Below are 112,266 nucleotides of genomic sequence, written 5' to 3' on the forward strand. Positions count from 1 at the left end.
GCACGCCCAACGGGACTCGAACCCGTGTTTCCGCCGTGAAAGGGCGGCGTCCTAGACCGCTAGACGATGGGCGCCCAAGACGAGGTGGCTTATAGAGAGGCCTTTGGATTCCCGCAAGCGGCTAAATTCATTTTTCTCAAAAAAATGACAGCGCGATCGAACGGGCTTTCTTCACGATTTGTGAGAGCTTTTTGGTACCTCGATCGCGACCCGTCAGCTCTTGCGCCGACGGCAGCGCCAGTTCCAGTCGCGCTCGGGACCGATGTCGATGTGGACCGATTCCGTGTGACAATAGGTGCCGACGCCGCCGCGGCCCGGAATGCTGCGCAGGAAGCTCGCGAGTTCCCACTTGTTGACACCCTTGACCTGGATGTCGGCGGCTGCGCATCGCGTGTGGAGAGACTGGCGTTTCCGGTTGACCTTGATCGCCCGCAGTCCGGAGGTCACCATAACCTTCTGGCCGTAGTGCCTCTCGACCGTCTTCAGCATCTCGAGAAGCTCTGGCCTGAAGCAGCCGGTTTCCACCCTCTCTGTCTGCAACACGAGGCCGTTCGGCGCGAGACGGGCGAGGCCGGACAGTGCCGCCGTCTGGACTGGTGCGTCCTCCTCGTCGGCGACGTGATCTTCATGCTCCATGCTGAAAAGCGGATTCATGTTGACCCCAGGCAACGAACTGTAGGCGAGCGAGGCGACTTGCGGCTGGCTCGCATCGCTCGCGGTGATGGTCTTCTTCTGCGTCTGCTGGACGGTGGGTTCGCCGTCTGACCGCGGCTTCTCCTTTCGCTTCGGTGCAAAGAGGCTTGCAAGCGTCCAGGTCTTGGTCCTTTGCTGCGTCTCACCCTCTTTTTTCGCCGGATCGACCGGTTGACCGGGATTCGCTTGCGGAAGCGTCGCCGGATCCACCGAGGCAACTTCTACCGGCTGCAACTCGACCGGCACTTTTCCGGACAGTGCAGCTTGCGCGCTGAGCGGGAGCGGAACGACGAGCGGAAGGTCGGCGTCTGTCGCCGGCTCGCTCGCGGCCGCCCCTGCAACGGTCGGCTCTTCAGCCTGCGTCTCGTTGTTGGCGCCCTCTTGCGGTGGGGCGGCGGGCTCGGCCATGGTTTGCCCGTTGCTGAAGAGGCTATTGTTTGTCGCATTGACTGCTGTTGGTTGCGTCAGGACAGCGTTGCCGCGGGCTGCACCTGCCGCCTGGTTGGCATCCGTTTGGCCATCAGCCGTGGCGGTGGGGGTTTGTCCGTAAATGCTGGACGAGGCGGCGCGAAGGCCCGTGCTCTGCATCGTCAACGATTGCTGTGTCGCCGCCGGATCGGTCTGGGCGGCAACGCCCGTGGCCTGCGGCACGGCCGTTCCGGAGTCGGCCGCGGTTTGCGCCTCGCCGCTTTCGGTCGCCGCCTGCGTCGGTGTCGCCGATTGCTGCGGCTTAAGGGAAGCCACCTCGTCGCCGGCCGACGACATGCAACCTGCCAATGCGAATAATGATACGGATAACGCGGCCGCGCGTCCGAACGTCACGAACGCGCATTTCCCCTCCAGATGTTGCAACGTCTTATCCCCGCTCTCCGTGCACGTCTGAGGCTTTCGTCCTCGCACATGCATTAAGTCTCAGTTCCGAAACATCGCCCCAGAACAAACAACTCATTTTCCTCGCGGTGAGCAAAAGCCACACCACGGGAAAGGTCAGGCCAAGTAAAGGGCTTTGGCGCCGCAATTGATTGCGAAGCAGAACCCCGTTTCAACGTCTGGTGCGCAAAGTTAATGAACATCGCGCAATTTGTAAACCTGCACTAACCTTTTCGTGCCTTCACGATAGATACGCAAAAAAGGCCCGGCATCCTGGCCGGGCCGAAGATCATTCGTCGATGTGTCCGATCTTTCGGGCTTCGCCTTGGGTGCCGTGCCAAGCGGACCACGCCGATGACACGGTTGGAAGCTACTCAGCCGAAATTGCGCGGAGCTTACCAGCTGCCGGTATTGGCCATCGAAGCCCAGGGCTCCTGCGCGGGTAGATGCTCGCCTTTCTGAAGGATCTCGAACGAAATTCCGTCCGGTGAGCGGACAAACGCCATGTGCCCGTCGCGCGGAGGACGGTTGATGGTCACGCCGTTGTCCATCAGATGTTTGCAGAAGCCGTAGATGTCGTCCACTTCGTAGGCGAGATGGCCGAAGTTGCGGCCGCCCGTATAGTCCTCGGTGTCCCAGTTATAGGTGAGTTCGAGGCAGGGGGAGCCTCCGTCCTTGGCCTGGTCGACGTCGCCGGGCGCGGTAAGAAAGACCAACGTGAATCGGCCTTTTTCGTTTTCGTACCGGCGGATTTCCTGGAGGCCGAAGAGCGTGCAGTAGAAGTGAAGAGCCTGGTCCAGGTCCTTTACACGAACCATCGTGTGCAGATAGCGCATTGGGTTGTCCCTGTTTCTGAGAATATGTCGTATACTTAGCCTGCAGCAAGCCAGAGGCAAGGCTGCGTCCCCATAAATGACCCCGGCCAAAATATGTCGAGGGACTTGCGCATGCGCGGCGGGACGATGTTATTCTGGTCACTAAGAATCAGTTAACCGTATCAAGAGTTGCGCGTAAACGAGGGGCTGGGAGAATGGCGGATAGAACATCTTCGAAAGACGTCATCCACAATGACGACTTTGGCAATGACGCCCTTGACCTCATCGAAATTACAGGCGTTATCAAGTGGTTCGACGTGGCCAAGGGCTTCGGCTTTATTGTGCCCGACAACGGCATGCAGGATGTATTGCTGCATGTTACCTGCCTGCGGCGCGACGGCTATCAGACGGTTCTTGAGGGTGCGCGCGTCGTCGCGCTTGTTCAGAAACGGGACCGCGGATACCAGGCTTTCCGCATTCTCTCGATGGATCAATCGACTGCCGTCCATCCTTCTCAGCTTCCCCCGGTCAGAACACATGTTCAGGTTACGCCGACCAGTGGCCTCGAACGCGTGCTCGTAAAGTGGTTCAACCGCACCAAAGGTTTTGGCTTCCTGACACGGGGTGAGGGGACCGAAGACATCTTCGTGCACATGGAGACGCTGCGCCGTTTCGGGCTCACGGAACTGCGGCCCGGCCAGGTGGTGTTGGTGCGCTTCGGCGACGGCGAAAAGGGTCTGATGGCTGCGGAAATTCATCCCGACGGTCCGACGCCAACCAACCGGTCACACTGATGGCTTCGTCTCTCCGCATATCTGCAAGAAGCGCCGTCGCGGCGCTTTTTTTGTTTTCGTTGTTCGTTTCTGCGGTTTTCGCCGACGTTTCCTTTGGGCGCGACAAGTTGCGTCTTTTGACCGGGACTGGCGCCCATGACCTGACGGTCGAACTCGCGGTCGACCCGGGCCAGCGCGAGCAGGGGCTGATGTATCGCCGCCAGATGGCCCCGGATCACGGCATGCTGTTCGATTTTGGCGAGACGCGTCGGGTGATGATGTGGATGAAAAACACTTACCTGCCGCTGGATATGCTCTTTGTCGCGCGCGATGGAACGGTTCGCACGATTCATGAAAACGCCGTGCCCTTGTCCGAGACAATCATCGATTCCGGTGAGCCGGTGGCGTTTGTACTCGAGCTCAACGCCGGTACGGTGAAACGACTCGGCATAGAGCCCGGCGACCGCCTCGAAGGTTCCCGGATCCCGGCCGCAAATTGAGTGCGCCGCGACCTACTGCTGGGCACAAAATTCATGTTGCAGGCACGAGGCGAAGCGTGTATCTCCGCCCTCGTTGGTACGGAGTGTAGCGCAGTCTGGTAGCGCATCTGGTTTGGGACCAGAGGGTCGGGAGTTCGAATCTCTCCACTCCGACCACTTAATTCCCCTGAAATCATTGATATTTCGCGTTTCGTTTGATGATTTTCAGACGCCAGTGTGCGAGCACGGGATGAACCAGTGACGTAGAAGAGAAGTTCGCCTCTGATCCGCTTCTGCTGGTTCGCATCCAACCGCGTAGCCGCGCCGGTGGCGCATTGCCAGTGCGGCATCGCAAGCTGTCGGAAAAGCGTCATTTTCCCGTCATCGGTCATTCCGTTTTGGATCAATCTGCGCTAAGGGAAGACGCACGGCGGGACTAGAGCCATGCCGTGCTGCTGCACAATTCCTTAATTGGAGTCGATTTAAGCTCGGGAATTATGCAGCAAATAGACGTGTTGCAGCGATGGTTGGCGTGTCAAAGCCACGGCGCTGCGATGGATAAACGGGAGCCGTTCAAGACAATGTCCGCGAAGATCTATCGTCCCGCAAAGACAGCCATGCAGTCCGGCAAGGCCAAGACGCATCTGTGGGTGTTGGAGTTCGATCAGGAAAAGCCGCGTACCATTGACCCGATCATGGGATATACAAGCTCTGGCGACATGCGCCAGCAACTGCGGCTCACCTTCGAAAGCGCGGAACAGGCAATCGCCTACGCTGAGCGCAACGGCATAGACTACCGCGTGATCGCGCCGAAGGATTCGACGCGCAAGAATGTGTCCTATTCGGACAATTTCCGTTTCAACCGGATGCAGCCCTGGACCCACTGAGGTTCTGGCAAGTCCGCAAGAGGGCAACGCCCTACGGCCCCTTAGCTCAGCTGGATAGAGCACCTGCCTTCTAAGCAGGTTGTCGCAGGTTCGAGTCCTGCAGGGGTCGCCAAACCACCATGTAACTATTTGATTTTATTTAAGGTGAGACAGAACAGGGTCATCGGTGCGACTGTTCGCAAGGCGTTCTGAAGCGGCCTTCGGCGGAGCGCTCCTTACCGGCTTCCTTCGCGAAGACCTCGGCCATCGGGAGCAGGCTCCAGCCGTACAGTGCCATCGCCGGGCCCGTGTTCCTCCGTGGCTGGTGGCTCATCGGAGGCGCATCCTTTTTTCTCTGGGCTGCGCTCGGCCGCCTGAAGTAGATTGCCGCCACCGGCCTCACTGAATTTGAGCGGCGGTCCCTCATGCTCGAACTTCCTCACGCGCTGGTCGTAGCTCGGCGAAATCGTGCCCAGCACCCGGTCCCAGAACGAGAAATAGTTGCCGTAGTTGTACCGAAATCCCGAATGGTGCTGATCATGGAAACTCGTGCACAGCAAAGGGGACGGATAACGCGTTGTCGATGAGGCGAAATACTCGAACCCACAATGTCCGAACATGCCGTTGAAATGTTCGAACAGCCTTTGTCCGATGAGAATCGCTGGCGGAAACGGGACGACAAAGACGATTACGGCTGAGAACCCCTGCAGTAGAAAATTGTCGAAGACATCCTCCGAATAGGTGCTCCAGATCGTTGGTGCGACACTCTTGTGATGAAGCGCGTGCAGGGGGTAGAGCCACTTCGTATGGAGCAGCCGGTGCATGAAATAGAACCAGGTGTCATAGAGAAACATGCACAGGACAAAGAGCGGCACCGCCGCCCACCAAGTGAGGGCCCAGGGCGCCGGCGTCCAACCCTTTTGCTGGGCGTAGAGGCCGATGGTCAGCGGCAGGCAAGCGCTGAACATCGAAGCGAGGCTCTGGCGGATTTCCGCATTGCGGCGTTTGTCGGACCCGCGCCCCTTCTGAATCTTCCGCTCAGGATTGCGGTTGTTGACCCAGGTGAGACCATAACCAAGGGCGAAATAGGTAACGACTGTCGTGGCGTAGAATCCGAACAGAAACAGAAGATAGAACAGTTCGTCCGACATCGGCACCCCACAGCCCGAGCCAAATCGTGCCGCTGGAAGATGCCATGCTGTTTCGGCAATTCAAAGTGGAAATGCGCGTCGGCAAGACGGAGGGAGGTTGCCGCAGCCGAGGCCCCCATGTGGAGGGCCTCCATTTGGAGATATTTCTCGATCCCGCCCGCGGACCCCTCCCGCCCGAGATCGCTGTTCCAGACGAGATCCGGCCGCGTGTTGACGGCGGTTGAATTGCGCTCCCCGTGCCAGCCTACAAAACCCGCTCTCTGGAGGCGGATTGTACGTGGCTAAGAGAACTGCAACGCGGGCTGCTCGCTCAGGCTGACGAAGGGGAAGGTCTGATCCCGGGATTCCGGTATGCAGCAACGGCAGACGAGGATCGGCCCGGTCATCGTAGCGCGGGAGGCTTCAACCTGCGCAGTAGCTTTCGGGTGTTCACGTTGACAAATCTAGATTTAGCGATCTCTAAACGTTGAATGAACGCAACGCGAACAATCGCCAAACGGTTGTGGAACGCTACATATTCGTCACATTGGTGTAGGCTGTCACGGGATTCATCACCGCCTCTCTCGTCAGCCGTCGATTTCGAATCACCCTCTTCGATATGGCCTTTCGGCAATCCTATCGGCCGCTGGCGAGACTCTCAAAACACTGGCCCTCGTGCAGGCGAAACCGCGTATACACGGACCCCTTGTGCGGCCCTCAACCACTAAAATCTGAGAGTTGAGCCGAGATGATGGAACCGCCACTATTCCTTCTGCCTAAATTCGGGGAGATGACTATGGACGCTGATCTGACCGAGTTGTTCATGGGGATAGGTGCGGCATTGCTCGTGCTTGTGACATTGGTCGCGATTGCGCCCGAGGTCGGGGGGCCGACGGATACCGTTGCAGTCTCTATTGCTTCTGCATGGTAGGAAGTCTTTCCTGCGGCGTTTCGACGTGTGGTCGGCGTCAAACCGCCCCGCCTGCAACGGGATTGACCTCCGATTTCTCGCTTGTGTCCTTGCGCCCGGTGGCTGAACGGTGGTCGGCGCGATCGACGATGGGTTCCTCATCGGCGACCCGTGCAGCGGCACCAATCAACAAAAAAGGCCGGGCTGAACCCGACCTTCCTGTAGCCATTGCCAGTACATCCGTGGTCAATGACGATGTTGCTGTTTTCTTAGTTGCTGAACGTGACGAGAGCGTGACAAAGGCGTGATGCGATCAGTCGTCCCGGTATCGCAGATCATGGTGGATGAAGCCGACGAGAGCGTCTTGATGCCGAGCCGTTGACCGGCCATCACAGTTGAGATGCGTCCGCAGGCATTTAAACGTTGCGCATGCGGCCGCTGCCAGCGGTCAAAGCGACATCGCGCCCGAGTTCGGCTTCCCGACGCAACGCGCTGAACCATCGCCTCAACGCGAGGAGAAATGAAGGTCCCAGAACGGGGCAGAAGGGACTATTGGGGCGTCGCTCTGGGACCTCACGCGCTCACGCCGGCATTGGGGATAATCCGCCGTTGGCGCTCAACGGCTGCAATATGTGTCAGGAGGAACATTCCGCAACGACCCTAGGACTTATGGCTGTGCGCTTTGGGACGAAGGTCGGACACATGTCCTTTTTCGGCTACCTCCGGCGGGTTCGCCGGAACACTCTTGAACTCAACGGGTTCGGCTTCGGAAGGGATTTTATTTGGAGTACTTCCGATGATGAAAGGTATCCTCATAAAGAGCGCAATTGCTTTGAGTGTGGGCGTCGCCTACACGCCTGCTCTCGCGCAGACCGAGCAGCCGGCACAAGGTCAATCCACCGAATGCCCGCCAGGCACCGAATGTCCGCAGGGCGGTGCACAGGGGCAGCAGCCCGATGCACAGGGCGGCGCGGTGCAACCGAACGGTGAAGGTACAGGTCAGGGCCAGCCAGATCAACCCACGGACGAGCAACAGCCTGGCGCTGAGCAGGGTGGACAGCAGTTGCAGCAGGACCAGCAGCAGCAACCCGATACCGGGACGCCAGAGCAGCAACAGCAGCAAGATCAGGGGGCTCCCGAATCAGAGCAGCCGAACCAACCCGATGGCGAACAGCAGGCTCCGGAAGGCCAAACGGACCAGCAGCAGCCCGATCAAGGGCAGACCGACCAGCAGCAACCTGATCAGGGGCAGACCGAGCAGCAGCAGGGCGGAACCGATCAGCCCGCTGAGAGTGAACCGCAGCAGACCCAGAAGGGCGAGGCTACTGGCGGCGGCGATGTCAACGTGACGGTGGAGCAGAAGACGGAAATAACGCAGATCGTCAAGGAAGAGAAGGTCGAGCCTGTCGACGTTGATTTCAACGTGACGGTCGGTGCAGCCGTCCCCCAAACCGTCGAACTGAGGCCTCTCCCGCCGCGTATCGTCAGGATCGTGCCAAAATATGAGGGCTATCGCTTCTTCGTCTTGGCCGATGGCCGGATCGTAATCGTCGAGCCTTCGTCGCTTAAGGTCGTCGTGATCCTGGCATAGCGTCGCCAAACCAATAAGTCCGTTACGCCTTGCAGTGTGCCTCGACTTCGCATCCGCCCAAGTGGTCTTTCTGCCTTGGCGCGTGGCAGCCGCGAGTCTGACGGAGCAAGGCGGGCGGAACTTCTGGGCTTTAGCCTTGTTAGTCTGGTCGGGAGAAGCGCATGCCACCGCCAAAAGAGATGGATTTCGTGTTGGCCAGTCTTCCCTTGAGGATAGGGACCTATGTTCCCGATGATCTCATTGAAGACTGGTTCGCTCCAGGCAGAGGAATGAATCCGCCAGCTCCGGCAGCACTGGCGGAAGCTGCATCTTACGGCCGGCGATTCGAGTGTGAATTCAAGCATTATCCCGAGCGCAAGGAGGGCGTTTTCTGGAAATGGGTACCAGCGATTTAAATCAGGGCACATTGGAGGCGAAAGCGATCGCTGCGGTCGCCGAAGAGCTTGAACGGCAGGCAGCCGAAAATCCCTCGAAACTCAGTGTCCGCCGAACCAGGGGCAAACTCACCGTCAATGGTGAAATCGATGTCGACGCGGTGGTGATGGTGGTCGTCGGATCGATGGCAGGTGGTCCGTGATACAGAATTGACGGGCAGCCGGAGAGGCTGACGCGCCAACGGACTTGGAGAGCGGCTGCATCGGGAACTTTATCCGTTCCAGCACCGTTCAGCTTTAGAGACAACTTAAATGAGGACATGGAGGAGAAGCCATGAACATCGGCAAGGTTCTCGCGACCGGATTGACGATGGCTGGCGCCCTTATGGCCCTGCCATCCGCTTCGCCGGCCCAGTCTCTGGACTTGTACCTTGGCCCGGGTGGGCCTGATGTGCAGATGCGCGATCGAGACTATGACCGCGACAACTATCGATCTTATCGCGGTTGCAGCGAACGCCAGGCCATCCGTCGCGCCTATAGCCTGGGGTTGGATGATCCTGAGATTGAATCCGTTACCCGCAGGCAGGTCGTCGTTGACGGCGTCGGTCGCCGCGGTCGATACACGACCGTGTACTTCGCAAATCGACCAGGTTGCCCTCGTATAGGCTGAGGCCTGTTGGTCAGGCGGAAAGGTCGATGAGCGATCGTCTCCCGATCTCCCACTGACGTGGGTCGGGCTGAGACGGTTATGTTTACCGACAAGGCGCTGGCCGGTCGAATGGGGCAATAGACCGGCGGCGGTGCTTGCCGCAAGATCACTCGCCGCCAGGATATCGCGGACTGCGACGAATCACTGTTCGTCAGAATCTGGCACGGTCCGCCTACGGCACGTTGCGTCTATCAGGCGCGACAGGATGCTGTAGCACTTTGAATCGCTGCATGTCCTATCCCCAAACCGGCTAGGATTTAAGATAAACATGCAGTGGCCCTTCCAGGCCTTGACCACTAAGACGCGACCGGCAGCGCCATTGTGGCCAATTTCCTCACGATGCGCGTTTTAATCGACTTCCGTGGACGTTCATGCCCGGTTCAGTCTCGGCAGGGAAAGATCGCCCGATCGGAAACCAGATTCGGTGATATGAATGAAGAAGATCGGTGTATTCGTCCTTGCGGCGGTTACGGCATTCACCAGCTACACATCGGCTCAGGCCATGCCCCTTGCGCCAGTGTCGCAGTCGAACTCGAGCGGGATAGAATTGGTCCACCATAGGCCATGGCACCATGGCGGACCGCGTCACGGTTGGCGCGGCAACGACGGCCCTCGTTATAGCCATTACAACGGTTACCGCGGTTATCGCTACCGGCGGGACGGGTATCGTCGGCACAGTGACGGATGGTGGTATCCGTTGGCGGCGTTTGGAGCGGGCATGGTCATTGGCGGTGCGATCGCAGCGCCGCCACCGCCGCGACGCGTCTATACGGATGCGAGCCGTGCTCATGTCGATTGGTGCTATGCGCAGTACCGCTCTTACCGGGCGTACGACAACAGCTTCCAGCCTTACTACGGGCCCCGCCAGCAGTGCGTTTCGCCCTACTACTAAGCACGCCCGAACTGATTGTTACGTGATGTGCTGAATCAATCAGCAGTTCAGTGTGTCACCGCGCCGTGCGTCTTAAGTGACGTGCGGCGCGGTTCATCCAACAGACGGTCGCGGCGAGTAGGAAAGCCTACTGTGGCGTCGCGGGTTGCTGTGGCGTTGCTGGTTGGGCTGGCGTTTCCGGTTGCGCTGGCGTTGCCGGTTGCTGTGGCGTTGCCGGTTGCTCTGGCGCTGCCGGAGGCGTTGCTGGTTCCGTCGTCGTTGGAGCAGGAGTCGTTTCGGTTGTCTGTGGACCGGTTCCTGGCATCAGATATATTACGGCAAGGATGATGAGTGCGACAACGATGATGCCGATGACCACATTTCTGTTCATGGCGACTCCTCCTCAGGTTGGTCGTCTCAACGTGAATATTGGGCCAGAAGTCAGATTTTTCAACCAGTAAGAATTAAAGGCGCCCTCAATCTACCGAAGACTGCAGCGGCGTTCTTAGATCATGCTAGCAGTAGAGGGCCTTGATTTTACAATGATTCGCGCGGAACTTGTACTGCGTTTGCTGCTCCGCGGGCAGGATTCTTATTCGGTCTTTGGCGGAACTCGTCGATCCAAGAGCTTCTGGAAGATTTCCGCCTGCTTTTCCGCAGCTGAACGAATCGCGGCGAGATGATCGAGCATCGAGCCGAAGGCAACAAGAACGAGTCCGCCGGCTATTGCTGGGAACGCCCAAGGGAGCACGGTAAGCAGGGTCCTGATGTCGAGAGAGGGTACCAGCGTCATTGCAAGCAAAGCGAGCGTGCCGATCGCGATGACGCCGCCCAGAAATTCGAGAAACTTTCCCATTGTTCCTCCCGGTTTTTTGTTTGCCTTCGCACTTTGGTTCCCCCGGCACATTGCCTGATACCTGGCGCCCGGCTGGTGGTCCCGTCCTCAGAAAAAACCCCCGGTAATTGGGGCCGGGGGCGTCGATCGAAATGATCTTACTGCATATTCCCGTAAATCGTAGCCGATTTAAAGAAACAGGCAGCCCACGCAAAGTGCTACAGCGTCCTTTGCGGGTCTGATAAGACGTGTTGCGCTGTAGCCGTCAGAATTTCACGCCGACACCCACTGTGAACTGATGTTGGTCGAGATCGACATTGACACCGTCGATGTCCTCGTCGCCGAAATCATTGTAGCGATACTCGGCGCGACCGAAGACGTTGCTGGTGAAGCCATAATCGACGCCGGCTCCGATAGTCCAGCCGTTGAAGGTCTCCTTCTCCTTCGGCGCGCCGGGAACGTCGACGAAGCCGCGGGTCACCGCCCAGCCGCCGGTCGCGTACAGCAAGGCCTTTTCGTTCAAGGTGTAGCCAACGCGTCCGCGCACTGATCCGGAGACGTCGGTTCCGACCTTGGTGTTCGCGCCAAAGGCGTTGATGGTCTTGTCGTTCCAGTTGTAGGTGACATCTCCTTCGATACCGAGGACCCAGTCACCGTGCTGGTAGTTGTAACCGGCGAATGCGCCCAAGAGGCCGCCATTGAAGTCTTCCGACGCGCTTGCCCCGGGGACACTTAAATCGCTGTTGAGCCATCCGCCGCCGCCTTGAAGGCCGACATAGCCGCCGGTCCAGACGAATGTGGGGGCAGCTTCGACAACCGGCGCTGGCGCTGGAGCCTCCGTCAGGTCTGCTGCGTTAGACGTTCCTGCCAGCAGCGACGCGCCGAAGATCGCAACAAGCATGGTTCTGCTCATCCAGATGCCTCCGTTGTCTAATTGCGAAGAGTATCAACTAATGGGGAACGAGTCTGCCAAAAATCAGTTCGGTCGCATCCCACGCATAGCGCAAAGAAAACGGACCGGCGGGGTTGGATTCCGACCGGCCCGTCCCGGAAAAATCGCGGAAAGGGGAACGTCTCTGCGCGGGGCTGCAAAATGCCGCGCGAAGGGAGATCGATTGCCTGTCGATAATGCCTGAATCGCGATTTCGTAATTGACATATCACGCATAAAATTTGACGTTATCCGCATGTCAAAGCGCGTCGAAAAACAATCTCCGATTGAGGTTGTGGTTGTCGTCCTGCCCGAGTCGTCCATCATGTCGCTGGCCTCGGTGCTGGATCCGATGCGCGCGGCAAATCGCGTGGCCGGCAGACAGGTCTTTCGCTGGCGGCTCCTGTCCGGCGATGGAGAGGCGACGATGCTGACCTGCGGCGTTCCGATCAACGTCGAAGGTCGATTCGCGCCGCCGCTCGGCGGTGATCTTCTGCTGGTAATCGGAGGCTTCAATCTCAACAAGCATGCCGGCAAGCGGTTTCTCGCGACGCTGCAGGAGTGCGCCCGTCATTTCGATATCGTCGCGGGGATCGAATCCGGCTGCTGGTTGCTCGGGCGGTCGGGCCTTCTCAATGGCCGCAAGGCAACGGCGCACTGGGAAGAACTCGAGGATTTCAGCCAAACCTTTCCGGCGCTTACCGTTATCGGTGACCGCTTCGTAACCGACGGCAGATATTGGACCTCCGGCGGCGCTTCACCGACATTCGACATGATGCTGCATCTGATCACCGAGCGGTTGGGGCCGGCCCTGGCCCTCGATGTGGCAAGCATCTTCGTTTACGACCAGATGCACAGCGCTACCGATGTGCAGCCTTTCGTGTCGCTTGGCCGCATCGAGGCACGCGATCCGGAGCTTGCCGGCGCGATAAGGCTGATGGAACGCACGCTGGAGCGGCCATTGACCGTCGCGGCGTTGGCGCGGCGGCTATCCATCTCACGGCGCAAGCTCGAACTCCTCTTCGCAAGGGGGCTCTCGATCAGTCCCGCGGCCTATTATCTCCGCCTTCGGCTTCAGGTGGCGCATCGGCTTGTCCGCGATTCGGCTATTCCGATACGCGACATCGCCTTGCGTTGCGGCTTCGATAGCCTCTCCGCCTTCTCGCGCGCTTACAGCCGCGAATATCAATCGAGCCCGTTGAAGATGCGAAGTATCACCCGCGGAGAAATTTCTCGAGGCAGAGAAGTGGCACGATCATAGAAGGAATTCGCTCCCGGTTTCAGACGCGATAAGCGTCAGCGGGACGACCGGGCCGACGCGCTCGCGGCGCAGGCCCGTTCGAACTCCTTGACCGTTTCAGGCGTGTTGTCCCCGGGCAATACCGCGTCGGCGGCGTCGGTCTGGGCTGTGGCATCGCCCTCGTAGACATAGGACTGAATGTAGTAGGCGATTTCACCCTTCCAGACCTTGCGGCCGTCGATCTGCTCACAGGCAACAGCGTGTTCGAAGTCCGCTTGCAAGTCGTCCACCGAGGCGACGTTCGAAAGTACGTTCGTTGGCGCCAGGAGCGAAGCGACGAACAGGGCGGTAAACATTAGGGCTGTCCTTTTGACGCAAGCTGCAGAGGGAAACAGTTGGAGGGCTCATTAGTTCCATCTGATAGAGACCGGATTGCGCGCTTACGGAAGAGCGATTTTCGCGAGTCCGAGCGTTATCCGTCCTGCGATGTGTATGAGCCACAGTTCGAGATTCGTCGAATGTTAAGTATCGCCGAGTGGGGCGTGTGCCGCCTGAATGCCAAAATTATCGCAGTTGCCTTCGGTGGCGAGGCGAGGCACGCGGTGGCTGTGAAGGTCCATGGTCACCCAAATGTCGCCCTGGTGCGGAACATGACGCTTTACGTGAACTATCTTCGGTAAATTTTTGACTTTGCTTGGTGAGCGCGCAGGGATTCGAACCCTGGACCTACTGATTAAAAGTCAGTTGCTCTACCGACTGAGCTACGCGCTCCCGCGCCGCGGCCGCGAAGCCCGGCGGAAGTGGGCGGACATATGCACGCGAGCTTGGCTGCGGTCAACCTAAAAAATGCAATTACACCCCGCTTATGGATGCGGAGGGGAACGACCGGAAAGCGAGAATGCCGCCGATTCGCGTAAATGGCGTGGCGACATTCCGCGGAGCCGGATTCCATTGATTAGGTTTCGGTCAAAGGGGCGGGCGCGTGCGGCAAAATGATCGCCAAAAGGTGATTGGTTTCACTGTATAGGTATACGTATAGAAAGGGCGATATGCCGAGTGCCGGAGTTCTACCCTTTGTCCATTGCCGATATTTCCATCTGGACCGCCATTCTCGCAGGCGCGCTGTCCTTTCTTTCACCCTGCGTCCTGCCACTGGTTCCACCGTACCTCTGCTATATGGCCGGCGTCTCCGTGGACCAGTTTCGCGGTGGTGACACCGTCGCGATCGCCAGCACCCGACGCGCGGTGCTGCCGGCGGCGCTGTTCTTCACGCTCGGCTTCGCGACCGTCTTTGTGGCGCTCGGCGCGGGGGCGTCGTCGATCGGACTCTTGCTGCGGCAATACATAGACCTGCTGTCGCGCATCGGCGGCATCATCATCATCGTCATGGGATTGCACTTCCTCGGCGTCTTCCGCATTGGCCTGCTTGCCCGCGAGGCGCGCTTTCAGGGCGGCGGCAAGCCCGCGACACTGTCCGGCGCCTATATCATGGGTCTTGCCTTCGCCTTTGGCTGGACACCCTGCATCGGCCCTGTTCTCGGTACCATTCTCGGCGTCGCTGCCGCACGCGACACCGTAAGCGACGGCGCACTGCTATTGGCGGTCTATTCGCTTGGCCTTGCCGTCCCGTTCTGGATCGCCGCCGGGTTTTCCGGGGCGTTCATGCATTTTCTCTCGCGCTTCCGGCGCCATCTCGGTCTCGTCGAGAAGCTGATGGGCGGACTGCTCGTTCTGGCGGGCCTCGCCTTCCTCTTCGGCTTCATCAGTTCGGTTGCGATCTGGTTCCAGCAGACCTTTCCCATCCTGATGCAAATCGGTTAGAGCGTTCACCGTTTCATTGAAACGGTGAACGCTCTAACTCTTTGAAACAACGCAATTCCGGCGGGAAAACCGGAATTGTTTTAGGCACGGTAGCGGGTGGGGACGGGGACATGACCGAAATTGCAGGCCTGGTGCTGCCGTTCTTCGGGCTGATCTTTCTCGGCTATCTTACTGCTCGCCTTGTCGATCATCCCGGCGAGGCGATGGGCTGGCTGAATACGTTCATCGTCTACCTGGCGTTGCCCGCGCTCTTCTTCAAGCTGGTCTCGCGCACACCTGTCGAAGAGCTGACGCGCGCAGACTTTATCCTGACCAGTGTCGGGACGACCTATGTGGTCTTTGCCCTGATCTTCTCAGTCGGACTGTTTCTACGCCGGAACACGATTGCGGAGGCGACGATCCAGGGATTTGCCGCCGCCTATGGCAACATCGGCTACATGGGGCCGGGGTTGGCGCTGCTTGCGCTCGGTGAGGCTGCGGCTGTTCCGGTCGCGCTGATCTTCTGCTTCGAGAATGCGGCGCACTTTACCGTTGCGCCGGCAATGATGGCGGCTACGGGTGGTCGTAAGGAGCCACCCGTCATCCTCGCGCTCGGTATTATGCGGAGGATCGTGCTGCATCCCTTCATTCTGTCGACCTTCGCCGGTGTCGCGGCGGCGTTCCTCGCAGTACAGCCGCCAGTGCCGGTTCAGCGGCTGATCGATTATCTGGCGCAGGCGGCCGCTCCTTGCGCGCTATTTGCCATGGGCGTTACCCTGGCGCTGCGGCCGATCAAGCGGATCCCTGTCGAAATCGGCTACATCGTTCCGGTGAAGCTCGTTCTTCACCCCCTGTTGATGTATGTCGCGCTCAGCCTCGGCGGTGGCTACGATCCTGTCTGGGTGCAGACGGCCGTGCTGCTTGCATCACTGCCGACGGCGACGAACGTCTTCGTGATCGCCCACCAGTATCACGTCTGGCAGGAGCGCGCCTCGGCGACAATCCTCATTACGACGCTGCTTTCGGTCGCGACCGTAACCGGCTTGCTTTTTCTGATCCGGTCAGGCGCTCTTCCCGCTGATCTTTTCCCGTAGACCCTCCTTGAGCGCGTGAATCGCGCTGCCCGGATGAATGCCTTCGCGCATCAGCAGCCCGCGAAGCGGACCGGCCGACGAGAGCAGGTGCAAGCCGACAGCGCGCAGCGCCTGAACCGGAAGGAATCCGGAAAGCAGCGAGCGATTGAGAAGGTCGACGCTCGCGGTTCTGCTGACGATATCGATCCGCCTGCGGCTGTCGAACCGGTCGCCGGTGTCGGCCGGCAGCCTGCCGCCGGTCGACGATCCGACGAGTTCGACGAGCGTCATGACATCGCGCAGACTTAAGTTGAGGCCCTGGGCGCCGATCGGCGGAAAGGCATGGGCAGCTTCGCCAACCAGCATCGTGCGCCCCTTGCCGAAGCGGCGGGCCGTCATGCCCGAGAGCGGGAAGGACTGCGGGATGCCTTCTGCTGTAACCTTGCCGAGTATCGATTGTAGCCGACCCTCGATCGTCCGCGAAAGCACGTCCGGTGCAAGCTTCAGCCTCTCTTCCGCATCGCGCGGCTTCTGCACCCAGACGAGGCTCGAGCGGTTGCCGGGAAGCGGAACCTGGGTGAAGGGGCCAGCTTCGGTGTGGAACTCGGTCGACACATCATGGTGTGGAAGCTCATGGCCGAAATTCAGCACGACAGCCGTCTGCGGATAGGACCATGTGTGCACGGAAATGCCCGCCGCCTCGCGCACTGCCGAACGCCGCCCATCGGCGCCGATGATCAGGTCGGCAGTGATGGTTCTCCCGTCGTCGAGTCCGATCCGGACTTCCTCCTCCTCGAAGTCGAAGGTCGTTGCCGCCACCGTCATTCGGTCGAGCGTCGGCAATCCGGCTTCGTGCTTTTCCAGAATTTCAAGGAAGGGCGCATTCGGAATATTGTAGCCGAAGGCGTCCAATCCCACTTCCGACGCCCTGAAATTGACCGGCGGCGCGCGTAGCAGACGCTTTGTGTCGTCGATGATATGAATGGCGACGAGCGGCGCCGTTAGCGGCACGGTCTCATCCCAGAGCTGCAGCTTCTTGAGGTATTCGATCGACTGGTCCATGAGGGCGGTGGTGCGTCCGTCGGCGATCGCGGGCTTCGGCCCGACCAGCGCGACCCTGTGGCCGTTTCGCGCCAGCGCAATCGCGGCGAGCGAGCCGGCAAGGCCCGCTCCGATGATGACGATGTCATAGTGATCCATAGCCGACGGGCGCCTCTTCCCGTGCGCATCCCTGCGCATTCTCTTAAAGTCTCGGTAGTCGTTCTACTCGCATAGCTCATTGAAATAAATGGGCTGAATCAACGCGGAAGCAAGCGCCGCGTGTCCACAAGACAATTCCATCGCGATGCTTTTGCAGTTGAATTTTGCTGGCGATGCATTGCAAACGGTGCATATTACGGCCAAAGCGCCAGCGACGCGGTTAAAGTGTGGCCTTGGTCGCGAAAAGGCGGGGATGTAGGGGATAGGCGGCGTCGCCCATGAAGTTCTTTAATTACAGAAGAGTGCCCTATGCCGAGATAAGGGCATTCTCCGTCCACATCCTTACGGCCTCCGGTTCCTTCCTGGCTTTCCTTGGGGTCGTGGCGGCGGCTGAACATCGCTTCGTCGACATGTTCTGGTGGCTCGGGCTGGCGCTGCTCGTCGACGGCATCGACGGGCCGATCGCGCGCAAGGTGCAGGTCAAGGAAGTGCTGCCAAATTGGTCGGGCGACACGCTCGACAACGTCATCGACTACGTGACCTATGTCTTGCTGCCCGCATTCGCGCTCTATCAAAGCGGCATGATCGGCGAACCGTGGTCATTCGTGGCCGCCGGCGCCATTGTCGTGTCGAGCGCGATCTATTATGCCGACATGGGAATGAAGACGGACGAGTATTTCTTTTCCGGTTTTCCGGTCGTCTGGAACATGATCGTCTTCACGCTCTTCGTCATCCAGGCGGGCGAAGTGACGGCGTCGATCGTCGTTTTCCTTTCCGTCGTGCTGACGTTCCTGCCGATCAATTTTCTCCATCCCGTGCGTGTCGAAAGGCTAAGGCCGCTCAATCTCGGCGTTTTCCTGGCCTGGTCCGTGCTCGGCATGTATGCTCTGCTTCTGCATTTCGAGACACCCGACTGGGTGGCTATTGGCGTCGTGGCAACCGGGCTCTATCTCTACGTCATCGGCTTTGTTCTGCAGATATTTCCCAATCTCGGCCGCGCGTAGGAGTTGACCATGGCACAGGCGATCGTTGTTCGCGAACTCGGTGGACCCGAAGTTCTGAAGATGGAAGGCGTTACGCTTTCGCCGCCCGGGCCCGGCGAGGTCCAGATCCGGCAAGTGGCAATCGGCCTCAACTTCATCGACGTCTATTTCCGCACCGGTCTCTACAAGTCGGCGACAGGCTTGCCCTTCATTCCGGGCAAGGAGGGAGCGGGCATAGTCACCGCCGTGGGCGACGGGGTAAGCCTGTTCTCGATCGGCGATCGGGTTGCCTACGCCTCGGCCGATGGCGCCTATTCAAGCGAACGCAACGTCGAGGCCTCGCAACTGGTGAAGGTCCCCGACGGGATCAGCCTGGAAACGGCGGCCGCGATGATGCTGAAGGGCATGACGGCCCAATATCTGCTCAATCAGACCTTCAAGGTTGGCCCGGAGACGACTTTGCTCTTCCACGCGGCAGCCGGCGGCGTGGGGCTGATTGCCGGGCAGTGGGCGAAGGCGCTTGGCGCGACCGTGATCGGAACGGCCGGCTCGCAGGAGAAAATCGAGCTGGCGCTCGCGCACGGTTACGACCATGTCATCAACTACCGGACGGACAATTTCGTCTCTCGCGTCAAAGAGCTGACTGGCGGCCGTGGCGTCGATGTCGTTTACGATTCGGTCGGCCGCGATACCTACCCGGCATCGCTCGACTGCCTGAAACCACGTGGGCTCTGGGTCAGCTTCGGCAATTCTTCCGGGCCGGTAGAGGCGTTCAACATCGGTATCCTGGCGCAGAAGGGCTCGCTCTTTGCAACACGCCCGACGCTCTTCGCCTATGTCGCAACGCGACCGGCGTTGGAGGCATGCGCAAATTCCCTGTTTGATGTTGTGCAAAGCAACAAAGTGCGTATCAATATCAATCAGACCTATCCGCTTGCCGAGGCCGGCCGGGCGCATACGGATCTGGAAACAAGAAAAACGAGTGGAACGACGTTGTTGATTCCGTGACCGAAACCTGAAGGTGGGCGGGGATCAATAGAGGGGAAAAGAGGGCAGCGTGCCTGGTAAGGGACAAATTGCGAGCGGTCCGTTGTTGACCGTGAGCAACCTGACGAAATTGTTTGGCTCGTTCGCAGCCTGCAACGCGATCAATCTGCAGATAGAGCCGGGAGAAATCCACGCCCTGCTTGGCGAGAACGGGGCGGGCAAGTCCACCCTGGTGAAAATGCTGTTCGGCGTGCTCGCGCCCACGGCCGGTGAGATCGCGTGGCAGGGTGAACCGGTCCGTATCGGCAGCCCCGGGGACGCGCGCAAGCTCGGCATCGGCATGGTTTTCCAGCATTTTTCCTTGTTCGAGGCGCTGACCGTCGCCGAGAATATCGCGCTTTCGATGGATCGGAACGTCTCGCTTGCCCGCGTCGCTGACGAGGCGTCGCGGCTCTCGCGTGCCTATGGCTTGCCTCTCGACCCCAAGGCCCACGTCGCGGATCTTTCTGTCGGCGAGCGCCAGCGGATCGAGATCGTGCGTGCGCTGTTGCAGAATCCGCGCTTGATCATTCTCGACGAGCCAACCTCGGTGCTGACGCCGCAGGAAGCCGACCGCCTGTTCGAGACGCTGCAAAAGCTCAAGGCGGAAGGCCGCTCGGTCCTTTATATCAGCCACCGCCTCGAGGAGGTTCAGCGCATCTGCGACCGGGCGACGGTCTTGAGACACGGCAGGGTGACGGGCGCTTGCGACCCGCGCGCGGAAACGCCGGCCTCGCTGGCGCGCATGATGGTCGGAAGCGATGTCGCGCCGGTGACCCCCGAAGGCACCAATACCAAGGGCGACGTGCAACTGGAGGTGCGTGATCTTTCGGTCGCAGCCCGCACGCCTTTCGCGGTTTCATTGAAGAACGTCTGTCTCAAGGTTCGGGCGGGTGAAGTGCTGGCGATCGCTGGCGTAGCCGGCAATGGCCAGAGTGAGCTTTTCGACGCCTTGTCGGGCGAGTATCCGGCCGCGGACGACAACGCAGTGCTGATTAGGCAGAGGCCCGTTGGAACAAGGAATATCAACGCGCGGCGTCTGATGGGGGCTGGCTTCGTTCCCGAGGAACGGCATGGGCATGCGGCGGTCGCAGCGCTTTCGCTCTCGGACAATCTGGTCCTTGCACGCAATCAATCCGACAAGCGGGCGTTTCTCGGCGGCGGATTCCTCAGGATCATTCGCCAGAGCGCGGTGAGGGCTGCGACACGGCGGATTTCCGAGGCGATGGATGTTCGCAAGAGCGGCGAGGACCCGCCGGCGGGTTCGCTCTCGGGCGGCAACCTGCAGAAGTTCATAGTCGGCCGCGAACTCGACCGCCAGCCATCCGTGCTCGTGGTGAACCAACCGACCTGGGGCGTCGACGCCGGTGCAGCAAGCCGCATTCGCCAGGCTCTGGTCGACCTCGCCAAAGCAGGTTCCGCCGTGCTCGTCATCAGCCAGGATCTGGACGAAATATTCGAGGTGGCCACCGAGATCGCCGTCATCAGCGAGGGACGTCTTTCCGATCCCTATCCGGCACGCGAACTGTCACGTGAGAAAATCGGTCTGTTGATGGGGGGCATGCACGCCAGGACTGAAGGCGCGGAGGCGGCGGCACATGCGCATTGAACTCGAAAAGCGCGCCAAGGTCTCGGCGCTGTTTTCAATTCTGTCGCCGTTCATCGCTTTCGCGCTGACCATCCTCTTCGGCGGCATCATGTTCGCGCTGCTCGGCAAAAATCCGGTGACCGCGCTCTACAGCTTCTTTGTGGAGCCTTTGAGTGAGGTCTGGTCGCTGCACGAGCTGGCGATCAAAGCCGCGCCGCTGATCCTGATCGGTGTCGGCCTCTCCGTCTGCTTCCGATCCAACAACTGGAACATCGGTGCCGAAGGCCAGTTCATCATGGGGGCGATCGCCGGCTCGATCCTGCCCGTCGTCTTCTACGACTGGCAATCGCCGCTGGTGCTGCCGATGATGATGCTGCTCGGCATGCTTGGCGGCGCTCTTTTTGCGGCCATACCGGCCTTCCTCAAGGCGCATATGAACACCAACGAGATCCTGACGAGCCTGATGCTGGTCTATGTCGCCCAGCTCTTCCTCGACTGGCTCGTCCGCGGTCCCTGGCGTAATCCGCAGGGCATGAACTTTCCGGAAACCCGCACCTTTGCCGCCGATGCGATCCTTCCTGAAATGCTCGCTTCGGGGCGCACGCATTGGGGCTTCGCCTTCGCGATCATCGCCGCGGTCCTCGTCTGGTTCATGATGCGTTACACGCTCAGGGGGTTCGAGATTACCGTACTCGGCCAGTCCGAGCGGGCAGGGCGTTTTGCCGGCTTCTCGTCGCGCAAGATGATCTGGTTTTCGATGCTGTTCTCGGGAGCACTGGCAGGGCTTGCCGGCATTGCGGAAGTCAGCGGCGCCATCCAGCAATTGCGGCCGGTGATCTCGCCGGGCTACGGCTTCACGGCAATCATCGTCGCCTTCCTCGGCCGCCTCAACCCGCTCGGCATCATCGCCGCCGGGCTGGTCCTGGCGTTGACTTACCTCGGCGGCGAGGCAGCACAGCTTTCGATCGGCGTGTCGGAAAAGGTCACGCGTGTGTTCCAGGGGTTGTTGCTGTTCTTCGTGCTGTCCTGCGATACGCTCATTCACTATCGCATAAGGCTCGTGTGGGAGAGGCTCGCCGCGATAAAGACGGATGGTAGCCACTGATGGGCATCGTTGAAGCAATCCTGTTGAGCGTCATCACAGCGGCGACGCCGCTCGTCCTCGCCGCCGTGGGTGAACTTGTCGCCGAGCGATCGGGCGTCCTCAATCTCGGCGTCGAGGGCATGATGATCATGGGTGCCGTCAGCGCCTTTGCCGCAACGCAGCTCAGCGGCTCGCCCTATGTCGGCCTGCTTGCCGGCATCGCCTGCGGGGCGCTGTTTTCGCTGCTCTTCGCCTTCCTTACGTTGACGCTTGTTGCCAATCAGGTGGCGACCGGCCTGGCATTGACGCTTCTGGGGCTTGGCGTGTCCGGCATGGTCGGGGAGAGTTTTCTTGGGATGCAGGGGATCAAGCTGCAACCGATCGTGATCCCCCTTCTGTCGCAGGTTCCGTTTCTCGGGCCGCTCTTGTTCCGCCAGGACACGATCTTCTATCTTTCGATCGCAGTGGTTGCCGGTGTCCACTGGTTCCTGTTCAGGAGCCGCGCGGGCCTGAAGTTGCGCGCCGTCGGCGATAGCCACGCCTCCGCACATGCTCTCGGCGTCGATGTCATTAAAACGCGCTATCTGGCGGTCTTGTTTGGCGGTGCCTGTGCCGGTCTCGCCGGAGCGCAGTTGTCACTCGTCTATACACCGCAATGGGTGGAGAACATGTCTGCTGGGCGCGGCTGGATCGCGCTTGCGCTGGTGGTCTTCGCGTCCTGGCGCCCCTGGCGTGTCGTCGCCGGCGGATATCTGTTCGGGGCGGTTTCGATCAGCCAGCTTCATGCGCAGGCTTTCGGCATCGGAATTCCCTCGCAATTCCTTTCTTCGCTTCCCTATGTTGCGACAATTGTCGTACTCATCCTGATCTCACACAACCGGCGCATGACCCTGATCAACACGCCGGCATCGCTCGGTAAGCCGTTTGTGCCGGACCGGTGAACAACAACAACCCAGACGGACGTACTCAACCGACAGAGGTAAAAATGAAAAAACTACTGCTCGCCCTCGCAACAACAACTGCCGTGCTCGGCTTTACGTCCGCGGCAAGTGCCCAGGAAAAGCCGAAGATCTGCTTCGTCTATGTCGGCTCCAAGACCGATGGCGGCTGGACGCAGGCGCATGACCTTGGCCGCCAGCATCTCGAAAAGGAACTGGGCGACAAGATCGAGACGCAGTTTCTCGAAAACGTGCCGGAAGGTCCTGACGCTGAGCGTGCGATCGAGCGCCTGGCGCGGTCGGGCTGCGGGTTGATCTTCACGACGTCGTTCGGCTTCATGGACGCGACGGTCAAGATTGCGCAAAAGTTCCCTGACGTGAAATTCGAACACGCAACCGGCTACAAGACCGCTCCGAACGTCGCGACATACAACAGCCGTTTCTACGAAGGCCGTTACATCCAGGGCCAGATCGCAGCGAAGCTTTCGCAGAAGGGCGTCGCCGGTTACATCGCTTCGTTCCCGATCCCGGAAGTCGTGATGGGCATCAACTCCTTCGTCATCGGCGCTCGCTCGATCAATCCGGATTTCAAGATCAAGGTCGTATGGGCGAACACCTGGTTCGACCCGGGCAAAGAGGCAGACGCCGCCAAGGCGCTGGTCGACCAGGGCGTCGATATTTTGACGCAGCACACCGACACGACCGCACCGATGCAGGTCGCCGCCGAGCGCGGCATCAAGGCGTTCGGCCAGGCATCCGACATGATCGCTGCTGGCCCGCAAACGCAGTTGACCGCTATCGTGGACACCTGGGGCGCCTACTATGTGAAGCGTACGCAGGCCTTCCTCGATGGAAAGTGGGAAACGAAGTCGAGCTGGGACGGCTTGAAAGACGGCATCCTGACCATGGCGCCCTATACCAATATGCCGGACGACGTGAAGGCGATGGCTGAGGCAACCGAGGCCAAGATCAAGTCGGGTGAACTGAAGCCGTTCACCGGCCCGCTCAACAAGCAGGACGGCAGCGCCTGGCTGAAGGCCGGCGAAAGCTCAGATGACGCGACACTGCTCGGCATGAACTTCTATGTCGAAGGCGTCGACGACAAGCTGCCGCAATAAGCTGACCGGACCCTGGTCCAGGCAGTAACGTAGTGCGTTTCCAGAGTCGGCAAACCCCGCGTCGCAAACGCGGGGTTTTTCCAATTTAGGAGGGCGATATCAGGTGCGACAAACCGACCTTCGCCGTGGTGTCGGATCGGCTTTGAGGAATCGCTTATTCGAACTAGAGTTGAATTACTTTCGCGCCGGGGATGAAGATGGCGGCAAACGCCACCCACCGATTGACGAGTGCGCGGCCTCCGCGGAGGTATTCTTGGGAGGGGGAACGGGTTGAGCAAGAGCCTGTTTGAGACAGTGATATCCGGCGCACCGAAGCGCACGAGCCATGCGCAAGTGGTGGACCAGCTCGGAAAGGCAATCGTGTCGGGGGAATTCCCGGTCGGCAGCATTCTGCCCGGCGATCCGGAACTGGCGGCTCGCTTCAGGGTTTCAAGGACCGTCCTGCGCGAAGCGATGAAAACCTTGGCGGCCAAGGGGCTTGTGGTGCCCCGCGCGCGCATCGGCACGCGCGTGAGACCCAAGAATGACTGGAACCTCTTCGACAGCGACATTCTCACTTGGCATTTTGCATCCGGCGTCGATGACGAGTTCCTCTACCACCTCAGCGAAGTGCGGCTTGCGTTCGAACCTCATGCCGCGGTGCTGGCGGCGCGAAATGCGACCGATGCGGAGATCGCCGGCATGATGCGTCTGGCCGTTGCCATGGGTGACGCGAAGCATACCGCGGAGAGCCTCGCCGTTGCCGACCTCAAGTTCCATCTTTCCGTTCTGGACGCTTCCGGGAACCCGTTCCTGCGAACGGTGGGCAGCTTGATCGAGGCGGCGCTTGTTGGCGTATTCAAGTTGAGCTCGCCCACCGCGGAAAAAAGCGGCATCGACGAGGTGGCCCGCAATCACATTCGAATCGTCGAAGAAATCGGGAGACGCGACGAGGCGGGCGCGCGTTCGGCGATGGAACATGTCATTAAGGTCGGGCGCGATCGCATTCGACAGGCGCTGCATGCGGACACCGCATGAGAGGCCGACTGGCCGTCGCTCGCCACGAAATTGTAGCGTGACCTTGCCCGATCTCCGCGCGTAGCCTATCTGGGAGACGGTTGTTCCGTGCGGGGCGGCCCTGTATCAACGGCGACCTGGAGACCATGTCCGAGATTTTTGTAATTTTCGTTTTGCTCTTGATCAACGCCTTCTTTGCGCTCTCGGAAATGGCAATCGTCTCGGCAAGCAAACCGCTGCTTCGCCAAATGGTCAAACAGGGAAATCGACAGGCGGAGGCCGCACTGAAGCTGGCCGAGGATCCCGGGAAATTCCTCTCGACGGTGCAGGTCGGCATCACTCTTGTCGGCATCCTGGCCGGCGCCTACGGCGGCGCAACGATCGCCGCCAAGATTGCGCCGTTCTTCGATGAAGTGGCGTGGATCAAGCCCTATGGCCACACGGTCGCCGTCGGTCTCGTGGTGACGCTCATCACCTTTCTCTCGGTCGTCATCGGCGAACTCATCCCGAAACAGCTTGCGCTCAGGAATTCCGAGGCACTGGCGATGTTCGTCGCAAGACCGATGACCTTGCTCTCCCGCATAGCAGCGCCCGTCGTCTATCTTTTCGAGACCGCGGCTGCGGTGGCCATGCGTCTATTCGGCATGCGTCCGGACGATCCGGATCACGTTACGGAAGAGGAAGTTCAGGCGATCATGGCGGAGGGTGTCGAAAGCGGCGCCATCGAAAAGACGGAACATGAAATGCTCCGCCGGATCATTCGGCTTGGTGATCGCAATGTAAAGTCGATCATGACCCACCGTACCGAGATGCGCTTCATCGACGTCAACGACGACCTCGCAGTGATCCGGCGCAAGGTCCGCGAGTTCGGCCACTCCCGCTATCCCGTTATGGATGGTCACACAGGCGATGTTCTGGGCGCGATTCTCGCCAAGGAGGTTCTGAACATTCCCGCAAACGCGTCGTTCAATCTGCGTGGCCACGTCCGCGAAATCCTGACGCTACCGGAAACGGCCTCATGCCTGAAGGCGCTCGATGCCTTCAAGACAACGAGCATCGACATGGCGATGATCGTTGACGAGTATGGCAGCACCGAAGGCATCATCACGACGGCTGACATCCTGGAAGCGATCGTCGGCGTGCTGCCATCGAACTACGATGATATCGAGCATGCGCTCATCCGGATCCGCGAAGACGGCAGCTATATCGTCGACGGGCGCACGCCGATCGACGAGATTCATCTGGAAATCGGCATCGAAGGCATCGACGCGGACGGCAATTTCGAAACGATCGCGGGTTTTCTCGTTCAGCAACTGCGCAAGACGCCGGAGGAAGGCGACATCGCCGAGGCCCACGGCTACCGTTTCGAGGTCATCGACATGGACGGTCGCCGGATCGACAAGATTCTCGTCTCCCGCTGCGTCGACGACGCAGCCTGACGCGCAGCGCAAGGCCAAAAAAGCAAAAGGCCGGGCGATACCCGACCTTTCCTCAAACTGTCTTGGCGCCTGCTAGTTCATCCGTAGTCAGCCGCCGGGACAGATGATTGAGTGATTTCTTTCCTATACGCATTCCATGTCTGCCGTATGACAAGGCACCGGAAATGGCTGCGGGTTGGGCGCGTTCAGCGCAGCCGCAGGACGTTGCATGGATCGCCGCTCGAAGCCGCGGCGGCATGCGGTACGCGAACGATGAGCCCGTCGGATTGCGCGAAGACATTCATCATCGAGGAATCCTGGCGCGCGAACGGATGGGCGACGAGCGAGCCGTCAGGCTCGACAGTCAGTCGCGCCCGGACATAGTCCTGACGACGGTCGTTGGCGGGCAGGGGGGTCGCAAGTCGCGCCGTCGTCATCCGCGAACGTGGCGGCAGATGCGCCAGATGCCGCGTGAGCGGCTCGAGAAAGAGCAACGCACATACAAGGCTCGACACAGGATTGCCCGGTAACCCGAGGACGGTCATGCCGGAGAGCTCGCCAACCATCAGCGGCTTGCCCGGGCGCATGGCGATGCGCCAGAAATCCAGCACCATTCCGCGCGACAGAAGGGTCGATTGAACAAGATCATGGTCGCCGACAGAGGCTCCGCCGAGCGTCACCAGCACCTCCGCTCCGGCGTCTTGCGCCTTGGCGACAGCGGCCGAAATTGCCGCTTCGTCGTCGGGCACGATGCCAAGATCAAGGACTTCGCCGCCGTTCTCACGCACGATGGCGGCAACGCCATAAGTATTCGATGCGATGATCTGGTCCGCGCCAGGGGCGCTTCCCGGTGGCAATAGCTCGTCCCCGGTGGCGACGATGGCAATCCTCGGTTTCTCGAACACCGGCAGGCGTTCATGGCTCGTGCCCGCGGCGAGCGTCAGTCGCCCGGCGTCGAGCACGCTGCCGGCAACCAGCGCAATGTCGCCCTCTACAAAATCCTGTCCGGCAAGGCGGATATGACGACCCTTTGCCGGGGCGAACAGCGTGCGGATTTTCCCGCCCGAAAGCTTTTCGGTATCCTCCTGGATGATCACAGTGTCCGCACCGGCGGGCAGGGGGGCCCCGGTAAAGATGCGAACGGTTTCACCGGCACGAACCTCTCCCTGAAATCCATGGCCCGCGGCCGACTGGCCGATCACCACAAGCTGTGCGCCTATGTTGACGATATCCTCGTGGCGAACCGCATAGCCGTCCATGGCAGAATTGTCGAAGGCGGGATGCGTGACCCGCGCGGTGACATCCTCGGCCAGCACGCGACCGACACAATCGTGCAGGGGGAGCCTTTCTGTCCGCCGGCGCGGGCGAGCTTTGTCAATCACCCTGGCGAGCGCATCCTCAACCGAAAGCAGCGACATCAGCGGTTGTCTCCTTGGCGCCGGTAATCGCCGGAACGCCCACCCGATTTGCTGACCAGCCGAACGCCGCCGATCTCCATTTCGCGATCCGCAGCCTTCGCCATGTCGTATATCGTCAGACAAGCGATGCTGACAGCGGTCAGGGCCTCCATCTCGACGCCCGTCCGCCCCGTCAGCCTTGCCATCGCCTCGACGCGAAGCCCCGGCAGGGCGTCATCCGGCGCGATATCCACGGAGACCTTCGTCAACATAAGCGGATGGCAGAGCGGAATGAGATTGGACGTCTGTTTCGCGGCCATGATCCCGGCAAGCCGTGCCGTGCCGATCACGTCGCCCTTCTTGGCATTGCCCTCAAGGATCAGTGCCAGCGTTTCGGCGCGCATTCGTACATAGCCTTCGGCGACGGCGACGCGTACGGTCTCGCTCTTGTCGCCGACATCGACCATGTTCGCTTCGCCGGCGCTGTCGATGTGGGTGAGGGACGGACCGCTCATTATTCTGCCGCCAATACGCTTCCGGAGCCTGTCAGCAGTGCCCGCGTTGCCGCCTCGACATCATCCTTTCTCATCAGGCTCTCGCCCACAAGGAAGGTGGTGATACCGCTCCGTTCCAATCGCCGGCAATCCTCATGGGTAAAGATGCCGCTTTCACCGACGAGCAGCCGGTCGGACGGAACCATTGCCGCCAGTTGTTCGGACACGGCGAGGTCGACTTCGAACGTCCTGAGATTGCGATTGTTGATGCCGACGAGCGGGGAGGTCGACGCCAGCGCGCGTTCCATTTCCCGGGCGTCATGCACTTCGATGAGGACGTCCATGCCGAGTGCAAACGCCGAGTCCTCGAGGCGACGCGCATCGTCATCGCTCAAGGACGCCATGATCAGCAGGATGCAGTCAGCCCCCCAGGCTCGCGCTTCGAACACCTGATAGGGATCGAACATGAAGTCCTTGCGCAACGCCGGAAGCTCACAGGCAGCCCGTGCCGTCGTCAGGAACTCCGGCGCGCCCTGGAAGCTCGGCTTGTCCGTCAAGACGGATAGGCAAGCTGCGCCGCCAGCGGCATAGTCTTTAGCAAGCGCCGGAGGATCGAAGTCGGGACGGATCAGTCCTTTTGAAGGGCTCGCCTTCTTGATCTCGGCGATCAGCCCGAATTCGCCTTTCGTGCGGCGCGAAGCGAGCGCGGTGTGGAAGCCCCGCGGCGGCGATTGGTCCGCGATCTGCGCCCTCAACTCCTCAAGGCGAACGCGCGATTTCGCTGAGGCGATCTCGTCGCGCTTGTAGGCTTCGATTTTCCGCAGGATGTCCGTCATGAAGCCATCTCTCCTCAAGCGGCGTTGGAGGCGCTGATCAGCCGCTGCAGGGCAGTCTTCGCCGCGCCGCTCGAGAGCGACTGCCGGGCGAGCGCCATGCCTTCGGCGAGATCCTTGGCGCGCCCCGCTATCATCAATGAAGCGGCGGCGTTCGCAAGCGAAATGTCCCGATAGGCATTCTCCGCGCCGTCGAGAACGGCCTGCAGCGCCACGGCATTGTGGGCTCCGTCGCCGCCTTTCAGTGCCTCGAGCGTGGCCGTCTGAAGGCCGAAATCGGCCGGCGTCAACTCGAAGCTCGTGATCTTGCCGTCTTGGAGCGCGGCGACCTTGGTGACGCCGGTGGTCGTGATTTCGTCGAGCCCTTCGCCGTGGACCACCCAGACGTTCTCCGAGCCGAGGTCGCGCAGCACTTCGGCAAGCGGGTCTACCCATTGCGGCGCATAAACGCCGACGAGCTGCCGCTTGACGCCGGCTGGATTCGACAGCGGGCCAAGCAGATTGAAGATCGTTCGCGTACCGAGTTCGACCCGCGTCGGGCCGACGTGCCGCATCGCGGAATGGTGCTGCTGGGCGAACATGAAACCGACACCAGCCGCACTGATGCAGCGGGCAATCGCTTCAGGCCCGATGTCGAGTTTGACGCCCAGGCAAGACAGCGCATCGGCCGTACCGGATTTCGAGCTCAGCGCCCGGTTGCCGTGCTTGGCGACCGGGACGCCGGCTCCGGCGACAATCAGGGAAGCGAGCGTCGAGATGTTGTAGGTGCCGGCCCCGTCACCACCCGTGCCGACGATGTCGATCGCGCCTTCCGGCGCCTCGACAGTCAGCATCCGTGCGCGCATTGCGCCAACCGCTCCGACGATTTCGTCGACGGTTTCGCCACGCACGCGAAGCGCCATCAGGAAACCGCCGATCTGCGAAGGCGTCGCCGCTCCGGACATGATGATCTCAAAGGCCGCCCGCGCGTCTTCACGATTGAGCGCCTCGCGATTTGCCACTTTCGCGACGAACGGCTTCAAATCACTCATGAGTTCGTTCCCCTGTCCGCAGCTTTTTACCTGTCAGCGCTGCGCCAATGCGGTTTCGGCGAGTGTCTGGTTGATCGCTACACCGTAAGCCGTCTGCAGGGTGGAGACCATCTGATCAAGGATGTCGTCCCCGCTTGCGCGCGCGATGGCTTCGATTTGACGGCTGTCGTTGTCGAGGACGTTCGCCGGGTCGCTGTCGTCGACGGCCGTTACCTGAACGAGGATTTGCCCTTCTCCGCCAATGCCCGGCGCGTTGGCAACATGCCCGCTGGCGCCGCCAAAGGCCGCTGCGACTGCGGCTGGGCTTAAGGCAGCATCTTCGGTCGAGCGGGTCAGGCCAGCTTTCGTTTCGACGACCAGGCCAAGTTCGCTCGCTATGTCGGCAAGCTTTGCACCCTTCTCGATGCGCTGCTTGAGTTCGGCTGCCTTGGTGGCAAGGGCTGCCCGCTGTTGTTCGGCAGTCCAGTCTGCCGCCACCTCATCGCGAACCTCATCCAGCGTGCGGTCACGGGCGGGGATGATCTCTTCGAGATCGAACCAGGCAGAGCCGTCACGACCGATGTTGACGGAAAGCGTGTCGAGCCCGACCTCCGCCTTAAAGACCTCCTGAAGAAGCGCGCGCGGTTCCGGAATTCCCTGGACCTCGTCGCCGTTTTGATCCTTGCCCGTGGCGTCGATCGCATCGATCGTGACGAGCTTCAGTTTCATCTGATCGGCCACTTGCTTGACCGTCGCGCCGGCGGCGCGCTCGTCCTCGATCCGATCGTGAAGGCTGACGACCTCTTCGCGCGCGGACGAAAGGGCGAGTTCCTTCCGCAGTTCATCTTTCACCTCGTCGAAGCTGCGTGTGGCTTCCGGCTTGATGTTGGTCACGCGCAGGATAACCGGCCCGAACGCACCTTCCACGACCGGCGTCACGCCACCCTCTGCCGGAACGGCGAAGGCTGCTTCGGCGATCTTCGCGTCGGGCATGCGCTCCTTCGTGAACTCGCCAAGGAGAACGTCCGCCGCGGTCTTGCCTTCGGCGTTGACCAGATCGTCGAAGGAGGTGCCGGCGGAGAGCTTGGCTGCCGCAGCGTCTGCCGCCTCGCGTGAAGGGAAAGCAAGCTGCTCGACTGTTCTCATTGCCGCTGAGCGGAAAGTCTCCTTGCGCTTCTCGTAGTCGGCGCGCAACTCCTCGTCCGACACGGTCTCGGTCGCGATCAGATCTTCCGGCTCGATCTTGATATAGCTGAACTTGCGATATTCGGGAGCGCGATAGTTCGCCTTGTGGCTCTCGAACCAGGGCGCGAGCACGTCGTCGGCCGGCGTCTTGACCGCATCGATATTCGCATTCGAGAGCAGCAGGTAGTCGATCGAGCGCTTTTCGTGGCGATACTTGCCAACGGCGTCGGTAAGTACTTTAGGAGGCGTGTATCCGTCGGACAACGCATCGACGATCTGCGACCGGACCGCAACCTGGCTGCGGTTGTTGATGTAGTCTTGCTCACTCAGACCCGCGTTTCGCAATACACTCGAGAAAGTCAGCCGGTCGAACTGGCCGTTGACACTGTGGAACGCCGGATCCTCGCCGATGAGCTTCGCGAGCCGATCCTCGGAAAGCCCGAGGTTCATGTCCAGGGCGAGTTGATCGAGGGCGGCACCGGCGACCAACTGAGAATAAACCTGCGACTCGATGCCAAAGGCACGGGCTTGCTGGCGTGTCAGCGGCGTCCCGAGCTGCCTTGAAAGCAGGCTCAGTTGGCGCTCGTATGCCAGACGAAAGTCGCTCGGAGAGACCTTGATGTCACCGACCGTCACGACCGCGTTGGGAGTGCTCGCCACCATCAGCGTCTGACCGCCCCATACCATGAACGACAGGACGAGAATGGCCATCAGGCCTTTGACGATCCATGTCTGGGAAGCTTTTCTGAGCGATTCGAGCATAGGGGCAGAAACCTTGTTGCAGTACGGTGGCGTTACGCCAAGAACGAATTCGTTCCTTAGAACAAACCAAACAGGAATTGAAGGGCGCTTTGCGGGCAAATTGCGACACCGTCGCTCGGGCCGCCGGCATTCATCCCTTCACGTCGATTTTGCGGCGCACAGCGTGCGGCGATGTGCTCGCCCGTCCGGAAAATCACGGAGCCCCAGCAAGATCGGTCGCGAACGAGAAAGTTGATGTCGGATTCGTTAGCCGGCAATAGAAATCGTTCTGCGAAATTGTCAGTTGCGAGCGCATATCGCGTAGCGACGAAACGGGAATCCTGTGCTCGATAATAGGGTAAACTACCCTGATTCCAGTGGCCGTTACGGGAAATCATGCCATGCAGTCAACGATCGTGATGGTCAATCTGTTCGGAGCGGTGGCGCTGCTTTTGTTCGGCCTGTCGCTCGTCAAGGATGGCGTCACACGTGCATTCGGATCGAGGCTGCGCACCGGTCTCGCGCAGGGAACGAGCGGCGCGGTTCGTTCGTTTGCGACCGGCCTTATCGCGACCCTTGCGTTGCAGAGTTCGACGGCCACGGCGTTGATGACGGCGTCCTTCGTGGAGAAGGGGCTGGTACGCGCGCGAATGGCGCAGATCGTGCTTCTCGGTGCCAACGTCGGCACGGCGATGACTGCTTGGATCGTTGCTATCGGGATCGGTTGGCTGTCGCCGGCAATTATTCTCGCGGGCGTCGTTGTGCACCGGATGAGCCGGTCGAGTGCACGTCAGGGTGCAGGCTTCGCCCTTGTCGGCATCGGCTTGATGCTGCTATCGCTCGACCTGCTTTCCGCCGCAACGGAACCGATGCGCGAATCCCGCGCGCTCGCGGCGTTTCTGGGCATGCTCGACAGCGCCTGGCCGGTTGCCCTGATTATCTCGGCGGGCCTCGCCTTCGCGTCCTCGTCCAGTCTGGCGATCGTGATGCTTGTGCTTTCCCTCTCGTCTGCCGGGGTGCTTTCCGCCGGACTGACCGTCGCATTGGTGCTTGGCGCCAATCTGGGGGGCGCAATTCCGCCGGTCATCGCCACCCTCGGTTCGGCACCCCCTGCGCGCCGCGTCACGCTCGGCAATCTCGTCGTGCGCGGAATGGGTTGCCTCATTGCGCTTCCGATCGCAGGGATCGGCGCAGAATGGCTGCAGCACCTGCCGTTGCCGAGACAGAACCTGCCAGTCGACATCCATCTGGTCTTCAATCTCGTCGTCGCGATTGTCTCCTGGCCGTTCGCAGGGTTGCTGGCGCGGCTGATGAGCCGGTTCGTTCCCGACGAGGAAGCTGGTGAGACGGGGCCGCGCTATCTTGATGAGGCGACGCTCGACACGCCTGTGATGGCACTCTCCGGTGCAACGCGCGAAGTCTTGCGTGTCGGAGACCTGGTCGAAGCGATGCTGACGCGCGCATCGAACGCCTTCAACAACAACGATCTCGGCGAGCTACATGACATCGAAAGAATGGAAAGGCAGGTCGATCTCCTCCAGCAGGAGGTGAAGATATTCCTGTCCCGGCTCGGGCGCGACGGACTTGGTGCCGAGGACGGTCGCCGTTCGATCGTCATCATCGACTATGCGATCAATCTCGAGCATATGGGCGACATCATCGAAAAAGGCCTCTGCGAGCAGATCGGCAAGAAAGTCACCAACGGATTGAAGTTTTCCGAAGACGGCTACCAAGAGCTGAAAAGCCTGTTCAACCTGACGATCGACAACCTGCGCATCGCTCAGACGATCTTTGTCAGCCGTAACGCGGACCTCGCTCGCCATCTGGTCGAGGTTAAGGTCGATGTCCGCCACATGGAAAAACGCTCGGCAGAGCGGCATCTCGAACGCCTTCGCGACGGCCTGCTTCAGAGCCTGCAGACGAGTTCGCTGCATCTCGACATGTTGAGGGACCTGAAGCGTATCAACGCTCACATAGCGTCCGTGGCCTACCCCATTCTCGAAGAAACCGGTCTCTTGACGGAAAGCAGGCTGCGTCCGGAGGCTTGAATGGGCGCCCGGCGGCCTCGTCAGGTTTTAACCGGGGTTATGCGATGTGATTGTGAGAATTGTGTTTCTCGCAATATCTTGCCTATAAGAACACGGTCGAGTCAGGCGATAGGGCATTCCGCCTGCAGCTAATACCAAGGAGAAATGCGAATGGAACGGACGTGCCTGGCGATCATCCTGGCGGCTGGCGAGAGCACGCGGATGAAATCGTCCGTATCGAAGGTGCTGCACCCTGTGGCGGGAAGGCCCATGATTGCCCATGTCGTCGACGCGCTCGCCAGCGCCTCGATCTCGGATGTCGCGCTCGTCGTCGGCCGCGATGCCGAGGCCGTTGCTGCCGCAGCGCAGAAAGCCGGCGTTACCGTGGCCTCGTTTCTTCAAAAGGAGCGGCTAGGTACCGGGCATGCCGTGCTTGCGGCTCGCGAGGCCATCGCCAGAGGTTATGACGACATTCTGGTTGTCTTCGGTGACACACCGCTCATCACGGCAGAGCCGCTCAGGGCAGCCCGCCAGGGCCTCGCCGAAGGCAACGACGTGGTTGTCATCGGGTTCGAGGCTGCCGACCCGACCGGTTACGGGCGCCTGATCGTCGAGAACGGCGTGCTGGTCGCGATCCGGGAGCACAAGGATGCTTCCGAGGCCGAGCGTCGCATCACCTATTGCAATGGCGGGTTGATGGCAATCAACGGCCGCAAGGCCCTCGATCTTCTCGGTCGCATCGGCAATGCCAACGTCAAGGGCGAATACTATCTGACCGATCTCGTTGAGATCGCTCGCACCGTCGGGGGTAGGGCGGTCGCCGTCGAAGCGCCCGAGGAGGAATTGACGGGCTGCAACACGCGAGCGGAACTCGCCTATATCGAGCGTCTCTGGCAGCAGCGCCGGCGGCACGAACTGATGCTTTCAGGCGTGTCGATGATCGCGCCGGAAACGGTTTTCCTTTCCTGGGATACCGAGCTTGCCCAGGATGTTCTGGTGGAGCCGAACGTCGTCTTCGGCCCCGCTGTGAGCGTTGAGAGCGGAGCCATTATCCACGCCTTCTCGCATATCGAGGGCGCACATGTCCGCGCTGGCGCGACCGTCGGCCCGTTTGCACGGCTCCGTCCCGGCGCCGAACTCGGCCCGAACTCGAAGGTCGGCAATTTCTGCGAGGTGAAGAAAGCTGAAATCGGTGCCGGCGCCAAGGTCAATCATCTGACCTATATCGGCGATGCGTTCGTCGGTGCCGGATCGAACATCGGAGCGGGAACCATCACCTGCAACTACGACGGGGTCAACAAACACGTGACCCGCATTGGCGAGAATGCCTTCGTCGGCTCGAACTCGTCGCTTGTGGCTCCGGTCACGATCGGCGATGGCGCACTTGTCGCCTCCGGCAGCGTCATTACCGAGGACGTTCCTGCGGACGCAGTCGCCTTCGGGCGTGCGCGTCAGGATGTCAAGCCGGGCCGGGCGCGGATCCTGCGTGAGCGCTACGAAGCTGAGAAGGCCGCCAAGAAGAAGGCGAAGGCTGCCGAATAGACCTCGTTAAATACTGAAATTGAAAGTGAAAACGAACCGGATTGCCTCGCGCGGCAATTTCGCTACCAAGGCTCAAAGGCGGTAAGGGTCGCCTCGGGTGACGACTGCGCTGTGACAGGCGCGAAGAGAACGCGGAGAGGGATATGTGCGGGATTGTTGGCATCGTGGGTAGTCAGCCGGTATCGGAGCGGTTGGTCGATGCGCTGAAGCGGTTGGAATATCGCGGTTATGATTCGGCCGGCGTCGCAACCATCGACGGAGGCCGGTTGAAGCGCCGCCGTGCCGAGGGGAAGCTGTTTAATCTCGAAGCGAAGCTGAAAGAGGAGCCGTTGGCGGGCAGCATCGGCATTGCCCACACGCGCTGGGCGACGCATGGTGCACCGACGGAACGCAATGCGCACCCCCATTTCACCGACGGCGTTGCCGTGGTCCACAACGGCATCATCGAGAACTTCGCGGAATTGAAGGATGAACTTGCTGCGTCAGGCGCCGAGTTCCGCAGCGATACCGATACGGAAGTCGTGGCGCATCTCCTGGCGAAATACCATCGGGACGGGATGGGGCGACGGGAAGCGATGCATGCGATGCTGAGGCGCGTCACCGGGGCCTATGCGCTTGCCGTGCTCTTCGAAGACGATCCGTCGACGATCATGGCGGCACGAAACGGCCCGCCGCTCGCGATCGGCCACGGCGACGGCGAAATGTTCCTTGGATCGGATGCGATCGCCCTGGCGCCCTTTACCAATGAAATCACCTATCTGATCGATGGCGACTGGGCTGTTATCGGGAAGAGCGGTGCGCACATCTTCGACATTGACGGCAACGCCGTCTCGCGCCCACGGCAGATTTCGATGGCTGCGGCCTACATGGTCGACAAGGGCAATCACCGCCATTTCATGGAGAAGGAAATCTACGAGCAGCCTGAGGTCATTTCCCACGCGCTCGGCCACTACATCAACTTCATCGAAAATCGTGTGACGGCTGTTTCGGACGGCATCGATTTCGCCAAAGTGCCGAATCTTGCGCTCTCCGCCTGCGGCACCGCCTACCTCGCCGGGTTGATCGGCAAGTACTGGTTCGAGCGTTATGCACGCCTGCCGGTCGAAATCGATGTCGCGTCCGAGTTCCGCTATCGTGAGATCCCGCTCTCGCCTCAATCGGCCGCTCTCTTCATTTCGCAGTCGGGCGAAACGGCCGATACGCTGGCATCGCTCCGGTACTGCAAGGAACACGGCCTGAAGATCGGTGCCGTCGTCAATACCCGCGAATCGACGATCGCGCGCGAGTCCGACGCCGTCTTCCCGATCCTCGCCGGTCCCGAAATCGGCGTCGCATCGACCAAAGCTTTCACCTGCCAGCTTGCCGTGCTCGCCACGCTTGCTATCGGGGCCGGCAGAGCCAGAGGCACGGTCAGCGAGCAGGAAGAACAGGCGCTGGTGAGAAGCCTTGCCGAGATGCCCCGCATCATGGGCCAGGTGTTGAACAGCATCCAGCCGAAGATCGAATTCCTGTCGCGCGAATTGTCGAAATGCCGCGACGTGCTCTACCTCGGCCGCGGCACCAGCTTTCCGCTGGCGATGGAAGGCGCGCTGAAGCTCAAGGAGATTTCCTACATCCACGCGGAAGGCTATGCCGCCGGCGAACTGAAGCATGGCCCGATCGCGCTGATCGACGAGAACATGCCTGTTATCGTCATAGCGCCGCACGACCGTTTCTTCGACAAGACGGTCTCGAACATGCAGGAAGTCGCCGCTCGTGGCGGGCGCATCATTCTTATCACGGACGAGGCGGGAGCTGCGGCGTCGAAGCTCGACACGATGCATACCATCGTGTTGCCGAACGTCGACGAGATCATCGCGCCGATGATCTTCGCGTTGCCGATCCAGCTTCTTGCCTATCACACCGCTGTGTTCATGGGCACCGATGTCGATCAGCCGCGTAACCTGGCCAAGTCGGTAACGGTCGAATGATCATCCGGCCGGAGCGGAGCGACGATCACGAGGCTATTCACGATGTGACCGCGGCCGCCTTTGCCGGTCATCCACACAGTGACCAGACGGAACCGTTCATCATCGAGCGCCTGCGCGCCGCCGGCGCGCTTGCCCTGTCGCTTGTTGCGGAAGACGCGGGTGAAGTGATCGCGCACGTCGCCTTCTCGCCGGTGACGATTACCCCCTCCGCCGCCGGGTGGTATGGCCTTGGTCCCGTGTCGGTGCGGCCAGACAGGCAGGGACGCGGTGTGGGCAGCGCGCTCATCCGCCATGGCCTTGATATGTTAAGGAAATCCGGTGCTTCGGGCTGCGTCGTCGTTGGCGAGCCAGCGTTTTACCAGAAGTTCGGCTTTCGGCATGAAGCCGCCCTTGTTTTTCCGGGTTGTGCGCCGCAATATTTTCTAGTTCTGGCCTTGTCGGAGACGATGGTTTCCGGCAATGTCGCCTATCATCCGGCCTTTGGGGCCGATGTGACGAATTGATGGCAACGGCATGACGGAAGGCTCCAAAAGCGGCACCATAGCGACCCGGCTGCGCAATTATTTCCTGACCGGGCTTATTATCTGCGCACCCGTGGCGATCACGGTCTGGCTGGTACGCTCCTTTATCGAATGGGCGGACAGCTGGGTCAAACCTTACCTACCGAACTTTTACAACCCGGACACGTATTCGCCGGTCGCCATACCCGGTTTCGGCCTCCTCGTTGCTGTGATCGTCATAACACTCGTCGGATTTATGACGGCCAATCTCGTCGGACGGTCGATCGTCGCTTTCGGCGAGTCGCTCCTCAACAGGACGCCACTTGTCCGCACGATATACAAATCGCTGAAGCAGATTTTCCAGACTGTTCTCCAGGAACAGTCTTCGTCCTTCAAGAAGGCAGGGCTGATCGAGTATCCGAGTCCGGGCCTCTGGTCGCTGGTTTTCATCGCGACCGACGTCAAGGGCGAAATCGCAGCGAAGTTCGATGAGCGGGGCATGGACATGGTCACGGTCTTTCTTCCGCCCACGCCGATTCCGACCGCTGGCTTCCTGCTGTTCGTGCCGCGCGAGAAAATCATACCGCTTCAGATGAGTGCCGAGGACGCAGCCAAACTCCTCATTTCGGGCGGCCTTGTCGCCCCCGACTATAAGCCGCTCGCCAACGCGCCTCCGCGGTCGATACCCCATCAGAAGACCGCCTAGCACTCGAGGCGAATCGTACCGCGATGAGTCGCATCGTCGGCACGCTCTAGAGCAATTCCAGGAAAAGTGTGTAACGGTTTTCCGTCCGGAATTGCGTAGTTTCAAAGAGTTAGATCATTTCGCCGTTTCAATGAAACAATGAAATGATCTAACCGGCGCGCAGAAAACGGATCGCCTCGTCGCGTCGGTGAAGATAGAGGAGCGTTCGCAGCGCTTCACCACGCTCGGACGTGAGCTCAGGATCGCGCTCTATGAAATAGGCGGCATCCCTACGGGCGATCTCTAGAAGGTCCCCATGCGCCTCGAGGCTTGCAACACGGAAACCGGGTGTGCCGGATTGGCGCGTGCCAAGAAGCTCGCCTTCGCCGCGGAGCTTCAGATCTTCCTCGGCAATCAGAAAGCCGTCCTCAGTCTCGCGCAGAATGGAAAGACGCGCGCGTCCTGCTTCGCTGAGCGGGCTCTTGTAGAGGAGAATGCAGGTCGATGCCTCATCACCTCGGCCAACGCGGCCTCTCAACTGATGCAGTTGCGCCAGACCAAAGCGCTCCGCGTGCTCGATCACCATGATCGTCGCGTCGGGAACGTCCACGCCGACCTCCACGACCGTCGTCGCCACGAGCAGGCGAATCTCGCCGTTCTTGAAGGCAAGCATCACGGCATCCTTGTCCGGACCGGACATACGACCGTGAACGAGGCCGACGTCACTGCCGAAGCGCTGGACAAGACTTTGATAGCGCTCATCCGCGGACATTACGTCGCTTTCTTCGGATTCCTCTACCAGCGGGCAGATCCAGTAGGCTTTCTTGCCTTGAGCGAGCGCCACATCGAGCCTGTCGACGATTTCATCCGTGCGCTCGGTGGGAATGGTCACCGTCTGTATCGGCTTTCGCCCGGCCGGCTTCTCGGTAAGCTTGGAGACATCCATGTCGCCGAAGGCGGCGAGCACGAGCGTGCGCGGAATAGGTGTCGCCGTCATGACGAGCATGTGTGGGGAAATGCCCTTGGCGGTGAGCCGCAGCCGTTGGTGAACGCCGAAACGATGCTGTTCGTCGACGATGGCGAGCGCGAGTTGATGATAGTTCACGGCCTCCTGGAACAGAGCGTGCGTGCCGATCACCATCTGCGTTTCGCCGGACGCAATCCGTTCCAGGATCGCATCGCGCTCCTTGCCTTTCGTGCGCCCGGTCAGGACGTCGATCCCGATACCGGCCGGCGCAGCCATTTTCGAAAGCGTGGCATGATGCTGCCGCGCAAGGATCTCGGTCGGTGCCATCAGCACCGCCTGGCCGCCGGATTCGATCGCCGCAAGCATGGACATCAGCGCCACCGCCGTCTTGCCGGAACCGACATCGCCCTGCAGCAGGCGCAGCATGCGATCGCTTCCGGACATGTCGGCAAGTATGTCGCCGATCGCGACCGACTGGCTCGCGGTGAGCGAGAAAGGCAGCGCACGGATAACCGGCTGGCTCAATTTCCCGGTCGGATGAACGGGGGTTCCGGCGACCTTGCGCAGCCGTTGACGCACAAGCGAAAGCGAGAGCTGCCCGGCAAGAAATTCGTCATAGGCGAGCCGTCGCCGGGCGGGAGCCTGCGCATCGACATCGGTTTCATCGCGGGGTTCGTGCAGGCGGTGGAAGCTTTCCCTTGCGCTTTGAAATCCCTGCTGACGGAGCAGCGCCTCGTCGAGCCACTCGGGCAGATCCGGCACCCGGGCCACCGCCGCCTCGATGGAGCGTCGCAACGCTCGCGGGGAGAGGCCGGCAGTCAGCCCATAGACGGGCTCGACGAGCGGCAGATTTTCCGCCTCGGCGACCCTCACCATATAGTCGGGATGCACCATCGACGCGCGGCCATTGAACCAATCGACCTTGCCGCTGACGATAACCGTTTCATCGACGGGCAGCGCCTTTTCCAGCCAGTTGCCTTTGACGCGGAAGAAAGTGAGCGCCAGTTCGCCGGTGTCATCGTGCAGGAACACGCGATAGGGTACGTTCGGTCTGCCGCGCGGAGAAGGCTGGTGTCGGTCGACGCGGCCGGTGATGGTGACGACCGACCCTTGCGGCGCATAGGCGATGCCCGGTTGCTGGCGCCGATCGATCAGCGAGTGAGGCGCATGAAAGACAAGATCGATCACCCGGCAATCGTCGATCGTTTCGCGGCCAAGCAGACGTGCATAGAGCTCGCCGGTTTTCGGGCCAACGCCGGGCAGCGTGTCGAGAGGAGAAAACAGCGGGTCGAGGAGGGCTGGGCGCATGACGATGAAATTGCGACGATAATTCCGGCTTTGGCAAGGCTGACAACCCGCCTTCCAGCGTTTATAGAGCCCAATGACTAAAAACCCGCCGCCATGGCTGCGGGCGGCAGGAAGGATTTCCATGACCGGCATCACACGTACAAGCGCCGATCTCGACCCGCGTCGGCGCAGGATCCTCTTTCGCTCCTGGCATCGCGGCATTCGCGAGATGGATTTGATTCTCGGGCAATTCGCCGAAACGGAGTTGGCGAGCCTCTCGGATGCGGAACTCGATGAACTGGAAACGATCATGCGCGAGGAAGACAACGATCTCGTACGATGGATCACCGGCGAGCAGCCCCTGCCGGCGCGTCACGCGACGCCTTTGTTCAGTCGGATCGCGGCTTATCGCCCCGACTTCGACAAGCTTCGTCAGGAAACGAAATAGATTTAAGCAATGATATCTGGTCTTGACCCGAAGAAGATCCTTGCCGCGACACGGGAGGTGACGATCGGCCCGGTGCCGTCCGGCGCCGAGGCCCTGATCCTTGCAGAGTTGGCACGAGCGGGGAGCCCCGTCGCTTATATCCTTTCCGATGGTCAGCGGATTGCCGACCTTGAGCAGGTTCTCGGGTTCGTGGCCCCGGACATTCCGGTTCTCACCCTGCCGGGCTGGGATTGCCTCCCCTATGACCGTGTCTCCCCGAGTGCTGACACATCCGCGCGGAGGCTGGCCGCCTTGAGCGCGTTGATCGCGCACCGGGCGAAACCGCATGCGGCGATCGTGCTCGTCACCGTCAACGCGGCCCTCCAGAAGATCTCGCCGCAGGACGTGATCGAAAGCCTCGCCTTTTCGGCAAGGCCGGGCAACCAGGTCCGCATGGACGATATTGCCGCGCGACTGGAGCGAAACGGTTTCGAGCGCGTGCCGACTGTGCGCGAGGTTGGCGAGTTCGCCGTCCGAGGCGGCATTCTCGACGTTTATGTGCCCGGCAGCGGCGAACCGTTGCGCCTGGATTTTTTCGGCGACACGCTTGAGACGATCCGCTCCTTCGATCCGGCGAGCCAGCGCACGACCGGCCAGGTGCGCTCGCTCGATCTCAACCCGATGAGCGAAGTGTCGCTGACGCCCGAGACCATCAGCCATTTCCGCAAGCAATATTTATCACTCTTCGGGGCTGCGACGCGGGACGACGCACTCTACCAGGCGGTATCGGAGGGGCGCCGCTACGCCGGCATGGAGCATTGGCTGCCGCTTTTCTATGACGGCTTGGAGACAGTCTTCGATTATCTCGACGGTTTCCGCATCGTCACGGATCATCTGGTGCGCGAAGCGGCGGCGGAGCGGTCGAAGCTCATCCTCGATTACTATGATGCCCGCCTTGCCTCCGCATCACCGGGCAAAAGCCAGATCTCCCAAGGCACACCATACAAGCCGGTGCCGCCGGAACTGCTTTACCTCAGCGCCAAGGGTTTTGGCGCGATGCTCTCTGAACGCAGCGCCGTCCGCCTGTCGCCATTTAGCGAGCATGAAGGTGAAGCGCGACAGGTCGTCGCCATCGAGGCGCGTCAGGGACTGCGTTGGGCAAAGGCGGCGGGTGAGGTCGAAAGCGACGGCGAACGCGCCAATGTCTTCGATCAAGCCGTGAAGCACATCGCCGAAAGACGGGCGAGGGGCGCGAAGGTCGTGATCTCGGGGTGGACGGAAGGATCGCTCGATCGACTCCTGCAGGTTCTCAGCGAGCACGGGCTTGCAAACATTCGTCCGATCAAGGCTTTGTCCGATACTCTCTCGCTGAAGCCGGGCGAGGCGGCTTCCGCCGTCCTCAGTCTCGAAGCCGGATTCGAGACGGGCGATCTCGTGGTCATCGGCGAGCAGGACATCCTTGGCGACAGAATGGTGCGCCGATCGAAGCGTCGCAAACGCGGCGCTGACTTTATCGCCGAGGTGACAGGTCTCGACGAGGGCAGCTATGTCGTCCACGCCGAGCACGGTATCGGCCGTTTCGTTGGCTTGCGCACGATCGAGGCGGCCGGCGCGCCGCACGACTGTCTCGAACTCGTCTATGCGGAGGGTGCCAAGCTCTTTCTGCCGGTCGAGAACATCGAGCTTCTGTCGCGTTATGGCTCCGAAGGCACGGACGCAATCCTTGACAAGCTCGGCGGCGTCGCGTGGCAGACGCGCAAGGCGAAGCTCAAGAAGCGGCTGCTCGATATGGCCGGAGGCCTGATCCGCATCGCTGCCGAACGGCATACCCGCCATGCGCCTGTTCTGGCCGCTCAGGACGGAGTCTATGACGAGTTCGCCGCGCGCTTCCCCTACGATGAAACCGAGGACCAGATGAACTCGATCGACGCCGTGCGCGACGATCTTGGAAGCGGTCGTCCGATGGACCGCCTGGTCTGCGGAGATGTCGGCTTCGGCAAGACCGAAGTGGCGCTGCGTGCCGCCTTCATCGCGGCAATGAACGGCGTGCAAGTCGCAGTCGTGGTTCCGACGACATTGCTTGCCCGGCAGCATTTCAGGACGTTCAGCGAGCGATTCCGCGGTCTGCCGGTCCGTATCCAGCAGGCCTCGCGGCTCGTCGGCTCGAAAGACCTCGCGTTGACGAAGAAGGAAGTGGCCGACGGCAAGACTGACATCGTCGTCGGCACGCACGCGCTGCTCGGCTCGTCGGTCAAGTTTGCCAATCTTGGGCTTTTGATCGTCGATGAGGAGCAGCACTTCGGCGTCAAGCACAAGGAACGGCTCAAGGAGCTGAAATCCGACGTCCATGTGTTGACCCTGTCGGCAACGCCAATTCCGCGCACGCTGCAGCTTGCCTTGACCGGCGTTCGCGAATTGTCGCTGATCACGACGCCGCCGGTCGACCGCATGGCCGTGCGCACTTTCATCTCGCCCTTCGACGCGCTGGTGATCCGCGAGACACTGATGCGCGAGCATTATCGCGGCGGCCAGAGTTTTTATGTCTGCCCGCGCTTAAGCGACCTTTCGGAGATCCACGATTTCCTGAGATCCGATGTTCCGGAACTGAAGGTCGCGGTGGCGCACGGACAGATGCCGGCTACCGAACTCGAAGACATCATGAACGCCTTCTACGAAGGACGGTACGACGTGCTCCTCTCGACGACGATCGTCGAATCGGGCCTCGATGTGCCGACCGCCAACACCCTGATCGTGCACCGCGCCGACATGTTCGGCCTTGCCCAGCTCTACCAGCTTCGCGGCCGGGTAGGCCGATCCAAGGTCCGCGCCTTTGCGCTCTTCACATTGCCGGTCAACAAGACTTTGACAGGGCCGGCAGAGCGTCGCCTGAAAGTCCTGCAATCGCTCGACACGCTGGGAGCCGGCTTCCAGCTCGCCAGCCACGATCTCGATATCCGCGGCGCCGGCAACCTGCTCGGCGAGGAACAGTCCGGCCACATCAAGGAAGTCGGCTTCGAGCTTTACCAGCAAATGTTGGAAGAGGCCGTTGCCGAACTCAAGGGTGAGGAGGAAATCCACGACACCGGCTGGTCGCCGCAGATATCGGTCGGGACGCCGGTCATGATACCGGAAGACTATGTGCCGGACCTGAACCTGAGGCTCGGACTCTACCGCCGCCTTGGCGAATTGACAGACCTAAAGGAGATCGACGGCTTCGGCGCGGAATTGATCGATCGCTTCGGGCCGCTGCCGACCGAGGTTCAGCACCTCCTGAAGATCGTCTACATCAAGTCGCTGTGCCGCACGGCAAATGTCGAAAAGCTCGATGCCGGGCCGAAAGGCGTGGTGGTTCAGTTCCGCAACAAGGAGTTTCCGAACCCCGCCGCTCTCGTCGGTTATATCGCCAAGCAGGGAACCGTTGCGAAGATCCGCCCGGACCAGAGCATCTTCTTCCAACGCGAACTTGCGACGCCAGACAAGAGGCTTTCCGGCGCAGCAATGGTGATGACGCAGCTCGCCGGGCTCGCGAAGCCCGCCTAAACGAAGATGCCGCCCGGACTGCGCGGCGGCATCTTGATAAGTTAGAGCGGGACGCGGGCGGAAAACCGCAGACTTTCGTTCTAGATCATTTCATTGTTTCATTGAAACACTGAAATGATCTAACTCTCTGAAACTACGCAATTCCGGACGGAAAAACCGTTACACACTTTTCCTGGAATTGCTCTAGTGCGTGGGCCCGCCGGCTTTCATCTGCGCGATCTCCCGCAATGCATTCGTCAGCACATCGACCGATTGGGCGCCCATCACCGCATATTGCTGGTCGATGATGAAGCAGGGGACGCCACTGACGCCCATCTCGCGGGCAACGTCGATTTCCTGCTTCACTGAATCCTTGTCCGCGTCGGAGGTGAGAAGGGCGGCGATGACCGGGCCGTCGAGGCCTGCCTCTTCGGCAATCTCCAGAAGCACCGTGTGGTCGCCGACATTTCGACCTTCTTCGAAATTGGCCTTGAACAGCAAGCGGACGACCTCCGCCTGGGTTTCCTCGCCGTCGGTTGCTGCCCAGCGGATCAGTCGATGGGCGTCGAGCGTGTTGGGGCTGATCTTCACGGCCTCGAAGTTGAAATCGATGCCATCTTCTCGGCCAAGCCCTTCGAGCGTCTTGTGGGCCCTGTCGACGGCGTCCTGTCCGCCGAGTTTTGCGGCAAGGTGACGCTTGTGATCAACACCTTCTGCCGGCAGGTCCGGGTTGAGCTGGTAGGGGCGCCATTGGATCGTCACATGCACGTCGCCGGCGACATTGGCAACGGCCTGATCGAGGCGCCTCTTCCCGAGGTAACACCACGGACACACAACATCCGAGACGATATCGATTTTGACGGTTTCCATCGCACCAGCCTTTCTTGGTTCTAAACCTGCGAGATAGGCCGGTACGCCGACAGTTTCAATGCGTTACCAAAAGGGAACCTGCTGCATGTGTCCTTAAATCAAAGCCGAGGACAAAAACATGCAGCAATTCAACGCGCTACAGCGACCTTTATGCGTTTGAAAAGACGCAAACGCGCTGCAGTTACTGCGCGCGCTCGTCCCACCAGGTCGGTAGCTGGTAGCCGTAGAGCGGAACCGTCGCCGGGCGACCGATGTGCTTCCATCGGGCGACCCATTGGGCGTCGAGATGGTAGAGCGGAACCACATAGGCGTTGGACACCAGCAGCCGGTCATGGGAGCGGACCGCGGCGGTGAAGTCTTCGGTGGTCCGCGCCTGCAGCATATTGTTGATCAGCTTGTCGACGTCCTTGTCGGCAACGCCGGCGAAATTGGAACTGCCTTGCCGGTCGCGCGAAACGGACCCCCAGTACGATATCTGCTCGGCCCCCGGAGACAGCGAAGAGGGATAGGATTTTATGATAACGTCGTAGTCGAAGGACTGGCTGCGCTGCTGGTACTGGGAATCGTCGACCGTGCGCACGGTTGCGACGATTCCAAGTGGTGCGAGGAACCGCGCGTAGGCGAGGGCGATCTTTTCCTGCCCGGCGTTCTGGCTCATGATTTCGAAGGCAAGCGGCGTGCCCTTGGCGTCAACCATCTTGCCGTCCTTGATGGCGTAGCCGGCTTCGCGAAGCAGCGTCACTGCCTCCCGCAGCACGTTGCGATCACGACCGGACCCATCGGTGACAGGCAGGCGATAGGTCCCGTCCAAAATGGTCGGATTGATCCTCTCTCTGACGTCGCCCATGAGTCCAAGCTCACGGTCGTCTGCGGCGGCACCGAGGAAGGAAAGCGACGAGTTCTGCCAGTAGCTCTGGGTTCGCGTGTAGGCACTGTCGAAAAGGTTCTTGTTCACCCATTCGAAGTCGAAAACGAGCGCGAGGCCTTGGCGCAGCTTGATGTTGTCGAACATCGGCCTGCGCGTGTTGAAGACGAAACCGAGCATGCCAGAGGGCGTCCTCGGCGTGAAACTGTCCTTGATCACGTCACCCGAGCGCACCGCCGGAAAGTCATAGCCGCGTGCCCATTTGGTGGCGCTGCCTTCCGGATAGACATCAACCTCGCCCTTCTTGAAGGCCTCGAAAAGCGAGTTCTCCTGGAGGAAATACTCGACGGAGATCTCGTCGTAATTGTCGAAACCGATCTTGGAGGGCAGGTCCTTGCCCCAGTAGTCGGGATTCCGGCGGTAGACGATGCGTTCGCCTGCCTTCACCTCGGCAACACGATAGGGGCCGGAGCCGAGCGGCGGCTCGAGCGTCGTCCTGTCGAAGGTATCGACATTGATCGCGTGTTTCGGCAACACGGGTGAGAGCGCGAGCAGCAGCGGGAATTCGCGATCGACATCCTCGTTGAAGGTAAAACGGACACTGCGGTCGCCGACCTTCTCCATCTTCGAGACCTTGGAGAGGCGGTTGCTGAAGGGCGCGCGCCCCTTGTCGCGCATCAGCTCGAAAGTGAATATGACGTCTTCGGCGGTCACGGGCTGGCCGTCGGCCCAGCGCGCCTTGGGGTTCAGGTTGAATTGGATGAAGGTGCGATCGTCGTCCCATTCGACGGTTTCTGCGAGCAGTCCATACATTGTGAACGGCTCGTCCTGGGAGCGCTGCATCAGCGATTCATAGACGAGGTTGCCGAAGGCCGGATCCCACATCCCCCGCGCCGTTGTCCGCATGCTCTTCAGGATGAAGGGGTTGAGGCTGTCGAACGTGCCGACGACGCCATAGGCAATCTTTCCGCCCTTCTTCACGTTGGGGTTCACGTAAGGGAAGTTCTTGAAATCGGCGGGCAGAGCGGGCTCGCCGTGCATGGAAATGGCATGCACCGGCGCGGCCAGGGCTTCATTGCCGAATGTGCTGGCGGCCACAAGCATGGCAAGGCCGGAAAGAACTGCGCGCAACTTCACCTCCCGAGGGATTTCTACAGGCCGATTCCCGTCACGTTATCAATGCGGGCCCACATTTCCAACCTTCGCTAGGAAAAGTGTGACGCAACCTACCACCCAGTTCCTGCTCTCACTCTGAAGCGGTTTTCGGTCCGGGTCGCGTTTGTTATCGCCAAGAACCGACCAAGCGGCTCTTGATGGGTTCGATCCCGAAAGAACGTAAAACCCGGGTATTTCCCGCTTCGGCGACTGCAAAAAATGCAACGAAACACTGGATAAACGCCCCGAGCCAATGTAACAGGTGTTTCCGGAAACGGGGCCATTCAAATGCCTCATTTGGCCAACAGGACAACGGCGGCTGACGATATTCACCATCGGAACAGTTTGTTCCGGAACCGGATTTCAGGAGACGGAATCACAATGATCTTCAAGTCGAACTTCACCAATCGCGCGGCGATGGCAGCGCTGGCGCTCTCTGTTGCAGCCGCCGGCGCGCCAGGCGCTGCTTTCGCGCAGGCAGGCAAGCCGCCGCAGGGTTGGTTCAAGGTTTGCACCAAGCAGGAAGACAACGACGTCTGCATCGTCCAGAACCTGCTCACCGCCAACAATGGTCAGCTCATCACGGCCGTCGGCCTCATCACCGTCTCCGGCAAGATCAACCGCAAGGTGCTGCAGGTTTCCGTACCTTCTGCTCGGATGATTCCGCCGGGCGTTCAGATGCAGATCGACGGTGCCAAGGGCGTCAAGCTCGACTATGCGATCTGCATGCCCGACAAGTGCGTTGCTGAAGCGCCGCTTTCCGATGCGCTGATTGCCAACCTGAAGAAGGGCAACGAAGTCGTCTTTACTTCGGTCAACTTCCAGCGCGCCCCGAACCCGATCAAGATGACCCTGGAAGGTTTCACCGGCGTCTTTGACGGTGAGCCGATCGAGCAGTCGCAGTTGGAAGAACGCCAGCGCCTGTTGCAGGAAGAAATGCAGAAGAAAGCGGAAGACGCCCGCAAGAAGCTGGAAGAGGCCCAGAAGGCCGCTAAGCAGCAATAATCGCGGTCATTCCTGGATAAAAAAAACGCCCGGTATTTGCCGGGCGTTTTTTTGTCGGAGACCATTGCCCGATTCCTTGGGTGGGGGAAGCTTGCGCCGACATCACGGACTGCGCCCGCGCCTCTGTTGGTCGCGCGACAAGACGCTCCAAAGACAATCGGCGGAACGCCCCAATATCCTTAGTGCTGATAGGTCGCCTTCGGCTTGTAGTGGCCGACGGTTTCCTTCTTGAACAAGGCGCTCACCTGCGGGTGGCGGATCGGTCTATCACTTTCATCGGAAACGAGGTTCTGTTCGGAAACATATGCGACATATTCGGTGTCGTCATTCTCGGCGAAGAGATGATAGAAGGGCTGGTCCTTGCTCGGCCGAATTTCCGGCGGGATGGCATTCCACCATTCCTCGGTGTTGGCATATTCCGGATCGACATCGAAGATGACGCCGCGGAACGGGAAGACCCGGTGGCGAACCACCTGTCCGATCTCAAATTTCGCGTTTCTTTGTTTCATGACGCAACACATCCTTTCAGACAATAATCTGGGTTGCCGCGTGCCGAACATCAATAGGTCTGCGGTGAACCATTCTTGAGGGCATTGCTCATAAAAAAGGCGAGCTTCGAACGAGGCCCGCCTTTTTCCATTGTCGTAAGCGGACCGGACGTGCCGACCGGTCCGTTTTCTTTAGGCCGAATAGTACATGTCGTATTCGACCGGATGCGGCGTCATTTCGAAGCGCATGACTTCCTGCATCTTCAATTCGATGAACGAGTCGATCTGGTCGTCGTCGAAGACGCCGCCGGCCGTCAGGAACTTGCGATCCTTGTCGAGGCTTTCAAGCGCTTCGCGCAGGCTACCGCAAACGGTCGGGATTTTCTTCAGTTCCTTCGGAGGCAGGTCGTAGAGGTCCTTGTCCATCGCCTTGCCCGGATGAAGCTTGTTCTTGATGCCGTCGAGGCCGGCCATCAGCATGGCCGCGAATGCCAGATAGGGGTTCGCGCTCGGGTCGGGGAAGCGGACTTCGACGCGCTTTGCCTTCGGGTTGGTGCCGAACGGAATGCGGCAGGAAGCCGAGCGGTTGCGGGCCGAATAGGCGAGCAGAACCGGTGCTTCATAGCCCGGGACGAGACGCTTGTAGGAGTTCGTCGAGGGGTTGGTGAAGGCGTTCAGGGCCTTGGCGTGCTTGATGATGCCGCCGATGAAATAGAGGCAGGTTTCCGAAAGTCCGGCATATTCGTCGCCGGCGAAGGTCGGCTTGCCGTCCTTCCAGATCGAGAGGTGGACGTGCATGCCGGAACCGTTGTCGCCGAAGACCGGCTTCGGCATGAAGGTCGCGGTCTTGCCGTAGGCATTGGCAACCTGGTGCACGACGTATTTGTAGATCTGCATCTTGTCGGCGTTGCGAACAAGCGCATCGAACTTGACGCCAAGCTCGTGCTGGGCAGCGGCCACTTCGTGATGATGCTTTTCTACCGTGACGCCCATTTCGGTAAGCACGGTGAGCATTTCCGAGCGCATGTCCTGGCAGCTGTCGATCGGCGGTACCGGGAAGTAACCGCCCTTGATGCGCGGACGGTGGCCGAGGTTGCCGGTCTCGTAATCGGTATCGTCGTTGGACGGCAGTTCGGAGGAATCGAGCTTGAAGCCGGTGTTGTACGGATCGGCCTTGTACTTCACGTCGTCGAACACGAAGAATTCCGCCTCCGGACCGACGAAGACCGTGTCGCCGATACCGGAGGCCTTGAGATAGGCTTCCGCCTTCTTGGCCGTGCCGCGCGGGTCGCGATTGTAAGCCTCGCCCGAAACAGGATCGAGAATGTCGCAGAGGATGACCATCGTCGACTGAGCGAAGAACGGGTCCATATGAGCCGTTTCCGGATCAGGCATCAGCACCATGTCGGACTCGTTGATAGCCTTCCAGCCGGAAATCGAGGAGCCGTCGAACATGACGCCATCGGCAAACATGTCTTCATCGACGCAGACGATATCCATCGTCACGTGCTGCAGCTTGCCCTTCGGGTCTGTGAAGCGCAGGTCGACGAACTTGACGTCGTTGTCCTTGATTTGCTTCAGAACTTCACTCGCAGTCGTCATTTTTTGTAAGTCCCTGTTTTGAGATGACGAGGTTTGAAAAATCGGGGCCGGACGGCCCCTCGGGATTTGATGGCGTGATTAGGTGATTAGATGGCGTCGAGGCCTGTTTCGCCGGTGCGGATTCGGATGACTTCCTCCACATTGGACACGAAAATCTTTCCATCGCCGATGCGGCCGGTCTGCGCGGCATTGCGAATGGCCTCGATGACGGCCTCTGCGTTTTCGTCTGCCAGCACGACTTCGACTTTTACCTTCGGCAGGAAGTCCACGACATACTCGGCGCCTCGGTAAAGCTCCGTATGTCCCTTCTGTCGCCCGAAGCCCTTTGCTTCCGTGACGGTGATCCCCTGCAAGCCGACTTCCTGAAGGGCTTCCTTCACTTCGTCCAGCTTGAAGGGTTTTATGATCGCTTCGATCTTTTTCATGAGAAAATGTCTCTCCGCTTCTCCCTTTAAAGCAGGTTCATGCCCGCTCGGCGTCCAATATGCACGTAACGTGCCAGTTTTGTCGCAGAATGAAACCCCGGATGGTGAATTTTCACAGCTTGATCCGGCCTACTGCATGTCTCCTTAAATCGACCTCGATTTAAGGACAAAGACATGCAGCAATTCAAGGTGCTACAGCGTCCTTTGCGCGTCCGATAAGACGCGCGGCGCTGGAGGCGGGATTGTGCTTCGCCTCCTCGGCGATTCTGCCTATTTTTTATGAAATATGATCATTCGATGTTGGCGACATTGCTGCGGCGGGCTCCAATAGCACGTTATTTGAGCACCAATAATGTGCAAATGCATAAAAAACGCTCAATTTTCTTGACAGCGCACGCCTTCTTGCCTTGAGGGCTTCGGCACGGTTAGATCTGGTTCATGCTTGACGCGCTCCGAGACGTTCTGGTGACCCCGACCGAAATGACGGCGATCGACACTGCGGCTGCCGCGTCGGGGGTCGATAGCTATGGGCTGATGCGTTCAGCCGGAATGGCAGTGTCGGCAGCTGCCTTGCGGCTGTTTCCGGAGGCGCTTCGTTTCGTTGTACTTTGCGGGCCCGGCAACAATGGCGGCGACGGCTATGTCGCAGCTTCGGCACTTGCGGACGGAGGTGCTGACGTGGCCGTGTTCGCGCTCGGAAATCCGGAGACGCTGAAAGGCGATGCGGCGCGAGCGCTAGGCGCCTGTCCACTGGCAGTGCTACCGCTTGCCGCTTACGAACCTAACCTTGGCGACGTTGTCATAGATGCCTTGTTCGGGGCAGGGCTTACCCGCGACCTGCCGGAACAGGCGCAGGGAACCATTGCGCGGGTAAGCGAGCGCCGCATACCGGTAGTCGCCGTTGATCTGCCCTCGGGTGTCGACGGGCGCACGGGGGAGATCCGCGGCGCGAGCTTCACGGCTGCACACACCGTCACATTCATGGCACGCAAACCCGGTCATCTGCTAATGCCCGGGCGCATGCGTTGCGGCACCCTGGAGGTGTTCGACATCGGCATCCCGGCTCGGCTGGTTGGCGAGAGAACCGGTGACTTGCGGCTCAACACACCAGCGGCATGGGGATCGCACGCCAGTGCTCTTGATCCGGCCACGCACAAGTACCGACGGGGCCATCTGGGTGTGCTTTCGGGCGGGTCACTCTCGACCGGTGCCGCGCGCCTGTCAGCGGCCGCCGGCCTTGCGGCAGGCGCCGGTCTGGTGACGCTGGCGTCACCAGCAGAAGCGCTCGCGGTCAATGCGTCCCACCTTACGGCGGTTATGCTCAGGGAAATCCAGGGCACGCAAGACCTTGCGGCTTGGCTCAAGGACAAGCGGGTGAACGCGTTCGTGCTGGGGCCGGGCTTCGGAATCAGCAAGCAGGCGAGGGACTTCGCCCTGATGCTGTGCGATCGGGCGCTGGTCCTCGACGCCGATGGAATGACGTCTTTCGAGAAGGACCGAACGGAACTCTTCGAACGAGCGGCCGGCGGCGAGGGGCGGTTGGTGATGACCCCGCATGAAGGCGAGTTCGCGCGACTGTTCCCCGAGATCGCCGCGGACGCCGCGCTATCCAAGATCGAAAAGGCGCAAGCTGCCGCGAGACTGAGCCACGCGGTCGTCGTTTACAAGGGACCCGACACGGTCGTCGCCGCTCCATCGGGCCGCGCCGTCGTCAATGCCAATGCTCCGCCATCGCTTGCGACGGCGGGATCGGGCGATGTTCTTGCCGGTATTGTCGGCGCTCACTTGGCGCAGGGCATGCCGGCCTTCGAGGCCGCCGCCGCGGCGGTCTGGCGTCACGGGGAAGCCGGGACGCGCGCAGGTCGCGGCATGACGGCGGAGACGCTCATCGAGTGCATCCCGCCGCTTCCATGACGGCACCGTGGAGCCTCAGCCGCGCGTGCCCTTGGCGATCGGCTCCTGGTAGGTGAAGCCCATGTCCCAGGGGAAATAGATCCAGGTATCCTGGCTGACTTCGGTCACGAAAGTGTCGACGAGCGGGCGTCCTTTCGGCTTCGCATAGACGGCGGCGAAATGGGCTTTCGGTAGCATTGCGCGCACTTCGGCGGCGGTCTTGCCGGTATCCGTCAGGTCGTCGACGATAAGCACGCCTTCGCCGCCATCCTTGGCGATTTCCGGGGAAATGCCCTTGAGGACCTTCATTTGGCCCTGCGAGTCATAGTCGTGATAGGAGGCAATGCACACCGTCTCGATCATGCGGATATTGAGTTCACGGCAGATGATTGCAGCCGGAACGAGCCCACCGCGGGTGATGCAGACCATTGCACGCCATTCCTGTCCGTTGTCGGCCAGCCGCCACGCGAGCGCGCGGGCATCGCGGTGGAACTGATCCCAGGATACTGGAAAGGCTTTATCGGGAAGAGACATGTGCGGGCTCCGGCTTCAAGTCGAATACAAGCTGCGAAGCGCCGCGGCGGACCAGGAGGTCGCGCAGCGCGCTTCGTTACGATTTGGATATGCAATACTGAAAATGAAGCCCGGAACGCAAGGGGCGGCAAGGCTTGTCCATCCATCGCTTGGCTCTCTGCGCTCGTTCGCTTGTCAAGCGCCGCACATGGATGATGGTCAGCGGGAACCGGCAATTGTTTCGATCATTGCTATGACATCGACTTCCGCCGCAGCGAGCACGGCAGCGTCGCGAGCGCGGATGACGATATCTGTCGAGAAGTTCTTGCCGTCGAACTTGGGATAGGAGCCGATGCTCGTCTCCGGATGCTTCTTTTGAACCTCTGTCAACGGCCCGCCAATTTCACCTTCGCCATAGGGCGAACGCACGGTGCGTGAAAGCACCGGTGTCCCCGTCTGGAGGCTGGGCAGCAAACTGTCGAGCATCGCCTGAAAGACCTGCGGCACGCCGGCCATGACATAGACGTTGGCGATTCTGAAGCCGGGCGCAGTCGATACGGGATTGGAAATGTGAGTGGCGCCGACCGGCATGCGCGCCATCCGCCTGCGTGCATCGGTAAACTCCATGCCGCGGCGTTCATACATGGCGCCAAGCAATGCCATCGCCTCGGGATCGTGCACGCACTCGACTCCGAATGCCCTGGAGATCGCATCGGCGGTGATATCATCGTGCGTCGGCCCGATGCCGCCTGATGTGAAGACATGGTCATAACGGCCTCGCAAGGCGTTGACCGCGCCTACAATTGCCTTCTCGTTGTCCGCCACGATGCGAACCTCACGCAGATCGATGCCGATCATGGTCAGCATCTCCGCCAGATGACCGATATTCTTGTCCTTCGTTCGGCCGGACAGAAGCTCATCGCCAATGGCAAGCATGGCTGCGGTGACGATCCTGGCAGTGGTCATTGGTGCTCCTGAATTGTTGGCGATCGCCCGGTCGATCTGACTGCTGTTGAAGAAAGCTTGACGGTCTGTCGACCGCCTCCGCTCTGGCGACGATATGCCATTTGATAAATCTTGGGCCAGGCGACGATCAAGTGGAATTGCCTGACTGGAGTATCATGATGGCTCAGATACTGGTTCTCTATTATTCGGCCTATGGGCATATCGAAAAGATGGCTTACGCCGTGGCGGAAGGCGCCAAATCGACCGGCGCCGACGTTATCGTGAAGCGTGTCCCCGAACTGGTACCGGAGGATGTGGCCAAAGCCTCCCATTACAAAATAGATCAGGTGGCGCCGATTGCGACCGTCGATGAACTGGAAGACTATGACGCGATCATCTTCGGTTCAGGTACGCGTTATGGGACCGTGGCGTCGCAACTGCGCAACTTCATCGACCAGACCGGCACTCTTTGGGCTCAGGGCAAGCTCGTCGGCAAGGTGGGCTCAGCCTTCACTTCATCGGCAACCCAGCACGGCGGCCAGGAATCGACGATACTCGGCCTGATCCCCACACTAATGCATCTCGGCATGGTGGTCGTTGGTCTTCCCTATGCATTCGAGGGACAGATGGGACTGGACGAAATCAAGGGCGGATCTCCCTATGGCGCCTCTACCATTACCGGCGGCGACGGCTCGCGCCAGCCCTCGCAGGTAGAGCTCGAAGCCGCCCGTTACCAGGGCGCGCATGTCGCGAAGATTGCCGCAAAACTCGCGTCCTGATGCCTCCGTTGTGGGCACCCCTTGGCGCGGTCGCACGAAGACTGCGCCTTGACCTTCCGTGAAGACTTCGAAAGGTGGCGAGGATCATCGCAAAAGTGGCCTGGCAACGTCATTCTGTGCTAACATCACCGCCGTTCGGCATGCAAATGCCATTCATAAGGAGGAGCAGCAGGACCGTGCGGCGACGGTCTGCCGGGGCAGGACGTGTCCCGGGAAATCCAGGGGAGTGAAGAATGGCGCGGATCACGTACTCGATCGTTCCACACGACGGAGGCTGGGCCTACAAGGCAGCCGACGCGTATTCAGAGCCCTTTCCCAGTCGCGAGATGGCAATAGCGGCCGCAAAAGCCGCAGCGGCCGAACAGCAAGTCGGCGGCGACGACGAGGAAATCAGCTTCCAGGATGAGAAGGGAAATTGGCATTTCGAACACGCCGATGGGGGAGATCGACCTGAAGCAACCGTCGAGGATGGCTGAAGATGCTTCAAGGGGCTGTTGGGTCCGAGCGTATCTGCCCCTGACGACGCCACCCCCGTACGCGGTGACAACGCCACGGAGGATTTCCAATGCATTATAGCGTTCAAATCTTCACCTGGACCGCCCGCTTGGGCGTTCATCAGGTCGGATCGGTTATCGAAGTCGACGCACCCAATCCGAAGGCCGCGGCGGTGTCGTTGCTTGGGTTGCGGTTGGACGACAACGGAAAGTCGTCGAAACTGGCGGTCAGAGTCTGGCGCGGAGAAGACGCCTACAAGGCCGACTGCGATTGTTTTTACTATCACTGAAACCGGGCCGGAATCGCATCGCGAGATGTTGTGATGTCTCGCCTCGCGCCGCCTGATATTCCCGCCACTCGTGCCGAGCGAATGACGGGTGCTTTTCTGCACAGCTGCTGCGCGCTGCCGTCGGCCTTCAATCGTCCGGTGTACAGACCCTGAGCCGATGGCCGTCGGGATCGAGAGCGACGAATGTACGGCCGAAGACTGCCGTCATCAGTTCCTGCTCTATCGCCACGCCCTCCCGGCGCCAGCCGTCGTATAGCCGTTCAACCGCGGCGTCGTTCTCCACCATGAAAGCGAGTTCGGTGCGGTTGCCTTCCCCGGACGTGTGGAAGTTCTCAGCACTCATCGACCACAGCCCCAAACTGAGGCCGCCGTCAAACTCGAACGCGACATAAGTGGGAAACGATGCCGACGGTTGCTGGCCAAGCAGGCGCGAATAAAATGCAGAGCTTTCCGCAGGATCCTGCACGTACAAGAGGATGAGGTTGGGCTTGAGCACGGTTGTCTCCTTTTTCCGATAGCAGGATCATAGGAGCCAATGCTGTCAATTTCTGTCAGCATTCCGGGCTGCACCACAGCGATTTGGGCGGATCGACTCGCGTACGAGACGGCTCATCGCGTTTGTAAGAAAAAGCTCGCAAGAGTTTGAATCTTCGAGAAGGCTCTACAGCCGCTCGTGGCCGTTCATGATTTCTTGCCGAGGAGAAGGGCCTTCCAGACCGAGCGCCGACGGAGCGCTTTCTGCGCGTGCAATTCGGCCTGGCGCGCAGCGATGGCGCTGGCAAAGGCTTCCTTCATCGCATCGATGCGACGACGCCTTTCGTCCACTTCATCACGGTTGAGCCGGACATCCGTCATCACGCGAAACGCCTTGCCTCGCGCGACCTGCTCACGAACAAGCGGCCGGCCATGAGAAGATGGCGCTCATTGATGGTTCCGGCCTGATAGGCCTCGATCAGCATTCTGCCGTACCTTTGCGCAGGCGCGCTGTCGCGCGGCCATCGATGTTCGTCGCAGAGGCGATCGAATACACGCTGAACTGTTTCCAGGTCTTCCGGAAACAAAGGCACATCAGATGACGCTTGCAGTGGACGCACGCCAGTACCCTCTGTCATCAATGCAAGGACAAAATTTCGAGGCAGCCTAGCTTGCCAGCAACGGGCAACGATTGAACCCCTGGCGAATCAGGGGTTCATATAATTTTTCGCTCGAGGGCGCCACGGAGCGGTCTCGATGACCGAAGGGAAGGCTGCGGAATGCAAGGGAGAACGAACGCTGCGGAACGCACGGAAATGAGCCGCAAACATTCCCTTGACTGAATCTCCTAAGTGTTTGATCTAGGCCGCAGGCGGACGTGGCGAAACTGGTAGACGCAAGGGACTTAAAATCCCTCGCTTTCGAGCGTACGGGTTCGATCCCCGTCGTCCGCACCAAGGCATTCACCCGTGCCTGCCCCATCCGTCATCCGCCAATTTTGCGCAATAGCGTTTCAAGCTGACCGAGGTCGGCGATTTCATGAAAACGCGGATGGGCTTCCGGTTTCTCGTGATGTTCGAAGGACCAGGTGAGGGCGTGCGGGACGTAGACGCCCCAGCTGCCTGCCGCGAGCGCAGGGACGATGTCCGACTTCAATGAATTGCCGACCATGAGGCTCCTCGACGGTCCGTCGCCGTGTTGTGAGAATATCCGCTCATAGGTGGACATGGTCTTGTCGCTGACGATCTCGATGGCGGCGAAGAAGTCGCCGAGACCGGAAGCGGCGAGCTTTCGTTCCTGATCGAAGAGATCTCCCTTGGTGATCATGACCAGGCGAAAGCGGCCGGCGAGGGCCTCGAGTGTCTCCTGGACGTTCGGCAACGGTTCGACCGGATGGCCAAGCATCTCCCGTCCGGCGGCGAGAATTTCGGCGATCACGGACGGCGGCAGGTTGCCGCCGCTTACCTCGAGCGCCGTCTCGATCATCGACAGGGTGAAGCCCTTGATGCCGAAGCCATAGAGGCCGAGATTGCGCTTTTCGGCCGCGAGCAATCTCGCGGGCAATTCATTCGGGTCGGTGTGGTCTTTCAGCAAATCGACGAAGCGCTGTTCGGTGAGGCGATAGAACTGTTCGTTCTGCCACAGCGTATCGTCGGCATCGAAACCGATTGTCGTAATTCTCTTCGGCATGACCTATTGCGCGGCGATCTTGAAGGGCTGGTCGACGGTTGCGCTCTTGCCGCTGTTGATATCATTGAAATGGAAGCGCAGGACGTAGTCGCCGGCCGGCGCGCCTGTCACGTCGATGGTCAGGGTCGAGTAGATTTCCTGGTTGCGCAGGAAACCGGTGAAGGTGAAATCGCCGAATGCCTTCTGGCTGGCGAGGATTTCGCCCTTCGGGTTGAGGATATCGAAATCCACCGTGAAACGTGTCTGTATCTTGCCCTTGGCGCTCGCCTCCTTCCAGGTGAGCCCAACCGGCTCGACGTAGGAGACGATTGCTTCTCCGGCCTTGAAGGTGGGATCGGCTTTGGGCTCGTACATGGCATAACCCGCCGGTTCGGCCGTGACGAAGACCGCCTTGCCGATCGCGAAGGGAAGCGCTTGGGAAAAGTCGCTCACTGCTTGCCGCAGCGTCTCCCGCGCGCCTGCCACATCGCCAGAGGTCGCCTGCTGCTCCGCTTTCGTGGCGGCATCAGAAAGCGGACCGCCCAGAACTGCCGCGTCGGTCGTCGCCACGATTGCGGTAGTCATTGTTGCAAGCAAGAGCAGGCGTTTCGGCATCGTGTTCCTCCCCGGTGCCCATTGCCTCAAGACTTTCGGTATTTGCCACGCCAAGTCAAGGTATTGCCAAGTCAAGGCTAATCAAGGCACTCAGTGCTTCCAGAAGACCGGGGTCAGGATGACGAGAACGGTCAGCACCTCAAGGCGTCCGAGCAGCATCATCAGCGACAAAAGATAGAGTTCGGGATCCTCGAGTGTCGAGAAGTTGCCGGCCGGACCGATAATGCTGCCGAGGCCGGGGCCGACATTGGAAAGGCAGGTGATGACGGCCGAGACTGCCGTGACCAGATCATAGCCGAGCGCCCCCATCATCAGGCTGCCGAAAACCCAGAGCAGGATATAGGTTATGAAGAACAGGAAGATCGCGCGCTGGGTATCCGCATCGACGGTATTGTTGCCGTAGCGCACCGCATAGATCGCATCGGGATAGACGAGCTTGTTCAAACCGGAGCGGATCGCATTGAAGAGCACGACGAAACGATAGGCCTTGATGCCGCCGGCCGTTGAGCCGGAACAGCCTCCCATGAAGGTGGCGATAAACGCGGTCATGACGACGAACGGCCCCCACAGGCTGTAGTCTTCGCTTGCATAACCGCTGGTCGAAAGGATCGACGTGACATTGAAGAAGGAGTGTGCCAGCGCCAGATGAAATTCGACGCCGTTTGCAAGCCGATGATAGACGGCGACGGCCACCGAAAACGCGATGAGATAGCCGAGGAAGACGCTGATTTGCGGGTCGCGGAGCGCGTCAAGGCGCCCGCGGACGACAAGTACGATCAGAATGGAGAAGGGCAGGCTGCAGAGCGTCATGAAGAAGGTGCTGGTCCACAGCAGTGGAATGCTGCCGAAATAGGCAAATGACGCATCGTGAGTTGAAAAGCCACCGGTGGCGACCGTCGACATTGCGTGATTGATTGCGTCGAAGCGGTTCATGCCGGTCACGCTGTAGCCGATCGCGCAGAGCAGCGTGATCGTCACATAGATTGCGAGGAAGGCGCGGCTGAAGCTTGCGATGCGGGCGAACGGCTTGTCGCCAGTGTCGGAGGATTCCATCTTGAAGAAGGACATGCCGCCGACCCGCAGGTAGGGGATGATGAAGAGGCCGAGAACGACGATGCCGATGCCGCCGAGCCAGCAAAGGAGCGAGCGCCATAGCAGAAGGCCGGGCGGTGCGTTGTCGAGCCCGACGATGACGGTCGAACCGGTCGTCGTAACCGCGGAGATGGACTCGAACAGCGCTTGAGCGAAATCAAGGTCGAGCGAGGAAAGCCAGAGCGGAATTGCACCGACGACGGAAAAGACGAACCAGAGCAGGTTGACCAGAAGGAAGCCGAATTTTTTCGAAAACGGCGGAGGTCCCGCGCGTGTCGCCATGAAGGTCGCCGCCGACAGGCCGCCGGTCAGGAAGGCCGTTACGGCGAAGATCTGCCAGTCCGCATGTCCGTAGTAGAGGTCGACAAGCGCCGGGACCAACATCGCGCCGGAAAGGTAGAGGCCGAGGATCGCCGCGATGTGGACAGCGTGCCGGAACAGGGTTGCATTCAAGCTTCGATTTCCCGGAAACAAGTTGTCGAACAGGCCGGCGGTTGCCCGGAGCGGTGGCCATACTGTCTTGCCCGATCGATTCGTGTCAAATCGATGGCCCCGCGCGAGGCAATGTGCGATAGCGTGAGCCTCAGTGACGCAACGGATGAGCCTACGTGATGAAGCAGGATGTTGAAAATGCAGCGCTCGCGCTCCGTGAAATCTTTCCGGCGACGCCACTGCAGCTCAACGATCACCTCAGTGCCCGCTACGGTGCGACAGTCTATCTGAAGCGCGAGGATCTCTCGCCCGTGCGCTCCTACAAAATCCGCGGCGCCTTCAACTTCTTCCGCAAGGCGCTTGCCGCCGGGGCTGCGGGAAAGACCTTCGTCTGTGCTTCGGCCGGAAACCACGCGCAGGGCTTTGCTTTTGTCTGCCGTCACTTCGGCGTTCCGGGCGTCGTCTTCATGCCGGTGACGACGCCGCAGCAGAAGATAGACAAGACTCGCATGTTTGGCGGCGAGTTCATTTCCATCCGGCTCGTCGGCGACATTTTCGACCAGTGCTATCAGGCGGCTCGCGACCATGTCGAAGCGATTGCCGGCGTCATGGTCCCGCCTTTCGACCATGCGGACATCATCGAGGGGCAGGCAACTGTAGCCGCCGAAATAGCCGAGCAGCTGCCGGAAGCCGTCGTTCCCGATCTCGTCGCCCTGCCGGTCGGCGGTGGCGGGTTATCCGCCGGCGTCACCGGCTATCTCGCCGACACGCTTTCGACCGATCGTTTCGTATTTTGCGAGCCGGCGGGAGCGCCAAGCCTGAAGCGGAGCCTAGAGGCCGGCAGCGTGATCACGCTCGACCAGGTGGACAATTTCGTCGACGGGGCGGCTGTCGCGCGCGTTGGCGACTTGAACTTTGCTGCGCTGGCTGCCTTTGCGCCGGAGCAGGTGATGTTGCTGCCGGAGAATGCGATTTGCCTGACGATCATAGACATGCTGAACGTCGAGGGCGTGGTTCTGGAGCCGGCGGGTGCGCTTTCCATAGCTGCGCTAGAGATCCTCGGGCGCGAACGACTGGAAGGCAAGACGGTGGTTGCCGTCGTATCCGGAGGCAATTTCGACTTCGAACGCCTTCCCGATGTCAAGGAGCGGGCGATGCGGCATGCAGGGCTCAAGAAATATTTCATCCTGCGCATGGCCCAGCGCCCCGGCGCGTTACGCGATTTCCTTAATCTGCTTGGCGACGAGGACGATATTGCCCGGTTCGAGTATTTGAAGAAGTCGGCGCGCAATTTCGGCTCGGTCCTCATCGGCATAGAGACTAGGCACGCAGAAAACTTCCCGGCTCTGAAGGCGCGTTTCGACGCGGCTGGCCTGCGCTACCAGGACATTACCGAGAACGAGATTCTCGCCAATCTCGTCATTTGATCTCTGCGTCTACCGCGCCGCGCGTCTAGAGCGCCGTGCGTTCAAGTGAACGCACAAGGGACGCTCTAGTACTTTGATTCTAGAGCATCTTATCCGCTTTCAGTGATTCCACTTGAAAGCGGGATGCTCTAGTCAGACGCGCAGGGGACGCGGTAGCACTCTGAATTGCTGCGGTGGACGGCATTGCCGCGCACTTAGCCTTTGACAGCGCCAGCGGCCACGGCTAACCATGAGACATGGCATCGTTTTTCTCGAAATTGTTCGGCTTCTCCGGTGGTGGTTCCAAAGAAGAAACGGCGCAGGCCGCCGGCAAGACGGAATCCTATGGGGATTGCTTGATCCGCGCCACTCCGATGCGCGAGGGACCGCAATATCGCCTGGCAGGCAGCATCGAAAAGACGATGCCCGATGCCGGCGTAAAGGTGCGCACCTTCATTCGCGCCGACCTTTTCGCGTCCGAACAGGATGCGATCGATGCGGCTCTCAGAAAGGGCCGGCAGATCGTCGATGAGCAACGCGCCGCGCTCTTTCAGGACGACTCGCCATCCAGGCCGGTGTAACGCCAGCGTCGCCAGGCGCCAGTCGATGAATATCCTCGCATAATGCCGGTTTAGAGAGTTTTTCTCAACGTTTGCGTTAGATCATTTCATGTTTTATTGAAACACTGAAATGATCTAACTCGTTGAAACTACGCAATTCCGGACAAAAAACCGTTACACACCTTTTCTGGAATTGCCCTAGCTTCCGACTGCGCGTCGCGTCCGGCGGCAAGATTCTGAACGCGAATACGGCGGGCGGCTTCTCAATATAGCGCGTGTCGACGTCTCAGAGCTTAATACAGAATCGGGCGAATCCCTCCGCGCTTTCGCCGGCGTCTTCGATCGCCACGGCTTTTACCTGCGACAGGAACTGTCTCGCCTTGGGGCTACTGTCGAAAACCACGCTCGTGTCCTTGAGCGGTACAAATCTCCAGTTCGCATCGGCCGACGGGTTGATCGTTCCCTGTTCGACGATGTAGCGGACGATGACATCGCGATTGGTGTCTGGCGCGACGAAGATCACCTTGTCGGAAGCGATATCGGGGAAGTTGCCGCCACCACCGGCGCGATAGTTGTTGGTTGCCACTACGAACCTTTGCGTGGGATCGATCGGCTTGCCGTCGAATTGCAGGTTCTGGATGCGTTTTGCCGCGGCACTCACCAGATTGCCGTCCTTGTCGAACTTCGCCGGTTGCGAGAGGTCGATCTCATAGGTGACGCCGTCGATCACGTCGAAATTGTAGGACGGAAAGCCGGCGTTGATCAGCTCCGCGTCAACAGTTCCTGGAGCAACCTGATTGAAGATTCCGGCCGACATTTCGAGCCAATTGCGCACCTGGTCCCCATTGATGACGACGGCCTGTACCGTGTTCGGATAGAGGTAGAGATCGGCAACGTTCTTGATGGCAATGTCGCCTGCCGGCACATCGGTATAATAGTCGGCGCCGCCGCGACCGCCGGCCTTGAAGGGAGCCGCCGCGGACAAAACCGGCAAGTCCTTGTGCTCCGTGTCCTTGAGCATGTCGCGGATGTACCAGATCTGCGCCTGGCTGACGATCTGGACCGACGGGTCGTCGGCGACAAGGGCGAAGTAGGAATAAAGCGGTGCCGAGGTCTTGCCGACCGGCGTGCGGATATAGGCAAGTGTCGCCTCGTGGTCCTTCGCTGAAGCTGCCAACACCTCCGGCTTGTCGCCGACTTCCGCGATGACCTTTTTCTCTTCCCGCCGGTAGATGGGGCGAGCTTCGCTCGTCGAACTGATCACCCGCCACGCGTTACCGTCACGCTCGAGAAGCAGGTCGATCAGGCCGAGATGCGAGCCCCAGAAGCCGCCCATCACGCCCGGCTTGCCGGAAATCAGCCCTTTCGTGTTGTCGACACCGGCGAAGCCCTCGAATTTGGGTCCGGGAAAGTCGAGGTGGCTGTGGCCGGTCACAATGGCGTCGATGCCGTCGATGGCAGCCAACGGTACTGATGCATTTTCGAGGTTTTCGGCATAGCTCTGCTGTCCGATTCCGGAGTGGGAAAGTGCGACGACGATATCGGCGCCTTCCTCGCGCATCTGCGGCACAAAGGCTTGCGCCGCCATCACGATGTCGCGTGCATTGGCCTTGCCCTCGAGGTTCTTCGCATCCCAGGTCATGATCTGCGGTGGGACGAAACCGATCAGCCCGATGCGAATTGCATGTTCCTGGCCGTCGCCGTCTTTCACCTTGCGGTCAAGGATGACATAGGGCTTGAGAAAGAGCGCGTCCTGACGCGCGTTCGCCGCGAGCGCGCCCTTGGTCAGGTTGGCGCAGACGATCGGAAAATTGGCCCCGTTCAGCACGTTGAACATGAAGTCAAGGCCGTAGTTGAACTCATGGTTGCCGAGCGTGCCGCAATCATAGCCGAGCACGTTCATCGCGGCGATGATGGGGTGTAGATCGCCTTCCTTCATGCCGCGCTTGTAGGCGATGTAATCTCCCATCGGGTTTCCTTGAAGGAAGTCGCCGTTGTCGACGAGAACGGAGTTCGTCGCTTCGGCGCGGATCGCATCGATGATGGAGGCGGTGCGGGCAAGGCCCACCGTGTCGTTCGGCTTGTCGCCGTAATAGTCGTAGGGAAAGACGTGCACGTGCAGGTCCGTCGTTTCCATGATGCGCAAGTGAGCTTGGTTTGCTGCGGCGCGCGCGGAAAAAGGATGAAGCATCGCGAGGGCGGAGGAGGCGGCGAGCCCGCCAAGCAGCGAACGGCGCGAAATGGGCTCAAGGTTGGTGATCGACGGCATAGCGGTCTCCATGTTGAACTCTGCGCAGACGCGGTGGCAGGCCTGCAGTAACGCCTTGGATTACAGGAGACTATGGCGAAAGGCACTGTAAGGCAAAGCGGCGGAATCTTGCCTATTCCGACGCCGTCGCCGTACGGAGTGAGTAAAGTTTTCTTCAAAGTTTAATTCTAAGAGACTGGCGAACGAAAACGGAATCTCGGGTGCATGCCAAACGCCAATCTCATTCTCTTCCTCGGCGAGGCACTGGTCTACGTGGTGGCAATGATCTGGTTGCTGCATCTGCGTGGGCGTCTTGGACTCGGGGTGTTCGTGGCCGCGCTCGGCGTGATGCATTTCATCGAAACCTATCTCGCCGCCGTCTTCTATGTTCAACTGCCGTTCGGAGTGATCTCCCCAGGCTCCGCCGTGTTCTTTTCCGGCAAGCTCATGATGATCCTGCTCCTTTATGTGAAGGAGGATGCGGCGACGGTTCGGCAGCCCATTTACGGATTGCTTGCAGGCAACTTTCTGACAGTGGCCCTGAGCCTGCTCCTCAGGTTGCATGACACCGTGTCCATCGTTCCCAATCGCGTCGCTGACATCGCCTTCATCGATGAGATGGGATGGCTGATGGTCTGGGGCACGACGCTTCTCTATTTCGATTCTCTCATCATCATTCTGCTCTACGAGAGGCTCGGCCGCTGGCTCCGCCAGTTTGTCACGGCTCGATTCCTGATCTGCGGCGTTGTGGTCCTCACCCTCGATCAACTGGGATTCTATGCGGCGCTGCATTGGGTGAACGATGCGCCGGCGGATGTGTTCTGGGGCGGTTGGATGGCGAAGATGTTGGCAGCGCCGTTCTTTGCGGTTGCCGTCGGCCTTTACCTCAATGCATCGCGCCACCCGTTTCTATCGATCTCCAATCGGCCGCTCGGCGATGTCTTCAATGACCTGACGTTCCGCGAACGCTACGAAGATTTGCTGTCGCGCTCCGGCAAAGACACCCTGACCGGCGCGCTCGATCGAAGCCGCTTCGAAGTTGAGGGTCAGCAGATGCTGCGCGATGCTGCCGCAAAAAATGCGCCGGTCAGCCTGATGATCATCGATGTCGATCACTTCAAGAGCGTCAACGACCGCTTTGGGCATATCGAGGGAGATAATCTGCTGCAAAAGCTGGCCGCAACGGTAAAGGCTACTCTCAGGCCGACGGATCGCCTGTTCCGGTACGGTGGCGAAGAGTTTGTCGTCCTGTGCCCCGCGCTTGCCTATGCGGATGCGCTTTCGCGCGCTGAGGACATACGGCTTGCAATCTCCGGCCGGGTCGCTACGCCGAATGGCTCTCCGGTAACGGCAAGCATTGGTCTTTCGTCGGCGTTCGGTGACGGGAACGGCGTTCGCGAACTGCTGTCGCAGGCAGACTTGCGTCTTTATGCCGCCAAGAGCGGTGGTCGAAATCGCGTGGTCGGCAGATAGTCGGGCACCGGCGACGCCGAAGACGTTCAAATGCCGACATTCGGCCGATCGATGACCTCGCGAAGAGAGAAGCTGGAATTGATCTTCACCACATGCGGCAGGGCCGACAGCCAGTCCCGGTGGATCCGCTCATAGTCCTCGAGGTCCTTGGCCGCGACGCGCAGGATGTAGTCGTACTCGCCAGACATCAGATAACAGACCAGCACATTGGGACAGAGTTTTACGGCAGCCTCGAATTCCGTAAGCGTCTTGGCGAACTGGCCCGACAGCGAGATGTGCACGATGACCATGATCTTGTAGTCGAGCGCCTTGTGGGCAATGCGGGCGTGGTAGCCGCTGATCGTGCCCGATTTTTCGAGGATGTCGACGCGTCGGGAGCAGGCCGAGGGGGAAAGGCCGACTTTCGCGGCGAGGTCCGCATTGGATATCCTGCCGCTCTGCTGAAGGATGCGCAGAATCGCATGATCAATGGTGTCGAGCTCGCTCATGCGGGATTTCCTTCATCATTTCGCTTAAGCACGCAACAATATTCGAAAGCAATGCGCTGTCCGACATCTCTTTGCAAGGACATTCGCTAGACCATCTGTTTTGCTGGGGCGTCATCAATGCGGCGCAAAGCCCACAAAAGGAGAGGAACGCTCAGATGCGTGTCGGTTGCCCGAAGGAAATCAAAAACCATGAATACCGTGTTGGTCTGACCCCCGGTTCGGTACGGGAATATGTCGCCCATGGTCACGAGGTGATCGTCGAAACCAAGGCCGGGGCGGGTATCGGAGCAGACGACGACGCTTATCGCGCCGCAGGGGCGCGGATCGTTTCGACGGCCAAGGAAGTGTTCGAAAAGTCGGACATGGTCGTAAAGGTCAAAGAACCGCAGCCTTCCGAATGGACCCAACTGCGGGAAGGCCAAATTCTCTATACATATTTGCATCTTGCGCCGGATCCCGAGCAGACCAGGGGACTTCTCACCTCGGGCGTTACGGCGGTCGCCTATGAAACGGTAACGGATGAACGCGGTGGGTTGCCGCTGCTGGCACCGATGTCGGAGGTCGCCGGGCGGCTTGCCATCCAGGCTGGTGCGACGTCGCTTCAGAAGGCGAACGGCGGCCGTGGTATCCTCCTTGGCGGTGTGCCGGGAGTGCTGCCTGCCAAGGTCGCCATCATCGGCGGTGGCGTTGTCGGGCTGCATGCCGCCAAGATGGCTGCCGGTCTCGGGGCAGACGTTTCGATCCTCGACCGCTCGATCCCGCGCCTGCGCCAGCTCGACGATATCTTCAACGGTCGGGTTCACACCCGCTTCTCGACGATCGATGCGCTTGAGGATGAAGTCTTTTCCGCCGATCTGGTGATCGGCGCCGTGCTCATCCCAGGGGCTGCCGCCCCCAAGCTCGTTACACGCGAAATGCTTTCCGGCATGAAAAAGGGCGCGGTTATCGTCGATGTTGCCATCGACCAGGGCGGTTGCTTCGAGACTTCGCACGCGACGACGCATTCCGATCCGACTTACGAGGTGGACGGCGTCGTACATTACTGCGTCGCGAACATGCCGGGCGCGGTGCCGGTGACCTCGGCGCACGCTTTGAACAACGCCACGCTTTACTACGGCCTGCAACTTGCCGATCGCGGTCTTAAGGCGATCGCCGAGGACCGCCACCTGCGTGCCGGTCTGAATGTCCACAAGGGTCGGGTGACGAACGGGCCTGTGGCAGAGGCGCTTGGATATGATGCCTACGCGCCCGAGGCCGTTCTCAACGTCGCCTGACGCGATCCCTTTTGCAGGCCCGGCGTTCAGCGCCGGGCCTTTGCGCGCCTCGACGCTTTAGTCTCAGCCGATCTCGATACGGCACTGATAGCAATTGTATTTGGCGGAACGTACGTGCACGTAGGCGACGTCCGCCCGAGCGAGCAGTTCTTCGGCGCGCTCCGTCAGGCTTTCCACGCCAATGACGCCACCGGTTCCGTAGACGATGCGATCGTCACTCCCATATCCCCGCAACAGATACTCCTTGCTGGATGCGAGGATGGGCGGCAGCGACTGCCCGTCGTATGCCGGGCAGTCGTCGGCGTGCAGGAAGATTGGTCCGGTCTCCGCGTAAGCTTGCACTGACGTAAAGGGCCGATAAGCCAGGACAAGATAGGGCTTGCCGCGGTCGACGTTGTGCAGACAATGCCGGCAGGGAACGCCGGCGCCATCCGAAATACGCTGCTCAGGGTGGTTCCCATAAGCATCAAGACCGCTACCACGCAGTCGTTCTGCGTCATCGTCGGGCATCGGGATGTAGCGCAAGGCCATGGCGGTTCTCCTCGTCAAAAGCAATCTTGAGGAGATGAATGCGCCGTTTCGGGCCGAACCGACACCCGAAACTTGCTATCACATGTTTTGGATCGGAGCCCGATTGATGGGAAGCCGTGCGTGAATTCAAACTGCTGCAGCGCTGTGCTTTAGCCGTCAGAGCGTTTTCGCCAAGGCCAGCAACTCGTCGTCATTCAACGGTTCGACAATTGCCTCCCGCGTCGCGACCGGCGAAAAACCGAACTGCTGATAAAGCTGAAGGGCGCGCGGGTGGTCGAGATTATTCGTCATCACCTTGACCTTGCTCGGATTCATCGCCCAAGCCGCCAGCAGCGTCTGCAGCAGGAACCATTTGCCCAGGCCAAGGCCGAGCGCGTGTTCCATCAGGCCGAAATGGGTGAGTTCGATAACGGCGTCCTCGCGTTCGTGCAGTTCGAAGAAGCCAGCCGGTGCACCGTCGACGTAAAGCACGGTGACCGTCGTCGTCTTATTGTGGAGTACATCCGCCAGTTCCTCGTCGCTCATCCGCAGGCGTTCCGTCCAATGCCAGCGCTTGCCGACGCGAAGGTAAAGGAAGCGGTAGTAGGCGAGCGGGATGTCCGGTACACGCAATACGGCCGTATGGATATTGACGGGTATCGGCAGGCTCTGTTTGGGCGGTGACGTCATTTCGAGTTCGGTCACGTGCGCCGTGATCGCTGCAGGTTTCGATCCTCGCATGGCGTTCACTCTCTGCCGGTCACTACCGGCGTATCGGGCCGTCCGCCCCATTCCGACCAGGAGCCATCGTAGAGCGTATTGTCCGTGTGCCCCAGTGATTGAAGGGCAAGAGTTATGATCGCCGCGGTGATGCCGGACCCGCAAGTGGTGACGACCGGCTGCGTCAGGTCGACGCCGCCATCGCTGAAGGTTTGGCGCAGGGCGTCTAGGCTCTTGAGCTTGCCTCCTTCGGAAAAAACGCCGGATGGCAGGCTCCTGGCTCCAGGCATATGTCCCGAGCGCATGCCGGCCCGCGGCTCTGGCTCGTCGCCGGTGAAGCGGCCTGCGCCGCGCGCATCGGCAACTTGCGCGAGCCGGTTCGCTACAACTTCCTTCATATGCTCGAAGGAGGTGACGGCCGCCGCATCGAACCTAGCGTTGAAAACGCGCGGCGTCGGGTTCGGGACTTCCTTTGTCGTCGGACGTCCCTCAGCCTTCCAGCCATCCATCCCGCCATCGAGAACGAAGACGTTCTTTGCGCCCATGATCCGGAACATCCACCACACACGCGGCGCGGTGAAGATTCCCGGCCCGTCGTATACGACGATCGTATCGTTCTCACCAATGCCCATCGCGCCGACGGCCTGGGCGAAGGCTTGCGGCGAGGGGAGGGTATGAGGCAATCCGCTCGATTGATCGGCGATCTTATCCTGGTCGAAGAATATGGCACCTGGGATGTGCGCGGCCGTGTATTCCGATTTCGGATCCCGGTTCTGCGCCGGCAGGTACCACGCAGCATCCAGGATCTTCACCGACGGATCGGCAAGACGCTGCTGGAGCCAGTCCGCAGAGGCGACAAAAGCACTCTTGTTCTCGTTCTTGTTATCCATTGTCGTCACTCCACAGACTCAGACAGCCGCACGTTCTTCCGGCGTTCCGAAGCGTATCCGAAAACGCCGATTCTCCTTACCCTTCTTTTCGATCTTGGCGATGTGAATCGCGCCCACTTCCTGGGTCTCGGAAACGTGCGTGCCACCGCAGGGCTGGCTGTCGACGGCGGAGTCATTTCCGATGCAGACGAGGCTCACCCTGCCAAGCCCCATCGGCGGACGGACATTCTTCGACTTGACGATGCCGGGGTTGGCGGCGAGTTCCTCGTCCGTAATCCATTGCACGTAGACGGGGTGGTTTTCTTCGACGAGCTTCATGAGCGCGGCCGTCACCTGGTCTTTGTCGATCGTTTCGCTCATGTCGAAGTCGACGCGGCTTTCGTCCTCCCCGACGGCGGCGCCGGTGATCGGGAAAGGGCAAACGACGGAAAGCAGGTGGCAGGCGGTATGCATGCGCATCAAGCGATACCGGCGCGGCCAGTCGATGTGAAGCACGAGTTTTTCGCCGATCACTGGCGAAGTCTGATCGTCAGCCGGGACGTGGATGATGACGTCTTTGGTGGCGCCGTGGCGGGTGCCTGAAATCGCGATCCGGCTTCCGTCGCCACGCTCGAGAAAGCCGGTATCGCCCGGCTGCCCGCCGGAGGTGGCGTAGAAGCACGTCTGATCAAGCTCGATCCCGCCGTCCTCGAGAATTCCGGTCACGCTCGCTTCACAGGTCGAGAGGTAGAAATCTTCACGGAAGAGGGCGGTAACGGTCTTGGTCATCGCAAATTTTATCCGACGGGTTCGTATGGCACGGTGACGTTCGAAGTGGACTTCAGCCAGTTCGGTACTGGCAGGCCCTTGGAGGTCAGAAAGTCCGGGTTGAAGAGCTTCGACTGATAGCGGTTACCATAGTCGCAGAGAATCGTCACGATCGTGTGGCCGGGGCCGAGATCCTTGGCGAGCCGCACCGCGCCGGCAATGTTGATGCCGGTCGAGCCTCCGACGCAGATTCCTTCCTTTTCGATCAGGTCGAAGACGTAGGGCACGGCTTCCGAATCGGGGACCTGGTAGGCGAAGTCCGGCGTGAAACCTTCAAGGTTGGCGGTGATGCGGCCCTGACCGATCCCCTCGGTGATCGAGCTTCCGCTCGCCTTGAGCTCGCCATGTGCATAGTAGTTGTAAAGTGCGGCCCCTTCCGGATCGGCAATACCGATCTTGACGGCTGGATTCTTGGCCCGCAACCCTTGCGCCACGCCGGCGAGCGTGCCTCCAGAGCCCACCGCGCAGATGAAACCGTCGACCTTGCCGTCTGTGTCACGCCAGATTTCCGGTGCTGTCGTTTCGACGTGCGCGTCGCGGTTCGCGACATTGTCGAATTGGTTTGCCCAGATCGCGCCGTTCGGTTCTGTCTTGGCAAGTTCGGCCGCCAGTCGGCCCGAAATCTTCACGTAGTTGTTAGGATTTTTGTACGGCACCGCCGGGACTTCGACTAGCTCGGCACCCAGCAGGCGCAGCGCGTCCTTTTTCTCCTGGCTCTGCGTTTCCGGAATGACGATGACCGTGCGGTATCCGAGCGCGCTGGCGACAACCGCGAGACCGATGCCAGTGTTGCCGGCAGTGCCTTCCACGATGACGCCGCCGGGCTTCAATTGCCCGGATTTTTCCGCTTGGCGGATGATCCAGAGGGCCGCGCGGTCCTTCACCGATTGCCCTGGATTGAGAAATTCCGCTTTGCCCAGGATGGTGCAGCCGGTGGCTTCGGAAACGGCCTGGAGCCGGATCAACGGCGTGTTGCCGATCGCTTCGAGCACGGACGGAAGAACGGTCATTTTGAAAACCTCACGCTGGACGGAACGGACACCGGGCTTCGACCCAGCATAATCCCTGATGAACGGCGATCCGATAAACATTTGGTTTACAGGCAAGATCGCCGAAATATTGGCGTGTTTTCGGCTCAGCCTGTGCGTGAGGCAAGAAATAGCGTTTCGCAGCTAACCTGTCCCGGGCAAAATTCGTCTCGGTCGCGAAAAGATCGGCCGTACGAGGAAAATGTGGGCAGGCGTTGCCGTCGGAGAGGTACTGAGCCCGGGCCGGGGGAGACAGCCAGGGGTTTTGGAAGGGAATGCCCTTCCCGATGGACGCGAGGACGAAATGACGACAGCATTCATAGCCCGACCCGAGCATGGACTGGTCTGGATAACGGGGGCGAGTTCGGGCATCGGCCGCGCCGTGGCTCTCAGGCTGGTTGAGGAGGGCTACTCGGTGGTCGTTACGGCCCGCAGCCACGAGAGACTGGTGGCACTTCAGCATGAGGCGTCAGGTCCGGGCAGGATTGTCGTTCTCGATGGTGACGTCACCGACCCGCGTGATATGGAACGTTTGCTGGCAGCCATCGAATACGACCACGGGCGGGTCGCTCTGGCGGTGCTCAATGCGGGGGTAGCGATTCCGGTGCGTGGCGATGATCTCGGTCGGGAAGCCTTCGACAAGAGTTTCGCCGTCAATCTTCATGGCGTGGTCAATTGCCTTGTGCCCGTTGTCGAGCACATGAGGGCGAACGGCCATGGCCAGATCGCCGTCGTTTCGTCGGTGGCGGGATATTGCGGCCTGCCGATGAACGCCGCTTACGGAGCGACCAAGGCGGCGCTCATCAATATGGCTGAGAGCTTGAAATTCGACCTCGATCGTATCGGCATCCGCGTGCAGTTGATCTGTCCGGGCTTTGTCGACACAGCCGCTTCGGCTAGAGGCAAGTTCCCGCGACCGGCTCTGGTGAGCGTAGACGAGGCGGCGGAGCGCATATGCCTCGGCTTGAAGTCCGGACGCTTCGAGATCACTTTTCCGAAACGCTTTACCTATGCCGTCAAACTGCTGCGGTTCCTTCCCTACGGCGCCTACTTTGCACTTCTCAACTGGCTGGTACCCCAGCGTGCACCCGCAGCCGCCATGAAAAAGGAGCAATCCCGTTCAAAGCGCCGGCCTCGTCAGGCCGTGTGAAGCACGAGAACCGCGCCGAAGACCAGCGACAGGCCGACCCAGCCGACAGGTTTCAGTTTCTGACCGAAGAACAGGCGCCCGCAGATCGCGGTGCCGAAGATGCCGGTCGCGCCGAGCACTGCATAGGCGATGGCAAGTTCCATACCCTTGACCGCTTCGGCGAGCAGCGCGAAGGCGGCAAGTACCAGGAGAATCGAAAGCACTCCCCAGCCGCGCCGCGCGAAGCCGTTCGACTTCGTGGACGCCAGATTCGCTGCGACGTCGAGGACGCCGGCCATAACCGCGAAAGCGAAATAGAAGCCATCGGCGCTCATCGGGCTGCTTCTCCCGCCGCTTCCTCTTCCGGCACCTCACCGGCGTTGACAAGCAGTATTCCGACGACAGCCATGGACAGGCCCAGCGCCTCGCGGCCGCTCAGTACATGGCCAAAGACGAACACGGAGACGAGCGTGATGAGGGCGACACCGGACCCTTCCCAGATGGCATAGGCGACGCCGACGGAGATCGTCTTCACCGCCTTGGCAAGGAACACGTATGAGAGTGCGATCGAGGCGTACATGATCGCATGCCCGACGTAGGAGCCAGAGGCCGAAGCAGCCTTCATCGCCGTGAGGCCTGCGACCTCTGTCGTGATCGCGAGGACCAGGAAAAGCCATGCAACACGCATGAGGGACCTTCAGAGACTATACCGACAAACGAAAAGAGCCATTCGGGCGTTTGCCGCGAATGGCTCTTTGAAACTGGCTCCCCGGGCCGGATTCGAACCGGCGACCTATCGATTAACAGTCGAGTGCTCTACCGCTGAGCTACCAGGGATCATCTGCGCCGCAGAAGTGAGGCTGCTAATACAAATGCTTTTTCGATTTGCCAAGCGGTTTTTCAAAAAAAATGACAACGGCGGTTGCGAGGCTGTGGAGAAGGCCCCAATTCTGGGAGGAGCATGAAAGAGCAATAATGACGAACGACAGGAAAGAACGGCATTTCGGCATCGATCCGCATACGCACGAACTCGTCCTCGGCAAATGGCGTATGAACTTGCCCGACTCGCCGGTGCTGCGGATTCTGTTTGGCACGCTCCTTGTCTTGGGCGGACTGCTGGGTTTCCTGCCGGTGCTAGGCTTCTGGATGATTCCTCTGGGACTGCTCGTGCTTTCTCACGACATACCGGCCATCCGCCGGCGTCGCCGCAAGCTGGCGGTCTGGTGGGCGCGCCGGCGCGGCCAGCAGAATTCTTCCGACAAGTCCTGAAAGGGCCCATGCGGCGCGGGGGCGCCAAGAGCGGCATTAGCGGAGCGCTGCGGAGAAAGTGGATGACCTCGCGCCGTCCCACCTTTTTCGGACCACTCCCCCTTGCACTCCTCATAGATTCGTTCTAAACGCCGGCCATCGCTTGATCGATCCAGCGTGAGAGGCCTCGTGGCGGAGTGGTGACGCAGAGGACTGCAAATCCTTGTACCCCGGTTCAATTCCGGGCGAGGCCTCCAAAGCTTTATTTCAAGAAAATCAACGACAAATGTGTAGGCCAACGCTTTGTTGCTTGGCTGACGGCAAAGCCGTTCGGCTCGCCAACGCGCTTCGCGGCGGTCGCTGCCGTCGTTAACGGGATCGGCGCCTCGACAAGGGTGTAAAGCCCTTGGCTTGGCCGCCCGAGTTGCAATGTGATTTCTACCGCATGTCTCCTTGAATCGACCTCGACTTAGGGACAAAGACATGCCGCAATTCAAAGTGCGACAGCGACCTTTGCGCGTCCGATAAGACGCGCGGCGCTGTAGGTGCCTACCGGCCTGCCGCAAGTCGGATTGCTGTGCCCGACGCTTGCCGGGCAACAGCCCGTCTCGATTAGTGATAGCGGCGAATAAGGCCGACGAGCTTGCCTTGGATCTTGACGCGGTCCGGTCCGAATATCCGCGTTTCATAGGCCGGGTTGGCCGCTTCGAGCGCAATGGACGCGCCTTTTCTGCGGAACCGTTTGAGGGTTGCCTCTTCATCATCGACAAGCGCAACGATGATGTCGCCGGGATTGGCCGTGTTCGTATTCCGAATGATCACGGTATCGCCGTCGAAGATACCCGCCTCGATCATCGAGTCACCCTTGATCTCGAGCGCGTAGTGTTCGCCGCTGCCGATCATCTCCATCGGGACGGAAATATCGTGTGTGTTATTCTGGATCGCGGAAATCGGGACACCGGCTGCAATGCGTCCCATGACCGGCACTGAAACCGATGCAGTATCGCTCGGCGGCGCCGATTTCGCTGTGGCGGCAGGGGCGGCAGGTGGCTTGCCCAGGCTGCCTTCGATCACACTTGGCGAGAAGCCACGCCGAGGCTGCGGGCTCGCCGTGTAGGCCTCGGGTAGCTTGATGACCTCAAGCGCGCGCGCCCGATTGGGAAGACGGCGAATGAACCCGCGCTCTTCAAGCGCGGTGATCAACCGATGGATGCCCGACTTGGAGGCGAGGTCCAGTGCGTCTTTCATCTCGTCGAAGGACGGCGGCACCCCGGATTCCTTCATTCGTTCGTGAATGAACAGAAGCAATTCCTGCTGCTTGCGGGTTAGCATGGCGCGTCACTCCAGAATCGCGAAACAAATCAAGAACAGACACTATCTGTTCCATATGTGTTCCGCAAGTGCCTAAAATTCCGTGAATATCCCTGGCTATCGCGAATTCCTCTGGAGACGCGTCGACCGTTCCGCCGACCGCCTCGCCGCCGAACCACGCAGAGGGCAGGGTCGCGCTTTCGGTCTTATATTTTTGTCAGCTTGGTGAGGGCACCGGAGTTTGCGCGCGTCGCCGCTGTGATCTCCTGGATCAGGGCCTGGCTCGCCACGGGAATTGAGACATCCGATCGGAAGATCAGCCCCACCTTTTGCGGTGGCACGAGCTCGTGGATGTCGAGCTGGGCGGATATGTCGATCTCGACCAACGAACCGGTCTCGAGTTCGATGCGTACGGCGTCCTGGCGCACAAGGCCGATGAACTCGCTCTTCTGGAGGATGTTCTTGACGAACATCGGAGAGCCGCTGCGCAACACCGATTTATTGAATTCCGTACCGACAAGCTTGCGCAGCGCGCCCTCGAGATCGCGGTTGCCGGTCAATACCACCCAAGGATACTGCGTCAGTTCGTTGAGCTCGATCTGATGGCCGTCAAGCATGGGGTGACCGGCGCGTACGACGAGGATCATGGAATCGAGATAGAGTTCGCTCTGTTCGACATCGGGCGGAAGATCCTCCGGCTCGAAGAGGGTGGCGATCAGGAAATCGAGATCCCCCAGAAGCAAGGGACGGATCAGGTCGCTGCGGGTGCCATTGGCAATGTTGATGGTGAGGCGCCGATCGTCGGTGACAAGTCTGAGGATCGCGAATGCCAGCGTGCGGCTGTCCGGGCCAAGCGGAGCGCCGACGTTGATCTCGCCCGATCCGAGCGTGCGGAGCGCTTTGATATCGCTCTCCATCTTGCGCATCTCCGCCGCAATGCGCCGCGCATGATCGAAGACCGCCTCGCCGAAAGACGTAAGCGTGATGCCGCGTGGCCCGCGGTCGAGCAGGGGCACTCCGAAGGCATATTCAAGCATCTGGATGCTTTTCGAAAGCGCCGGCTGGGAAAGATTGAGGCGTTGCGCGGCCTTGTTCAGGCTGCCCAGCTCAGCGACTGCAAGGAATCGGTTGACCGAACGCAGATCCATATTTCACCTCCCCGAGAAACTGGATTTGACGATAATCAGTTCTAACTTTTGGTTTGAACGATATCAAATCATTCTTCTTGATTTTAGAACCTCCCAACCGCAGACTTCGATCATTCCCGGCGGCCACAATCGATTTCCGCGAGGGAAGACCGAAGCGAAAGTCCTTCGGGACGGGGTTGTACGAGGCCGTGAGGAGACGGTGTCGCACAATCGAAGCGACGGTCGAGGAGCAGCATTTCCGGGCAGTCCGGATTCAATCATCGCCTGATCATGGTCGGCCCGCAGGGAACGCGCCGCGCGTCCCAACGGTTTCGACCGGCTTTTTCTACGGCGCCGCGCGTCTTGTCAGACGCGCAAAAGGACGCTGTAGCACTTTGAATCAGTGCATGTTTTTTTCCTTAAATCGGGTCCGATCTAAGGAAACATGCAGGAGGCACGAGGGGAGGATTGCATGTCAATAAGAGTTGGATTCGTAGGCGTCGGCGCAATGGGATTGGCCATGTCATCGCACGTGCTGAAGGCGGGCTTCGCCGTGGCGGCCTACGACGTTGATGCCGGCTGTCTCGCAAAGGCTTCGGCCGCAGGTATCACGGCCGCGAAAGACCTCGCCGATCTCGCGACGATGGCCGACGTCTTCATCGTCGTCGTCGCGACCGATGACCAGTCGCGTGCCGTGACCAGGGAGTTGGCGCCCCTCGCCAAAAAGGGCTCAGTCATTGCGATCGCCGCGACCAACAATCCGGGCACGATGCGCGAACTCAGCGACTACTGTGACAGCTATGGCGTCAAGTTCATCGACGCGCCGGTTGTCTACGGTCTGGAGGGAGCGCGCGAGGGCACGCTTCTTTCGCTCTGCGGTGGACGCGAGGCCGATGTCGAAATGGCGCGTCCGGTGTTGATGAGCTACAGCCGCGACGTGCTGCATGTCGGCGATGTCGGCTCCGGACAGCTTGCCAAAGCCTGCAACAATCTGCTGCATTGGATCCATTGTGTCGGCAATTACGAAGCGCTGCTCCTTGCCAAGCGCTACGGCGTCGATGCGCAGCGCATGCGCGAGATTTTGCTGAAGAGCCCCGGCTACAACAACACCCTGGAGCGCTGGGACGGTACCCGCTTCACCTGGCATGAGAAGGATATGGATGTCGTTCTGGACCTTGCGCAGGCGGGCGGGCTGGTGCTGCCGCTGAGCGGCCAGACCGACCAGCTCATCAAACTGTTGACGCCTGCCGATGTGCGCGACTTGCTCTACGGTCCCGAGGCCCACTATCTCGGCCGCCGCGTCGTTGCGATCAATGGCGAGGCCGCAACCACCTGAGAATTCTGCTCTGCCGACGTTTCGCGCAACGGGAGCTGAATCATGGAAATTGTTGCATTCGATATCGAGCCGGTGGTCCTAAAGAAGGACGATCCGGAATGGAAATTCGCGCTTGGCGCCAATCCGAACACGGAAGGTGTGATCCTGCGCATCGCAACGGCAGAGGCCGAAGGGTTCGGCTATGCCTCGGCCACGGCCCATATGGGTTCGATTAAGTCTGCGCTTGTCGCCGAGCTATGTCATTTCCGTCCCCTGGTGGTGGGCAGCCGCGCCGACGAGATCGGCGCCATCATGCAGAGGCTTGACCGCAGGCTCCGCGGAGCGCCGCAGGCCAAGGCCGCTGTCGACTGCGCGCTCCACGACCTTCTCGCACGGACGCTGAATGTCCCGCTCGCGACGCTGTTCGGCGGCAAACTGCGCGGCGAGGTGCCGATCCTGCGCATTCTCGCCATCAAGTCACCGGATGCGATGGCTGCTCAGGCGAGGCGCCGCGTCGACCAGGGATACCGGTACCTGAAGATCAAGGTGCACGGCGATGTCGACGCGGACGTCGCGCGGGTAGCGGCCATCCGTGCCGAGGTCGGTCCGGACGTACATCTGACGATCGATGCCAACCAGTCCTATTCGCCGAAGGACGCGATAACCGCGATCCTTAAGATGGCGGACCATGGCATCGAGCTCGTCGAGCAGCCGGTGCCAGCCGAGGATCTCGAAGGCTTGTCAGTTGTGACGAGGATGGTCCCGATCGCCGTCGAGGCCGACGAGGCGGCGGGCTCTCTCACAGAAGTCTACGATCTGGCAAAACATCGGCGCGTCGATGCGGTCAGCCTGAAGATCCCGAAGCTCGGCGGTATCCGCAACACGCTCGCGGCGGCCGCGCTCTGCGAACAGGCGGGCATAAGGTACCGCATGGGCGCCGCTGTCGGCAGCCGACTGCTCTCCTCCTTCGCCATTCATCTCGCCTGCGCGCTTCCGGGGGTGGAATACGCCTGCGAACTCGGTGAGTTCGAGCGACTACTCGGCGACCCCTTTGGCGGCTTGTCGGTCGAAGACGGGGTGCTCCGGCTACCATCCGGCCCCGGGACCGGAGTGCAAAAGATCGATGCCAGCGCGCAGGGCCCAGCGACCGAGAATTACGAAGCTTTCATGATGACGAAAGGATGACCGAGGTGGGAAAGCATGCATCTTCCGGAAAATACGCGATCGTTGGTCTCGGCGTTGTCGCCGGGCCGCAGGCGGACCGATCGGAACGAATGATCGCCGCAGAGGCCGCGAGGCTTGCGATCGCCGATGCCGGCCTAACAAGAGCCGATATCGGTGGCGCGATCGATCTTAGACGTACAGGCGGCGGCGGCGACCGTGCCAGTTATTCGGACGCCTTCACGCGTGTTCTCGGCATCAAGAACAATTTCTACTTCACCTGTGGGCGCGGTGGGGCACTGGCCGGTCTCGGCATGGCCGCCGCCATGTCATACCTCGACCGGGGCATCGCAGACTATGTCGTGCTGATGGGAGCGGTGACCGACTGGTCGCAATCGCAGGAGACCCGCAAGAAGGGGTTTCGCGGCATGGCGCATGCCGAAAAGCGAGGCTACTGGGGCAAGCCGCTCGGCGATTCCCGTGCCGTCAGTCACCATAGCTGGATGGCGGCTCGCCACATGGCCGTCTATGGCACGACGAGCGCCCAGCTCGGCGCTATTTCCGTCGCAGAGCGCCAATGGGCCTGCATGAACCCGGAAGCCAAGATGTATGGCCGTCCCATCACCATCGAGGATCACCAGAGTTCACCGCTGGTCGCCGAGCCCTACCATCTGCTCGACATGAGCCAGGTATCCGACGGCGGAATCGCCTTCATTCTCACAACGGCGGACCGCGCCAAGGATTGCTCCAAGCAGCCAGTCTACGTGCTCGGCCAGGGATTTGGCGAAGTCTCCGCCGACTTGTGGTGGGAGAAGAAGAATTTCACCCACATGGCCGTCGAGCCAGCGAAGAAGCAGGCTTTCGGTCAGGCCGACATTACGCTCGACGATATCGACTGCGCCCAGCTCTACGACTGCTTCACGGCAGAGGTCCTGTTCCAACTCGAGGACTATGGCTGGTGCAAGAAAGGCGAGGGCGGCGCCTTCGTCGCTGACGGCAACATGGCGCCCGGCGGCTCAATTCCCGTCAACACCGGCGGCGGCCTGCTCTCCTGCTACCACCTCGGCGATCTGACAGGACTTGCCGAAGCCGTCCGGCAGCTTCGCGGCGAAGCCGGCGAACGCCAGATCGAGGATTGCGACATCGTCCTGACCACCGGCCATGGCGGCGAGCTCGTCTCTCCCGGCATGTGCTCGATCCACACCTGCACGCTGCTCGGGAGGCACGCATGAACGTCAATCCGCAATCCTACACGGTCGATCTCGACTGGAAGAAGCCCTATCCCAGCATCGACCATGACAATGAAGCCTTCTGGGACGGGCTGAAGGAGCACAAGCTACTCGTCTGGAAATGCAAGCAATGCGCCGCGGTCTACTGGCCGAAGGCCTATTGCCAGAACCACGAGAACGAACCCTTCGCCGCCAACTGCGAATGGACGGAGGCTTCCGGCCGCGGCAAGATCTTCGCCTTCAACATCCATCACTGGGCCTTCCATCCCGGCTTCAAGGAAGAGGTGCCGTACGTCTACGCGCTGATCGAGCTCGACGAAGGGCCGTTGATCAGCTCGCAGCTCGTCGGCGGCGACCTGCCGACCGACATCCACAAGATCGGGCAGATTGTGGAGATCGTCTACGAAGACCATCCCGCTCAGGGCTTCACGCTCCCCAAGTTCCGTGTCGTGAGGGAATGAGGAACACATGACTGGCCAGATACATTCCCTTCCTGCCGGGAGCCTGCTTGCGCCTCGTTCCGTTGCCTTTGTCGGGGTATCCGCCAAGGGCGGCGCCGGCAACAAGATGCTGAATTCGGCGCTGCGCTCCGGGTTCGAAGGCAAGATCTGGCCGATCAATGCCAACGCCTCGGAGATCGCCGGCGTGCCCTGCATCTCCAGCCTCAGTGCGCTCCCCACAGTGCCGGACTGCATCGTCATATCGGTTCCGGCCGAAGGCGTGCTCGCCCTTGTCGAGGAGGCCGCATCGATTGGCGTTCGCGCCGCTCTCGTCGTGTCCGAAGGCTTTGCCGATGCTGGCACACCTGAGGGCAGGGAGCGACAGGAACGTCTTCAAGCCATCGCGAAGGCTTCGGGCATGGCGGTCGCCGGGCCCAATTGCATGGGTATCGCGACGCTCGCCTACCGGTTTGCCGCGACCATGGCCGACATTCCCGCAAGACTCGATGCCGGCGGCATTTCGCTCGTCTCGCAGAGCGGCGGCCTGCTCAATGCGGTTGCCGAACTCAGTGCCAATCGCGGCATCGGCATGAACTATCTGATCTCCATCGGTAATCAGGCAGTCCTTGATCTGGCGGACTACATCGACTTCCTTGCGGATGATCCGAAGACGAGCGTCATCGGCTGCATCATGGAGGGCGCAAAGGACGGGCGGCGGTTCCGCGCCGCGGTCGAGCGGGCATCGAGGGTCAAGCCGCTGGTCATTCTGAAGCTCGGCCAGAGCACCGCCGGTCAGGCCGCCACCTTCGCTCACACCGGCACGCTTGCCGGCAGGCATGAGGCCTATGAGGCATTGTTTCGTGCCAATGGTGTCGCTGCCGTTTCAAGCCTCGACGAACTGGTGGAAACGGCCGCGCTGCTGGCAACGGCGCCCCTGCCTGCGGGCGATCGCGTCTGCCTGCTGACGGTCTCGGGCGGCGCCACATCGCTGATCGGCGACCTCGGCGAGCGGGCCGGCGTCACCTTCGGAAGGATCGACGCGGAGACAAGCCGCCGGGTCGGCGAGGCACTCGGCGTTTTGCGCGACTTCGGCAATCCGCTCGATACGGTCGGCATGCCGCGCTTGCGCCAGGACGGCGCGATCGAAGGCGTTGTCGGCGCGTTGCTGGATACTGCCGAGATCGACGCCATCGGCCTTGTCCTCGGCATGCGCCTCGAAGGCGCCGAGAATCACGAAAGGCTCGTCGGGCGCATGGCGGAGATCGCCAGGACGGCAAGCAAGCCGCTGCTGGCACTCTCCTTCATTTCGAACAGTCTGACGGCGCATTGGCGCGGCTATGCGAGAGAGAAGGGGCTGCCGCTTGTGGAGGATATCGAACTCGGGTTGCGCGCGATCCGCCACCTGACCGATTACGCGGCATTTCGGCACAACATGTCCAATTGCCGCGAGCCATCGCAGACGCGCCCCGCGCCCGGGCATGTCAGCGCCGGTGTTGCTCTTAGCGAGGCGGAAAGCAAGCGCATCCTCGGCCGGGCCGGTCTTCCGATAACGCGGGAATATCTCGCAACGACGCCAAAGGAAGCAAAAGCGCTGGCCGAAAAGATCGGTGGCCGCGTCGCCCTGAAAATCCAGTCCCGTGATATCCCGCACAAGTCGGATGTCGGCGGCGTCCATCTTGGCGCCACCGTCGACGATGCCGAAATGATGTCGCAGAAGATTTTGACAAATGCCAAAACGGCCTGTCCGAAGGCTGCCATCGACGGTATCCTCGTCCAGGAAATGGTTGGTGAAGGCGCGGAATTCATTATTGGCATGACGTATGACGAACAATTCGGCCCGCTGGTTGTCGTGGGCGGCGGCGGCGTAATGGTCGAGGTGTTCAAGGATGCAAGTGTCGGTTTGGCTCCGCTGACCCGTCAGCAGGCCACGGAGATGGTCGCCCGGCTGAAGATTTCCGTTCAGCTCGACGGTTTCCGCGGCGCCCCCCCACTCGATAGAGAAGCCCTGATTGATTGTCTCGTCGCGTTCTCGAACTTCGTGGCGTCGACCGACGGCCAGTTTGCGGCCATCGATCTCAATCCGGTCTTCGTTCGCACCCAGGGGAGGGGTGTGAAGATAGCCGACGCCCTCATCATCACCAGCAGTCTTTGGGAGGAAGACAATGAGCAGACGGAGCCGCATTACGCAGTCAGTTAGCATAGTCATGGCTTTCCCGCTTTTAGCGGGTCTCGGGACACCGGTGTTTGCGCAGAGCCAGGAGGAGATCCTGCATTACGCCGGTGCCGATAGAGAGAAGGTTCTCGCGGAAGGCGCCGCCAAGGAAGGTGAACTCGTTGTCTATTCGGCAATGATTGCCGATCAGGCCCTGCAGCCGCTCACCGAAGCCTTCATGAAGAAATATCCATCGGTGACCGTGACTTTCTGGCGCGGCGACTCCGAGGATATCGCGCAGCGTGTGCTTGCCGAAGAGCGCGCCAACAATGTCGTCGTCGACGTCGTCGAAGGCACCAGCGTCAGCGAGAACCTGATCAAGGCCGAGGCGGTTCAGACGTTCACCTCGCCGATGCTCGATCAGTATCCGGATTCCTACCGCGATCCCAAGCATCTGTGGGCCGCGACAAGGGTCAGCTATTACTGCATGGCCTATAACACCGACATGGTGAATGCGGCCGACGTCCCGAAGAGCTACGAGGACCTTCTCGACCCAAAATGGCAAGGCCAGATCGCCTGGCGCATCGGCAGTGAGAGCGGCACGCCGTTGTTCATCACGAACCTTCGTTCCGCGTGGGGCGAGGAAAAGGCGGAAGACTATCTCAAGAAGCTTTCGGCGCAGAAGATCGTGAATTTCGGCGCCGGCAGCGCGCGCACGCTCGTCGACCGGGTGATCGCCGGCGAATATGCGATGGCGCTCAATGTCTTCTGTCATCATCCGTTGATCAGTGCGGAAGACGGTGCGCCCGTCGCCTCACAGCTCATGAGCCCCGTCGCCTCGACGACGGCTACGCTGCTGATCCCGAAGAACATCCGGCATCCTTACGGCGCGGCGCTCTTTACCGATTTCCTCCTGTCGGAAGACGGACAGAAGATCCTGCTCGGCGCCGACTATTTCCCGGCCCATCCGAAGGTGTTGCCATCGGAAATGCTTCAGAAGATCGTGCCGCATGAAGTCGGCTACGAGGAAAACCTCGTCCGCCCGGAGGCGCTCGTCAACAATGGCAAGAAGTCGGACGAACTGTACCAGACGTACTTTCGATAATTGGAGCGAGGCCGCCGTTTGGGGCGGCCTCTCTGACCGGCAATAGACGAGAGAGTTCTGAGCGACATGAAAACGCTTCAATTATCCGCCGCAACGGTGCCGACAGTCAGGAAGATCAGTTTTTCGCCCGTCGTGCTCATTCTGGCCGCCATCCTGCTGGTGCTCATCATTCCGCCGGCCGCCTATCTGGTCGCCTCGAGCCTTTACACGACCAATTTCGACGGTTCTTTCGACCAGCTCACCTTTCAGTTTTTTGCCGATCTCCTTCGCAATCCCTATTTCCTGCGAAGCCTCATGCACACGGCCGTCTATTCGCTCGGTTCCGCCTGCGTCGGGATCGTCCTTGGCACCGTGCTCGCCATCATCGTCGAACGGACCAACACGCCAGGCCGCAAATACGCCTTCCTGGGTGCCGTCATCTCGCTTGCGATCCCGCACGTGCTCTATACCGTTGCCTGGCTAATGATTCTTGGCAAATCAGGCCCGTTCAACCAAATGCTGAAGGCGATCTTCGCGGCGTCGGCGCCGACATTTGACGTCTATTCGCTGCCGGGCATGATCCTCATTGAAGGCGTCGGATTCGTGCCGCTGACCTTCCTGATGATGTCCGCGGTCCTGCGCTCGACGGATGCCGCTTTCGAGGAAGCATCGATGATGAGCGGGGCAGGGCCGATCGCGACCTTCTGGAAGATAACGCTCAGGATGGGCATGCCCGGCGTGCTGGCGCTGCTGCTGTTGAGCTTCATTCGCGCTTTCGAATCCTTCGAGGTTCCGGCAATCGTCGGCCTTGCAGGCAATATCGAAGTCTTGAGCACGAGCATCTACCAGAGTTCGCGTGCGACGACGCCGCCGAATTTCGGCCAGGCCGGAGCCTATTCCGTCTGTCTGCTCGCTTTCCTTGCCTGCCTGCTCTATTTCTACGGACGTCTTTCCCGGCACGCCCATCGCTACCAGACAATAACCGGCAAGGGGTACCGTCCCCGTGTGATCGATCTCGGACGTGGCCGCTATGTCAGCATGCTGGTTCTTGTCGCCATCCTGCTCTTCGTCATCGGACTGCCGCTGGCGATCATAGTCTTTGTATCCTTCAAGCCCTTCTTCGGGAGCTTCAACGTCGCCAGCCTATCGCGCTGGACGCTGAAGAATTATGCGACCGTGATCGGCCCAGGCTTTTTCCGCTCGACGCTCGTCAACACGCTGGTACTCGGGACAGTCACGGCAAGCATTGTCGTGCCCTTCACGGCCCTTTGCGCATGGCTTGCCGTTCGCCGAAGACCTGCAGCATGGGTGCTTGACCAGCTTGCCACCGCACCGCTGACCTTTCCTTCGATCGTCATGGGCGTCGCTTTCCTTCAGGTCTTCGTCAATCTGCCGTTCCCGTTCTATGGCACGCTGACCTCGGTGATCGTCGCCTCGGCCGTCGCCTATCTGCCCTACGGCATGCGCTACGCCTATGCCGGAGTGCTGCAGATCCATTCCGATCTCGAAGAAGCTTCGACTGCTTCGGGCGCGCCACAGATGCAGACCTTTGTCAGGATCGTCCTGCCGCTGTTGTCGGCCTCGATGATCAGTTGTTGGCTGTTCGTCTTCCTGCTTGCGGTGCGGGCCATGTCGCTGCCGCTTCTTCTCGTCGGGCCCGGAAGCTCGCTGGTCGCCGTGAGCCTGTTCGATCTCTGGCAGAACGGGCAGGTCACCGAACTCGCCGCCATGGGCACGGTCTGGGTTGCCCTCATGACATGCGTTAGCGGATGCTTCTATCTGGTGGCGCGCCGTTACAGGATTCTCACCGCATAGTCGCGTTCCAGGGAGGTGGAATTTATGCTGAGAGTTGCCAATCTCGTAAAACAATACATCAACGAAGCGGGGGAACGAAAAGGCGGAGTGTCCGGCGTCAGCTTCGATGTCAAGGAGGGCGAGCTCTTCACGCTTCTTGGGCCTTCCGGTTGCGGCAAGACCACCACCTTGCGGTCGATCGCGGGCCTCGAACATCCCGATAGCGGTCTCATCCAGCTTGCCGGCCGCGACCTCTTCGACAGCCGTGCCGACATACAGTTGCCGATGTACGAGCGCGACATCGGCATGGTCTTTCAATCCTATGCGATCTGGCCGCATATGAGCGTCTTCGAGAATGCGGCCTATCCCTTGCGCACCCGCCGCAACGGCCATCTTTCGCGCGAGGAGATCGAATCCCGCGTTATGCGCTCGCTCGAAATGGTCGGGCTTTCCGAATACCGCAACCGGTCCGCCACGAAGCTTTCAGGCGGGCAGCAGCAGCGCCTGGCGCTTGCCCGCGCCTTGGTGCGCGAGCCGAAACTGCTTTTGCTCGACGAGCCGCTCAGCAATCTCGATGCACTGCTTCGTGAGCAGATGCGCTCTGAAATCAAGCGCCTGCAGACCGAATGGGGGGTCACGACGATCTACGTGACGCATGACCAGGGCGAGGCGATGGCGCTTTCCGACCGGGTGGCCGTGCTGAACAACGGCGTGATCGCGCAGATGGGAACGCCGATCGATATCTACGACAGGCCGAGATGCGAGTTCGTCGCCAACTTCATCGGCCGGACAAATCTTCTCCGCGGCAAGCTTGCAAGTCAGGTGAGGGCCGGTGATATCGCCGCCGTTCACACGTCGATCGGCGCGATCAGATGCATGTTTTCCTCGAGCATGACTGCCGGCCACCAGATTTCGTTTGTCATCCGGCCGGAGAACATCGAGCTCCAGCCGCTCAACGGCATTCCGAGCGATGCGGCGCCGAACAGTGTCAACGGCCACATTCAGGGCAAGGTCTTCCTGGGCGAGGTCGCCGAATATACGATTGGCGTCGATGGCGATCAGAACCTGATTGCCCGCACGCATCCCTCGATCGGCCTTAGCCGTGGTGACCGCGTCCGCGCATCCTTCCCCGAGCATAAGGTGGTCGCGATCTGCGACTGAGTTAATGCCTCTCATCGCTCCCCACTGCATGTCTCCTTAAATCGACCTCGATTTAAGGACAAAGACATGCAGCAATTCAAAGTGCTACAGCGATCTTTGCGCGTCTGATCAGACGCGCGGCGCTGTAGAGCAATTCCAGGAAAAGTGAGTAACGGTTGTCGGTCCGGAATTACGCAGTTTCAAAGAGTTAGATCATTTCACTGTTTCAACGAAACAATGACGTGGTCTAAACTGTGCGGATCATCTGCCAGATCTGGTCGGGGTCCCTGACGCCGCTCTGGTAAAGCTTGATGATCCTTTGGGCGACTTCTTCAGCCTCGTCACTGCCCATCGTCAGGTTGCGTTCTTCCAGCGCCTTGTGCAGGACGCCTTCCAGGATCGCGACTTCACCAGGAAGAATGGGATAATCCCTGAAGTTATTGAAAGGGTTCATGGCCGATCTCCTCTCTGGGCAAATCTGCCGGTTGCTACAGTCTACGCGCTTTTTGAGGGGTTGCGAACGGCAAACAGTCGCGCATTATGAGAGCACGTCGCGCTTGTCGGCGTTGCCTCAATGGCGTTTGGCGCGACTATAGCGCCGTCTGTAGGTGTGGGGTTTCAACGCGCAAACGCCCACGCTGCGAAGCGAAAGCCCTCTCGCGTCGCGAACGCTATTACTCCCACGCCTCACCCTCCGCACTCGCTTCGGGACAGCGCGGAGGCGTTTGGCGGGCGCCGGGGAATCTCAAGGCGGCCTATGTCCAACGACCCTTATTTGCTCGACGCCGGATGAGGCAACATCTTCGGCATCTCTTCCAGCAAGGTGTAGGGTCCTTCGGGGCATTTGACGTCCGGGTTCACCGGGTGGAACAGGCCGAGCGGGTTCGGCTTGAAAATCCAGGCGTGCAGGTCGTAATGGTGAAGCTGCGCCGGCAGGAGCGGTTCATGCCCCTCCATGGGTCCGTCGAACGGATGCCCGAAGAGCTCGGGATTCGGCTTGACGCCAGTGGCAAGCGGGATCAGCCATTCGACGGCAACGAGCTCCAGCTTGTCGCCACTTGGCTCATACACCAGCAAAGTCGGCTTCATCGGATCGGGCTCCGGACCGATCAGCGCGGGGTTCAAAAAGTGCACCCCCATCGTGCCCGACGCGTACGTGACACATCCCAATGTCGAGAAATAGCCGTCGTGCACAGCAGCAACCGGGTCCTTGTACTTCTCAAGGGCTGATTTCAGCTTCTCCAACTCGGGCGGAAGTGGGTCGGTTGCATTCACCAGCGGTGCAGACATGAAAGAAGCGCCCGCTGCGAGACAAACTGTCCGCAGCAAACGCAGTATCGAAGACATACGCATGGCTTGTCCTCCCTCGCTCAACTCGCCTCCCGCGAGGAGCATGGCCAGCATGATACAGCGGGAGGGATCGCCGTGCTATTCGCGAAAGGGGGTTAGATGCGCGCAATTGGCGGCAATCGGAACAGGCACGGGCTGGATAATCCGCCACCGCAATATGTGTCGACGGAACATACGGCATCCGCTTAAGACCTTTGGCGATATTGCGCCGGACTAAGGTCCTATAGATCGACGATCACGACACCCTAAGTTCTGGCGGGTTGCCGGCAAAGACACGCACAAGAACCTAATTATTTTGGAAGCGATTTAGGGCGGGGCCTGTCCGTAGAAGCATGGGCCCCCCGCCTGTGTTCACTGCCGGCAAATATGCGTCAAGCAACAAAAAAGCCGGGCGGACCCGACCTTTCGTCGTCACCCCATGCCGTTGCCAGTACATCCGTGGTCAGCGGCACGGGGGACATTCTGAAACTGAATGTAGGTCCCGATCATGACAGTGGCAAGTCGGGGTTTCGACACCCTGACAGTTGCACGCGGTTTTCGACCTCGAAGAGACGAGCGGTTTTGGGGATCTGACCTCACTGGATGCCCGACACTGCGCCATTTGCCATCTGTCCGCCGACGGTCAAGCGCGCAGCCGTTCATCGGAGGTTCAGGCTGAAAGGCTCAAGCTGATGGCCAGAGAGGAGGAGTTGACTATGAAAAAACTCTCATCCGCCCTCACAGCCGCAGTTCTGGCTGCATCTTTCGCGTTACCGCTTAACGCGGCGCCGATCTTCGTGCCGAAACCCGACATAGTACAGACCGGCCCTGTCGAACAGGTCAGACACTGGCGCTATCGTCATTGGCGCGCGGATCGCCACTGGAACCGGCGGTACGCTTGGCGTTCCTGCCGTTACTACGGCAGGTGCTACCCTCGCCAATATGGGTACTACGGTGACTATTATCGCTACCACAGGCGGCCTGGAGTGAGCCTCTATTTTAACTTCTAGCCGGTAACACCGCGCAGGGTAGGGAAGGTCGCGATAATCACGGCTCACGCGGTGAACGCGTCACCCTCACGGCCGCTGCGCTCGAAGGCCCGGCGGCTTGTGGCCCCTGATTCCGGCTACTTCCTGTGAAGAGATCGCGAAAATCGCAATCATTTCAATATGATTGGCGGAGGAGGTGTCCGCCCGTTCCCGTAAGTTATTGAAAATACGCGCTTGTTTCCTTGAGAATTTCCATATTTTGCGTATTTTCCAAGCCAAAGTTATGGCAACGGGAATCGAACATGGCGCTAAACAAGCTATCTGAAACCAAGGTTCGCAAACTGGAAAAGCCCGGCATCTATTCGGACGGTGGCGGGCTTTATCTGCGTGTCCGGTCGGGCGGCTCAAAGCAATGGTTCTTCATTTACAAGCGCGACGGCAAGAGAACGGAAATCGGCCTTGGCGGATACGGGCAGGGCACTGCGCCTGTCTCGGTGGAATTGGCGCGTGAGAAGGCGGACGCAATCCGCAACCGGCTGGCGCGCGGCGAAGAACTGGCAAAGCGTCACACCTTCGCGGACGTGATGGAAGACACGATCAAAAACAAGCTCTCAACCTTCCGCAATGACAAGCACAAGGCGCAATGGCGCATGACGCTGGACACATACGCCAAGGCTCTCCACCGCAAGCCTATCGCGGACATTACCCGCAACGATGTTGTTGAGGCGCTAAAACCCATCTGGACCGAAAAGCCGGAAACGGCAGACCGGACCCGGATGCGCATTGCCGCAGTGATTGACCACGCGAAGGCGCGCGGGCTGTTCACGGGCGATAACCCGGCTGACTGGAAAGGCGGTTTGAAGGAACTGCTACCGGCTCGCCAGAAGCTTAGCAGGGGCCATCACGACGCGATTGACTATCACCATATTGCGGCTGTGATGGCGCGCCTTCGCACGTCCACTGGCGTTTCTGCGCGGGCTGCGGAATTCACCTGCCTAACCTCCGGGCGCTCTGGCGAGGTGCGTTTCATGACGTGGGGTGAGGTTGATCTTGATGGCGCTGTGTGGACTGTCCCGGCTGAACGGATGAAGGCTAGCAAGGAGCATCGCGTGCCGCTGTCCGTTCGTGCGGTTGAAATCCTGCGGGCTCGTGAACAGGTAGCAACCGGCGATTTGGTGTTTGAGGGCGGGACAGAGGGTGCGCCCGTTTCTGACACGGCAATGATGAAATCCCTTCGCGCTGCATCGGACGGGAAGGGCACGCTGCACGGCTTCCGCTCGTCTTTCCGCGATTGGGCGGGCGACATGACGCACCATCCGCGCGACGTGATTGAAGCGGCTTTGGCGCATACCATCGGCAACGCCACGGAAGCGGCGTACCGGCGGAAAGACGCGTTGGAAAAGCGGCGTGTGCTCATGCAAGATTGGGCCGATTTCTGCGCAAAGGATCAGTCTAAAGGGGGCTGACGCCCCCTGACTTCCCGCCCCTCATTGCGCGCGTTTCGAAGACTTTTCAAAAAATTCAGAAAATCGACTTTAGGGCCTTTTGGCGCGTGGCTACCTCGCAAGTTGTAAGAAACGACACGGAGGACCACGAATGGCCAAGACTGAAAACAAACCCCTTCCTCGCCTCATGTCGCCCAATGAAGTGGCGGCGGCAACGACCATGAGCAAGACGCTCGTGCGCATCCTGACGCTTGAAGGCAGATTCCCTAAGCCGGTTCAAATTGGCGAAAAACGCATCGCGTATGTCCGGGCCGAAGTTGAGGCTTGGATTGATGAGCGCATTTCGGGCCGGGCGGCGGCGTGATGGTTGAACAGGAGGGCGATGTTGAGCCCGTCCGACGCCTAAGCGCAAAGAACCTAAAGAACATGGATTTCCCGAAAAAGCGCGAGATTGTGCAAGGCCTGATCCCGGCTGGCTGCGTCATCCTCGTTGGTGCGCCTAAGGTCGGCAAATCATGGTTTGGGCTACAAGCGGCGGATGCTGTTGCGTCTGGACGCGATTTCTTGGGCCGCAGGACCGAAAGGGGCGACGTGCTCTATTTGGCGCTGGAGGATGGTTTCGCGCGTCTGCAATCGCGCATGATAAAGCAGGGGTCGGATTTTCCGGAATGCCTTGACTTGCAGGTTGAGATTGAAATGGCGGACAGGGGCGGACTCAAGGTAATTGAGCAATGGCTAATAGACTATCCGGACGCGTCAATGGTCATCATCGACGTGTTGAAGATGTTCCGGGCTGCGCGTGGGAGCAAGGTCAACCCATACGATCAGGACTATGCAGATATCAGGCCGCTAACGGCGCTCGCCAACAAATATGAGGTGGCGATTGTCGTTGTGCACCATACGAACAAGGGCTCCAGCAACGCGGCTGATCCTTTTGACCGGGTGAGCGGCACGGGCGGCATTTCGGGCGCGGCGGACGGAACGCTTATTCTTGCACCTGACGAGAACGGGCAAACCAAGCTTTACGGGCGCGGTCGCGACTTCATGGAATTTGACATTTTCTTGGAATTCGACCCGGAAACCTGCACTTGGCGCATGGGTGAGGGCACGGCAGACGCGGGCTTGAGCGAGAAGACAAACGACGTTCTGGCAGAGCTTGGGCGCTGCGAAAATCCAATTGGGCCAACGTTGCTCGCGCAGTCGCTAAGCATGACGCGCGTTGATGTTCAGCAACGGCTTGAAACGCTGGTGAAGCGCGGACAAGCCCGGAAAGTCGGGCGCGGCAACTATGTGGCTGTCCGAAAGTAGGGCCTAACCGGCCTCTCTCTATATACCAAACTACTACTACTACTTTTGCTACTTTGGAGAATGAAAGTAGGGAAAGTAGTGAAAGTAGGTGTGTGTTTAAGGAGGGCTACTTTTGAACATTAGAAAGGAGAAATGAATGGCCTCCTACCCCTACAACACGGCGCAATGGCAAGGGCTGCGCATGGCCAAGCTCATGGAAACGCCATTGTGTGAGGCCTGCGAGCGCAGGGGCGTGATCGTTGGCGCGGATGCGGTTGACCATATCGTGGCCATTGAAGCGGGCGGCAATCCGTTCCCGCCATTGGAAGGGCTCATGTCCTTGTGCTTCTCTTGCCATAACAGCAAGACCGGGCGCGTGGACCGTGGCGGCAAGAGCTTGAAGCGCGGGCTTAAGGGCTGTGATGTGCACGGCAATCCTCTTGATCCTGCGGGATGGGAGCCAAGCCCGAATAGCTCGCCCGCAGAGGGCGGGAAGTCGCAGACCGCGCAAGCGGGATGCTTGGATGAATTCTGGTTCTAGCTCAAGGGAAAGTCTAAGCGCTTCGCGCTGCTTCCCGCCCCTGCATGCGTGATGCTGCAAGGGAAACAGGCACAGTGACTCCCACAATGCGATTGCAAGGCACGGATGAGCGATGAGCCGTCCGCAATGCAAACGCGCGTCTGTGGCCGTCTGTGGCCGCTTCTGAGGGGGGGGCGGTCTCCAAGCTCGAAACGGAGGGCGCGGGACCGGCGGGCAACACTCAGAGATACTTAGTTCAATCCTAGTGATGAAAAGAGGTTGAGCTATCAAAGAAGTTGATGAAAGGAGAAATCAAATGGGCCTTCGTGGACCGGGCGCTAAAAAGCGCAAACAAACCAAAGACATAATGGGCGGGAAGCCCTTGCGCAAAACCCTGCCGTGGGAAAAGCCGGGCTTGAGCCGCGTGGAGCGTATCATCGCTTTCCTTGAAGACTTGCCAGTAACGCAGGGCACGCTTGCGGGAACCAAATTGAAGCTCCGCTCGTGGCAAATCGACTTTATCAAGGCCGTGTACGAGACGGACGAGAACGGGCACCGTCCAGTGCGCACGGCTGTTCTGTCGTTGGCGCGCAAGAATGGCAAAACAGCAACGACGGCGGGCCTTGCGCTCTGCCATTTGCTTGGCCCGGAAGCGGAAGAGCGCGGCGAAATCTTTGCCTGCGCCAACGATAAGAACCAAGCCAAAAAGGCATGGGGCGAGTGTAAGGCAATCTTGGAGGCGCATCCGGAACTGCTGGAACGCGTCAATATCATTCGCTTTAACGCGGAGATTGAAGTGCTTGAGGGCAAGGGCAAAGGCTCGATCTTCAAGGCTCTGTCGGCAGATGCAGACACGAAACTTGGACTAAGCCCCTCGTTCGTCATCATGGACGAGCTAGGCTATGCCCGTGACGCGCATCTTTACGACGCCATGAACACGGCAATGGGTGCTCGTGCAGAGCCGCTCCTTATGGCGATTTCCACACAAGCGCGCGACGACAATCAAGTGTTTTCGCGGCTCGTGGATTACGGGCTTAAATTACAGAGCGGCGATCTAGACCCGGACCCGCATTTCCATTTGACGCTGTTTACGGCACCAATGGACGCGGACCCGTGGAGCCCGGATACCTGGGCTATGGCAAACCCGGCGCTAGGTGACTTCCGTTCGCTTGAGGACGTGGAGCGACAGGCGGCACAAGCCAAGCGCTCGCCAACGCTGGAAATGTCGTTCCGGAACCTCATTTTGAACCAAAGAATTGATGCGGAGGTGCGGTTCATTGCCCGGCCTGAATGGGATGCGTGCAACAAGGCCGACATTGACCCGGACGAGCTTGCAGGGCGCGATTGTTACGCCGGGCTGGACCTGTCCGCAAAACGCGACCTAACGGCGTGGGTGCTCGTCTTTCCTAACGGCGATGGCACGTTTGACGTGTTGCCGCGTTTCTTCCTGCCCGACTATGACATTGCGGGGAAGAGCGACAATGACCGGGTGCCCTACGACGTGTGGAGTCGAGACGAGAAAGCGCGGCTTACGCTGTTGCCCGGCAAAGCCATTGACCCGCGCCTAGTGGCGGAATGGATCGCAGAGGACGCGACGCGCTACAACATCAAGGGCGTGGCCTATGACCGTTGGCGCATTGATGACCTGCGGCGCGAGCTTGAGGCAATCAGCGTTGATTTGCCCCTGATCGAGCACGGCCAAGGCTTTAAAGAAATGGGTAAGGCCGTGGACACACTGGAGCTAATGGTGGCGGAAGCGCGGCTAAACCACGAAGGGAACCCCGTGCTGAAAATGTGCGCGAGCAATGCTGTTGTCACGTCGGACCCGGCTGGAAATCGCAAGCTCGACAAGGCGAAGGCCTCCGGGCGCATTGACGGGCTTATTGCGCTCTGCATGGCGCTTTCTATCGCAGAACGCCACGAGGAAGAGGCGCTCCCGGCATGTCTTGCGGAATTCGCTTGAGGGGCGGCGCGGTATGGCTATCTGTAATTTGCATTATCGAAGCGTTTTGAAGTCGGCTGAAAAGTTGGCAACAAGGCAAAAAGGAAAGAGCCGTAGGGAGTCGCGCCCTTGCGGCTCTTTTTTTATGCGTGAAAGAAAAATCGCAAAAATCGCAAAATTCGTGTTGAGCGCTGTAATCCCCCGTCTAAATCCGGACATGTAAGACACAGGTAATCATTTCCTTGGCACCCATGTTCTTGCTTTCCTTTCGACTTGGGCGGGGCCTAAAAATCTCGCCCGTCTCTTTCCGAAGATGGTTTGAGCGTCACACAGCATAACCAACTGGACGTTCCAATTCTTCCGGGCCGCGCTTGGCCTCCTTACCTACCATTGCAAAATGGTCTGCCCGCGTCGGGGCATTTCTTTGTCGGGTTTCGCCGATCATCGCCCACTTTAGGGCATTTCCCTAACAATCTGAAAACTAAGGAGGTTTGCCAATGGCCAAGCCTAAGACGGCACGCTTTGGCGCTTTTGCCGTAATGCTCGGTTCTGGTACTGGACCGATTACCTATGCCGCTCCGTGCGGTTTTACTTCCAAGTCGCTCGCTCTGTCGAAAGAGCTTTCCGAAATCGTCATCCCTGATTGCACTGCGCCTGATGCTGCTTCGTGGGTTGGCCGTGACGTTACGAGCCTTTCGGCTGCTGTGAATGGCGAAGGCGTGCTTGCAGAGGAGTCGGTTGAGGACTGGCTTTCTGCCTACAACTCGACTGCGCCTGTTCCGGTCAAGATCGTTCTGACGCTCTCGACTGAAACCATTGAGTGGGTCGGCACGATGCACGTTGCGTCGCTGAATATCGAGGCGGAGCAGGGCGGGCGCGTAACGCTCAACGTCGAAATGCAGTCTGACGGCGAAATGGTGCAGGCGATCACGCCGGTTCCGTGATGACGGCCAAAGAGCTTTACCGGCTCATCAAGGGGCTTGAGGCGCAAATTGACGCCATGCCCTTGGCTGATCTGGAAATGAAGGTGGAAGCGCTGGAGCGGGCTCGCGGCCTATTCGAGGCCAAACCCATTACCCGGCAAACGGAGGCCATCGTGGCCTTTGCTGCTGGCGAGCGCTGATCCCCAAACCAATCGAAACGAATGCCCCACGAGGGGCGGGAAGTCCCGCGAAGCGGTTAGACTGATCCCATTGCTTTAAAGGAGAATTTTGAATGAACATTGCTCATCTGCAAGAAAAGCGCGCTGCCAAGATTGAAGAACTGCGCGCTGCACAGAACGACGACGCTCGTTTTACTGCGGTTGAAAAGGAAATCGAGACCATTGACGGCGAAATCCGACGCGCTGCAAAGCTTGATGCTCTGGACAAGGCCGCTGCGGCTCCGGTTGATACTTCCATGCAGCGCGAGCTTCGCAATTATTCGCTGGCCAAGGCAATCAAGGAAGGTTCCGCAGGCAAGCTTACCGGCCTTGAAGCTGAAATGTCCGCAGAGCTTGGCAAGGGTCGCGAAGTGCGGGGCTTCATGGTTCCGACTGACGCAATCTTTGAAAGCCGTGCGCAGACTGTCGGCACGCCTTCCGCTGGCGGTTACGCGGTCGCGACGAACATGGGTGGCCTGATTGATCGGCTCCGTCCGGTTCTGGCTGTGCAGGGCCTTGGCGCTTCCGTCATTTCCGGCCTTGTCGGCAATCTGGAACTGCCGAAGCTCACGGGTGGCCCGTCTGCCTCGTGGGTGGCTGAGGATGGCCCGGCAACGGAGTCTAGCTCGACGTTTGACAAGGTTTCGCTGTCGCCCAAGACGGTCGCGGGTGAAATGTACATGTCCCGTCGCCTCCAGCTTCAAAATGGCGTGGCTATCGAAAGCGTGCTCCGCAATGATCTGGCGTTTGTTCTGGCGCAGGCTCTTGATAGTGCGGCAATCGCTGGCACTGGCGCGGCAAATCAGCCGGAGGGCATCCTGACTGCGATCACTGAGAACGCCACGGCGGCAACCGTGCTTTCGGATATCGCGGCGGACCTGATTGCAGCGCTGGAGCTTGATGACGTTACCGGAACCACTGGCTTTCTGACGAATTCCGCTCTGCTGGCGACCGTCCGCAAGATCAAGGATACGACCGGGCGCGTTATTCCGGCTTCCGAAATCTTCCACGGCGAGCGCGTTGTTTCGAGCAACAACGTTCCGCAGGTCGCGGCTGAAAATCCGCTGATCTTTGGCGCATGGAGCAATCTCGTCATTGGCTACTGGAGCGGCGTCGACATTCTGGCTAACCCCTACAGCGACGCCAGCAAGGGCGGTCTGCGCCTGCATGCCTTCCTTGATGCGGATATCGCAATCCGTCATGCGGAAGCGTTTGCTTGGAAGGGCATTGCCTAATCATGGCAACTGTCACGCTGGCAGAGGCCAAGGAGCATCTTCGCGTCTCTTGGGATGACGAGGACGGCTATCTAACCGGCCTGATTGCAGCCGTGGACAGTGCGCTTGAAGGGCAGGGAGTGGCGACAGCCGCTCCCGTTCCTGCTTCCGTCAAGCATGCTGCACTGCTGTTGATTGGCCATTTCTACAACAATCGCGAGGCCGTGAGCGCGGAGCGTCTGGCAAAGGTTCCGATGGCCGTTGACATGCTCATTGCGCCGCATCGCGACCTAATCCCGGCAACGGAGGTGACGCCATGACGAAGGAAACGCGCGCAAGCAAAGACCTGTCGGCACGCGGGCGCAAGCTCACCGGCTACGCTGCTGTGTTTGGGCAGAGCGCATCAATCGGCGGCGAATTCACGGAAAGCATCGAACCGGGCGCATTCCGGGCGGCACTGGCGAGCAATCCGGACATTCTGGCGCTCGTGGACCACGATAGCGGCAAGGTGCTCGCACGGACCCGGAGCGGCACGCTGCGGCTTGAGGAAGACGCGCACGGGCTGCGGTATGAAATCGATCTGCCGGAAACCACGCTTGGCCGTGATCTAATCGCCCTGGCTGAACGTGGCGACCTTGGCGGGGTCTCGTTTGGCTTCACTGTTCCGGAGGGTGGCGATGCGTGGGCGGGAAGTCACCGCACGCTTAGTGCGGTCAACCTCTTTGAGATTTCCATTGTCCAAGCTTCCCGGCCTATTCCGGCACGTCTGTCGCGGCACGGGCAAGGCAGGAGCGCGGCACTATTGCCCGGCGCTTGAGGATTGCAGAACTAGGAGGAGGCGCTCATGTGGCCATTTAATCGCAAGACTGAAACCCGCATTGCGTCGTCTGATCCCTTCCTTGGGGAATTCCTTTCGGCTCGCTGGCAGGGCTCGGCGGATATCGCCAAGGCTTCCGGGCTGGCAACCGCGCATCGCTGTGTCTCGGTCATAGCGGAGTCGCTGGCTGCTGTTCCGCTCAAGCTCTACCGGCGAAAGGAAGGTGGCGGCGCGGAGCCTGCAACCTCGCACCCGCTCTATTCCGTGCTTCAAGACGAGATGGCTCCGGGCGTGTCTGCGTTCGACGGTCGCGAGTTTATGGCGCGGAGCGTGCTCACCTACGGCGATAGCTTCCACAAGATCATTCGCAACGGCAACGGGCAGGTCACGGGCCTTGTACGCATGCTGCCGGGAGACACTGACGTTGAACGGCTGCGGTCGGGGCGTCTGCGGTATCGCTGGAATGATCCGCTAGGTTCGTCTGAAACGCTTCTGGAGCATGAAGTCCTGCATGTTCGCTATCAGTCGGTTGACGGCATTCGGGGCCGCTCACCGATCAATATTGCAGCGCAGACCTTCGGGCTTGCTGTAGCGCAACAGGATCAAGCGGGCTCGCAGGCAGAGAACGCTTTCCGGCCTGCTGGCGCGCTGGTGTTCCCGAATAACCTTCCGGCGCAGGGCAAGGATACGGCAATGCAGCGCTTCAAGGAGCGTTTCGTTGGCGCGACCAAGGCGGGCGAGGTCATGGTGCTTGATGGCGGCGTGAAGTTTGAGCAATTCCAGTTTTCGGCAAAGGACTCCGAATTTCTGGAAAGCCGGAAGCTGTCGGCGCTCGACATTTGCCGGGTCTATGGCGTCCCGCCCTCTGTGGCTGGAATTCTGGACTTCGGCACCTATGCGAACACGGAGCAGGAGTCGCGCACGTTCGTAACGCGATGCTTGAGCCCGTTTGCAGGGCGCATTGAAAGCGCGATGGACTTGGCGTTGCTAAGCCCGGACGCACGCAAGGCGGGGCTGTTCATTGCTCATGACCTGACGGAATTGCAGCGCGGCGACCTTAAGAGCCAATACGAGGCTTACAGGCTTGGCCGTGATGGCGGCTGGTTGAGCGTCAATGACATTCGCGGGCTGCTGGACATGCCCAAGGTTGACGGCGGCGACAGCTACCTTGAACCGCTCAACATGGCGCGCGCTGACGAGGAGCGCCCGGATGCTTGAGGCTGGCAAGCTCACAACGCCTATCGCGCTCATGTACCGTCCGCCCGGAAACGACGGCTACGGCGGTACAGTGCCTTGGAGCGGGCCTTGGACAGAGCTTTTCAGGACTGCGGCGGACATGCGGACCATTCGCGGCTCGGAGACGGTCGTCGGCCAAATGCTGGCAAACGTCACTATGGTTGAATTCTGGACGCGATACCGCCCGGAATTCACTTCGCAGCCGATCAATGAAAAGTGGCAGGTCAAGACGACGCGTGACGGGCGCATGTGGGATATCAAGCTTGTCGATATCGATTCACGGCGCAGGTTCGTGCGGATTACGGCGCAAACCGCGCTATTTACGTGACAAGGAGGCTCGGCGGGAAACTGCCGGGCCTTTTCTTTTTCCGAACCCACGCACCGAAGGGGGCGGGAAGTAGGGGCGAAGCCCCTTTGTCTTTTCTGGCGCATGTGAGGAATGGGAAGAATCACGGCGGCGCTCGCTCAAGCGGACGGTGCAGGGCTTGGTTTCAACACGTAGCGTGTTGTCGGTTGTGAATTAGCCGTCAGAAACAAGCTAAGTTATCAACACTTGACCGCGAATCGCCTATTGATTTCTATCGAAAAACGAGTATGCGCAGCGCGAAAATTTAACGCACTGATTAATATACGGTTCTAACGTATTTGATTCGTGAGTTGTTGAGATTCGCCTGATTGACAAACACGTTAGCTGTTGCAACGAGTTGCAAATCGGTCTACTCAATTTACGTATTCCACAGTGATCCACAGTGGATGCAGAAAAAAAGAGCCCCGCCAAAGCGGGGCTAAAATGACATGCATTAGGCTGGGTAAACGATAGCCGCGCTGCAACGTGGCCAACGTCGGCAATGGGGGCGTACTACCTCCCATTGCCCCAGTCTGAAGCGCCAGTATCGAATGACCGATACCGGCCTTTGAATTGGGCATGCGATGCGCATAGTCTTTATCCTTTCCGGATAAAGGCAAGAAAGGTCTTGCCGCCCCTTCGGTGACTTCCGCCGAAGCTAAATCCTCCCAAGGTAAGGTTGGACGAGAAGCTCCGAATCAGGCGAGCGCGAATCGTTATGCCACCCTGAATATCCACAAGGCACCACGCGGTTGCAAGCCGCAGGCCATCGTTCACGGTCTGTTTTCCTTAGTTATTCACAATGTGCGGGGGAAAAGGGTAGCGCCACGGTTATGGCAACCGGCGAAAAATACCAAAAAATCCAACAAAATCAATGGTCATGGCGGAGGAGGTGGGATTCGAACCCACGGTACGCTTTCACGCACGCCGGTTTTCAAGACCGGTGCCTTAAACCGCTCGGCCACTCCTCCAGTCGATTGAAAAGATTGAGAAATCTAACGGTTGCTGATTTCCTGAAAACGGCAACTGCTTGCTACCCAATCATTCGACGGCTGGCTTTTTAGCAGCTTTGATCGCCGCGTCAACGTGCTCCGGCACGATGCCGAGCCTCAACAGTCGGTCGAAAGTCGCAGACACTCGCCTTTCACAGCCGACGACAGCTACACCAGACTTAGCGCTAGGTTGAACAGCCAAATCTCGCCGTCTTCGCAAGACTTGATGTGCCCGGCGTTGAGAGAATTCTCGTGTCCCCCGAAAAGCCCCGAGGCTCCCCAAGAGCGGCTCGCGGACCGATTTATACGATTTGTAAACCATAACGGAACATTTTTGCCGCGCTTCGGGCTTCCCGTTCGCAATTTTGCCGTCTTGCTGACATGATTAATCGACTGTCTCGTTTCGAGACGCCGAGCTTTCCGCGGGGGCTAGAGCGGAACGTTTTCGAAATACGGCTTTGCGAACGATATTGGGGACAGATGATATTCAGTAGAGATGCAGCACTTCTTTCGAGGGGTCTACGTGTTGCTGCGGTTCCGTTGCTTTGCGCGACGCTTGCCGCCTGTGGTTCGGCGTCGAGCGTCAAGACGAGCAAGGCGCGGAGTAAGGAATACTTTCCCGAGTCTGTCTATGGCGTCAAAGCGAGTCCGCGGGTCGCGACCGGGCGGAACATCCCGAAGGGCGGCGGGCGCTACCAGGTTGGCAACGCCTATCAGGTCAAGGGTAGGTGGTATCAGCCGAAGGAGGATTTCGGCTACAACAGGGTTGGCGTTGCTTCCTGGTATGGCTCTGCCTTTCACGGGCGACTGACGGCGAACGGCGAAGTCTACGACAAGTACCACCTGTCTGCCGCGCACCCGACTTTCCCGCTGCCGAGCTATGCCCGCGTCACCAATATGGAGAATGGCACATCGGTCATCGTCCGCGTGAACGACCGCGGCCCCTACGAGTACGGCCGCATCATCGACGTCTCCTCGAAGACAGCCGATATGTTGGACATCAAGGGCAAGGGCAGTGCCAAGGTGCGCGTGCAATATGTCGGTCGCGCGCCGCTCGAAGGCAATGATATGCCTTATCTGATGGCCTCCTACGTCAAGAAGGGTGACCGTAGCCCCGGCGTGATGCCGGAAGGCCAGATCGCGACGGGTGTCATGGTTGCGTCGAACGAGCCGTTCCGCAACCAGGTGCCGGATCTCGCCAGTGTGCCGGTCCCTCAGAGGTCGATGCTGGATACGGGCGTGCCGGTGACGGCGCTGGCCAAGCCGGCGCCGCAGGTCGCCATGCCGCAATCTCTTCGCGAATTCGTCGCGCTTCCGGAGATCGGGCCAATCCCCACCGAGCGGCCGGAACTGATCCCGATGCCTGACGGCAGCATGGCCTATGCCGCCGCCTACGTCGAAGTCCGCGTCAGCGACAAGGCTTCGCCCTTCGAGGCGATCATGGTCGATCCGAACCCGCTGACGGCCGATTCCATCGTCGCCTATGCAAAGCGCCAGAACAGGGATGGTGTTTAGCGCCAACTTCAGTTGAAGAGGCTTGTGCGCGCTGCTATGCCCATGAAGAAGCCGGAGTTTCTCATGCGCATAAAGTTGCTCGCGGTCGTGGCCTTTCTTGCGGCGACCGCCTCGACAAACGCGGTCGCGCAGACGCCCGCATTCGATACCAAGGCGAAACAGATCTATCTCGTCGATGGGGAGACCGGCACAGTGCTCTTCGCGCGCGGCGAAGACGAACCCGTGCCGCCGGCATCGCTCGCCAAGCTGATGGCGATGGAGGTGGTCTTCGAGGCACTGGACAAGGGCGAGCTGAGCCCCGAGACGACGTACGAGGTCTCCGAACACGCCTGGCGGACCGGGGGCGCACCTTCCGGCACCTCAACGATGTTTGCCGCCATCAAGTCGCGGATCCGCGTTGTGGACCTCATTCAAGGCGCTACCGTACAACTGGCAAACGATGCCTGCATCATCCTCGCGGAGGGCATGACCGGCAGCGAGGCTGCCTTTGCCAAGCGTATGACGGCGCGGGCGCGCGAACTCGGTATGCCCGTTGCCTCGTTCAACAACGCCACCGGTCTGCCGGATCCCGCCAACAAGATAACGATGCGGGAACTGGTGACGCTGGCGCGGCACCTGCGCGAGGCTCACCCGAATTTCTACCGGCTGTATTCCCAAGCCGAGTTTGAATGGAACAAGATCCTTCAACGCAATCGCAACCCGCTGATAGCGGCCAATGTCGGCGTCGATGGCCTGGCGACGGGATTTGCGGAAGGTTTCGGCTTTTCGCTGGCCGCGTCGATGCAGCGTAGCGACCGTCGCGTTTATCTCGCCATGGGCGGGCTCGAAAGCGACAAGGAACGTACGGAAGAAAGCCGCAGGGTGCTCGATTGGGCGATGACGGCCTTCGAGAAACGGCGCATTTTCGCCGACGGAGAGACGATCGGCGAAGCAAGTGTCTATGGCGGCGCGGCATCGCATGTCGGCCTCGTCGCGGGCGGGCCGATCGATGTGCTTCTCCCGGCCAACAACGCTGAACGGCTCACCGCGCGCATCGTTTACAAGTGGCCGCTCACGGCGCCGGTCGCGGCCGGTCAGGAGGTCGGCGTCGTCAAGCTCTGGAACGGTGAGCGGCTGTTGGTGGAAGTGCCGCTGAAGACCGCCAGCGCTGTCGAGGTCGGTACGCTGACCAGCCGCGCGGTCGATGCGCTCCAGGAGCTTCTCTTCTTCTGGCTGTAACAAATGCACGCGCGACCGTTCCTTCCGGCGAACCAATCGGCTAAACAGGGCCGATAGCTGCAGCGCCGCACGTCTCCTGAGACGCGTAATGGACGCTATAGCGCTTTGAATTGCTGCATGTTTTTATCCCTGAATCGGCTGCGATCCAGGGAAACATGCAGTCGGCCGATTTGGGAACGTATGGCGCTGACGAAGGGTTTGTTTGTAACGTTTGAGGGCGGGGAAGGGGCCGGCAAGTCGACCCAGATGCGCCTGCTGGCCGATTCGCTGCGGGCGCGTGGTTACGAGGTGCTGACCACGCGAGAGCCTGGCGGCTCCGTCGGCGCGGAGGCAGTGCGCCACGTCCTGCTTTCCGGGGCAGCTGAGTCTTTCGGCATTCGCATGGAGGCGATTCTTTTTGCGGCCGCGCGTAGCGATCACGTCGAAGAGGTGATCCGGCCGGCGCTTCAGAAGGGAACCATCGTCCTGTGTGATCGCTTCATGGATTCCTCGCGGGTCTACCAGGGTATCACCGGCAACCTCGAACCAGCATTCGTGGAAACGCTCGAACGCGTGGCCGTCAACGGCGTGATTCCGGACCGAACAATCATTTTCGATCTGCCTGCCACCGTCGGGCTCGAACGCGCGCGTCGCCGAGCAGCCAGCGGCAGTCCCGACCGTTTCGAGAAAGAGCAGCTTGAGACGCACGAGAAACGGCGCGAGGCCTTCCTCGACATCGCGGAGGCCGACCCTCGGCGTTGTCGTGTCGTCGATGCGGCACGGCCGCCGGACGTCATAGCCGCCGAGGTGCGCGAGATCATGGACGCGTTGCTGTCGGACGGTGACGAACCACGGTCGTCAAGCGCGGAAGCTGCGTCATGACGGCGGAACGTCCCGGTGTGCTGGAAGGAGCCGTGGCCCCTGCTGAAAACAGCAAGCTGTTCGGCCATCCTCAGGCAGAAGAGTTTCTGGCCCAGAGCTACAAGTCAGGCAAAGGGCACCATGCGGTCCTCATCGAGGGACCGGAGGGCATCGGCAAGGCGACGCTTGCCTTCCGCTTCGCGAACCACATCCTGAACCATCCCGAACCGGCGACGGCGCCCGATCATCTCGCCGATCCGGATCCTGCTTCGATCGTCACTCGGCAGCTTGCTTCCGGCGCATCGCACAACCTGCTTCATCTCACTCGCCCCGTGGATGAGAAAACGGGCAGGGCAAAAGGGGCGATCACCGTGGACGAAGTGCGCCGCGTCGGAAAGTTCTTCGGCCAAACATCCGGCACGGGGAACTGGCGCATCGTCATCATCGACCCGGCGGACGATCTCAACCGCAATGCGGCCAATGCCATCCTCAAGATACTCGAGGAGCCGCCGCGCCGCTCGCTCTTCCTGGTGCTCACGCACGCGCCTGGAAAACTGCTGCCGACCATCCGCTCGCGCTGCCTTCCGTTGCGGCTGAAGCCGCTGGACCACGAGGCCATGCGCCAGGCGCTTGCGCATCTCGGCTTCGATATGACGGGGCCGAATGTCGAGCGGATTCTCGCCGCGGCAAACGGCAGTGTTTCCGAGGCACTAAAGCTCATCAATTACGGCGGTCTCGATATCGCCGCCGCCTTCGAAGACATCCTGGCGGGGCAGGGACCCGCCGTGCGCAGGCAGATGCACAAGCTTGCCGATATTCTGGCGGCAAGGGACAGCGAAACGATCTTCGATTTCTTCTCGTCCCTGTTGACCGGGCGCGTCATGCAGCAGGCGCGGGACGCGGCGCTCGCCGGCGATATCGGCAGGGCCGAGCGCCTTGCGAGCCTCGCCAGTACTTTCGCGGAGCGCCTGACGGTGAGCAACGCCTACAATCTCGATCGAAAACAGACGATCCTGTCGCTGCTCGAAGACCTGAAGGACGCTTCTTAGGCGGGACGGGAGCCAAGGGACGCGGATTTCTCCGCGCCGCGCCGCATCAGTGGGCTTTTTATGCGCCCGGCGGTTTCCTACCTGAAGGCGATGCGCTAATAGCTGCCCTAGTCCAAGATCCGAGATATGTCGAAGCCCATCATGAGAGATACTTCCCCCTTCTACATCACCACCGCGATTTCCTATCCGAACGGCCGGCCGCATATCGGGCACGCCTATGAGTTGATCGCGACGGATGCGATGGCGCGCTATCAGCGACTGGACGGGCGCGAGGTCTTCTTCCTGACCGGAACGGACGAGCACGGCCAGAAGATGCAGCAGACGGCGAAGAAGGAAGGCATTTCCGCCCAGGAGCTCGCCGATCGCAACTCGGCGGAATTCCAGAAGATGGCCGTGCTCCTCAACGCCTCCAACGACGATTTCATCCGGACAACGGAGAAACGGCATCATGAGGCCTCGCAGGAAATCTGGACCCGCATGGGAGAGGCGGGTGATCTCTACAAGGATTCCTATGCCGGCTGGTACTCCGTCCGCGACGAGGCCTATTATCAGGAAAACGAGACGGAGCTTCGCGACGACGGCGTGCGCTATGGGCCGCAGGGCACTCCGGTCGAGTGGGTGGAGGAGGAGAGCTATTTCTTCCGCCTCTCCGCCTATCAGGAAAAGCTCCTCAAGCACTACGAAGAGAACCCGGATTTCATCGGACCGGCCGAACGGCGGAACGAGGTCATTTCGTTCGTCAAATCGGGGCTGAAGGATCTCTCGGTTTCGCGCACGACCTTCGATTGGGGCATCAAGGTGCCGAACGATCCGGCCCACGTCATGTATGTCTGGGTGGACGCGCTGACGAACTACATCACCGCGACGGGCTATCTCACCGATCCGACCGGTCCGCGCGCAAAGTTCTGGCCGGCGAACATCCATGTCATCGGCAAGGACATCATCCGCTTCCATGCCGTCTACTGGCCGGCCTTCCTGATGTCCGCCGGTCTGCCGCTCCCGAAGCGGGTCTTCGCCCACGGCTTCCTACTCAACAAGGGCGAGAAGATGTCGAAATCGCTCGGCAACGTCGTGGATCCGTTCAATCTGGTCGAACACTTCGGGCTCGACCAGATTCGCTACTTCTTCCTGCGCGAGGTATCTTTCGGCCAGGATGGCAGCTACAGCGAGGAGGGGATCGCGACACGCATCAACTCCGATCTTGCCAACGGCATAGGCAACCTCGCCAGCCGTTCGCTGTCGATGATCGTGAAGAACTGCGACGGCCAGATCCCAGTCTGCGGGCCGCTCACCGACGAGGACAAGGGGATGTTGGCGTCGGCCGATGCCCTGCTCGAGACGACGCGTGAGGACATGGGCAAACAGCTCATCCACCGCGCGCTCGCCGCGATCATCGCTGTCGTTTCCGAAACCGACCGCTATTTCGCCGGTCAGGAGCCCTGGGCCTTGAAGAAGACGGATCCGGAGCGGATGGCGACGGTGCTTTACGTCACCGCCGAGGTGGTCCGCCAGATCGCGATCCTGCTGCAGCCGTTCATGCCGGAATCGTCAGGCAAGCTTCTCGATCTCGTGGCCATACCGGCCGACAAGCGTGATTTTGCGCATCTTGGTGAGGCCGGGCGTCTCGTCTCCGGAACGCCGCTTGAGGCGCCGAAGCCGGTCTTCCCGCGCTACGTGGCGCCGGAAGCATAAGTGAGTACCACGCATGCTGATCGACACCCATTGCCATCTGGACTTCCCGGACTTCGAGGCGGAGCGCGATGCGATCATCGAACGTGCCGCGGCGGCCGGCGTGGCGCAGATGGTGACGATTTCGACGCGCGTGAAACGGTTCGACACGATCCTTGCGATCGCCGAAGCCTATCCGAATGTGTTCTGTTCCGTCGGTACCCATCCGCACAACGCGGACGAGGAACTCGACATCACCACGGAAGATCTCGTTCGGCTGTCGTCGCATCCGAAAGTGGTTGCGATCGGCGAGGCGGGGCTCGATTATTTCTACGACAATGCACCGCGCGACGCGCAGGCTGAAGGGCTGCGCCGCCACATCGCGGCCGCGCGCGAGACCGGGCTGCCGCTCGTCATCCATAGCCGGTCGGCGGACGACGACATGGCGGCGATCCTGACCGAGGAAAGCGGGAAGGGGGCCTTCCCTTTCCTGCTTCATTGCTTCTCCTCGGGTCCGGCCCTCGCGCGTGTGGGCGTCGAGTTCGGCGGCTACGTGTCCTTTTCCGGCATTCTGACGTTCCCGAAGTCCCAGGAGATTAGGGATATCGCGAAGACGATCCCTCGCGATCGGATGATCGTCGAGACGGATGCACCCTACCTCGCGCCAAAACCGTTCCGCGGCAAGCGCAACGAGCCGGCCTTTGTCGCGCATACCGCTGAGGTGCTGGCCGAAACGATCGGCGTTTCACCCGAGGAGATTGCCGAGATCACGACGGAGAACGCCTTCCGCATCTTTTCGAAAATGCCGAGGCTCTGACGTGGCGTTTCGGCGGGTTTTCACCATTCTCGGATGCGGTTCCTCGCCTGGGGTACCGCGTATTACCGGCGATTGGGGCGCCTGCGATCCGTCAAATCCACTGAACCGCCGCATGCGAGCGGCGCTGCTCGTCGAGCAGTTCGCGCCAGACGGCGGCAAGACGACCGTCGTTATCGACACCGGCCCGGATTTCCGCGCCCAGATGGTTGCCGCCGATGTTCGCCACATCGACGCCGTGCTTTACACGCACGCTCACGCCGATCATCTGCACGGAATTGATGATCTACGCGGCTTCGTAATCGAAAATCGCAGACGCGTGCCGATCTGGGCGGATGCATCCACGATGAGTGCAATCCGCGAAAGATTTCGTTATTGCGTGGAATCGCCGCCAGGAAGCGGCTATCCGCCGATCGTCGAGCCGCGTCTTTTCACCGAAGATCTGTCGCCAGTTACCGTTCACGGTGGTGGCGGACCGATTGCGTTCACGCCGTTGATGCAATTTCACGGCAATACCCATTCGCTCGGTTTTAGAGTTGGTGATTTTGCCTATTGCAGCGACGTCAGCGATTTTCCGCCCGAGACCGTCGGAAAGTTGCTGGATCTCGATCTGATTGTCCTCGACACGCTGCAATACAAGTTTCATCCGAGCCATTTGTCGCTGGTGCAGGCGCTCGGCTGGATTGCGAGGCTTCGGCCGAAGCGTGCCGTGCTGACGCACATGCACGTGCCGTTGGACTATGAAACCGTGCAGAACGAGACGCCGGATCACGTCGAGCCGGCTTACGACATGATGCGTCTCGAGTTCGAGATCGCCATGCCGTCCGCTGAAGAAGCGTAACATCTGACGTTAGAATGCGGCTCCAAGCCATTGATTTCGCGCTAATCAGCGAATTGGGAGGCGTACTGATAAGTTCCATAATCTATCTTATGCGATAATTGTATGTAGCCGGGTACATTCTATTTCCAAGTGCGACTTGCCTACAAAATGATGGCTTCGCCTTCGAAAATTTTGGATGTCGCTTTGTCAGTCGCAGCTCACCCTTTCCCATCACCGACGTTTGCATCAACTCGCGGACAGCAAGGTCTCCGTTGATGAGGTCGGCCGACGGTACGGTAGCCATCGATCTGCAATCCATCGCGTTCGGGTCCTTTAGCCGCTCAAACCTGATCCGGCTGCTGCGGGACGCCGCCGTTGAGATCCAACGGCGTTATTGCGTTCCACCAATGGTCGCGGTTGCAGAGCAAACTGGCGATCCGTGTTTCGGCCGCCAACACTCACGCGAGTTGCCCTTGTTAGATGCGGTCTCGTCTCAATTACCAACACGATACACCCAAGAGCCATGTCGGCTTAATCTTGTCGACGATGATCACCGGTCGGATCTGGTTGCACGACCTATATTCGTGCGCAATCGCGGTATCACGAAGTTATGATATCTGCGGACCTAGGTTAGAAATGTATAACATCTTATTGAAATAAAATGAATATTCACATATTAGAAGAAAGAGATTTAATAATGTCGTGGCGGCGGGGCACTTACCGGCGTCCGCGTCGGGCCTATCCTTGGTGACAAAGAAGCGGATGGAGGCCTGCGATGGTCAGAATCGTTTTCGTTGCGCTTTGTCTGACGCTTTCGCTTGCAGCGGGTGCCGCTCTCGGTGATGAACCTGTCGATACGGCGCAATCCGTTATCCGCGCTCAGATCAAGGCTTTCCTGGAGGACGATGCGGACACGGCCTATTCCTTCGCCTCGCCGGCTATCAGGACAAAATTCCCGGACAAGATCATCTTTTTCGACATGGTCAAGCGCAGCTATCAGCACCTTTACCGCCCCGGCAACTTCGCCTTCGGCCGATCGAAGATAGTCGGCGAAGAGGTTTTTCAGGAGGTCCTGATTTCGGGATCGGACGGCAAGGACTGGACGGCGATCTACGATCTCGTTCACCAGCCGGATGGCAGTTACAAGATCAATGGCGTGATGATGCTGCAGACCGCGTCGGGCCCTCAGCTCTGAGCGGCCGGAAAGAGATCAGACGGGCGGCAAGTCACCGCGTTTCCAGTTTTCCTGGGTTTCCGCCATGAAATCGGCGTAACGCCCCTCCTCGATCGCCTTGCGGATGCCTGCCATCAGCTCCTGGTAATAGGCCAGGTTATTCCAACTGAGCAGCATGCCACCGAGCGATTCATTCGAGCGGATCAGATGATGCAAGTAGGCGCGCGAATAGTCGCGCGTTGCCGGACAGGTCGATTGCTCGTCGAGCGGCCGCGTATCTTCGGCGTGGCGAGCGTTTCGAAGATTGATGCGGCCGTAGCGCGTAAAGGCCAGGCCATGGCGGCCGGAACGGGTCGGCATGACGCAATCGAACATGTCGATGCCATGGGCGACGGATTTCAGGATGTCATCCGGCGTGCCGACGCCCATCAGGTAGCGCGGCTTTTCGGCCGGCAGTGCCGGGCATGTGACGTCGAGCATGTCGAGCATCACTTCTTGCGGTTCACCCACGGCCAGGCCGCCGACGGCGTAGCCCTTGAGCTCAAGATCCCTTAGCGCAAGGGCCGAGCGCTCGCGCAGTTTCGGGATGTCCCCGCCCTGCACGATACCGAACATGGCCTTGCCCGGCTGGTCCCCGAACGCCACCTTGCAGCGTTCCGCCCAGCGCAGCGACATTTCCATCGCCCGCTCGATTTCGTTGGGTTCGGCAGGCAGCGCAACGCACTCGTCGAGCTGCATCTGGATATCGCTGTCCAGCAGCCCCTGGATCTCGATCGAACGTTCCGGCGACATGTGATAGAGCGCGCCGTCCACATGGCTCTTGAAGGTCACGCCCTGCTCGTTGAGCTTGCGCAGGCTGGAGAGTGACATAACCTGGAAGCCGCCGCTGTCCGTCAATATCGGCCGTTCCCAGCGAATGAAGTTGTGCAGTCCGCCGAGCCGCGCAACACGTTCAGCGCCGGGACGCAGCATCAAGTGATAGGTGTTGCCGAGGATGATGTCGGCGCCGAGTTCGCGCACCTGGTCGAGATACATGGCCTTGACCGTACCGACAGTCCCGACGGGCATGAATGCAGGCGTGCGAATGGTGCCGCGCGGCATCGAAACCTCGCCGCGGCGCGCCTTGCCGTCGGTTGCAAGCAGCTTGAATTGGAACGTCTCGGTCATCTAGTCTTTCCGGAAAAGCAGGCTTGAATCGCCATAGGAATAGAAGCGGTAGCCGGCGGCGATCGCGTGCGCATAGGCGGCGCGCATCGTGTCGAGCCCGGCGAAGGCCGAAACAAGCATGAAGAGCGTCGATTTCGGCAGATGGAAATTGGTCATCAGCATATCGACCGCACGGAAGCGATAGCCGGGCGTGATGAAGATGCCGGTCGCCCCCGACCAGGGCCGGATTTCACCTTCTTTCGCTGCCGCGCTTTCGATCAGTCGGAGCGACGTCGTGCCGACGCAGACGATGCGCCCGCCCCTCGCCCGCACTGCATTCAGGCTGTTTGCGGTCGCCGCGCTCACATGGCCGATTTCCTCGTGCATCACGTGATCTTCGGTGTCATCCGTCTTGACCGGCAGAAAGGTCCCCGCACCCACGTGCAGGGTTACGAAATGGTGCTCGATGCCGATCTCGTCGAGCCTTGCGAAAAGGCGTTCGGTGAAATGCAGTCCCGCGGTCGGTGCCGCGACTGCCCCCTCTTCCCGCGCATAGACGGTCTGATAATCGGTTCGGTCCCGCGCGTCGTCCGGACGTTTGGATGCGATATAGGGAGGCAGCGGGATATGGCCCACGGCCATGATCGCTTCGTCGAGTGCCGGTCCGGAAAGGTCGAAGCGAAGCGTAACCTCGCCGGCGTCGGCCTTTTCCTCGACCGTGGCGTCGAGGGTGCCGAGCAGGCAGCTGTTTCCGCCGTGGCCGAATGAGATCCGGTCACCGGGCTTCAGCCGGCGCGCCGGTCGCGCGAAAGCCTTCCAGCGGTCCGGGCCGACGCGCATATGCAGCGTCAGCGAGACCTGTGTAACAACCTCTTCGCTGCGCCTGCGAAGGCCTTCGAGCTGCGCCGGTATCACCTTGGTGTCGTTGAAGACCAGTGCGTCCCCGGGCTGCAGGAAGGACGGCAGGTCGAGAACGCCGTGATCGCTGAGGACCGGCTCGCCGTCCGGCCGCACGACAAGCATGCGGGCGCTGTCGCGCGGATTTGCGGGCCGCAGCGCAATGGAAGTTTCCGGCAGGTCGAAGTCGAACAGGTCTACGCGCATCGATGGTGTCAGACAAAAGCAAACCCGCCCCGGCGTCTTTTGACGCGACAGGGGCGGGTCAGTGCATTAGCGCAAATCAGGCGTCGGCGGCAACCCGCATCGACACGATCGTGTCGGGATCACGCACCGGTTCGCCGCGCTTGATCTTGTCGATGTTCTCCATGCCTTCGATCACCTGGCCCCAGATCGAGTACTGCTTGTTGAGCCAGGGTGCATCGGTGAAGCAGATGAAGAACTGGGAATTGGCCGAGTTCGGCATCTGGCTGCGGGCCATCGAGCACGTGCCACGCACGTGGCTCTTATCGGAAAACTCGGCCTTCAGGTCGGGCTTGGAGGAGCCACCCATGCCTGCGCGGCCTGGATTGAATTGTTCGCTGCCGGTGTTTCCGTACTGCACGTCGCCGGTCTGCGCCATGAAGTCCTCGATCACGCGATGAAACACGACTCCATCATAGGCACCCTCGCGCGTCAGTTCCTTGATGCGAGCGACATGACCCGGAGCGACGTCCGGCAGAAGCTCGATCACGACCTTGCCCTTCGTGGTCTCCATGATAATCGTGTTTTCCGGATCCTTGATCTCGGCCATGGTTCTTCTCCTTCTGTTTGACTTTACTTGCCGACCTTGAC

The 112,266-nt window shown here is 60.0% G+C and carries 110 protein-coding genes and 8 tRNA genes (1 of these 118 only partly in view); 71 read left to right on the forward strand and 47 right to left on the reverse strand.

The genetic code is table 11. The annotated features are described in order from the left end of the window. Position 1: 1 nt before the first annotated feature. From QN222_RS00005 to QN222_RS00015, 3 genes are all read right to left on the reverse strand, one after another. A tRNA-Glu gene (locus QN222_RS00005) sits at positions 2–74 on the reverse strand. A 139-nt stretch (positions 75–213) separates the two neighbouring features. Next, on the reverse strand, positions 214–1,545 hold the full coding sequence (locus QN222_RS00010) for a D-Ala-D-Ala carboxypeptidase family metallohydrolase (protein ID WP_283960542.1): 1,332 nt from the start codon (positions 1,543–1,545) through the stop codon (positions 214–216). 413 nt (positions 1,546–1,958) lie between these two features. Beyond that, the gene (locus QN222_RS00015) at positions 1,959–2,399 is read right to left on the reverse strand and encodes a VOC family protein (RefSeq protein ID WP_283960543.1); all 441 of its coding nucleotides are present in this window, start codon (positions 2,397–2,399) and stop codon (positions 1,959–1,961) included. A gap of 194 nt (positions 2,400–2,593) precedes the next feature. Here QN222_RS00015 and QN222_RS00020 point away from each other — a divergent pair, with 194 nt between their 5' ends. From QN222_RS00020 to QN222_RS00040, 5 genes are all read left to right on the forward strand, one after another. Then, positions 2,594–3,172 carry a cold-shock protein gene (locus QN222_RS00020; RefSeq protein ID WP_136507073.1) on the forward strand — a complete coding sequence of 193 codons (579 nt, stop codon included), beginning with the start codon at positions 2,594–2,596 and terminating at the stop codon, positions 3,170–3,172. Beyond that, positions 3,172–3,651: a DUF192 domain-containing protein gene (locus QN222_RS00025; protein ID WP_283960544.1), complete on the forward strand. Its 480-nt coding sequence runs from the start codon at positions 3,172–3,174 to the stop codon at positions 3,649–3,651. The genes QN222_RS00020 and QN222_RS00025 overlap by 1 nt, the downstream gene beginning before the upstream one ends. A gap of 79 nt (positions 3,652–3,730) precedes the next feature. Further along, positions 3,731–3,807, forward strand: a tRNA-Pro gene (locus QN222_RS00030). A 404-nt stretch (positions 3,808–4,211) separates the two neighbouring features. Further along, complete coding sequence (locus QN222_RS00035) at positions 4,212–4,517, forward strand: ETC complex I subunit (protein WP_136507071.1); 306 nt, start codon at positions 4,212–4,214, stop codon at positions 4,515–4,517. 35 nt (positions 4,518–4,552) lie between these two features. Continuing rightward, positions 4,553–4,629: transfer RNA gene (locus QN222_RS00040), tRNA-Arg, on the forward strand. 103 nt (positions 4,630–4,732) lie between these two features. Here the strand turns inward: QN222_RS00040 and QN222_RS00045 are convergent. Beyond that, a complete protein-coding gene (locus tag QN222_RS00045; RefSeq protein WP_283960545.1) occupies positions 4,733–5,647 on the reverse strand; it encodes a sterol desaturase family protein in 915 nt (304 codons plus the stop codon). 775 nt (positions 5,648–6,422) lie between these two features. On the opposite strand from QN222_RS00045, the gene QN222_RS00050 reads away from it, so the two are divergent. The 6 genes from QN222_RS00050 (at position 6,423) to QN222_RS00075 (ending at position 10,102) form a co-directional block, all read left to right on the forward strand. Next, positions 6,423–6,557, forward strand: a complete 135-nt coding sequence (locus QN222_RS00050) for a hypothetical protein (RefSeq protein ID WP_283960546.1) — start codon at positions 6,423–6,425, stop codon at positions 6,555–6,557. A gap of 778 nt (positions 6,558–7,335) precedes the next feature. Further along, positions 7,336–8,127: a DUF1236 domain-containing protein gene (locus QN222_RS00055; protein ID WP_283960576.1), complete on the forward strand. Its 792-nt coding sequence runs from the start codon at positions 7,336–7,338 to the stop codon at positions 8,125–8,127. A 161-nt stretch (positions 8,128–8,288) separates the two neighbouring features. Next, entirely contained in the window at positions 8,289–8,522 is a 234-nt protein-coding gene (locus QN222_RS00060; protein WP_283960547.1) for a hypothetical protein, read from the forward strand. Further along, entirely contained in the window at positions 8,504–8,704 is a 201-nt protein-coding gene (locus QN222_RS00065) for a hypothetical protein (RefSeq protein WP_283960548.1), read from the forward strand. The genes QN222_RS00060 and QN222_RS00065 overlap by 19 nt, the downstream gene beginning before the upstream one ends. Positions 8,705–8,835: 131 nt before the next feature. Then, entirely contained in the window at positions 8,836–9,171 is a 336-nt protein-coding gene (locus QN222_RS00070) for a hypothetical protein (RefSeq protein WP_283960549.1), read from the forward strand. Positions 9,172–9,643: 472 nt separating this feature from the next. Then, positions 9,644–10,102 carry a BA14K family protein gene (locus QN222_RS00075; protein WP_283960550.1) on the forward strand — a complete coding sequence of 153 codons (459 nt, stop codon included), beginning with the start codon at positions 9,644–9,646 and terminating at the stop codon, positions 10,100–10,102. A gap of 571 nt (positions 10,103–10,673) precedes the next feature. On the opposite strand, the gene QN222_RS00080 is transcribed toward QN222_RS00075, so the two are convergent. Both QN222_RS00080 and QN222_RS00085 read right to left on the reverse strand, forming a co-directional pair. Then, on the reverse strand, positions 10,674–10,937 hold the full coding sequence (locus QN222_RS00080) for a hypothetical protein (RefSeq protein ID WP_283960551.1): 264 nt from the start codon (positions 10,935–10,937) through the stop codon (positions 10,674–10,676). Positions 10,938–11,181: 244 nt separating this feature from the next. Next, positions 11,182–11,829 carry a porin family protein gene (locus QN222_RS00085; protein ID WP_283960552.1) on the reverse strand — a complete coding sequence of 216 codons (648 nt, stop codon included), beginning with the start codon at positions 11,827–11,829 and terminating at the stop codon, positions 11,182–11,184. Between the two features lie 273 nt (positions 11,830–12,102). Between QN222_RS00085 and QN222_RS00090 the strand changes: the two genes are divergently transcribed. After that, complete coding sequence (locus QN222_RS00090; protein WP_283960553.1) at positions 12,103–13,107, forward strand: GlxA family transcriptional regulator; 1,005 nt, start codon at positions 12,103–12,105, stop codon at positions 13,105–13,107. A gap of 35 nt (positions 13,108–13,142) precedes the next feature. Here the strand turns inward: QN222_RS00090 and QN222_RS00095 are convergent, their stop codons facing one another. Next, the gene (locus QN222_RS00095) at positions 13,143–13,442 is read right to left on the reverse strand and encodes a hypothetical protein (protein WP_283960554.1); all 300 of its coding nucleotides are present in this window, start codon (positions 13,440–13,442) and stop codon (positions 13,143–13,145) included. A gap of 339 nt (positions 13,443–13,781) precedes the next feature. Continuing rightward, positions 13,782–13,857: transfer RNA gene (locus QN222_RS00100), tRNA-Lys, on the reverse strand. Between the two features lie 303 nt (positions 13,858–14,160). On the opposite strand from QN222_RS00100, the gene QN222_RS00105 reads away from it, so the two are divergent. Further along, on the forward strand, positions 14,161–14,907 hold the full coding sequence (locus QN222_RS00105) for a cytochrome c biogenesis CcdA family protein (RefSeq protein ID WP_283960577.1): 747 nt from the start codon (positions 14,161–14,163) through the stop codon (positions 14,905–14,907). 110 nt (positions 14,908–15,017) lie between these two features. Then, positions 15,018–15,980, forward strand: coding sequence for an AEC family transporter (locus tag QN222_RS00110; protein WP_283960555.1), 963 nt, complete (start codon positions 15,018–15,020; stop codon positions 15,978–15,980). Here QN222_RS00110 and QN222_RS00115 read toward each other — a convergent pair. After that, the gene (locus tag QN222_RS00115) at positions 15,948–17,159 is read right to left on the reverse strand and encodes a UbiH/UbiF family hydroxylase (protein WP_283960556.1); all 1,212 of its coding nucleotides are present in this window, start codon (positions 17,157–17,159) and stop codon (positions 15,948–15,950) included. The genes QN222_RS00110 and QN222_RS00115 overlap by 33 nt on opposite strands. 278 nt (positions 17,160–17,437) lie before the next feature. Here QN222_RS00115 and pcsA point away from each other — a divergent pair, with 278 nt between their 5' ends. The 8 genes from pcsA to QN222_RS00155 all read left to right on the forward strand — a co-directional run bounded on the left by pcsA (position 17,438) and on the right by QN222_RS00155 (position 26,331). After that, positions 17,438–18,163, forward strand: a complete 726-nt coding sequence (gene pcsA / locus QN222_RS00120; RefSeq protein WP_283960557.1) for a phosphatidylcholine synthase — start codon at positions 17,438–17,440, stop codon at positions 18,161–18,163. Between the two features lie 9 nt (positions 18,164–18,172). After that, positions 18,173–19,150, forward strand: coding sequence for a quinone oxidoreductase (locus QN222_RS00125; protein WP_283960558.1), 978 nt, complete (start codon positions 18,173–18,175; stop codon positions 19,148–19,150). Between the two features lie 49 nt (positions 19,151–19,199). Then, entirely contained in the window at positions 19,200–20,777 is a 1,578-nt protein-coding gene (locus tag QN222_RS00130) for an ABC transporter ATP-binding protein (RefSeq protein ID WP_283960559.1), read from the forward strand. Then, entirely contained in the window at positions 20,767–21,861 is a 1,095-nt protein-coding gene (locus QN222_RS00135; RefSeq protein WP_283960560.1) for an ABC transporter permease, read from the forward strand. Before QN222_RS00130 ends, QN222_RS00135 begins: the two co-directional genes overlap by 11 nt. Then, entirely contained in the window at positions 21,861–22,781 is a 921-nt protein-coding gene (locus QN222_RS00140; protein WP_283960561.1) for an ABC transporter permease, read from the forward strand. The genes QN222_RS00135 and QN222_RS00140 overlap by 1 nt, the downstream gene beginning before the upstream one ends. Before the next feature lie 44 nt (positions 22,782–22,825). Next, entirely contained in the window at positions 22,826–23,896 is a 1,071-nt protein-coding gene (locus QN222_RS00145) for a BMP family ABC transporter substrate-binding protein (protein WP_283960562.1), read from the forward strand. Between the two features lie 270 nt (positions 23,897–24,166). After that, positions 24,167–24,913, forward strand: a complete 747-nt coding sequence (locus tag QN222_RS00150; protein ID WP_283960563.1) for a FadR/GntR family transcriptional regulator — start codon at positions 24,167–24,169, stop codon at positions 24,911–24,913. 125 nt (positions 24,914–25,038) lie between these two features. Next, a complete protein-coding gene (locus QN222_RS00155) occupies positions 25,039–26,331 on the forward strand; it encodes a hemolysin family protein (RefSeq protein ID WP_283960564.1) in 1,293 nt (430 codons plus the stop codon). 185 nt (positions 26,332–26,516) lie between these two features. Here QN222_RS00155 and glp read toward each other — a convergent pair whose 3' ends face one another. The 5 genes from glp to QN222_RS00180 are packed head-to-tail and all read right to left on the reverse strand — an operon-like array spanning position 26,517 to position 31,991. Then, positions 26,517–27,728 carry a gephyrin-like molybdotransferase Glp gene (gene glp, locus QN222_RS00160; RefSeq protein WP_283960565.1) on the reverse strand — a complete coding sequence of 404 codons (1,212 nt, stop codon included), beginning with the start codon at positions 27,726–27,728 and terminating at the stop codon, positions 26,517–26,519. Beyond that, positions 27,728–28,222: a cyclic pyranopterin monophosphate synthase MoaC gene (gene moaC / locus QN222_RS00165; protein WP_283960566.1), complete on the reverse strand. Its 495-nt coding sequence runs from the start codon at positions 28,220–28,222 to the stop codon at positions 27,728–27,730. Before moaC ends, glp begins: the two co-directional genes overlap by 1 nt. Next, positions 28,222–29,037: an indole-3-glycerol phosphate synthase TrpC gene (gene trpC, locus QN222_RS00170; protein ID WP_283960567.1), complete on the reverse strand. Its 816-nt coding sequence runs from the start codon at positions 29,035–29,037 to the stop codon at positions 28,222–28,224. The genes moaC and trpC overlap by 1 nt, the downstream gene beginning before the upstream one ends. A 14-nt stretch (positions 29,038–29,051) precedes the next feature. After that, entirely contained in the window at positions 29,052–30,065 is a 1,014-nt protein-coding gene (gene trpD, locus QN222_RS00175) for an anthranilate phosphoribosyltransferase (RefSeq protein WP_283960568.1), read from the reverse strand. A gap of 33 nt (positions 30,066–30,098) precedes the next feature. Further along, positions 30,099–31,991 (reverse strand): peptidylprolyl isomerase, encoded by a 1,893-nt coding sequence (locus tag QN222_RS00180; RefSeq protein WP_283960569.1) that lies wholly within the window; start codon positions 31,989–31,991, stop codon positions 30,099–30,101. 380 nt (positions 31,992–32,371) lie between these two features. Here QN222_RS00180 and QN222_RS00185 point away from each other — a divergent pair, with 380 nt between their 5' ends. From QN222_RS00185 to QN222_RS00205, 5 genes are all read left to right on the forward strand, one after another. After that, positions 32,372–34,018 (forward strand): Na/Pi cotransporter family protein, encoded by a 1,647-nt coding sequence (locus QN222_RS00185; protein ID WP_283960570.1) that lies wholly within the window; start codon positions 32,372–32,374, stop codon positions 34,016–34,018. Positions 34,019–34,168: 150 nt separating this feature from the next. Further along, positions 34,169–35,539, forward strand: coding sequence for a bifunctional UDP-N-acetylglucosamine diphosphorylase/glucosamine-1-phosphate N-acetyltransferase GlmU (glmU, locus tag QN222_RS00190; protein WP_284005131.1), 1,371 nt, complete (start codon positions 34,169–34,171; stop codon positions 35,537–35,539). 143 nt (positions 35,540–35,682) lie between these two features. Further along, entirely contained in the window at positions 35,683–37,509 is a 1,827-nt protein-coding gene (gene glmS, locus QN222_RS00195; RefSeq protein ID WP_284005132.1) for a glutamine--fructose-6-phosphate transaminase (isomerizing), read from the forward strand. Continuing rightward, positions 37,506–38,012: an N-acetyltransferase gene (locus QN222_RS00200; RefSeq protein WP_284005134.1), complete on the forward strand. Its 507-nt coding sequence runs from the start codon at positions 37,506–37,508 to the stop codon at positions 38,010–38,012. The genes glmS and QN222_RS00200 overlap by 4 nt, the downstream gene beginning before the upstream one ends. Positions 38,013–38,022: 10 nt before the next feature. Beyond that, on the forward strand, positions 38,023–38,715 hold the full coding sequence (locus QN222_RS00205; RefSeq protein WP_283960860.1) for a DUF502 domain-containing protein: 693 nt from the start codon (positions 38,023–38,025) through the stop codon (positions 38,713–38,715). Positions 38,716–38,863: 148 nt separating this feature from the next. Here the strand turns inward: QN222_RS00205 and recG are convergent, their stop codons facing one another. Beyond that, positions 38,864–40,969: an ATP-dependent DNA helicase RecG gene (gene recG / locus QN222_RS00210; protein WP_283960859.1), complete on the reverse strand. Its 2,106-nt coding sequence runs from the start codon at positions 40,967–40,969 to the stop codon at positions 38,864–38,866. A 121-nt stretch (positions 40,970–41,090) separates the two neighbouring features. On the opposite strand from recG, the gene QN222_RS00215 reads away from it, so the two are divergent. Further along, entirely contained in the window at positions 41,091–41,396 is a 306-nt protein-coding gene (locus tag QN222_RS00215; protein WP_283960858.1) for a succinate dehydrogenase assembly factor 2, read from the forward strand. Between the two features lie 9 nt (positions 41,397–41,405). Further along, on the forward strand, positions 41,406–44,915 hold the full coding sequence (mfd, locus tag QN222_RS00220; protein ID WP_283960857.1) for a transcription-repair coupling factor: 3,510 nt from the start codon (positions 41,406–41,408) through the stop codon (positions 44,913–44,915). 183 nt (positions 44,916–45,098) lie between these two features. Here mfd and QN222_RS00225 read toward each other — a convergent pair whose 3' ends face one another. Together QN222_RS00225 and QN222_RS00230 are read right to left on the reverse strand one after the other, a co-directional pair. Beyond that, positions 45,099–45,764 carry a DsbA family protein gene (locus QN222_RS00225; RefSeq protein ID WP_283960856.1) on the reverse strand — a complete coding sequence of 222 codons (666 nt, stop codon included), beginning with the start codon at positions 45,762–45,764 and terminating at the stop codon, positions 45,099–45,101. A gap of 181 nt (positions 45,765–45,945) precedes the next feature. Then, a complete protein-coding gene (locus tag QN222_RS00230; RefSeq protein WP_283960865.1) occupies positions 45,946–47,733 on the reverse strand; it encodes an extracellular solute-binding protein in 1,788 nt (595 codons plus the stop codon). Positions 47,734–48,165: 432 nt separating this feature from the next. On the opposite strand from QN222_RS00230, the gene QN222_RS00235 reads away from it, so the two are divergent. Continuing rightward, entirely contained in the window at positions 48,166–48,789 is a 624-nt protein-coding gene (locus QN222_RS00235) for an invasion associated locus B family protein (RefSeq protein WP_180941214.1), read from the forward strand. Positions 48,790–48,968: 179 nt separating this feature from the next. Here QN222_RS00235 and hspQ read toward each other — a convergent pair whose 3' ends face one another. The 3 genes from hspQ to QN222_RS00250 all read right to left on the reverse strand — a co-directional run bounded on the left by hspQ (position 48,969) and on the right by QN222_RS00250 (position 51,304). Then, entirely contained in the window at positions 48,969–49,298 is a 330-nt protein-coding gene (gene hspQ, locus QN222_RS00240; RefSeq protein WP_180941215.1) for a heat shock protein HspQ, read from the reverse strand. A gap of 171 nt (positions 49,299–49,469) precedes the next feature. Beyond that, on the reverse strand, positions 49,470–50,879 hold the full coding sequence (gene glnA, locus QN222_RS00245) for a type I glutamate--ammonia ligase (protein WP_283960855.1): 1,410 nt from the start codon (positions 50,877–50,879) through the stop codon (positions 49,470–49,472). Between the two features lie 86 nt (positions 50,880–50,965). Next, positions 50,966–51,304: a P-II family nitrogen regulator gene (locus tag QN222_RS00250; RefSeq protein ID WP_003528058.1), complete on the reverse strand. Its 339-nt coding sequence runs from the start codon at positions 51,302–51,304 to the stop codon at positions 50,966–50,968. A gap of 438 nt (positions 51,305–51,742) precedes the next feature. On the opposite strand from QN222_RS00250, the gene QN222_RS00255 reads away from it, so the two are divergent. After that, complete coding sequence (locus tag QN222_RS00255; RefSeq protein WP_283960854.1) at positions 51,743–53,218, forward strand: NAD(P)H-hydrate dehydratase; 1,476 nt, start codon at positions 51,743–51,745, stop codon at positions 53,216–53,218. 15 nt (positions 53,219–53,233) lie between these two features. Here the strand turns inward: QN222_RS00255 and gpt are convergent, their stop codons facing one another. Further along, positions 53,234–53,731 carry a xanthine phosphoribosyltransferase gene (gene gpt, locus QN222_RS00260; protein WP_283960853.1) on the reverse strand — a complete coding sequence of 166 codons (498 nt, stop codon included), beginning with the start codon at positions 53,729–53,731 and terminating at the stop codon, positions 53,234–53,236. A 198-nt stretch (positions 53,732–53,929) separates the two neighbouring features. Beyond that, a complete protein-coding gene (locus tag QN222_RS00265; protein ID WP_283960852.1) occupies positions 53,930–54,676 on the reverse strand; it encodes a competence/damage-inducible protein A in 747 nt (248 codons plus the stop codon). A 158-nt stretch (positions 54,677–54,834) separates the two neighbouring features. Here QN222_RS00265 and wrbA point away from each other — a divergent pair, with 158 nt between their 5' ends. The 3 genes from wrbA to QN222_RS00280 all read left to right on the forward strand — a co-directional run bounded on the left by wrbA (position 54,835) and on the right by QN222_RS00280 (position 56,218). Beyond that, complete coding sequence (gene wrbA, locus QN222_RS00270) at positions 54,835–55,434, forward strand: NAD(P)H:quinone oxidoreductase (RefSeq protein ID WP_283960851.1); 600 nt, start codon at positions 54,835–54,837, stop codon at positions 55,432–55,434. A 233-nt stretch (positions 55,435–55,667) separates the two neighbouring features. Then, a complete protein-coding gene (locus QN222_RS00275; protein WP_283960850.1) occupies positions 55,668–55,910 on the forward strand; it encodes a DUF2188 domain-containing protein in 243 nt (80 codons plus the stop codon). 89 nt (positions 55,911–55,999) lie between these two features. Beyond that, a complete protein-coding gene (locus tag QN222_RS00280; protein ID WP_180941222.1) occupies positions 56,000–56,218 on the forward strand; it encodes a hypothetical protein in 219 nt (72 codons plus the stop codon). A gap of 127 nt (positions 56,219–56,345) precedes the next feature. Here QN222_RS00280 and QN222_RS00285 read toward each other — a convergent pair whose 3' ends face one another. The 3 genes from QN222_RS00285 to QN222_RS30290 form a co-directional block, all read right to left on the reverse strand. Beyond that, positions 56,346–56,714: a VOC family protein gene (locus tag QN222_RS00285; RefSeq protein ID WP_283960849.1), complete on the reverse strand. Its 369-nt coding sequence runs from the start codon at positions 56,712–56,714 to the stop codon at positions 56,346–56,348. 185 nt (positions 56,715–56,899) lie between these two features. Then, complete coding sequence (locus QN222_RS00290; protein ID WP_283960866.1) at positions 56,900–57,076, reverse strand: hypothetical protein; 177 nt, start codon at positions 57,074–57,076, stop codon at positions 56,900–56,902. Further along, complete coding sequence (locus QN222_RS30290; protein WP_336620998.1) at positions 57,073–57,312, reverse strand: hypothetical protein; 240 nt, start codon at positions 57,310–57,312, stop codon at positions 57,073–57,075. The genes QN222_RS00290 and QN222_RS30290 overlap by 4 nt, the downstream gene beginning before the upstream one ends. A 251-nt stretch (positions 57,313–57,563) precedes the next feature. Here QN222_RS30290 and QN222_RS00295 point away from each other — a divergent pair. Beyond that, a tRNA-Leu gene (locus QN222_RS00295) sits at positions 57,564–57,648 on the forward strand. A gap of 28 nt (positions 57,649–57,676) precedes the next feature. Here QN222_RS00295 and QN222_RS00300 read toward each other — a convergent pair. The 3 genes from QN222_RS00300 to QN222_RS00310 form a co-directional block, all read right to left on the reverse strand. Next, positions 57,677–58,381: an HAD family hydrolase gene (locus QN222_RS00300; RefSeq protein ID WP_283960848.1), complete on the reverse strand. Its 705-nt coding sequence runs from the start codon at positions 58,379–58,381 to the stop codon at positions 57,677–57,679. Positions 58,382–58,384: 3 nt separating this feature from the next. Further along, on the reverse strand, positions 58,385–58,975 hold the full coding sequence (locus QN222_RS00305; protein ID WP_283960847.1) for a hypothetical protein: 591 nt from the start codon (positions 58,973–58,975) through the stop codon (positions 58,385–58,387). A gap of 90 nt (positions 58,976–59,065) precedes the next feature. Next, the gene (locus tag QN222_RS00310; RefSeq protein ID WP_283960846.1) at positions 59,066–60,520 is read right to left on the reverse strand and encodes a TrkH family potassium uptake protein; all 1,455 of its coding nucleotides are present in this window, start codon (positions 60,518–60,520) and stop codon (positions 59,066–59,068) included. A 158-nt stretch (positions 60,521–60,678) separates the two neighbouring features. Here QN222_RS00310 and ilvA point away from each other — a divergent pair, with 158 nt between their 5' ends. Continuing rightward, positions 60,679–61,926: a threonine ammonia-lyase gene (ilvA, locus tag QN222_RS00315; RefSeq protein ID WP_283960845.1), complete on the forward strand. Its 1,248-nt coding sequence runs from the start codon at positions 60,679–60,681 to the stop codon at positions 61,924–61,926. A gap of 236 nt (positions 61,927–62,162) precedes the next feature. Further along, positions 62,163–62,486 (forward strand): HlyU family transcriptional regulator, encoded by a 324-nt coding sequence (locus QN222_RS00320; RefSeq protein WP_180941239.1) that lies wholly within the window; start codon positions 62,163–62,165, stop codon positions 62,484–62,486. A gap of 265 nt (positions 62,487–62,751) precedes the next feature. On the opposite strand, the gene QN222_RS00325 is transcribed toward QN222_RS00320, so the two are convergent. After that, a complete protein-coding gene (locus tag QN222_RS00325; protein ID WP_284005240.1) occupies positions 62,752–64,725 on the reverse strand; it encodes a bifunctional 2',3'-cyclic-nucleotide 2'-phosphodiesterase/3'-nucleotidase in 1,974 nt (657 codons plus the stop codon). 213 nt (positions 64,726–64,938) lie between these two features. Here QN222_RS00325 and QN222_RS00330 point away from each other — a divergent pair, with 213 nt between their 5' ends. Further along, complete coding sequence (locus QN222_RS00330) at positions 64,939–66,186, forward strand: GGDEF domain-containing protein (RefSeq protein ID WP_283960843.1); 1,248 nt, start codon at positions 64,939–64,941, stop codon at positions 66,184–66,186. Between the two features lie 26 nt (positions 66,187–66,212). On the opposite strand, the gene QN222_RS00335 is transcribed toward QN222_RS00330, so the two are convergent. Then, positions 66,213–66,674: an Lrp/AsnC family transcriptional regulator gene (locus tag QN222_RS00335; protein ID WP_283960842.1), complete on the reverse strand. Its 462-nt coding sequence runs from the start codon at positions 66,672–66,674 to the stop codon at positions 66,213–66,215. Positions 66,675–66,829: 155 nt separating this feature from the next. On the opposite strand from QN222_RS00335, the gene ald reads away from it, so the two are divergent. After that, positions 66,830–67,948 (forward strand): alanine dehydrogenase, encoded by a 1,119-nt coding sequence (gene ald / locus QN222_RS00340; RefSeq protein WP_283960841.1) that lies wholly within the window; start codon positions 66,830–66,832, stop codon positions 67,946–67,948. Positions 67,949–68,011: 63 nt separating this feature from the next. Here the strand turns inward: ald and QN222_RS00345 are convergent, their stop codons facing one another. The 5 genes from QN222_RS00345 to QN222_RS00365 form a co-directional block, all read right to left on the reverse strand. Then, the gene (locus QN222_RS00345; protein ID WP_283960840.1) at positions 68,012–68,479 is read right to left on the reverse strand and encodes a DUF1203 domain-containing protein; all 468 of its coding nucleotides are present in this window, start codon (positions 68,477–68,479) and stop codon (positions 68,012–68,014) included. Positions 68,480–68,635: 156 nt separating this feature from the next. Beyond that, positions 68,636–69,199, reverse strand: a complete 564-nt coding sequence (locus QN222_RS00350) for a GNAT family N-acetyltransferase (RefSeq protein ID WP_283960839.1) — start codon at positions 69,197–69,199, stop codon at positions 68,636–68,638. Between the two features lie 5 nt (positions 69,200–69,204). Continuing rightward, positions 69,205–70,068, reverse strand: a complete 864-nt coding sequence (gene sseA, locus QN222_RS00355) for a 3-mercaptopyruvate sulfurtransferase (RefSeq protein ID WP_283960838.1) — start codon at positions 70,066–70,068, stop codon at positions 69,205–69,207. An 18-nt stretch (positions 70,069–70,086) separates the two neighbouring features. Beyond that, the gene (locus QN222_RS00360) at positions 70,087–70,836 is read right to left on the reverse strand and encodes an alanyl-tRNA editing protein (RefSeq protein WP_283960837.1); all 750 of its coding nucleotides are present in this window, start codon (positions 70,834–70,836) and stop codon (positions 70,087–70,089) included. A gap of 8 nt (positions 70,837–70,844) precedes the next feature. Further along, positions 70,845–71,885 carry a cysteine synthase A gene (locus QN222_RS00365; protein WP_283960836.1) on the reverse strand — a complete coding sequence of 347 codons (1,041 nt, stop codon included), beginning with the start codon at positions 71,883–71,885 and terminating at the stop codon, positions 70,845–70,847. A 322-nt stretch (positions 71,886–72,207) separates the two neighbouring features. Between QN222_RS00365 and QN222_RS00370 the strand changes: the two genes are divergently transcribed. Further along, positions 72,208–73,053, forward strand: coding sequence for an SDR family oxidoreductase (locus tag QN222_RS00370; protein WP_283960835.1), 846 nt, complete (start codon positions 72,208–72,210; stop codon positions 73,051–73,053). Here QN222_RS00370 and QN222_RS00375 read toward each other — a convergent pair. The 3 genes from QN222_RS00375 to QN222_RS00385 all read right to left on the reverse strand — a co-directional run bounded on the left by QN222_RS00375 (position 73,041) and on the right by QN222_RS00385 (position 73,869). Further along, positions 73,041–73,367, reverse strand: a complete 327-nt coding sequence (locus QN222_RS00375; RefSeq protein ID WP_283960834.1) for an SMR family transporter — start codon at positions 73,365–73,367, stop codon at positions 73,041–73,043. The genes QN222_RS00370 and QN222_RS00375 overlap by 13 nt on opposite strands. Next, positions 73,364–73,720 (reverse strand): SMR family transporter, encoded by a 357-nt coding sequence (locus QN222_RS00380; protein WP_283960833.1) that lies wholly within the window; start codon positions 73,718–73,720, stop codon positions 73,364–73,366. The genes QN222_RS00375 and QN222_RS00380 overlap by 4 nt, the downstream gene beginning before the upstream one ends. 74 nt (positions 73,721–73,794) lie before the next feature. Then, positions 73,795–73,869: transfer RNA gene (locus QN222_RS00385), tRNA-Asn, on the reverse strand. A 138-nt stretch (positions 73,870–74,007) separates the two neighbouring features. Between QN222_RS00385 and QN222_RS00390 the strand changes: the two genes are divergently transcribed. Next, entirely contained in the window at positions 74,008–74,301 is a 294-nt protein-coding gene (locus QN222_RS00390) for a hypothetical protein (RefSeq protein ID WP_283960832.1), read from the forward strand. Positions 74,302–74,463: 162 nt separating this feature from the next. Continuing rightward, positions 74,464–74,537 (forward strand) — tRNA-Cys (locus tag QN222_RS00395). 355 nt (positions 74,538–74,892) lie between these two features. Here QN222_RS00395 and lexA read toward each other — a convergent pair. Together lexA and QN222_RS00405 are read right to left on the reverse strand one after the other, a co-directional pair. Beyond that, positions 74,893–75,612: a transcriptional repressor LexA gene (lexA, locus tag QN222_RS00400; protein ID WP_283960831.1), complete on the reverse strand. Its 720-nt coding sequence runs from the start codon at positions 75,610–75,612 to the stop codon at positions 74,893–74,895. Positions 75,613–75,797: 185 nt separating this feature from the next. Continuing rightward, positions 75,798–76,739 carry a LysR family transcriptional regulator gene (locus QN222_RS00405; protein ID WP_283960830.1) on the reverse strand — a complete coding sequence of 314 codons (942 nt, stop codon included), beginning with the start codon at positions 76,737–76,739 and terminating at the stop codon, positions 75,798–75,800. Positions 76,740–77,190: 451 nt separating this feature from the next. Here QN222_RS00405 and QN222_RS00410 point away from each other — a divergent pair, with 451 nt between their 5' ends. The 8 genes from QN222_RS00410 (at position 77,191) to QN222_RS00445 (ending at position 87,054) form a co-directional block, all read left to right on the forward strand. Next, positions 77,191–78,054: an NAD(P)-dependent oxidoreductase gene (locus tag QN222_RS00410; protein WP_283960829.1), complete on the forward strand. Its 864-nt coding sequence runs from the start codon at positions 77,191–77,193 to the stop codon at positions 78,052–78,054. Positions 78,055–78,096: 42 nt separating this feature from the next. Further along, positions 78,097–79,218, forward strand: coding sequence for an enolase C-terminal domain-like protein (locus QN222_RS00415; RefSeq protein ID WP_283960828.1), 1,122 nt, complete (start codon positions 78,097–78,099; stop codon positions 79,216–79,218). A 5-nt stretch (positions 79,219–79,223) separates the two neighbouring features. Then, positions 79,224–80,426 carry a thiolase family protein gene (locus QN222_RS00420; RefSeq protein ID WP_283960827.1) on the forward strand — a complete coding sequence of 401 codons (1,203 nt, stop codon included), beginning with the start codon at positions 79,224–79,226 and terminating at the stop codon, positions 80,424–80,426. Next, positions 80,423–80,884, forward strand: a complete 462-nt coding sequence (locus QN222_RS00425) for a Zn-ribbon domain-containing OB-fold protein (protein ID WP_283960826.1) — start codon at positions 80,423–80,425, stop codon at positions 80,882–80,884. Before QN222_RS00420 ends, QN222_RS00425 begins: the two co-directional genes overlap by 4 nt. 7 nt (positions 80,885–80,891) lie before the next feature. Next, a complete protein-coding gene (locus tag QN222_RS00430; protein WP_283960825.1) occupies positions 80,892–83,060 on the forward strand; it encodes an acetate--CoA ligase family protein in 2,169 nt (722 codons plus the stop codon). Further along, positions 83,026–84,120, forward strand: a complete 1,095-nt coding sequence (locus QN222_RS00435) for an extracellular solute-binding protein (RefSeq protein ID WP_283960824.1) — start codon at positions 83,026–83,028, stop codon at positions 84,118–84,120. Before QN222_RS00430 ends, QN222_RS00435 begins: the two co-directional genes overlap by 35 nt. A gap of 66 nt (positions 84,121–84,186) precedes the next feature. After that, complete coding sequence (locus tag QN222_RS00440; RefSeq protein WP_283960823.1) at positions 84,187–85,914, forward strand: iron ABC transporter permease; 1,728 nt, start codon at positions 84,187–84,189, stop codon at positions 85,912–85,914. A 24-nt stretch (positions 85,915–85,938) separates the two neighbouring features. Further along, positions 85,939–87,054 carry an ABC transporter ATP-binding protein gene (locus tag QN222_RS00445; protein WP_283960822.1) on the forward strand — a complete coding sequence of 372 codons (1,116 nt, stop codon included), beginning with the start codon at positions 85,939–85,941 and terminating at the stop codon, positions 87,052–87,054. A 226-nt stretch (positions 87,055–87,280) separates the two neighbouring features. Here QN222_RS00445 and QN222_RS00450 read toward each other — a convergent pair whose 3' ends face one another. Together QN222_RS00450 and QN222_RS00455 are read right to left on the reverse strand one after the other, a co-directional pair. Next, positions 87,281–87,487, reverse strand: coding sequence for a hypothetical protein (locus tag QN222_RS00450; protein ID WP_180941261.1), 207 nt, complete (start codon positions 87,485–87,487; stop codon positions 87,281–87,283). A 317-nt stretch (positions 87,488–87,804) separates the two neighbouring features. Next, positions 87,805–88,323, reverse strand: coding sequence for a hypothetical protein (locus QN222_RS00455; RefSeq protein WP_283960821.1), 519 nt, complete (start codon positions 88,321–88,323; stop codon positions 87,805–87,807). A 755-nt stretch (positions 88,324–89,078) separates the two neighbouring features. Here QN222_RS00455 and QN222_RS00460 point away from each other — a divergent pair. From QN222_RS00460 to QN222_RS00520, 13 genes are all read left to right on the forward strand, one after another. Next, positions 89,079–89,372, forward strand: a complete 294-nt coding sequence (locus QN222_RS00460; RefSeq protein WP_283960864.1) for a hypothetical protein — start codon at positions 89,079–89,081, stop codon at positions 89,370–89,372. A gap of 281 nt (positions 89,373–89,653) precedes the next feature. Next, complete coding sequence (locus tag QN222_RS00465) at positions 89,654–90,817, forward strand: site-specific integrase (protein WP_283960820.1); 1,164 nt, start codon at positions 89,654–89,656, stop codon at positions 90,815–90,817. 130 nt (positions 90,818–90,947) lie between these two features. Then, a complete protein-coding gene (locus QN222_RS00470) occupies positions 90,948–91,160 on the forward strand; it encodes an AlpA family transcriptional regulator (protein ID WP_283960819.1) in 213 nt (70 codons plus the stop codon). Further along, positions 91,160–92,104 (forward strand): AAA family ATPase, encoded by a 945-nt coding sequence (locus tag QN222_RS00475; RefSeq protein ID WP_283960818.1) that lies wholly within the window; start codon positions 91,160–91,162, stop codon positions 92,102–92,104. The genes QN222_RS00470 and QN222_RS00475 overlap by 1 nt, the downstream gene beginning before the upstream one ends. A gap of 136 nt (positions 92,105–92,240) precedes the next feature. Continuing rightward, positions 92,241–92,624 (forward strand): HNH endonuclease signature motif containing protein, encoded by a 384-nt coding sequence (locus QN222_RS00480; RefSeq protein WP_283960817.1) that lies wholly within the window; start codon positions 92,241–92,243, stop codon positions 92,622–92,624. Between the two features lie 295 nt (positions 92,625–92,919). Continuing rightward, positions 92,920–94,566 carry a terminase TerL endonuclease subunit gene (locus QN222_RS00485; RefSeq protein WP_283960816.1) on the forward strand — a complete coding sequence of 549 codons (1,647 nt, stop codon included), beginning with the start codon at positions 92,920–92,922 and terminating at the stop codon, positions 94,564–94,566. Positions 94,567–95,042: 476 nt separating this feature from the next. Beyond that, the gene (locus tag QN222_RS00490) at positions 95,043–95,489 is read left to right on the forward strand and encodes a phage tail tube protein (RefSeq protein ID WP_283960815.1); all 447 of its coding nucleotides are present in this window, start codon (positions 95,043–95,045) and stop codon (positions 95,487–95,489) included. Further along, the gene (locus QN222_RS00495; protein ID WP_283960814.1) at positions 95,489–95,668 is read left to right on the forward strand and encodes a hypothetical protein; all 180 of its coding nucleotides are present in this window, start codon (positions 95,489–95,491) and stop codon (positions 95,666–95,668) included. Before QN222_RS00490 ends, QN222_RS00495 begins: the two co-directional genes overlap by 1 nt. 92 nt (positions 95,669–95,760) lie before the next feature. After that, positions 95,761–96,921, forward strand: a complete 1,161-nt coding sequence (locus tag QN222_RS00500) for a phage major capsid protein (RefSeq protein ID WP_283960813.1) — start codon at positions 95,761–95,763, stop codon at positions 96,919–96,921. 2 nt (positions 96,922–96,923) lie between these two features. After that, positions 96,924–97,220: a head-tail connector protein gene (locus QN222_RS00505; RefSeq protein ID WP_283960812.1), complete on the forward strand. Its 297-nt coding sequence runs from the start codon at positions 96,924–96,926 to the stop codon at positions 97,218–97,220. After that, a complete protein-coding gene (locus QN222_RS00510) occupies positions 97,217–97,717 on the forward strand; it encodes an HK97 family phage prohead protease (RefSeq protein WP_283960811.1) in 501 nt (166 codons plus the stop codon). Before QN222_RS00505 ends, QN222_RS00510 begins: the two co-directional genes overlap by 4 nt. Positions 97,718–97,744: 27 nt before the next feature. After that, on the forward strand, positions 97,745–98,935 hold the full coding sequence (locus QN222_RS00515) for a phage portal protein (protein WP_283960810.1): 1,191 nt from the start codon (positions 97,745–97,747) through the stop codon (positions 98,933–98,935). Next, complete coding sequence (locus tag QN222_RS00520) at positions 98,928–99,281, forward strand: head-tail adaptor protein (RefSeq protein ID WP_283960809.1); 354 nt, start codon at positions 98,928–98,930, stop codon at positions 99,279–99,281. Before QN222_RS00515 ends, QN222_RS00520 begins: the two co-directional genes overlap by 8 nt. Positions 99,282–100,180: 899 nt before the next feature. Here QN222_RS00520 and QN222_RS00525 read toward each other — a convergent pair. Next, a tRNA-Ser gene (locus QN222_RS00525) sits at positions 100,181–100,270 on the reverse strand. Positions 100,271–100,771: 501 nt separating this feature from the next. On the opposite strand from QN222_RS00525, the gene QN222_RS00530 reads away from it, so the two are divergent. The 8 genes from QN222_RS00530 to QN222_RS00565 all read left to right on the forward strand — a co-directional run bounded on the left by QN222_RS00530 (position 100,772) and on the right by QN222_RS00565 (position 109,410). Beyond that, positions 100,772–101,806, forward strand: a complete 1,035-nt coding sequence (locus tag QN222_RS00530; RefSeq protein ID WP_283960808.1) for a septal ring lytic transglycosylase RlpA family protein — start codon at positions 100,772–100,774, stop codon at positions 101,804–101,806. Positions 101,807–101,869: 63 nt separating this feature from the next. Continuing rightward, positions 101,870–103,024, forward strand: coding sequence for a D-alanyl-D-alanine carboxypeptidase family protein (locus QN222_RS00535; protein WP_283960807.1), 1,155 nt, complete (start codon positions 101,870–101,872; stop codon positions 103,022–103,024). 180 nt (positions 103,025–103,204) lie between these two features. Then, entirely contained in the window at positions 103,205–103,885 is a 681-nt protein-coding gene (tmk, locus tag QN222_RS00540; protein WP_283960806.1) for a dTMP kinase, read from the forward strand. Next, the gene (locus QN222_RS00545; RefSeq protein WP_283960805.1) at positions 103,882–104,913 is read left to right on the forward strand and encodes a DNA polymerase III subunit delta'; all 1,032 of its coding nucleotides are present in this window, start codon (positions 103,882–103,884) and stop codon (positions 104,911–104,913) included. The genes tmk and QN222_RS00545 overlap by 4 nt, the downstream gene beginning before the upstream one ends. Positions 104,914–105,054: 141 nt before the next feature. Beyond that, on the forward strand, positions 105,055–106,605 hold the full coding sequence (metG, locus tag QN222_RS00550; protein ID WP_283960804.1) for a methionine--tRNA ligase: 1,551 nt from the start codon (positions 105,055–105,057) through the stop codon (positions 106,603–106,605). Between the two features lie 13 nt (positions 106,606–106,618). Beyond that, positions 106,619–107,398, forward strand: a complete 780-nt coding sequence (locus QN222_RS00555; protein WP_283960803.1) for a TatD family hydrolase — start codon at positions 106,619–106,621, stop codon at positions 107,396–107,398. 1 nt (position 107,399) lies between these two features. Then, a complete protein-coding gene (locus tag QN222_RS00560; RefSeq protein WP_283960802.1) occupies positions 107,400–108,236 on the forward strand; it encodes an MBL fold metallo-hydrolase in 837 nt (278 codons plus the stop codon). Positions 108,237–108,990: 754 nt separating this feature from the next. Further along, the gene (locus QN222_RS00565; RefSeq protein WP_283960801.1) at positions 108,991–109,410 is read left to right on the forward strand and encodes a DUF4864 domain-containing protein; all 420 of its coding nucleotides are present in this window, start codon (positions 108,991–108,993) and stop codon (positions 109,408–109,410) included. A 15-nt stretch (positions 109,411–109,425) separates the two neighbouring features. Here the strand turns inward: QN222_RS00565 and tgt are convergent, their stop codons facing one another. The 4 genes from tgt to QN222_RS00585 all read right to left on the reverse strand — a co-directional run. Then, entirely contained in the window at positions 109,426–110,556 is a 1,131-nt protein-coding gene (tgt, locus tag QN222_RS00570) for a tRNA guanosine(34) transglycosylase Tgt (RefSeq protein WP_283960800.1), read from the reverse strand. Further along, on the reverse strand, positions 110,557–111,639 hold the full coding sequence (queA, locus tag QN222_RS00575) for a tRNA preQ1(34) S-adenosylmethionine ribosyltransferase-isomerase QueA (RefSeq protein WP_283960799.1): 1,083 nt from the start codon (positions 111,637–111,639) through the stop codon (positions 110,557–110,559). A gap of 76 nt (positions 111,640–111,715) precedes the next feature. Then, positions 111,716–112,225, reverse strand: a complete 510-nt coding sequence (locus QN222_RS00580; RefSeq protein ID WP_283960798.1) for a peptidylprolyl isomerase — start codon at positions 112,223–112,225, stop codon at positions 111,716–111,718. A gap of 23 nt (positions 112,226–112,248) precedes the next feature. Next, positions 112,249–112,266: the 3' portion of a peptidylprolyl isomerase gene (locus QN222_RS00585; protein ID WP_283960797.1), read on the reverse strand. It continues 555 nt past the right edge of the window; 18 of the gene's 573 nt are visible here — the last part of the coding sequence; its start codon lies beyond the right edge, outside the window; the stop codon is at positions 112,249–112,251.

It is taken from the genome of Sinorhizobium sp. 6-70 (genome assembly GCF_030124375.1).
GTDB lineage: Bacteria > Pseudomonadota > Alphaproteobacteria > Rhizobiales > Rhizobiaceae > Sinorhizobium.

What these genes read in the sequence shown, in the direction of transcription:
- QN222_RS00015 (WP_283960543.1), bottom strand. Translation starts at nt 2,399, where the DNA reads ATGCGCTATCTGCACACGATGGTTCGTGTAAAGGACCTGGACCAGGCT.
- QN222_RS00020 (WP_136507073.1), top strand. Translation starts at nt 2,594, where the DNA reads ATGGCGGATAGAACATCTTCGAAAGACGTCATCCACAATGACGACTTT.
- QN222_RS00025 (WP_283960544.1), top strand. Translation starts at nt 3,172, where the DNA reads ATGGCTTCGTCTCTCCGCATATCTGCAAGAAGCGCCGTCGCGGCGCTT.
- QN222_RS00035 (WP_136507071.1), top strand. Translation starts at nt 4,212, where the DNA reads ATGTCCGCGAAGATCTATCGTCCCGCAAAGACAGCCATGCAGTCCGGC.
- QN222_RS00045 (WP_283960545.1), bottom strand. Translation starts at nt 5,647, where the DNA reads ATGTCGGACGAACTGTTCTATCTTCTGTTTCTGTTCGGATTCTACGCC.
- QN222_RS00050 (WP_283960546.1), top strand. Translation starts at nt 6,423, where the DNA reads ATGGACGCTGATCTGACCGAGTTGTTCATGGGGATAGGTGCGGCATTG.
- QN222_RS00055 (WP_283960576.1), top strand. Translation starts at nt 7,336, where the DNA reads ATGAAAGGTATCCTCATAAAGAGCGCAATTGCTTTGAGTGTGGGCGTC.
- QN222_RS00060 (WP_283960547.1), top strand. Translation starts at nt 8,289, where the DNA reads ATGCCACCGCCAAAAGAGATGGATTTCGTGTTGGCCAGTCTTCCCTTG.
- QN222_RS00065 (WP_283960548.1), top strand. Translation starts at nt 8,504, where the DNA reads ATGGGTACCAGCGATTTAAATCAGGGCACATTGGAGGCGAAAGCGATC.
- QN222_RS00070 (WP_283960549.1), top strand. Translation starts at nt 8,836, where the DNA reads ATGAACATCGGCAAGGTTCTCGCGACCGGATTGACGATGGCTGGCGCC.
- QN222_RS00075 (WP_283960550.1), top strand. Translation starts at nt 9,644, where the DNA reads ATGAAGAAGATCGGTGTATTCGTCCTTGCGGCGGTTACGGCATTCACC.
- QN222_RS00080 (WP_283960551.1), bottom strand. Translation starts at nt 10,937, where the DNA reads ATGGGAAAGTTTCTCGAATTTCTGGGCGGCGTCATCGCGATCGGCACG.
- QN222_RS00085 (WP_283960552.1), bottom strand. Translation starts at nt 11,829, where the DNA reads ATGAGCAGAACCATGCTTGTTGCGATCTTCGGCGCGTCGCTGCTGGCA.
- QN222_RS00090 (WP_283960553.1), top strand. Translation starts at nt 12,103, where the DNA reads ATGTCAAAGCGCGTCGAAAAACAATCTCCGATTGAGGTTGTGGTTGTC.
- QN222_RS00095 (WP_283960554.1), bottom strand. Translation starts at nt 13,442, where the DNA reads ATGTTTACCGCCCTGTTCGTCGCTTCGCTCCTGGCGCCAACGAACGTA.
- QN222_RS00110 (WP_283960555.1), top strand. Translation starts at nt 15,018, where the DNA reads ATGACCGAAATTGCAGGCCTGGTGCTGCCGTTCTTCGGGCTGATCTTT.
- QN222_RS00115 (WP_283960556.1), bottom strand. Translation starts at nt 17,159, where the DNA reads ATGGATCACTATGACATCGTCATCATCGGAGCGGGCCTTGCCGGCTCG.
- pcsA (WP_283960557.1), top strand. Translation starts at nt 17,438, where the DNA reads ATGAAGTTCTTTAATTACAGAAGAGTGCCCTATGCCGAGATAAGGGCA.
- QN222_RS00125 (WP_283960558.1), top strand. Translation starts at nt 18,173, where the DNA reads ATGGCACAGGCGATCGTTGTTCGCGAACTCGGTGGACCCGAAGTTCTG.
- QN222_RS00135 (WP_283960560.1), top strand. Translation starts at nt 20,767, where the DNA reads ATGCGCATTGAACTCGAAAAGCGCGCCAAGGTCTCGGCGCTGTTTTCA.
- QN222_RS00140 (WP_283960561.1), top strand. Translation starts at nt 21,861, where the DNA reads ATGGGCATCGTTGAAGCAATCCTGTTGAGCGTCATCACAGCGGCGACG.
- QN222_RS00145 (WP_283960562.1), top strand. Translation starts at nt 22,826, where the DNA reads ATGAAAAAACTACTGCTCGCCCTCGCAACAACAACTGCCGTGCTCGGC.
- QN222_RS00155 (WP_283960564.1), top strand. Translation starts at nt 25,039, where the DNA reads ATGTCCGAGATTTTTGTAATTTTCGTTTTGCTCTTGATCAACGCCTTC.
- glp (WP_283960565.1), bottom strand. Translation starts at nt 27,728, where the DNA reads ATGTCGCTGCTTTCGGTTGAGGATGCGCTCGCCAGGGTGATTGACAAA.
- moaC (WP_283960566.1), bottom strand. Translation starts at nt 28,222, where the DNA reads ATGAGCGGTCCGTCCCTCACCCACATCGACAGCGCCGGCGAAGCGAAC.
- trpC (WP_283960567.1), bottom strand. Translation starts at nt 29,037, where the DNA reads ATGACGGACATCCTGCGGAAAATCGAAGCCTACAAGCGCGACGAGATC.
- trpD (WP_283960568.1), bottom strand. Translation starts at nt 30,065, where the DNA reads ATGAGTGATTTGAAGCCGTTCGTCGCGAAAGTGGCAAATCGCGAGGCG.
- QN222_RS00180 (WP_283960569.1), bottom strand. Translation starts at nt 31,991, where the DNA reads ATGCTCGAATCGCTCAGAAAAGCTTCCCAGACATGGATCGTCAAAGGC.
- QN222_RS00185 (WP_283960570.1), top strand. Translation starts at nt 32,372, where the DNA reads ATGCAGTCAACGATCGTGATGGTCAATCTGTTCGGAGCGGTGGCGCTG.
- glmU (WP_284005131.1), top strand. Translation starts at nt 34,169, where the DNA reads ATGGAACGGACGTGCCTGGCGATCATCCTGGCGGCTGGCGAGAGCACG.
- glmS (WP_284005132.1), top strand. Translation starts at nt 35,683, where the DNA reads ATGTGCGGGATTGTTGGCATCGTGGGTAGTCAGCCGGTATCGGAGCGG.
- QN222_RS00200 (WP_284005134.1), top strand. Translation starts at nt 37,506, where the DNA reads ATGATCATCCGGCCGGAGCGGAGCGACGATCACGAGGCTATTCACGAT.
- QN222_RS00205 (WP_283960860.1), top strand. Translation starts at nt 38,023, where the DNA reads ATGACGGAAGGCTCCAAAAGCGGCACCATAGCGACCCGGCTGCGCAAT.
- recG (WP_283960859.1), bottom strand. Translation starts at nt 40,969, where the DNA reads ATGCGCCCAGCCCTCCTCGACCCGCTGTTTTCTCCTCTCGACACGCTG.
- QN222_RS00215 (WP_283960858.1), top strand. Translation starts at nt 41,091, where the DNA reads ATGACCGGCATCACACGTACAAGCGCCGATCTCGACCCGCGTCGGCGC.
- mfd (WP_283960857.1), top strand. Translation starts at nt 41,406, where the DNA reads ATGATATCTGGTCTTGACCCGAAGAAGATCCTTGCCGCGACACGGGAG.
- QN222_RS00225 (WP_283960856.1), bottom strand. Translation starts at nt 45,764, where the DNA reads ATGGAAACCGTCAAAATCGATATCGTCTCGGATGTTGTGTGTCCGTGG.
- QN222_RS00230 (WP_283960865.1), bottom strand. Translation starts at nt 47,733, where the DNA reads ATGCTTGTGGCCGCCAGCACATTCGGCAATGAAGCCCTGGCCGCGCCG.
- QN222_RS00235 (WP_180941214.1), top strand. Translation starts at nt 48,166, where the DNA reads ATGATCTTCAAGTCGAACTTCACCAATCGCGCGGCGATGGCAGCGCTG.
- hspQ (WP_180941215.1), bottom strand. Translation starts at nt 49,298, where the DNA reads ATGAAACAAAGAAACGCGAAATTTGAGATCGGACAGGTGGTTCGCCAC.
- glnA (WP_283960855.1), bottom strand. Translation starts at nt 50,879, where the DNA reads ATGACGACTGCGAGTGAAGTTCTGAAGCAAATCAAGGACAACGACGTC.
- QN222_RS00250 (WP_003528058.1), bottom strand. Translation starts at nt 51,304, where the DNA reads ATGAAAAAGATCGAAGCGATCATAAAACCCTTCAAGCTGGACGAAGTG.
- QN222_RS00255 (WP_283960854.1), top strand. Translation starts at nt 51,743, where the DNA reads ATGCTTGACGCGCTCCGAGACGTTCTGGTGACCCCGACCGAAATGACG.
- gpt (WP_283960853.1), bottom strand. Translation starts at nt 53,731, where the DNA reads ATGTCTCTTCCCGATAAAGCCTTTCCAGTATCCTGGGATCAGTTCCAC.
- QN222_RS00265 (WP_283960852.1), bottom strand. Translation starts at nt 54,676, where the DNA reads ATGACCACTGCCAGGATCGTCACCGCAGCCATGCTTGCCATTGGCGAT.
- wrbA (WP_283960851.1), top strand. Translation starts at nt 54,835, where the DNA reads ATGGCTCAGATACTGGTTCTCTATTATTCGGCCTATGGGCATATCGAA.
- QN222_RS00275 (WP_283960850.1), top strand. Translation starts at nt 55,668, where the DNA reads ATGGCGCGGATCACGTACTCGATCGTTCCACACGACGGAGGCTGGGCC.
- QN222_RS00280 (WP_180941222.1), top strand. Translation starts at nt 56,000, where the DNA reads ATGCATTATAGCGTTCAAATCTTCACCTGGACCGCCCGCTTGGGCGTT.
- QN222_RS00300 (WP_283960848.1), bottom strand. Translation starts at nt 58,381, where the DNA reads ATGCCGAAGAGAATTACGACAATCGGTTTCGATGCCGACGATACGCTG.
- QN222_RS00305 (WP_283960847.1), bottom strand. Translation starts at nt 58,975, where the DNA reads ATGCCGAAACGCCTGCTCTTGCTTGCAACAATGACTACCGCAATCGTG.
- ilvA (WP_283960845.1), top strand. Translation starts at nt 60,679, where the DNA reads ATGAAGCAGGATGTTGAAAATGCAGCGCTCGCGCTCCGTGAAATCTTT.
- QN222_RS00320 (WP_180941239.1), top strand. Translation starts at nt 62,163, where the DNA reads ATGGCATCGTTTTTCTCGAAATTGTTCGGCTTCTCCGGTGGTGGTTCC.
- QN222_RS00330 (WP_283960843.1), top strand. Translation starts at nt 64,939, where the DNA reads ATGCCAAACGCCAATCTCATTCTCTTCCTCGGCGAGGCACTGGTCTAC.
- QN222_RS00335 (WP_283960842.1), bottom strand. Translation starts at nt 66,674, where the DNA reads ATGAGCGAGCTCGACACCATTGATCATGCGATTCTGCGCATCCTTCAG.
- ald (WP_283960841.1), top strand. Translation starts at nt 66,830, where the DNA reads ATGCGTGTCGGTTGCCCGAAGGAAATCAAAAACCATGAATACCGTGTT.
- QN222_RS00345 (WP_283960840.1), bottom strand. Translation starts at nt 68,479, where the DNA reads ATGGCCTTGCGCTACATCCCGATGCCCGACGATGACGCAGAACGACTG.
- QN222_RS00350 (WP_283960839.1), bottom strand. Translation starts at nt 69,199, where the DNA reads ATGCGAGGATCGAAACCTGCAGCGATCACGGCGCACGTGACCGAACTC.
- sseA (WP_283960838.1), bottom strand. Translation starts at nt 70,068, where the DNA reads ATGGATAACAAGAACGAGAACAAGAGTGCTTTTGTCGCCTCTGCGGAC.
- QN222_RS00360 (WP_283960837.1), bottom strand. Translation starts at nt 70,836, where the DNA reads ATGACCAAGACCGTTACCGCCCTCTTCCGTGAAGATTTCTACCTCTCG.
- QN222_RS00365 (WP_283960836.1), bottom strand. Translation starts at nt 71,885, where the DNA reads ATGACCGTTCTTCCGTCCGTGCTCGAAGCGATCGGCAACACGCCGTTG.
- QN222_RS00370 (WP_283960835.1), top strand. Translation starts at nt 72,208, where the DNA reads ATGACGACAGCATTCATAGCCCGACCCGAGCATGGACTGGTCTGGATA.
- QN222_RS00375 (WP_283960834.1), bottom strand. Translation starts at nt 73,367, where the DNA reads ATGAGCGCCGATGGCTTCTATTTCGCTTTCGCGGTTATGGCCGGCGTC.
- QN222_RS00380 (WP_283960833.1), bottom strand. Translation starts at nt 73,720, where the DNA reads ATGCGTGTTGCATGGCTTTTCCTGGTCCTCGCGATCACGACAGAGGTC.
- QN222_RS00390 (WP_283960832.1), top strand. Translation starts at nt 74,008, where the DNA reads ATGACGAACGACAGGAAAGAACGGCATTTCGGCATCGATCCGCATACG.
- lexA (WP_283960831.1), bottom strand. Translation starts at nt 75,612, where the DNA reads ATGCTAACCCGCAAGCAGCAGGAATTGCTTCTGTTCATTCACGAACGA.
- QN222_RS00405 (WP_283960830.1), bottom strand. Translation starts at nt 76,739, where the DNA reads ATGGATCTGCGTTCGGTCAACCGATTCCTTGCAGTCGCTGAGCTGGGC.
- QN222_RS00410 (WP_283960829.1), top strand. Translation starts at nt 77,191, where the DNA reads ATGTCAATAAGAGTTGGATTCGTAGGCGTCGGCGCAATGGGATTGGCC.
- QN222_RS00415 (WP_283960828.1), top strand. Translation starts at nt 78,097, where the DNA reads ATGGAAATTGTTGCATTCGATATCGAGCCGGTGGTCCTAAAGAAGGAC.
- QN222_RS00425 (WP_283960826.1), top strand. Translation starts at nt 80,423, where the DNA reads ATGAACGTCAATCCGCAATCCTACACGGTCGATCTCGACTGGAAGAAG.
- QN222_RS00430 (WP_283960825.1), top strand. Translation starts at nt 80,892, where the DNA reads ATGACTGGCCAGATACATTCCCTTCCTGCCGGGAGCCTGCTTGCGCCT.
- QN222_RS00435 (WP_283960824.1), top strand. Translation starts at nt 83,026, where the DNA reads ATGAGCAGACGGAGCCGCATTACGCAGTCAGTTAGCATAGTCATGGCT.
- QN222_RS00440 (WP_283960823.1), top strand. Translation starts at nt 84,187, where the DNA reads ATGAAAACGCTTCAATTATCCGCCGCAACGGTGCCGACAGTCAGGAAG.
- QN222_RS00445 (WP_283960822.1), top strand. Translation starts at nt 85,939, where the DNA reads ATGCTGAGAGTTGCCAATCTCGTAAAACAATACATCAACGAAGCGGGG.
- QN222_RS00450 (WP_180941261.1), bottom strand. Translation starts at nt 87,487, where the DNA reads ATGAACCCTTTCAATAACTTCAGGGATTATCCCATTCTTCCTGGTGAA.
- QN222_RS00455 (WP_283960821.1), bottom strand. Translation starts at nt 88,323, where the DNA reads ATGTCTGCACCGCTGGTGAATGCAACCGACCCACTTCCGCCCGAGTTG.
- QN222_RS00460 (WP_283960864.1), top strand. Translation starts at nt 89,079, where the DNA reads ATGAAAAAACTCTCATCCGCCCTCACAGCCGCAGTTCTGGCTGCATCT.
- QN222_RS00465 (WP_283960820.1), top strand. Translation starts at nt 89,654, where the DNA reads ATGGCGCTAAACAAGCTATCTGAAACCAAGGTTCGCAAACTGGAAAAG.
- QN222_RS00470 (WP_283960819.1), top strand. Translation starts at nt 90,948, where the DNA reads ATGGCCAAGACTGAAAACAAACCCCTTCCTCGCCTCATGTCGCCCAAT.
- QN222_RS00475 (WP_283960818.1), top strand. Translation starts at nt 91,160, where the DNA reads ATGGTTGAACAGGAGGGCGATGTTGAGCCCGTCCGACGCCTAAGCGCA.
- QN222_RS00480 (WP_283960817.1), top strand. Translation starts at nt 92,241, where the DNA reads ATGGCCTCCTACCCCTACAACACGGCGCAATGGCAAGGGCTGCGCATG.
- QN222_RS00485 (WP_283960816.1), top strand. Translation starts at nt 92,920, where the DNA reads ATGGGCCTTCGTGGACCGGGCGCTAAAAAGCGCAAACAAACCAAAGAC.
- QN222_RS00490 (WP_283960815.1), top strand. Translation starts at nt 95,043, where the DNA reads ATGGCCAAGCCTAAGACGGCACGCTTTGGCGCTTTTGCCGTAATGCTC.
- QN222_RS00495 (WP_283960814.1), top strand. Translation starts at nt 95,489, where the DNA reads ATGACGGCCAAAGAGCTTTACCGGCTCATCAAGGGGCTTGAGGCGCAA.
- QN222_RS00500 (WP_283960813.1), top strand. Translation starts at nt 95,761, where the DNA reads ATGAACATTGCTCATCTGCAAGAAAAGCGCGCTGCCAAGATTGAAGAA.
- QN222_RS00505 (WP_283960812.1), top strand. Translation starts at nt 96,924, where the DNA reads ATGGCAACTGTCACGCTGGCAGAGGCCAAGGAGCATCTTCGCGTCTCT.
- QN222_RS00510 (WP_283960811.1), top strand. Translation starts at nt 97,217, where the DNA reads ATGACGAAGGAAACGCGCGCAAGCAAAGACCTGTCGGCACGCGGGCGC.
- QN222_RS00515 (WP_283960810.1), top strand. Translation starts at nt 97,745, where the DNA reads ATGTGGCCATTTAATCGCAAGACTGAAACCCGCATTGCGTCGTCTGAT.
- QN222_RS00520 (WP_283960809.1), top strand. Translation starts at nt 98,928, where the DNA reads ATGCTTGAGGCTGGCAAGCTCACAACGCCTATCGCGCTCATGTACCGT.
- QN222_RS00530 (WP_283960808.1), top strand. Translation starts at nt 100,772, where the DNA reads ATGATATTCAGTAGAGATGCAGCACTTCTTTCGAGGGGTCTACGTGTT.
- QN222_RS00535 (WP_283960807.1), top strand. Translation starts at nt 101,870, where the DNA reads ATGCGCATAAAGTTGCTCGCGGTCGTGGCCTTTCTTGCGGCGACCGCC.
- tmk (WP_283960806.1), top strand. Translation starts at nt 103,205, where the DNA reads ATGGCGCTGACGAAGGGTTTGTTTGTAACGTTTGAGGGCGGGGAAGGG.
- QN222_RS00545 (WP_283960805.1), top strand. Translation starts at nt 103,882, where the DNA reads ATGACGGCGGAACGTCCCGGTGTGCTGGAAGGAGCCGTGGCCCCTGCT.
- metG (WP_283960804.1), top strand. Translation starts at nt 105,055, where the DNA reads ATGAGAGATACTTCCCCCTTCTACATCACCACCGCGATTTCCTATCCG.
- QN222_RS00555 (WP_283960803.1), top strand. Translation starts at nt 106,619, where the DNA reads ATGCTGATCGACACCCATTGCCATCTGGACTTCCCGGACTTCGAGGCG.
- QN222_RS00565 (WP_283960801.1), top strand. Translation starts at nt 108,991, where the DNA reads ATGGTCAGAATCGTTTTCGTTGCGCTTTGTCTGACGCTTTCGCTTGCA.
- tgt (WP_283960800.1), bottom strand. Translation starts at nt 110,556, where the DNA reads ATGACCGAGACGTTCCAATTCAAGCTGCTTGCAACCGACGGCAAGGCG.
- queA (WP_283960799.1), bottom strand. Translation starts at nt 111,639, where the DNA reads ATGCGCGTAGACCTGTTCGACTTCGACCTGCCGGAAACTTCCATTGCG.
- QN222_RS00580 (WP_283960798.1), bottom strand. Translation starts at nt 112,225, where the DNA reads ATGGCCGAGATCAAGGATCCGGAAAACACGATTATCATGGAGACCACG.